Genomic DNA, 115,343 nt, shown 5'->3' with positions numbered 1-115,343 from the left:
ACCGCCCGTGTCGCCCGCGAAATAGAACAGAACATCAGCAAACAGGAGGGCGTGGAAAACACCGTGACCACCGTCGGTCAGGGCGGGATGCGCTTCATTCTGACCTACAACGGCCAGCGTCAGTATTCCAACTACGCGCAGATTATGGTGCGGATGGACGACCAGCGGAAAATCGCCGGGCTGGTTCGCCACACCGAGCAGGATATCCAGAAAAATTACCCCGAGGTGAATGCGCGGCTCAAACGCATCATGTTCGGGCCGTCCGGCGACAGCGCCATTGAAGTCCGCATTAAAGGCTCCGACCCGGATACGCTGCGCAGCATTGCCAGCCGGGTGGATAAAATCATCCTCGATGACGGCGCGGCCGACGGCGTGCGCAACGACTGGCAGGATCGTAGCAAAATGGTCAGGCCGGTATTTTCCCCGTATCTGGGCCGTGAACTGGGCGTGGATAAAGGCGAAGTCGACAGCGCCTTACAGATGAATTTCAGCGGCAGCACGGTCGGGATTTACCGCGATGGCTCCACGCTGATGCCCATCGTTTTGCGCCCGCCGGCGGCGGAAAGGCTGGATGTCGATCACATGGCGAACATCATGGTCTGGAGCCAGACGCGCCAGCAGTTTATTCCGCTGAGCAACGTGGTCAGTGACTTCAAAGTGGAATGGGAAGATCCGCTGATCATGCGTCGCGACCGTATCCGCATGCTCACCGTGCAGACCGACCCCGATGCGGCCACCGGCGAAACGTCCGGCGATATGCTCGCGCGCATCAAACCGCAGGTTGAGGCACTGACCTTGCCCCACGGTTACAGCATTGAATGGGGCGGCGATGCGGAGAATTCCGCCGAGGCGCAGGAAGGCCTGTTCACCACGCTGCCGATTGGATTCCTGATGATGTTTATCATCACGGTGCTGATGTTCAGTTCGGTGAAAAATGCGATTGCCATCTGGCTGACCGTGCCGCTGGCGCTGATTGGCGTGACGTTTGGTTTCCTGCTGACCGGCATTCCGTTCGGGTTTATGGCGCTGATTGGCCTGCTCAGCCTGAGCGGCATGCTGATCCGCAACGGTATCGTGCTGGTCGAAGAAATCGGCCAGCAGAAGAAAGAGAAAAATCAGACAGAAGCGATTATCTACGCAGCAACGTCACGTCTGCGCCCTATCCTGCTGACGGCGTTTACCACCGTGCTCGGGCTCGCGCCGTTGTTACTTGATGTATTTTTCCAGAGCATGGCGGTTGTTATCATGTTCGGTCTGGGGTTTGCGACCGTGCTGACGCTTCTGGTTCTGCCGGTGATTTACAACTGTTTCCATCGTGAAGGACAACGAATTCAACAATGAACACAACGGGACTGAACATTATTAAAACGCTCGGCTGCCTGACGGCCGTGACCTTTTTCACCGTCTATAACACGTACGATAATTACAATTATAACTACGATCAGATCCTGGCCTTTCTGACTTTTATTTCCACCATCGCCACGCCGCTGTTTTTTGTCGTGACCGGTTATATGGACGCCGATTCCCAGCATACGCCGGAATGGCAGATGAAAAAGATACGCGGGATCCTGACAATATTTATCTTCTGGTTCTCGATTTATTACCTGTGGGGACCGTATCAGAAAGGCTATCTGATCCAGCCGTGGTTCATCTTTTCGCTGGTGATCATTTACACCTTTCATCCGGTCGTGGAATGGCTGGCGAAACGCCGGGTGATCCTGGCATCGCTGGTGTTCGCGCTGCTGATTTTCTCTTTCGCCTATGATCTGCTGGCGATCTATTTCACTGAAAGTAAAAGCTTCTCCGCGCCCGCGCAATTCCGCATCTGGACGTGGGTGCTTTATTATCTGACCGGCCAGTTACTTTACGATCCGGTGGTTTCCACACTCTACAGCCGCCCGCGCATCGCGAAATACGCCGCCATCGCGATTCCGTTTGTTTATACCTTTACGTGGTTTTATGAGAAGCACTTTTTCTTCTCGATATTCAACGTTGAGCGCAACAGCTTTATTCTGACCGGCTCGCAGGTGTATATCCTGGTGCTGCTTATTATCATTGCCGCGAACGGCGTAAAACCGGACGCCACGCGGCTGCCGGTCAGTGAAATGGTCAGCTCGCTCGGTAAAACCATGACCGGCGTTTATATCCTGCACTACACCTTCTTCAATCTGCTTATCGAGTGGATCCCGATCAATTCCCTGACCGCCAAACTGCTGGTCATTCTGATGACGTTCCTGCTTTCGGTGGCGTCATCCATGCTGCTGCTTAAAAGCAATCTGACGAAAAAGCTGATTACGTTTTGATTTAGCGTTGCTCCGACACCAGCACAGCCATGGTGTCGGGCTCCAGTGCTCTGAAAATATGCTCAACGTCAGCCGGATATGAAATGTAGTCACCGGCGTTTAGTTCGACCGGTGAATCCACCATCCCGACCAGCGCACGCCCCTGTGTGATGATGATGTGTTCCACCGAACCCTGCGGATGCGGGCTGGAAACGCGGTCGCTGCCCGGCTGTGTGGTCAGCAGATAGACATCGCGACGCGCGCCCGGCGGACAGGTCGCCAGAAGCACCGCTTTGTAATCCGCCAGCTCCGCCACCACCGACGGGCCTTCGCCGCGCCGGATCACCTGCATTTTATTCACTTCAGGCTCCATCAGCCGCGCGAAGGGAATATTCAGCGCCACGCACAGCGCCCACAGCGTTTCCAGACTCGGATTCCCGTTACCGGCTTCGAGTTGTGAAAGCGTCGATTTAGCCACACCGGCGCGGCGGGCGACTTCTGCCAGAGACAAGCCCGCCCGCTGACGTTCGCGCACCAGACCTTTGGAAATAACGCTGATAGGTTGAGACATTGCGGTACCCTGATCCTTATAACGAACGATCGTTCGACTTGAAGAACGATTCGGAAGTGTTCATTATAATGGATACTCGTTCGTTATGGGATTGAATTATGCAAGCACGTTTCTTTTCACCGCTGGGAAAAGATGTGGTGAAAGCCATCTTTCTGGTCTGTCTCGCCGACGGCCTGGTGGGGATTTCTTACGGTTCACTGGCGGTCGCCGGAGGCTTCCCGCTGTGGGTGCCGCTGATGCTCTCAATTCTGGTGCTCGCCGGCGCTTCGGAGTTTTTATTTATCGCGATTGTCGGCGGTGGCGGAAGCCCGTTCGCCGCAGCGGCTGCCGGTTTACTGGTGAATGCCCGCCATTTGCCGTTCGGTATCGCCGTGAAAGATCTGGTGGGCAGTAAATCGCTCAGCTGGCTCGGATGCCACATCATGAACGATGAAAGCGTGGTATTTGGCATCTCCCAGCCCACCCATGAGAAACGCAAAAAAGCCTACTGGCTGTGCGGCGCGGGCATTGCGCTGTTCTGGCCAGTCAGCGTGATTGCCGGGGCGTACATCGGGCAGTTTATCCCTGATATCAAAGCCATCGGGCTGGATGCCGTATTCCCGGCCATTTTGCTGGCGCTGATTTTCCCCGCACTGAGAAAGCGCAGAACGCTGATCCCGGCGGCGTCCGGCGCACTGATTTCCGTCGCCGTCGTGCCTTTTGTGCCCGCCGGAATGCCGGTACTGTTTTCACTGCTGGGATTACTGGCCTGGAGAAACAAAAAATGACGCAACAAACGTTATGGATTGCCGGGATCGTCGTTCTGGCGGCCGGAACTTTCGCGATGCGCATGGCCGGTTACCGGCTGGGCTCGCGCCTGAATTTTTCACCGGCAACACAAACAATGTTGTCGGACTCCGCCACGATTCTGTTACTGGCCGTTGCGGCCACGTCAGCGTTGTTTGAAGGCCATCACTTTGGCGGATTTGCACGGGTAGCAGGCGTCGGCGTAGCGCTGTTTTTAGCGTGGCGAAAGGCACCGCTGATTGTCATTATTATCGCGGCGGCGGTCGTGACTGCGCTGATGCGCTGGGCGGGGATCGCCTGAACACAAACAAAAATGGCTCCCGCAGGAGCCATCAATATTCACCAGTCTTTACGCCACATCTTCGTATTGCGGTACCGGATTGCGGAAGCTTTTGGTCATGCAGGCCAGATAGATGAAGCCGACTGCGCCCCAGATCAGCCCCAGCACCATCGAACCTTCTTCCAGATTTACCCACAACGCACCGACCGTCAGCGCGCCGCACATCGGTAAAAGCAGATACTGGAAGTGATCCAGCAAGGTTTTGTTGCGCTTCTCGCGGATCCAGAACTGCGAAATCACAGACAGGTTCACGAAGGTAAATGCCACCAGCGCACCGAAGTTAATCAGCGCCGTCGCAGTCACCAGATCGAAGTTAATCGCCATCAGGGCAATCGCGCCAACCAGCAACACGTTGAAAGACGGCGTACGCCATTTCGGGTGAATGTAGCCGAAGAAACGTTTTGGGAATACGCCGTCGCGGCCCATGACGTACATCAGGCGCGAAACGCCCGCGTGCGCCGCCATGCCGGAAGCCAGAACCGTGATGCTGGAGAAAATCAGTGCGCCGAACTGGAAAGCGCGTCCGGCAACCTGCAACATGATTTCAGGCTGAGAAGCATCCGGGTTTTTGAAGCTGGAAATATCCGGGAAATACAGTTGCAGGAAATAGGTTGCGCAGATAAAGATGGCACCGCCAATTAACGCCGTCAGGAAAATCGCCCGCGGAATCACGCGTTCGGCGTCTTTCGTTTCTTCTGACAAATTACTGATGCCGTCAAAGCCGGTGAACGAGAAGCACAGAATGGTGGCGCCGGTAATCAGCGGCACAGTATGGGTATTTTCGCCCCAGAACGGTTTCGAACTGGCCAGCGTGCCGTAACCGGTGCCGTGGTTAACGCCGTAAATCACCATGCCGGTAATCACAACAATCAGCACAATCTGCAAGACGACGACCAGCGTATTAATATTGGCGACGGTTTTGATGCTGCGTAAATTCGACAGCGTCATAAAGCCGACCAGCACAATGACAAATATCCACGACGGCACGGAAGGCACCAGCGCTTCGAAATAGATTTTCGCCAGCAGGATATTAATCATCGGCGCGAAAAGGTAATCGAGCAGCGACGACCAGCCCACCATAAAGCCGACAACCGGATGAATCGCTTTTTGCGCGTACGTATAAGCGGAGCCCGCAGAAGGATAGCGGCGCACCAGTTTGCCGTAGCTCAGCGCCGTAAATAAAACAGCGATCAGCGCGAAGGCGTAGGCCGTCGGCACATGGCCGTCGGTCAGGCCGGAGACAATACCGAACGTATCGAACAAGGTCATGGGTTGCATATAGGCCAGGCCTATCATGACAACCGGAATCAGCGTAAGGCTTTTACGCAGTTCCACGCGGGAAGGGGTACCTGTTGCGATGTTATCCGACATGATGTGAATTTCCCATGACGGATGACGTCACATAAAAAGAGTGGTGCACCATTTATGTTTCCTTGCGACAAGACTGTCGATTTCTGAAAGTAAATATCTATCCGGTACTAAGCCCGGCCTCTGGTTTTTGAATGTTTTCTTGTACGAAGAATGATTTCTTTAATGAAGAAAGAGTGAATCAGCCCGTTTTGCGGGCCGCATATTTTGCCTGATTAAGTATCGAATTGACAAGGCTGCTCAGGATAAACAAAGGCAATAAATAAAATAATCCGTCAAAACCGGCACGTATTGTCAAAGCGCTTTCGAAGGGGTGGAATGAAATGTTTTTATAATGTGAAAATAATTAAACACGCCGTTATTGCATCCGGAGATATATCGACAACCCATGTTTAAAAATAACGAGTGCGCCTCTTATTTAACATTTATCGCCCCAAAACGCCGTTGTCCCTACCCGGTTTCACTTATGGGCAAATTCCGAAAATCCGCTCCTCTGACGTCTTTTTCACACCTGATGTTTACAAAATCAGGGTCCGTGGCAAGAATGAAGATTATTTGCTCATAAAATAAGAAATGTCTGATTCCTCACTTTTACAACAACTCCAGAACCTGAAGAAGCACAATGCCCGGCTAAAACGCATCGCGCACGACGCCCGCAACAAGCTGAGTGCCGCGCTGGATGGAACCGGTTTGTGTTTGTGGCAGCTTGACGTGCCCAGCGGAAAACTGGTGATTTACAACCGCCGCTGGGGATCAATGCTGGGTTATCAGCCGAAAGAGCTGAGCGCGCGTTTTGAAGTCTGGCGCGAGCATTTACACCCGGACGACCGGGACGATGTGCTGTCGGCTTTTTACAATCATCTGGAAGGCAAGACGCCGTTTTATGAGGCGCTGCACCGGATGCAGGCGAAAAATGGCACCATTACCTGGGTGCTCGATCGTGGCCGCGTCACCGAACGGGACGATGCCGGACGCCCGCTGAAAGTGACGGGCACCCACATCGATATGACCAAAGAGAAGAATTACGAGCAGCAGCTGGCGACGCTGGCAAATCATGATCCGCTGACCGGGCTGGCAAACCGTCATGCGTTACAGCATCATTTTGCAGCACTGAAAAATGCCGGCCCGTTGTGTGTGGCATTTATCGATCTGGATGATTTTAAGCATGTGAATGATACGCTCGGCCACCGCAGCGGAGATGAAGTTCTGATGCGGCTTAGCCAGCGTTTTCAGGAAGCGTGCCCGCCGGGTGTAATTCCGGGGCGGCTGGGCGGTGATGAATTTGTGCTTCTGATGCCATATTCGCTGAACAATCCGGTGATTAAACGCGTAGCGCAGGCTTGTCTGAATGCGGCGATCATCCCCTTTGAGCTGGATAACGGCAATGCGCAGATTGGCGCGTCAATAGGGATTGATGAAGTGAACGGCAGCGATGATTTCAGCGAAGCGCTGCTGCTCGCCGACCGGGCGATGTATGCGATAAAGCATCACGGAAAGAATGGCGTCATGCTCGGGTCGGAGGTTTTTCCCCTCCGTGCGTGATGAATTTTCCTCGCTTTCAGTGTTAAAATTTTGTGCTATAAATTTTGCATAAGAAAAAGGGTTAGTTTGTTTTTTTTCGCTCAGCAATGATTTATGGGGGTGATGTGTCTCTTTCTATTTCTGAATGGACGATAGCTAACGACATTGAATGCTCGCATCTGACCGCGAGTAATTCGTCATTTCCGCGTCATACTCACGACGAATACGTCATCAGCGCCAATCTCACCGGCACGGAAGAAATCTGGCTGCACGGCAAAACCGCGCTGGTGCGCGGCGGCGATATCACGATTTATAACCCGTCGACGGTGCAGTCCTCGTTATTCGGCGATGAAAAGGTCGAATTCCTCAGCGTGCATATTCCCCAAGCGTTGCTGCGTCAGGTGTCGGTCGATCACAATCTGCGTTCAGACCATCACGCGCCGGTTCTGGCCGAAGGCGTTCTGAGTAATCCCGCGCTGTTTTCCGCACTGTGCCATTACAAACGCACGCTCAATGATGAAGACCAGGAGCAGAATCTGCTGTGGCTGCTGGGGGCGCTGCTGGAAGAACCGGCGAAAGAGCAGGAGCAGTCGCTGCGCCCCATCACACTGGCGCTGGATTTTATGCGCGACCATCTGACGCGGAAAATACATCTCGATACGCTGGCCCAAATCAGCGGGCTGAGTAAATTCCATTTTGTCCGGCTTTTCCGTCAGCATATCGGCATGCCGCCGCTGCAATACCATATGCAGCTGCGGCTGCTCGAAGCCCGCAACCAGCTGCGCAAAAACAATAACGCGCTGGACGTGGCAATCCGCCTGGGCTTTTACGATCAAAGCCACTTCATCAATACGTTCCGCAAAATGATGGGGATCACGCCCCACCTTTATTCGCTGTCGCTCAACGCCTCGCACAGCCACGCGGCTATACGATAAATTCGCGGTAGCCGGTGATCACCACGTACAGCGCGAAGTACGAGAATATTGCCGCTGACGCCACGTAAGAGTATTTCAGCATTTTGGTGCCGAGCATTTTTCCGCCCCAACTGCCGACGCAGCACAGCACGATCGTCCAGAACACACCGGCGATAAAGAATCCGGTCAGGAACCACGACGCTTCCACTGTGCCGCCCTGCCCCATGCGGGAAATCAGTGCCCCGCCGACGGCGGCAAACCACAGGATCGCCGTCGGAGAGGACATCGCCAGCAACACGCCACGACCGAAGTTGCGGACAACCGAATGCGGTTGCGCGTTGTCGCCGGAGCTCAGATCGCTGGCCGGAGCCAGCGCCGCGCGGATCATTTTGTAGGTAAACCACATCAGCATCAGCGAGCCGCCGACCCACAAAACCCAGCGGACGCTCTGGTATTGCAGCAACAGCGTCATCCCTGCCAGCGCCAGCACGGCGTAAATCAGGTCGCCAATGCAGGTGCCAATGCCCAGCCAGAATCCGTGAAAATAGCCGCGTTGCATCGCCAGCGTAATCATGGCGATATTGGCAATCCCGATGTCCAGACACAGCGACAGGCTGAGCAAAAATCCATTTGAAAACGGCATCATAACGGAACTCTCTTAATTAACTGGTTGTATTCAATCATGTCATTGGTGGTGCCCAGACGCGCCATCAGCACATCGACATCCTCCGGATTGGTGTGCGGACAACGTTCCAGCATGAAATTTTTTGCCCGTTCCGCGTCGCCGCCCAGCAACTCTTCGCTCATCAGCCGGGTAAGATCCGCCATCTGGGTAAAGAAAAGATCCGGGTGGAAGTCGACAGAGTTCTCGGTCAGCCCGATGCAGCCATGTTCACGCAGGTAGTTGAACTGGATCCAGGCCGCACCGGCGTCTGGATAGCTCGACGGCCCGCGGCGAAGATAGCGAAGCATTTCGAGGAAGTAGATCCGCGCCAGCACGGTGCGGTCGAGTTGCAGACCGTCGGCCACCTGCGGCGTGAGGCACATCAGCAGGCCAAACTGATCGGCCAGCGCTTCCTGCACCATCATCGAGCCCCAGCGATCAATCTTGCTGAGTTTCGGGAAGACGTTCTCGTTGCGCACCAGCGAATGTCCCAGGTCGTGCCCGCGGAACCACGCAATCAGATAACGCTGGCACACGCGGCTGTCCGGCAACCGGTCTTCCGGCCAGCCCATTTTTGCCGCTTCGGTGCGCGAAAACAGTTCGAATAATTGCAGGTAAGTGTTGGCGAAAACCACGGTGCGCTTGACCGGCGAATACTTCAGCCCTTCATCCTCCGGGAAGAAATAGGCGAAATGTTTCGGATAGGTATTGGCTTCACCGGCAATGCCAAACAGGTTGATAATTTTGTACGCACAGCCCGGCATCGCCAGCAAATCACCGGCAATTTCCTTTTGCAGATACAGCAAACTTTCCGGGAATAAATCGTCCATCACGTCGGAGATTTCCTGCAACATCGGCGCGGGTTCGCCAAACCACGACGAATAAAAACTCTGTTTGGATTTTCCAACCCACGTCGAGGTATTGCCGATGCCCAGCACCAGCTGCTGTTCATTCAGCCCGGCGATTTGCGGCAGCACGGTTTTCCCGCAGCTGTCGTCCGCCAGTACTTCCGCGCGCAAAAACAGCCCGCGGCGGGTATCAGGGTCATCAAACATCGGCGCAAGACGGAAACACTGGATCGACATTTCCTCGCGCAGCGCATCCAGCAAACGGCTTTCGCAGGCGGCTTCCAGCTGATTAATGGCTTCCGTGAGACGCAGGCAGTAGTGAATAGTTTGCAGAGCTTTAGGACTTAAATTTTCCGGGGCATCCAGATCCATCATTGAAACCTGATATGCCGCCGCGGCTGGCCAAAATGAGGTTGTAAACATGATTTCAAACCCTTAAGCGCAATAGAGACAACCTACTAAATCACTCCCGCGAAACCGGGTATTGGAAGAAATTGCGCAGACGCCAGGAAGTGAAAACCGCCACCAATACAAGCCTGCCATCTGCGTCTACCCTTAACGTATCCATCCCTTTTTCGCTAAGCGCCTAACATCATGAGTCTTTCCCTTCGTCACTACCTCCACGCCCGTTCCCGGCTGGTGATTTCTATCATTGCCGGACTGATTTGTTTTTTTGCTCTTCCCGCGCATCTGGGGACGTTGCAGCGCCTGATGATTGGCTGGAATGTGCTGGCATGGCTGTACCTGTTTTTCCTGTGGCTGCGGATGTTGCGCACCGAGCCGAAAGACATTCCGCACATCGCCAAAACGCAGGATGAAAGTGCCAGCATCGTGCTGACGCTGGTGACGCTGACCTGTCTGGTGAGCATTCTGGCGATCCTGATGGAACTGGGGTCACTGAAAGATCTGACCGGCACCGCTCGGGCGCTGCACATTCTGCTGACCGCCACCACGCTGATTGCTTCCTGGGCGCTGCTGCCCACATCGTTCGCCATGCATTACGCGCATCATCACTATCTGCGGCGCAGCAAAGACTGCACGCCAATGATTTTCCCTGAAAAACCCGACGAACCCGGTTACTGGGATTTTCTCTATTTCTCTTTCACCATTGCCGTGGCGTCGCAAACCGCCGACGTGGCAACCGGCTCCACCGATATGCGGCAGATTGCGCTGTTGCAGTCGGTGATTTCCTTCGTCTTCAATCTGGCCATTCTCGGGTTTTCCATTAACGTCGGCGCGGGATTGCTAAGCTAATTACTGACTTAACGATTGAAGTAATACGCTGTATTTCGGGAGATTTTCGGCAGAGTTCACTGTAAGTCAAAAAAGGCGCATTTTGGACTTCTATACGTCTAAAACTTAGTGTAGGTTTTCACAATATTCTCCCAATTTGGTTACGTTTAAGGAAACTTTGCTTATGCGCACTTCGTTCGTTGCCCTGACCCTGCTGGCCACCACGCTGTTTTCTGCCACCACTTTTGCCGGGTCGACGCTGGATCGCGTGACCAAAACCGGCGTTTTGCGCAATGCCATCGTTAATGACTATCCGCCTTTCGGCTTTATTGATGACAATAATCAGCTGGCGGGTTTTGACGTGGATGTCGCCAAAGCCGTGGCACAGCGCATGGGCGTGAAGCTGGAAATTATTGCGCCGGGCTGGGAAACCATTGTCGGCGGTAAATGGCAGGGGCGCTGGGATACCTGTATCTGCTCGATGACGCCAAACACCGAACGCGCCAAAGTGCTGGATTTCCCGACGCCGTACTACAACTCTCCGGCGGTTTTGGTGGTGAATAAGAAAGATGACCGCATTAAATCCGCTGCGGATCTGAGCAATAAGAAAATCGGCGTCGGCATCGGTTCAACCTATGAAACGTACCTGCAAAAAGCGCTGGTGATTCCGGGCGCAAAACCGCTGAACTTCCCGTTCGATAACGTGCAGGTTATCCCGAGTGACGAAGAAGTCGCGTTCCAGAATCTGGCGTTGGGGCCGGGCGTGCGACTCGACGGCGTGGTGTCTGATTTAGCCACCGCCAATGCCCGCATCAAACGCGCACCGGTGTTCAAAATTGTCACCGAGCTGTACGCCGAACCGAACTGGGTGGCGACGGACAAAGGCGACGCAGAGTGGGATAAAAAAGTCGCAGATACCATCAAATCGCTGCGCGACGACGGCACGCTGGCCAAAATTTCCCAGCACTGGCTGGGTGAAGATATTACGCACGAGGTACCGTGATGCCACAAATCCCGGACAGCCAGCCGAAGGTGGAAACGCCGGAACGCTGGCACCACGCGCACGCGTTTAAATTTAAAACCGGGCTGACGTGGCTGATTCTGCTCAGCCTGCTGCTCGGCACCTTCAGTAAAATGGGGCTGGACTGGAGCCTGATCAGCCAGAAATTGCCTTTTCTGCTCGGCCTGCGTCTGTCGCCGGACGGTTTTATTCAGGGCGCGGCGCTGACCATTATGATCACCGCCTGCTCGATGTTTTTCTGCCTGCTGATTGGCCTGATTACTGCTCTCGGGCGGATGTCCAAAAACGCGCTGGCGTTTGGCTGCGCAACGTTTTATGCCTCGTTGTTTCGCGGTACGCCGCTGCTGGTTCAGGTATTAATTATTTATCTGGCGCTGCCGCAGGTCGGGATTGTGCTCGGTGCGCTCAGCTCCGGCATCATCGCGCTGTCGATGAACTATGGCGCGTATCTGGCTGAAACTATCCGCAGCGGCGTGCTTTCCGTGCCGCGCGGCCAGCAGGAAGCCGCGCTGGCGCTGGGCGTTTCGCGCTGGACGGTGGCGGTTCACGTCACCGCACCTCAGGCGCTGCGCATTATTATTCCGCCCGCCGGGTCGATGTTTATTTCCATGCTGAAAGACTCTTCGCTGGTCTCGCTGATGGGGCTATGGGAGCTGAATTTTCTCGCGCAATCCTACGGGCGAAGCACCTATCGTTATATGGAAATGCTGGCGACCGCGGCTGCGATATACTGGATTATGTCGATTGTCTTAGAGCTGCTGCAAAGCCGTCTTGAGCGCCGTTTTGCGCAGGGCCAGCGCCGCTGATGTTTAAATTTTATTAACGGGTACGCCATGTCCTTTCCAGAAGATTTTCGTTTAATCAGCTACCTCTCACGGCTGGAACACGCCGTCCGTTTTCCGCTGTCGTCGTCTTATCCGGAATCGATGAGCATCGATACGCTGTTTGAACTGGCGGGAAAAGAGCACCGCGCGCCTTTCATGCAAACCGTGCTGGATTACCCGCCGCTGCGCGGAACGCCTGAACTTCTTGAAGCCATCGCGTCCACATACCGGCACATTACGCCGCAGCAGGTCATCAGTTTTGCCGGTGCCGACGAAGCAATTTATGCCAGTTTTCAGATGCTGCTCGAACCAGGCGATCACGCGGTCGTGATCACGCCCAATTATCAGTCGCTGGAAAGCGTGCCGTTGTCGCGCTGTTCCGTCACCGGCGTGGCGCTCGATGAAAACAACGACTGGGCGCTGGACGTGGAAAAAGTGCGGGCTGCGCTGCGTGAAAACACCAAAGTGCTGGCGATAAACTTCCCGCATAACCCGACCGGTGCGCTGATTTCGCGTCAGCAACTCACGGATCTGGTGGAAATGTGCCGTGCACGCGGGATCTGGATTTTCTCCGATGAAGTGTACCGCCTGACGGAGTTTGATCCGGCGGATCGTCTGCCGCAGCTGGCCGATATTTACGAACGTGGGATCTCGCTGAATGTGACGTCAAAAGCCTACGGATTGCCCGGCCTGCGTATCGGCTGGGTGGCGTGTCAGGATGACGCGTGGATGCTGAAACTCGAACGCATGAAGCAGTATCTGTCGATCTGCAATTCCATGCCCGGCGAGTTTCTGACGACGATTGCGCTCAACGCCCGCGCGCCGATCCTTGAGCGTGTCATGGCGCGTTCGCGCACCCAGCTCGCCGCGCTGGCAGAGTTCCTGGCGCGCTATCCGCATCTGTTCCGGCTTTCCATGCCGAAGGCCGGTGTGCTGGCGTTTCCGCGTTATCTGGGGACAGAAGGCGCAGAAGCATTCGCCACCACACTGGTGGAAGAAACCGGGGTGATGGTCATTCCGTCGGTGACTTATGCCTCTGAACTGACGCCGGTTTCGGAAGATTTTCTGCGTATTGGCTTTGGCCGCGAAAATCTGGAACAGGCGCTGGCGGAAATGGGCAAATGGCTGGACAAGCGGTAAACCGCTGAAAAAATGCTTATCCCAGTACCTGTTTTTCGGTCAGAAAATCAATGAACACCCGCACCTTGGGCAACATATGGCGGCTGCTCGGCCAGACTACCGAGAACTTGCCGCCCTCTTTCTGAAAGCTGTCCAGCACCGAAATCAGCTCGCCGGAGGCCAGATAATTGCGCACGATAAACTCCGGCACATACGCCATTCCCAGCCCCTGTACCGCCGCCTGAAGTATCGATTCGAGATTATTGCTGCTCAGCGCCAGCGGCAGATCCACCGGCGTTTCGCTCAGTTCCCACTCCTGCCATTGTCCGTTACCCCGAAACCGGTAACGCAGGCAGGCGTGATGACGCAAATCACCCGGCGTCAGCGGAGCCGGGTGTTGCGCGAAATAACCGGGGCTGCCGACGATGGCAAAGCGGAACGGCCCGAGACGGCGCGACATCATCTGCGAACTGTTCAGCTCGCCGCTGCGGATAGCAATATCAAACCCTTCATCGATGACGTCCACCATGCGGTCGCTGAAATCCAGATCCAGCTCGACATCAGGATAACGTACGCGAAACTCCGGCAAATGTGGCAACAACATGCGGTAACCGATGGCCGGCGCGGTGATGCGCAATTTGCCGCGTGGTACAGCGGAAATCCGCACCAGCTCCTGTTCGGCTTCTTCCAATTGCGTGACGATATTCTGGCAGCGTTCGAAAAAAAGCTGCCCTTCATCGGTCAGGCTGATGCGTCGCGTGCTGCGGTTAAACAGCCGCACGTTGAGCTTTTCCTCAAGGCGCGCCACGCTTTTTCCCACCGCTGACGCCGAAATGCCTATGCGTTCTGCCGCCGCCGCAAAACTCTGGCTTTGCGCCGCGCGGACAAACGCCAGCAAACCATTCAGATTTTCCACTTTACCCTTCCCGCCATTCGAGCGTTTTAGTCCTTAATCATCGGACTCACAGCCTGTTTCCGCAAGATTACTGACATTTTATCATCCATGTCACGACTCTTTCCGTTGGGGAAACCAATGAATACCTCTTCCACGCACAACACCGGCAGCCTGCGGCTTCTGTTCACCGTTTGTCTGGCAGCGGTGATCCTGCCGCTCAATTTCGTCAGCGGCGCGGTCGCCACGCCCGCCATCGCCCGTGAACTCGGCGGCAGCGCGCAGGCGCTCAGCTGGATAACCAATTCTTTCATGCTGACGTTTGGCTGTTTTCTGATGGCCGCGGGTGCGCTGGCGGATGAAATCGGCCGCAAAAAAGTGTTTATCAGCGGCGTTTCGCTGTTCGCCCTGCTTTCGTTGTTACAGGCCTTCAGCAGCAGTTTGCTGTGGACTGATTTGCTGCGCGGCGCGCAGGGGATTGCCGCCGCCGGTGCGCTGGCGGGCGGTGCGGCGGCTCTGGCGCAGGAATTCGAAGGCGCAGCGCGAACCCGCGCGTTCAGTCTGATGGGCAGCAGTTTTGGCGTCGGGCTGGCGTTCGGTCCGTTTCTGGCCGGATTGCTTATCGCGCATTTCGGCTGGCGTTCGGTCTTTTTCTCCGCCGCTGCCATCGCGCTGATTTCCCTGCTGAGCGGCACGTCGAAAATGCACGAAACGCGAAATCCGCAGGCTGCCGGTATCGACTGGCCGGGCACAGTGTCGTTTACCGCCATGCTGGCTTTGCTGACCTGGGCGCTGATGGAAATTCCGCAGTCCGGCCTGAACAGCCCGCAGGTGCTGGCGATGCTGGCGGGTGCGGCGGTGTTACTGGGTATTTTCGTGGTGGTTGAGCTGCGCGTGAAAAATCCGATGCTGGATTTATCGCTGTTCCGCTACGTGCGTTTTATCGGCGTGCAGGCACTGCCGCTGGCGACCGGTTTCTGTTTTGTGGTGCTGCTGGTGGTGCTGCCGATGCTGTTTATCGGCGTTACCGGGCTGAGCGAAGAGCACGCCGGGCTGATGATGATGGCGCTGTCGGTGCCGATGCTGATTGTACCGCTGCTGGCGGCGTGGCTGACGCGCTGGATACCGGCGGGCGTGTTGTGTACCGCCGGGCTGGTGATTGCTGCTGCCGGTCTGGGCTGGCTGAGCCGCGCGGTGCTGGCGCAGGATCTGTCCGGCATGATCGCGCCGATGCTGATAATTGGCGTGGGTACGGGTTTACCCTGGGGTTTGATGGACGGGCTTTCTGTCAGCGTTGTACCAAAAGAACGGGCAGGCATGGCGACCGGGATTTTCAGCACCACGCGCGTGGCCGGTGAAGGGATTTCACTGGCGATTGTCGGTGCCATTCTCGCCGCGCTCACTCATAATGCACTGGCGGCACAATTTACCGGCGGAGAAATCAGTCAGGCGGCGCAGCGGCTGGCGACCGGCAATCTGGCGGTCGCGCAGCAGCTCATTCCGCAGGCCAGCACGGCGCAGCTTCAGGCGCTTTATGCCGCCTCGCTGCATCCGCTGTTATTGTGCCTGACGGGTATTACGCTGTTTTCCGCGCTGGTGGTTTTACTGGCACTGCGCGGAAATCATCAGGAAACGGCAGAACCCGCGGCCGTCTGTCAGAAGGATCTGTCGCCGTAACCGGCTTCAAGAACCGGGCGCAGCCGCGCATAAACTTCTTCAATGTCTGCCGGAATATCCACTTCGGCAATAAAGCCCGCACCGCGCGGGCCGTAGCCCCCCGGCGCATTACGCAGACGCGGGATTTCGCCCAGCAGCAGGGAGATAAAGCGCGGCAATGTCCACAAACCGGCCTGTGCGGTTCCGGCAAATCTCACGCTTTCGCCTTCGCGCACCAGCTGCGGCACCAGCACCGGCCAGTTGGTGAAGCGGACATCCGGACGATCGCGCCAGACGTGGCGGAAACTGGCGTCGGTGCGCAACTGCATCAGCGGATCCTGTGTCAGAATAATGTTCGTATTCTGGTCACCGGATCCGTCGAGCACTCGCCGCGCCTGTAGGGCGTTATCGCCGCAGTTGGCCGACGCCGTTTCCAGCAGGATATTTTCCGGGGAAAGCCCGAAATGCTGTAAACCGATGTCGTACAACACTTCGGCCTCACTGCGGCCTTCGGTGGCGATGTTCCGGTAAACCGGATGTTGCTGCACCGCGTCATACAGCAAACGGGTCGAATGCCCGATGCCACCGGCAATCAGCAGGCGTGACACCGCGCCCTGCGCCAGCGCCTGAAACGCCGCTTCTGCGGTCGGTAAAATCGCGTTGCCCAGGAGGATGAGCAGCGGCGAAGTACCTGACGGCCCCTTTCCGGCGGTTTGGTCAAAAGATAAAAAATGCGCCAGACGGTTCATATCAGCAATAACGGGATCAGAAAACATCACAGTCTCCATTCGGGGGGATACAGCATCATAACCCGTTAACAACACACAAAGAATGGTTAATAAACTTCATCTTTTCACTGCCGCTCCGCATCATACAGACCTGTAAAAAACATAATATTGGGATAAAAAACTATCAATTTCACATTTATAGAATTTTTATCCTTATTATCAAAAATGCCGAAAATATCCCCTTAAGGTAAATTTATTAACTTATATTTAACCATAACGGCGTTTTTCATCATGAGGTTAAGGTCAGGGACTCTTTCAGCAGTGACTGAAAAATACAAATCCCGGTCTGCGCGTCGTTTCTTGTCCGGTTTTCTTGCAGTCTTTAGCGTTAAATTACTGACCACCAGAGGATTTCCACATGCAACACCGTTGCATGAATACACACCAGTGTAAGCAGTTATTGGGAGTCATCATGGGCGAAAAAAATTCTTTATTACTGGCTATTCTGGCCGCGGCAACACTGACGTTAGCCGCAGGCGCGCAGGCAGCCGGAACCTTAACAGGGCAAGTGGGCGTTTCACTGACCATCAGCACCGGGTGTACCGTGGGTAACGGCACGTCAACGGGTGGGACCAACCAGTGGGGTACCTTAAACTTTGGTAACTATGCCGATCTGACCAGCGTGATCAACGGCACCGTGTTTGGTGCCAATGGCACCGGCGCGGTCACCATCACCTGTAGCACCGGCCTGACACCAACGCTGTCACTCAATGGCGGCCTTGCGGCGACCGGCGGGTTGCGCACGATGACCTCCAGCGGAACCAGCATTCCTTACCGTCTCTATTCCGATACCGCACGTACCACTGAAATCGCGATCAATACGCCAATCACCCTGACCACCGGGACGACGGCGCAAAATATCCCGATTTATGGCCGCGTGCTGCCTGCTGACCAGACCAGCACCACGCCAGCCGCAGGAACTTATAACGATACCGTTGTTGCCACTCTTTCCTGGTAAAGCTTTATTCCCTCAGGGCCGGTTTAGCCTCTGAAGGATTTTTGATTCAAGGAAGGAAAACCATGGACATCAAGGTACTGCTGCTCTTGCCAGCTATCCTGCTGGTGTCGATGCCGTTCAGCATTCCCTTAAGTCAGGCGGCAACAATCGGCGTCAGCGCCACGTTGTTGCCCGCCTGCGAGGCGGGAACCACGACGTCCGGAAGTACCAGTTTTGGTACGCTGAATTTTGGCAATTATGCTTCGCTGACCAGCGCGATTAATGCCACCAGCGCTCAGCTGGCGGGCTCGATTCGCGTGAAATGCGTGAACGGACTGGCCTACAAAATTGTTATGGATGGCGGCAGCAGCGGCGTGGTGACAGCCCGCAGAATGGTCAACACCACCAACAGCGCGGTATCCCTGCAATATAATCTCTATACCACAGCGGCGCGCACGACAGTCTGGGATAACACCACCGGCGTGAGCAATACCGGCAACGGTGCCGATCAGTGGGCGACGGTCTATGGCCGCGTTCCGGCTCAAAGCACACCGGCCGCCGGTGTTTATCAGGACACGGTGAACGTCACCGTGTCCTGGTAGAGGCTGTTATGCCTGGCCGTCTGCTTGCTCCGCTGATTCTGCTGCCGCTGATGTTTTGCAGCGCAGCGCGGGCCGCAACCGCCACGGCAGCATTTACCGTCACCGCCACCCTCACCAATGGCTGCGCTTTTGGCAGCTCGTTTTCCAGCCCGACCACCAACCTCGGCACCATCAACTTCGGATCCATGTCCTCCATCCCCGCCAACGTCGACACCACCAGCGTTGCCGGTGCCGGATCCGTGGTGGTGACCTGTACGCCGGGAACCTCCGTCAGTATCGCCATGGATTACGGCACTCACGGCGGCAGCGCGACGCGCCGCTTTCTGCAAAACACCACCAGCACAGAGCAACTGGGCTATCAGCTTTTTCAGGATGCCGCCCGCAGTCAGGTCTGGGGCAACGGCGCACTGGTTAAATCCGTGGCCAGTTTTCCTGCGACCACACAAACCTACCCGGTTTATGCACGTTTATACGCTGTGACCACCCTGCCTTCTGCCGGGACTTATACCGATACCGTCACCGTAACGTTAACTTATTGAATCATCAGGATATGGAATATGAATACACTGTTTTTACGCACGAATTTTTCCCGCATTATTTCAACCACTGCGCTGGCCTGCGCCCTGCTGTTACCGCCCGCCGCGCAGGCTGCCAGTTCCGTGCTTGTCTGGCCGGTCTACCAGATTATTGAAGCCGATCAGAACGGATCGGCCCTGTGGCTGGAGAACCGTGGCGCTGAACCGGTGTCTTTACAGGTGCGCGTGCTGGCCTGGAAGCAGGAGAATTTTAACGAGCGATACGCGGATCAAACCAACGTGGTCGCCAGCCCGCCTTTTGCGACGGTGCCTCCGGGTCAGCGCCAGCTGATCAGACTGATCCGCAACACGCCGGTGCCGGTGAATACTGAACAGGCCTACCGCATCATTATTGATGAGATCCCGTCCCCGTTGAATAACGCCGGCCAGGGGAAAGATAAGGCGGTGGTCGGGCTGCAATTGCAGATGCGTTATCTGCTTCCGCTGTTTATGGATGGCGGCAGTCTGTGGACTAACGATCGCCCGGATATGAAACGCGATCCGTCCACGGCGTCGCGCCCGGTACTGTCGTGGCGCACGGTTTCTGACGGCGGTAAAACCTATTTGCAGGTGCGCAATACTGGCATCGTCCATGCGCGTCTGAGCAACGTATTCTGGTCAGCGAACGGCAATCAGAAGCAGGGTGTAAAAACCATGGTCGGCGGCTTTATGGGCTACGTGTTACCGGGGCAACAGATGCGCTGGCCGTTGCCTGCGGGCGTCACGCCCGGCGAGCAGCTTAATGCGCAGATTGCCGATAATACCAAACCGATTGTCATTTCCCGCGGCCAGTAACAGCAGGAGCCGCAACGGATGCCAATCAGACCTCTTCCCCGTTCGGGTTATCAGCCTAAGCTGTATTTCCGGGGAAGCCTGTGCCTGTTATGCCTGACCACGTTTGCCGTGCAGGCGCAGGAATATTCATCGCTGCCGGACGCCCCGCGTGCGGCGCCGGTGGTGACGGATGCCATGTTTTATCTGTCTGTCGTGGTGAACGGCCAGACGGATAATCAGGTGGTGCCTGTTACCTATCGCAATAATGCGTACTTTGTCGAAGCCGGGGTGCTGGCGAAAAATCACGTTCACATTAACGGTCAGACGGGGCTGATTAACGTCGGCGAGTTGCCGGACGTGAAAGCCCGTTATGACTCGGGAACACAGCAGCTGATTTTACAGGTGCCGGATGCGTGGCTGCCAAATCAGAACGTCAGCGGCGATCCGCTGATGAACTACACACCATCGGAAAGCAGCAACGGCCTGCTGTTTAACTACGATGCGTATTACACCGATCCGCCCGGCGGCGCACGGTCAGTCGCCACCTGGATGGAACAGCGTTTTTTCAGCAGTCTGGGGATTGTCACCAACACCGGAACTTACCGCTACAACATTGACAGCGTGTCCCCCAACGGCGGCCAGACCTCGCAGGATGGCTATCTGCGTTACGATACTTTCTGGCGTTTTACCGACGAAAAAAATCTGATCAGCTATCAGGTCGGGGATTTCGTCAGCGATTCCCTGACATGGAGTAATTCGGCGCGCATGGGCGGTATCCGCATCAGCCGTAATTTCGCGGTTCGTCCGGATCTTGTGACGTATCCGCTGCTGCAATACAGCGGAACAGCCGCCGTACCAACCACCGTGGATTTGTTCCTCAATGGCTTCAAAGCCAGCAGTAATAACCTGAACTCCGGGCCGTTTACCCTGACCAACGTGCCGTATATCAACGGCGCCGGTGAAGCCACGATCGTGACGACGGATGCTGTCGGGCGACAGGTTTCGACCAGCGTACCGTTTTATGTTTCCAACACCTTGCTGCGCAAAAACCTCAGCGACTTTGATTTCTCGCTCGGCGCGGTTCGTCAGAATTATGGCCTGTCCAACGGTGATTATTCCGATGCGGCCTTCAGCGGTATCTACCGTTACGGCCTGAGCAATTACCTGACGCTTTCGGGCCATACCGAAATCGCGCAGGGATTAACGCTCGGTGGTTTAGGGGGGGATATCGCGGTCGGCACCTGGGGAACGCTGAGTGTCTCAGGCAGCATGAGTAAAGCCGACCGGCCGCCGGTCGATGGTAGTAATATTCCCGATAACCAGAGTACTTACCCGAACGGCGCGAACCCGGGTATTCCCAATGCCAGCGGAGAAATCAGCAATCCGCTGGGCGTGAGCGCGACCGACAAAAAAGACGGAAGCCAGTACACCCTCGGCTATTCGTATTATTCCAATATTTTCAGTCTGTCCGCCCTGCGCTCAAAACGCACGGTGGGTTATCAGGATATTACGTCTTACACCAGCAACACGAGGTTAAGCCGTCAGGCGGATCAGGTGACGTTCAGCACCTCGCCCTTTGGCTCGTCAAACGGCACCATGGGCATCGGGTATTACGACGTCGAAGCCTATGACAATTCCCATACCCGGCTGGTGAACTTCTCTTACAGCCGCTCGCTGTGGGGCCAGAGCAGCATGTTTTTATCGCTCAACAAAACGCTGGGCGATAACGGCTACAGCGCACAACTTCAGTTCATTATCCCGATCGGCACCAATATCAATATGAATGCAGGCGTGCAGCGTGACAGTTCAGGAAATTATCAGGAGCAAATTGGCGCCAGCAAAGCGACGCCGACCGACGGGGGTCTGGGCTGGAATCTGGCTTACAGTGGCGGCAATAACCCGTATCAGCAGGCCGATGCCACCTGGAAATCCCATTACGCCACGGTTCAGGGCGGCTTTTACGGCAATCAGGGCGATTACACCAACTGGGCGGATCTGAGTGGTTCCGTGGTGTTTATGGCAAACGACTGGTTCCTGTCAGACAAAATTAATGACGCCTTTATCGTGGTGGATACCGGCCATTACGCCGACGTGCCGGTGTTGTTCGAGAACCAGAAAATGGGCAAAACAGACAGCAACGGACATCTCCTGATCCCAACCGTCAGCTCGTATTATCCCGCCAAAGTGGAAATCGATACGCTTCCGCTCCCGGCAGACGTGGTCGCCAATAACGTCAATGACCGGATTGCCGTGAAGCAAGGCAGTGGCGTAATAGTGAAATTTAGCGTGGAAAAAGTCCTTTCCGCCAATATCACCCTCCACGACAAAGCCGGGCAACCGCTGAAACTCGGGACGCTGGTAACGGAACAAAACTCTCAGCAAACCACCGTAACCGGCTATGACGGGCTGGTGTACTTCTCCCATTTGCAGGAACACAACGTGCTGAATATTCAGCAGGAAGATCATTCGGTATGCCGGATCAGTTTCGATCTGGATCCTAAACATCAGAGCATTGAGCAGATTGGCCCGCTGGCATGTCCGGACACGACAGCGGGTACAGGCGCAGGAGATAAATCATGAGAATTTTTTGGCGGCAGATACGCCACGGCGTGTTGCTGGTGATGCTGCTTGCGGCATCGTCGGTGGCCCGGGCCGGTTGTACCACAGCAGCATCCACCATTACATTGGGAACACAAAATTCTTTTGCCGTCAGTTCCACTCCGCTGATCACCTCTGGCGGCAGCGGATTAAGCTGTACCGGCGGCCTGCTCAACGTGGGCGGCACCAATACCATCACGGCGCTGATAGGCACAACAACACACCCGACCGGAACACAGCCACGCCTTTACAGCGCAGCCACCGGCCAGTATCTGCCGTACAGTTTGTGTAAAGATGCCAGCTGCAGTGCCGTTTATAATCAGGGCGATACTATCACCTGGAGCAGCAGCACCGCGCTCGGCCTGTTGGGATTATTTTCCGGCCCCAACAGTACATTGCCGCTCTACGTCCGCCCGGTTGCCATTTCCAATCTGGCAGCCGGAACCTATATCGATACGGTTCCGATTAACTGGACCTGGAATATGTGTTCCATCGCCGTGGGTACATTGCTGTGTCTCGCGGATACAGGGAGTGTTTCTGGCAATGTGAATCTGACCCTGAATGTCACCAGTTTTTGCTATATCGACAGTGCTCCCAACGTCGGTTTCGGCAGCGCCGCCCTGCCTTCCGGCCTGACGACGGTCGTGGCGAACACCATCAGCGTGCGCTGCACCCTGAACGCCGCCTATTCCGTGAACCTGACCAGCAGCGTGGCGGGCACCGGCGCATACCGGCAGATGTCATCTACCGCCAATTCGGTTACCAGCTATCTGCAATACCAGATTTTCAAAGGTGACAGCACGGTCTGGACCGCCGCAACCAACAGCAGCGCGACCGGAACCGGTACTTCGCAGTCATTCCCGTACACGGCGTCCGTGAATTTGACGCAAGCCAACCAGCCCGCAGGTTCTTACAGCGATACCGTGACGGTAACAGTGACGTACTAGTAGGGATAAAACAGAACCGGTGCAGCGAATGCGCACCGGTTTGGAAACGATAAAAACTTACAGCGCTTTCAGCGTTTTGATGGTGGCATCCACGTCAATTTCATCTTCCGTAAACACGTACGTGCTGTTCTGGAAGGTGGTGATCAGCAGCTTTTTCATGGTACGCGTCGCGGCTTTTTTCTCTTCTTCCTGCGGGCGGATACGGTTCATCAGCAGGCCGACAGAAAGCACGGCATTCTCTTTGTCGACTTTGGTTTCTGCCGGGACTTCTTCATTGAAGGCCAGGAAGGATTTGATACTGGTGATTTTGATGCGCTCACCGGCAATAAAGATGTATTTGCTTTCCGGTTCCACTTTGACCGCAAAGGCGGAAAGACCTTTGTTGTTGGTCGTCGGCTCAAAAGTGACCACCGCATCTTTTTTAATCAGCTCAGGGTTTGCGACTTTAATCACGTGGAAATAACGGTTATCGCCGTTTTCATCTTTGATAAAACCGAAACCTTTATCTTCAAACCAGGTTGTGATTACGCCGTTCATCGCTTACCGCCTAAGTAATTATTCGTTCAATATGTCAGATTTTGCAGGGCGGCAGTGTAAAGCAGAATGAGGATAAAGTCCTGTGCTTTACAGCCCGGCCTGCCGTGTTATACCGCTTTACGGAAAGTCAGGTTAAACCGGTACGCACCTGTGAGCGGATGTTCACCGGCTTTCAGCGGCAAAACGCCGTGATAACGCAGCCGCGACGGGCCGCCCCACACCACGATATCGCCGTGCGTCAGCGTAATGCGCTGTGTTTTGTCGCTGCGCTCCAGCCCGCCAAACTGAAACACCGCCGGTAATCCGAGCGAAATCGAGACAATCGGCTGCCCGAAGTCATGCTCGTCTTTATCCTGATGCAGGCTCATTTTGGCGCCCGGCTGATACCGGTTAATCAGGCAGGCATCCGGATTAAAACCGGGAAAACCGGCCTGCTCTGCGGCTTTCACCGCGATATCGCGAAACAGTTCAGGCATCGCGGGCCATTGCTGATGGCTTTCCGGCGATGTGGTCTGATACCGGTAACCGGCTTTATCGGTTACCCAGCCGACATCACCGCAGTTGGTCATCGCCACAGACATCGCATAACCGCCCGGCGTCGCGCGATACTGAAAAGGCACCAGCCCGGCGATCCGGTCGATCTCCGCCAGCAACGCTGTATCGTTTTCCCGCGCTGCGCCACGCAGCACCACCGCGCCGGGGAAAAGATCTTCGCGCCAGTGCGGGTGGAAATCGGGATGATCAAAAAGATCCAAATTCATGTCAGCCTCCGCGTTTGCGTATGCATTAAGTATAACGGATCTCGCCTTTTGAGCATCAGACCATCATTTTCAACGCCACCGTGAAGACAAAAACTCAAGAAATACCGTGGCCGCCTGGCCGATACGCCGGTTAGGCCGCACGCAATAGACGCCGGTTTCCCGCCCTGTCCATTGCGGCAAAACCTGCACCAGACTTCCTGCGGCAATCGCCGCCGCCATCGTGACTGCCGAATGAAAAGCGATGCCGTGCGCGTCGGTACAAAGCCGCCGCGCCGCATCCGCGTTATCCACTTTCACCGATCCTTTCGGTGCCAGCGTGCGTTCTTCTGCACCCGAAAACAGCCGCCACAGCAGGCCGTCCTGACTGGCCGAAGAAACAATACATTCATGCTGATTGAGATCTTCCAACGCCTGCGGCACCCCGCGTTTTTCCAGATAAGCCGGTGCGGCTACCAGGATCCGCCGGTTCTCCAGCATCTTGTGAGCAATCAGCGAGGAATCCTTCATACGACCAATACGAAACGCCAGCATGATGCCGTCGGCAACCAGATCAGCGTAGTCATCGGTCAGACGCAAATCCAGCTGCACGCGCGGGTACGCCGCCAGAAACGCACTCAGATACGGCACGATATGCGTGTGACCAAATGCCACCGGCGCGCTGACCACCAGTTCGCCATACGGCAGCTTCTGTTCATCGCGCACGGTTTCGGCGGCGTTCCGCAGCAGCAGCAGCGCCTGATGACACTCGGAAAAATAGCGTTTCCCGGATTCAGTCAGCGACATCGCCCGCGTGGTCCGGTTCAGCAGCTGGGTGCCCAGCTGCTGTTCCAGCGCTTTGATAAAGCGGCTGACGGACGACGGCGTGATCCCCAGCGCATCAGCGGCGCGGGCAAAGCTATTGTGTTCAACCACAGCAACAAAGGTTTGCACTAAGTGCAGCGACGGCGCGTTCATTATTGCTCTCAGGGAATCAATGAATGTTATTTCCGGCTATTATCAAGAAAATTAAGCATGATTAGAATGTTTCTTTTTCGAGGAACATTCTATGAAAACGCCTGATCTCTCCGCCTTTCACGCCCTGCATTTGCAGGATAAACCGCTGAAATTACCCAACGCCTGGGACGCAGGCAGCGCACGCCAGACAGAGTTTCTTGGCGCGGCGGCCATTGCCACCACCAGTGCGGGCGTCGCCTGGTCTTTGGGGTATCGCGACGGCAATGCGCTGCCGGTGGATGAGTATGTGGCGCGCGCGGCGTCTATCGCCCGGGTAATTTCAGTTCCGCTGTCTGCGGATGTCGAAGGCGGTTACAGCGACTCCCCGGCGCAGGTTGCCATTCATGTTTCGCGGCTTACCGACGTCGGCGTCACCGGCATTAATATTGAGGACGGCGCGGGAAATCCCGATCTCCTTTACGCCAAAGTCGAGGCCATCCGCAACGCGTGTATCCGGCGCGGCGTGGAGCTGTACATTAATGTACGTACCGACGTTTACGCCCGCAATCTGGTGTCCGCTGAACACCGCGCCGCCGAAGTCATGGTGCGGGCACAAGCCTGCCATCGCGCAGGCGCTGACGGGCTTTTTGTGCTCGGATTAACCGACCTGAACGAGATGCGCGACATCGCCGCAAGCACCCCGCTGCTGCTCAATGTTGCGGTCTGGCCGGGACTTGCGCCGGTGGAAGAACTGGCGCAAGCGGGCGTGCGCCGTCTCAGCGCCGGTTCCTGGCTGCCGCAAACCTTGTGGGCACAGAACGCAAGGCTGGTCAGCGGTTTTTTACAGGAGGATGCGATGACGCCGATGATGGAAAATGCGGCATCTTATTCTGAAATCAACGTGTTATTTTAACCAGCTGAACGGGCTGAAAAACAAAGACATCAAACCGGAGGGGCAGACAATGAACACCGAAAATCAGGCAATGCTGCATATCTTGTGCGGAAAAATTGCCTCCGGGAAATCGACCCTGGCGCGCGAACTGGCAACGCAGCCGTTCACGGTTGTCGTCAGTGAAGACCGGTGGTTATCCGCGCTGTTTAAAGAGGAAATGCGCACGATCGAGGATTACGTCCGCTGCTCGGCAAAACTGCGCAGCGCCATCGCCCCGCACGTGGTTTCGCTGCTCAGCGCCGGAGTTTCCGTGGTGCTGGATTTTCCGGCCAATACCGTCGCGAACCGCCAGTGGATGATGAGCATCATTCACGAATCGGGCGCGGATCATCGCCTGCATTTTCTGAATGTCTCCGCCGACGTCTGTAAATCCCGTTTGCACGTCCGGAATCAGTCCGGCACGCATGATTTTGTGGTGACCGATGAGCAGTTTGAGCTTATCTCCCGACATTTTGCTGAACCTCAGGCGGAAGAAGGTTTCACCATTATTCAATACGATAACGGAAACTCAGCGGAAACGGGAACCGCCCATGAAGGAACGCGCTGATTGTAGGGTTGTATCGTTTCAGCTAAGGTTTACCTAAGCCAAACCTACCCTATCAGGAGAGCATCATGAGTCGGGAAATCAACAAAGACACGCAGCTGTGCATGTCTCTTTCCGGTCGTCCGGGAAATTTCGGTACCCGTTTTCATAACTACCTTTATCAGGCGTTAGACCTGAACTTCGTCTACAAGGCGTTCACCACTCAGGATATCGAGGCGGCTGTCAAAGGCGTCCGCGCACTCGGTATCCGCGGCTGCGCGGTTTCCATGCCGTTCAAGGAAGCCTGCATTCCGTTCCTCGATGAACTGGATCCTTCCGCAACCGCCATTCAGTCCGTGAATACCATCGTCAATGACGACGGTTTCCTGCGTGCCTATAACACCGACTATATTGCCGTCGCCAAACTGCTCGACAGCCATAAAGTCCCGCGCGATGCGGTCTTCGCGCTGCGCGGCAGCGGCGGAATGGGCAAAGCTGTGGTCGCCGCCATCCGTGATGCCGGTTTCAAAACCGGTTATATCATTGCCCGCAACGAAGCCAATGGCCGCGCGCTGGCAGAAGAATACGGTTACGAATGGAAAGCCGACGTCGATGATTTAGCCGTCGATATGGTCGTTAACGTCACACCAATCGGTATGGCCGGTGGCCCGGAAGCCGATTCACTGGCCTTTGCGTCCGACGTCATTGACCGCGCGAGCATCGTTTTCGACGTCGTCGCCCTGCCGGTCGAAACGCCGCTTATCCGCTATGGCCGTGAGCACGGCAAAAAAGTCATCACCGGCGCAGAAGTCGCCGCACTTCAGGCCGTCGAACAGTTCGTGCTGTATACCGGCAAACGCCCGTCCGACGAACTGATCGAAGCCGCGGCAACGCACGCGCGAAGCTAAGGGTTGTAATCACCTGACGTAAAAACAAAAAAGCCCTGACGGCAACGTCAGGGCGGTGGGCATGACTGCACCAATTTTTTGAATCAAACGGCTACCGAACCAGACAGGGTTTCTTCGGATCAAACGTCCAGTCCGGCACCAGGAACTGCATGCCCTGCGCATCATCGCGCGCGCCCAGCCCCATCCCCTTGTAGAGTTCGTGAGCTTTCATCACCTGATCCATATCCAGCTCAACGCCCAGCCCCGGTTGTTCCGGCACGCGCACTTTACCGCCTTTGATCTGCAGCGGTTCTTTGGTCAGACGCTGATTGCCTTCCTGCCAGATCCAGTGCGTATCGATGGCGGTGATTTTGCCCGGCGCGGCGGCGGCAACCTGCGTAAACATCGCCAGCGAGATATCAAAGTGGTTATTGGAGTGAGAACCCCACGTCAGGCCCCATTCATGGCACATCTGCGCCACGCGCACCGAGCCCTGCATGGTCCAGAAATGTGGATCCGCCAGCGGAATATCCACGGATTTCAGCTGGATGGTATGGCCCATCTGACGCCAGTCGGTGGCGATCATATTGGTCGCAGTCGGTAAGCCGGTGGCCTGACGGAATTCCGCCATGATTTCGCGCCCCGAGAAACCCTGCTCCGCGCCGCACGGATCTTCCGCATAGGCCAGCACGCCACGCAGTTGTTTGCCGAGCGCGATGGCTTCATTCAGCGACCACGCGCCGTTCGGATCCAGCGTGATGCGCGCCTGCGGGAAGCGTTGCGCCAGCGCGGTCACGGCTTCGGCTTCTTCACTGCCGGCCAGCACGCCGCCTTTCAGTTTGAAATCATTGAAGCCGTATTTTTCATACGCGGCTTCGGCCAGACGAACCACGGCGGCAGGCGTCAGGGCTTCTTCGTGGCGCAGACGATACCAGTCGCAGTTGGCGCCGGGCTGGCTCTGGTAGCCGAGCGACGTTTTGTTGCGGTCGCCGACGTAGAACAGATAACCGAGCATTTCGACTTCGTCGCGCTGCTGACCGTCGCCGAGCAGAGATGCGACGGTGACGCCCAGATGTTTGCCGAGCAGATCCAGCATCGCCGCTTCAATCGCGGTCACAACGTGGATTGTGGTGCGCAAATCGAAAGTTTGCAGCCCGCGGCCGGAAGCATCACGGTCAGCAAATTTTTCGCGCACGGCGGTCATGACGTTTTTGTATTCGCCCAGCGTTTTGCCGATCACCAGCAACGCGGAATCATCCAGCGTCTGGCGGATTTTCTCGCCGCCCGGGACTTCGCCCACGCCGGTATTCCCGCTGCTGTCTTTGAGGATCAGGATGTTACGGGTGAAAAAAGGCGCGTGCGCCCCGCTGAGGTTAAGCAACATGCTGTCATGCCCGGCTACCGGGATCACCTGCATGGAAACAATTTTAGGTGTTGAAGAAGAGGTCATAGCTAACTCCTTAGTGAATTCGGATTCCGTAATCAGCGCCCCATCGCCGGGCGCTTGCGATCGAATTTCCAGCCGGGGATCAGATACTGCATTGCAACGGCATCGTTGCGGGCGCCGGTCGGCAGTTTTCTGTGCAGTTCGTGAGCGCGGTGGATCTGATCCATGTCGATCTCAATCCCTAACCCCGGTTTCTCAGGCACTTTGATTTTTCCGTTGACGATTTGCAGCGGCTCTTTGGTCAGGCGCTGATTGCCTTCCTGCCAGATCCAGTGCGTATCGATCGCCGTCGGTTTACCCGGCACAGCCGCGCCAACGTGGGTAAACATCGCCAGAGAAATATCGAAATGGTTGTTAGAATGGCAGCCCCAGGTCAGCCCCCACTCATCGCACAGCTGCGCCACGCGTACCGCGCCGTGCATGGTCCAGAAATGCGGATCCGCCAGCGGAATATCGACGGACTGCAACATCACGGCGTGCTGCATCTCGCGCCAGTTGGTGGCAATCATATTGGTGGCGACCGGCAAACCGGTGGCGCGGCGGAACTCGGCCATCACTTCGCGGCCTGAAAAACCCTGCTCTGCGCCGCACGGATCTTCCGCATAGCTGAGGATCCCGTGCAGGTTTTTACATAAATCAATCGCTTCATCGAGCAGCCACGCGCCGTTCGGATCGACGGTAATCCGCGCATCCGGGAAACGTTTTGCCAGCGCTTTTACCGCGTCGATTTCCTGCTCACCGGGCAGTACACCGCCTTTGAGTTTGAAATCTTTAAAACCGTAGCGATCCTGCGCGGCTTCCGCCAGCTGCACCACGGCGTCGCTGTTCATCGCTTTCTGGTGACGCAGGTGATACCAGTCGTGAACACCACGCGCCCCTTCCTGATACGGCAAATCTGTTTTCTGACGGTCGCCGATATAGAAGAGATAACCGAGCACCGTCACTTCGTCGCGCTGTTTGCCCGGCCCGAGCAGCTCGCACACCGGCACGCCGAGGAATTTGCCCATCAGATCCAGCAGCGCGGCTTCAAGCGCCGCAACCGCGTTCACGCGCAGTTCAAACGTCCACGCGCCTTTACCAAACGAATCGAAATCCGACGACTGATTACCCACGTGAATCTGATGCACCAGCCGGTTCATCCGCGCTACTTCCTGGCCTTTGACCTGCGCGATGGCTTCCACCAGCGTGTTGTAAATCACTTCGCCGCCCGGCGCTTCGCCCACGCCGGTGTTCCCGGCGCTGTCCGTCAGAATCACGATGTTACGGGTGAAGTAAGCGCCATGTGCGCCGCCGATGTTCATCAGCATGCTGTCATGCCCGGCCACAGGAATAACCTGCATATCAGTAATGACCGGAGAAGATTGCGTACTCATCGTGATGCTCCTTTTTTTACGCTGGCAGAGACGAGAGGTTTCAGCTGGATACGTTCAATTTTGCCGACAATAAAGACATAGCTGATGACGGCGAGCAGTGCGTGGATCCCGACGAAAATCAGTGCGCCGTTAAACGAACCGGTGGTACCAATAATGTAGCCGACCGCAATCGGGGTGATGATGCCGGAAACGTTACCGAACATGTTGAACAGCCCGCCGCTCAGCCCGCTGATTTCTTTCGGTGCGGTATCGGCCATTACCGCCCAGCCCAGCGCGCCCAGCCCTTTGCCGAAGAAGGCGAACGCCATAATCCCGACAACCATCCATTCGGTGTCAACATAGTTACAGACAATCATCGACATCGACAGCAGCATGCCAATGACGATCGGCGCTTTACGTGAAAGCGTCAGGTTGTTGGTTCTGCGCATCAGCCAGTCGGATATAATCCCGCCCAACACGCCGCCGAGGAAGCCGCAAATGGCCGGAACCGACGCCACCATACCCGCTTTAAGAATGGACATTCCGCGTGCCTGAACCAGATAAACAGGGAACCAGGTGATGAAGAAGTAAGTCAGCGCATTGATGCAATACTGGCCGATATAGATGCCGATCATCATGCGCGATTTCATTAACTGTTTGAGCTGTGAGGCTTTCTCGCCTTTGACTTTCGCCTTTTTAGTGACTTTCTGATCCATATTGATCAGCGCACCACCGGCTTCCATGTAGTCCAGTTCGGCCTGATTGACGCCCGGATGATCTTTCGGATCGTGGATCACTTTCAGCCAGATGAAGCTCAGGATGATCCCCAGCCCGCCCATGAAGAAGAAAACATGTGACCAGCCTACGGCCTGTGTCAGCCAGCCCATAATCGGGGCAAAAATCACGGTAGCGAAATACTGTGCGGAGTTAAAAATCGAAACCGCTGTTCCACGTTCCTGCGCCGGGAACCATGCCGCAACAATCCGGCTGTTGCCCGGGAAAGAAGGCGCTTCAGCCAGCCCGACCAGGAAACGTAATACGAAGAGGGAAACTACGATGCCGAAGCCGCTGAATATATCTACAAACCCTTGCAGCAACGTGAATAATGACCAGATGAAAATACTGTAGAAGTAAACTTTTTTGGAGCCGAATTTATCCAGTAACCAGCCACCGGGTATTTGTCCGATAACATAGGCCCAGGAAAATGCCGAAAATATATAACCCATCCCGACAGAATCGAGACCGATATCTTTCGCCATTGCCGACCCGGCAATAGATAACGTTGCGCGGTCGCCGTAATTAAATGATGTGACGATAAATAACATCACCACGATCCAGTAGCGCGCATTAGTTCTTTTTTTCACGGCACTGGCTGATGAAACGATTGTTTCCATGATGTTCTCCGGAATTGAGAGTGATGCAAATACCCCAAGGTATAAGTCATTCCAGCCAGCCACAGAACTGTAGGGTTCAGAGAGGAAGGAAGAATGCCAGTATAAGAACAACCGGAAACCAACTCATTAGGCAAAGTGACAAGCATGGAAAGCGCTTTGCATTTATCTTGAGGCGAATGCCCAGTACCATGCGAGTCAGTTCACGAAAAGAGAATGGCTTGTGATTGACGTCACGTTTAATTAAATACGGCAATTTCGTCCTGAAAATATCCGGTAAAGAAATACTTTCAGGACGTACAGATTAATTAAACCTGATCGTTATCTAATTGAAGTGCCACATACAACAACAGACGATCGTCAAAATTCCCCAGATCCAAACCGGTTAATTCCGAAATACGGTTCAATCGATATTCCAGCGTATTACGGTGAATATAAAGTGCCTTAGACGTTGCCGTGGGTTGCACATTATTATGGAACCACGACGCCAGTGTACGGCGCAGTAATCCGTTGCCGTCGGTGGCCTTCAGACGCGCCAGCGGCCGCACCAGTTCATCGGCCTGCCAGCCGCCGCGTAGGCTGTCGAGCAGCACCGGCAAAATCAGATCCTGATAAAAGTAGCAACGCTGTTCGGGCATACGCTGTTTGCCGACGGTCATGGTGGTTCGCGCGGTGCGATACGATCGGGCAATACTGCCGGGACCGCTGAAGAAGTTGCCGAGGGAAATACGGACGCGCAGACGACCTGTTTCGGTCATGCGCGACAACAGATGATCGATTCGCTGCCGGTGACCGTCCGGATCCCAGCGATCGTAGCTGTTCAGCGCTGGTTTCAGCACCACCATTTCGGTGAGCGAAACAATCGCGATCAGGTTATCGCGCTCCGGCGTGGTCAGTAAGGTTTGCAGCTGTTGCAGCTCCGCCATCGCGGAATCCACGCCGAGCTGACCGCTGTCGACTTCAACCACCGCCGCCACGCGCGGGCGGTTCAGGTCAATGCCCAGACGCTGCGCCCATTCCATTAATGCCGGAGAAAGTTCATCCACGCGGATCAGGTTCAGCACCAGTTCTTCGCGCAAACGGCTGTCCTGCGCGAGCATATGTAACAAACGCGCCTGCTCAAGCATCATTTCGGCGGTCATACAAACCAGCTCGCCGTACTGACGCAGCTGTGACGGATTGCCGGTCAGCCCAATCACGCCGACAATCTGGCCATCTATGCGCAGCGGCAGATTGATACCCGGACGCACTCCGTGCAAATGCCGTGCAACACCTTCATCGATATCGACAATACGCTCCTGCGAAATGGACAACAGCGCACCTTCGTGCAATTCGCCAAGACGCTGATCGTCGCCGCTACCGATTATTCTTCCCCGTCCATCCATGACATTCACATTACTATCAATGATTTGCATTGTTCGGGCAACAATCTGTTGCGCCAGCTTTGCATCGAGATGATACGCTGACATGATCCCCTGCCTTGCCTGTTTTATCGTTGTCAGACCAGCATACCCAGCGGCTTACTCCGACACATTATGCAAATGCCCAAAGAGCGAAAGCACCTATTGAAGTTGCGGGTAAGGTCACATTTTTAAGCAAATGCCCAAGAAAATTCAGGCGCGGATCGGGAGAAAAAAGCATAAAAAAAGGCACGCCGTAGCGTGCCTTGTGAGGTCTGCCTGCGGATTATTGCGCCAGCAGGTAGATTGAAGAGTCACCACGCTGAATATCCAGCGCCAGTACAGACGGCTTGGTATCCAGAATTTTACGCAGCTCGCCTAAGTTAGCGACTTTCTGCTGGTTCACGCCCAGGATCACGTCGCCTTTTTTCAGGCCAATGTTCGCGGCTTTTGAACCCGGTTTCACTTCGTCAACTTTCACGCCTTTCTGGTCGCCCGCGGTGCCATTGCTCAGCTCAGCACCTTCAATGCCGGTGAAAATGTTGCCGGATTCAACTTTAGGCGTTTGCGTGCTTTGCTCAATCGTCACGTCAACGTTCATCGGTTTGCCTTCGCGCAGCAGACCCAGCGTCACTTTGGTGCCGATTGGCATGGTGCCGATATCCGCACGGAACGACGCGAAGCTGCTGATTGGCTTGCCGTTCATGCTCAGGATAACGTCGCCCGCTTTGATGCCCGCTTTTTCTGCGGCAGATTTCGGCATGACCTGACTGATGAACGCGCCACGCTGTGCGTCCACTTTCATCGCTTTCGCCAGCTCGGAGTTCAGCTCGGTGCCCATGATGCCCAGTTCGCCACGTTTCACCTGGCCGAATTCGATCATCTGTTTGGACAGGTTTTTCACCATGTTACTTGGGATCGCAAAACCGATACCGATATTGCCGCCGTCCGGTGCCAGGATCGCCGTGTTCAGACCAATCAGTTCACCGTTCAGGTTCACCAGCGCGCCGCCGGAGTTACCGCGGTTGATCGCCGCATCCGTCTGGATGAAGTTTTCATAGTTTTCGATGTTCAGGCCAGAACGTCCGAGCGCAGACACGATACCGGATGTCACGGTTTCGCCCAGACCATACGGGTTACCGATCGCCACGGTGTAGTCACCCACGCGCAGCTGCTCGGAATCGGCGATTTTAATCGCGGTCAGGTTTTTGGCGTTTTGCAGCTGAATAACCGCGATGTCAGAACGTGGATCTTTACCGATCACTTTCGCATCGAACTTACGGCCATCGTTCAGCTGTACGCTGATTTTTGTCGCGTTATCAACAACGTGGTTGTTGGTCACAACATAACCTTTATCCGCATCAATAATCACACCGGAACCCAGCGCACGGAAATCTTCTTTCTGTTCAGGAGCGGGTTGTCCGTCCTGACCGCCGCCCTGGCAAACCGGGGAGCCCTGGAACGGCGAACCGTCCTGGCACAGCGGAGAGTTCTGACCAAAGAATTGCTGGAACTGCTGGCCCATGCGTGGTGTTTTCACCGGCGCGCTGCCTTCAACGTTCACACTCACTACGGACGGCATGACTTTTTCAAGCATCGGTGCCAGGCTTGGCAGCTGTGTGGTGCTCGAAGATGCGGTTTCGGCAGCCAGAGCAGACGAAACCGGGGCCATTGCCATACCAACACTTAACGCTAAAGCGCTGAGGAATAAAGTCGATTTTTTCATTTTTCAGGATCTCTTAAAATTATTGTGGCAACCAAAATAGTCGCGTTGCTTGGTAGTCGTGATACTGAGATGGTATTAATAGCGTGAAGTTCATCAGGGTCATACTGACAATGGTAAAAAAGTATTGTCATTATTTACAAATGGCGCTTTTTCGGACAGTTTCGTAAAGAAAATAAAAGACGTTAAAATCTGTCTTTTTAAAACAAATTACTCCGCCGCCATCAGACGTCGATATTCGTCGTAGGCATAAAGGTCTGTCATGCCGCTGATATAATCCTGAATCATTCTCGCCCGGTAATAGAACTCCTGCGCGGAAAATTCCGAAACGCCTGCGCCTTCGAGCGCCACGACGGCATTGTTATACGCCAGACGGTGTTTGGCAGAAATCTTATGCAACAGACGGGTTTCTATAGGATATTTCCTGTGCGTATCCTCCTCAACCAGCTGGCTAAAATCAGACAATGGCATATCCAGCAACGGGCTGTAAATATCCAGTAATCCGCTGATCACCCGATAGCCTTGTAATTCCAGCTCCTCGACTTCAGGATGGTTGAATACCTGTTTGAATGCGACGGATTTATAAATTTCTAACAAACGGTTCGCCTGGCTGTCGTCTTCGAGCAGCGCGTGATTAAAGGTTCCCTGATAAACATCTTCTATATTATCAATGAATCTGCGCGCTGCATGAGGCACCAGCTGTTTAACCGTCTGAACGCGAAGTTCCATAAAGAAATAATCCACCGGATTACGGAATGTTTTCGCTTTATCCATTTTTTCATAGGCGGTGCGAACCACTTTATCAAAGATGTCATTCTTCTCAATGTCGCCCCATTCACGCATCAGATATTTATAGAGTTCTTCGACGCTGAAAATATTTTTCTCAACCGCATCTTCCAGATCGGCGATGCAGTAAGAAATATCGTCCGCCGCTTCCATAATGTAGGTCAGCGGGAAACGGTTGAACTCCCCCAATCCAAGCTCGCTACGCAGCTCTTTGATGAACGTTTCTTCGGCCAGATAAAAACCGGGCTTTTTCATCAGATAATCGTGCGAAGGCAGGCGGTTCATTGAGTACGCCGGACGGGTATATTTCAGGATGCAGGCGGTCTGGCTGTAGGTCAGATTGAGTTTGAGCAACGTAAATACCAGGCGAATGGCCTGCGCGTTGCCTTCAAAATTACTGAGGTCATAACGAATTTTACTGCGCAACTGATTCAGCTCTGCCTCGTCCGGCGTCAGCCGCAAACAGGCCACCAGACAGGAATCGGTTTCCGGCGGCGTTTCGCCACAGCTTTCGATATCCATGCGCTTTTTGAACCAGTTATTAATTGCCGACTCGCCGAAATGCCCGAAAGGCGGATTGCCGATGTCGTGCATCAGGCAGGCCATTTCAACTACGCTTTCGAACGGATCGGTCACGTCGTCCAGCCCGTAAACCTCGAGCTTGCCCTGACGGCGCAGGCGGTGCAGGATTTCTTTCGCAATGTGGCGGCCCACCTGCTGAACTTCGAGGGAATGCGTCAGGCGGCTGCGGACGGCGGCATTTTTCTCCAGCGGGAAGACTTGTGTTTTTTGTTGCAGACGGCGGATGGCGGCAGAATTGATAATACGTCCCCGGTCGCTCTCAAACTGCCGGACGACATCATATGCATCCCGCGCCTCAATCGGGGCGCTAAACGGGCGCTGAAAATTGAATTTCGCTTTAAAATCGATCCCGGACATGATTTCCCACCTTTTCAGCCACTCACGCGCCCGGCCAGCCCGCGTTTTGCGTAACAAAACCCACGGCCCAAACGCATTATCTCTTCCCTTTAGCCATGATAGACTATCGCACATTGTTTTCGTTATTAAACCGTCAATTCCGCACCTGCTGCGGTTCATTTCACCCCAATCTGCGAGTATTTATATGAAAGTAGGCATTATTGGCGCAATGGAGCAGGAAGTGACCCTGCTGCGCGACAAAATCATCAACCGTCAGACTATCGAGCGTGCTGGCTGCGAAATCTACACCGGTCAGCTGAACGGTGTGGACGTCGCGCTGCTGAAATCAGGCATCGGTAAAGTGTCTGCGGCGATGGGTACGACGCTGCTGCTGGAACATTGCCGCCCGGATGTGGTGATCAATACCGGTTCTGCCGGTGGTCTGGCGAAAACGCTGAAAGTCGGCGATATCGTGGTTTCCGATGAAGTTCGCTACCACGACGCGGATGTGACCGCATTTGGTTATGAGCCGGGTCAGATGGCGGGTTGCCCGGCAGCTTTCGTGGCAGCCCCTTTCCTGATCGAACTGGCTGAAACCTGTATCCGCGAGCTGGACCTGAACGCCGTGCGCGGTCTGGTGTGCAGCGGTGACGCATTCATCAACGGTGCCGCGCCTCTGGCCCGCATTCGTGCCACCTTCCCGAACGTCGCTGCCGTGGAAATGGAAGCTGCCGCAGTTGGCCATGTTTGCCATCTTTTCGACACGCCTTTCGTGGTTGTGCGTGCCATTTCTGACGTCGCAGACACCGAATCTCACCTGAGCTTTGAAGAGTTCCTGGTGGTTGCTGCACAGCAATCCACGCTGATGGTTGATGCCATGCTGAAAGCACTGGCTGCTTCCGAAGAGTGATGATGCGCCGGTTCTGTCTTTTGCTGATTTGCCTGTCGCTGCCCCTGATGGCGACAGCGGCACCGGCGCAGCGGGTGATCAGCCTCGCGCCTAATCTGACAGAACTGGCGTTTGCTGCGGGCATGGGCGATCAGTTGGTCGGAGTTAGTGCTTACTCCGACTTCCCGCCGCAGGCCAGCAAGCTTGAGCAGGTTGCGAACTGGCAGGGAATCAATGTCGAGCGCATTGTGACGCTAAAACCGGATCTGGTGCTCGCCTGGCGCGGCGGTAATCCGCAGCGTCCGCTTGATCAGCTCACGTCTCTGGGCATCAGGGTCATTTATCTCGATCCGCAGAATGCGCAAGATGTGGCAAAGGCGCTGGAACAGCTGGCAGCCTACAGCCCGGAGCCTGCAAAAGCTCAGCAGGCAGCCCGTGATTTTCGTCAGCAATGGCAGGCGCTGAAGCAAAAATATCACCGCGAAAAGCCGGTGCCGGCATTTATCCAGTTCGGCACTCAGCCGCTGTTTACCGCCTCATCCGCAACAATGCAAAGTGAAGTGCTGGAAGTGTGTGGCGCAAAAAACGTTTTCGCCGACAGCCGTGTTCCGTGGCCTCAGGTCAGCCGGGAGCAGGTTTTAAGCCGTCAGCCGCAGGTTATTGTTATATCGGGAGGAAAATCGCAAAAAGCCATCATTGAAGGCTACTGGCATTCCCTGCTCAATGCGCAGGTTATCGCACTCGAACCGGACTGGTTCAGCCGCGCGGGGCCACGTATTTTGCTGGCCGCTCAACAGCTCTGCCCTCAGCTTGCTGCTTTGCCTTAAAGGTGAATACTTACTAACAAAACGTCTTTCTGCCAAAATCTGTGCGTTGTCGCACTTTTCCGAATTGTTCTTTTATTAACCAAAATCAAGAATACAGCCCTGTCATCTGGTAACATGCCTGTCGTAGAATTATCCGGTTCGTGCACTTTCCCCGCTTGAACATTATCTCTTTGTTGTACAAACGAAATAATAAAAGTCACGCCAGAACGTTAAAATAACGTCACTAAAAGGCATGACTGGCATCCAAACCATAAGAATTTTGGATTAAAGGCCACGAAAACATTACCGATAACCTTCTCAGCCCCGGCTGATTTTATTGTGATTACACCAGCAGGAAAAAATATTAATGAAAGTACTCCTACTCAGCTTGCTGCTGGCTTTGAGCCCGCTGGTCGCGGTCGCGGGCATGACAAGTGGCGAGATCCACATCAGCCTGACCATTTTACCGACCTGCAAAGTGGATGTGGCGCACTCCGGCACGTCAGTTACCTGCGCCAGCCGCACCATGATGCAGCCTCACATCAGTGAAATGATGCTCGCTTCCGTTCCGGGCATCAGCACAGATTCCAAACTGGTCACGGTGGAATGGTAAGTGGCATGTGAATGCTTACTTACCTCAGCGTCCGCTATCAGCCATTAAAAAAGCCCGTCTGCATCAGCAAACGGGCTTTTTCTTTTAGGACGAAGGGGAATATCAGATGCTGAAGGAGGAACCGCAACCACATGTCGTCTTCGCGTTCGGGTTCGTCACCACGAAACGTGAGCCTTCCAGACCTTCGGTATAATCCACGGAGCCACCCACCAGATATTGCAGGCTCATCGGATCGACCACCAGCGCTACGCCTGATTTCTCAATGGTCATGTCGCCGTCGTTGATTTTGTCATCAAAGGTAAAACCGTACTGGAAACCGCTGCAACCACCACCGGTGATATAAACACGCAGTTTCAGGTTCGGGTTTTCTTCATCAGAAATCAGGTTCTTCACCTTCTTCGCTGCGTTTTCAGTAAACTGTAACGGCAACGCAGCAGTTTCATTCAACAATGCTTCGCTCATAATCTCTCGCTCCCAATCCGCATTTGTTCAGGCCGCCGGATTGACTGTCTGAATAATGTACTCATTATCTTATACCTGAGTTAATGCTTCAAGTATGGGGTGTTTTGGTCGCGCTGTCCTGACTAATGGTGCCTTTAGTCTCAGATTCTGCTTCCGCTTTTTCGGTATTTTCACTTTCCTGCCGTTGCAAGGTGCGGGTCAGAATGGCCGAATACAAGGGTTTACCCCCCAAAAACTGTGCCATCAGCGTTGCGCCGAGACAGGTAATAATCATCGGCAAAATGAGCTGATAGTTATCGGTCATTTCCAGCACCAGCACAATTCCGGTGAGCGGCGCACGTACACTGCCTGCAAATAACGCGCCCATTCCGGCAATTGCAAAGGTCGCGGGCTCAATGCCGTATTGCGGGAAAAAGTACATCGCCGCGGTGCCGAATGCGGTGCCCAGCAAAGTGCCGAGCGCTAACATCGGCGCGAAAATCCCGCCCGGCGCACCGGAGGCGAAGCACAGTAACGTGGTCGCAACGCGGACAACAAAGATAAACAGAAGCATCAGCAGGCTGTATTTGCCGGCCGCCGCCAGCGGGATCAGCGCAAAGCCGCCGCCTGCCGCTTCCGGCTGAACCAGCCCGAGCAACCCGCAAAAGCCGCCCAGAATACCGCCAATAATCAGGATTTTTTTCAGATTGCCGCCGTGAATGCGCGCAAACATATCCTGCGTACGGAAAATCAGCGCGTTAAAGCTGACGCCCACCACGCCAAAAACCATGCCTAACACCAGATACAGCCACAGCGTGTTGAGCGGTGCGTTCGCCAGTTTCCCGACTTCAATTACCGCGCCATCGCCGTTGAAAACACGAAAGACGATGCTCGACATAATCACGCCGATAAACACCGCTTTGATGGAAATCAGGCTGTACCGGAATTGCAGACGCATCTCTTCGAGAATGAACAGGATCCCCGCCAGCGGTGCGTTAAAAGCGGCCGAAAGCCCGGCCGCCGCGCCGGTTGCCAGCAAAGAATGGCGCGCTTCAGCGCTGCGCAGCCGGAAAATATCCACCATCATTTTCCCGACGTTTGCGCCCATCTGCACGGTCGGCCCTTCCCTGCCCAATACCATGCCTGCGCCGAGTGTGCCCATCCCGCCAAAAAACTTCACCGGGATAACGCGCCACCAGCGAACCGGCCGTAATTCTTCCAGCGCGCCTTCAATTTCAGGAATGCCGGAGCCGCCCGCTTCGGGCGCGAATTTGCGCACCAGGTAATAACCAAACATCGCCAGCACGGCGGAAACCACAAAGGTCAGCGGCCACAGCAGGATCCAGTAATCGCTGAAAAATCCCAAGCCGGTGAGGCGCAGGTGCATCACCCAGTTAACCGCTTTTTCGAACGCCACGCCGAGCAGTCCGGCGACGGTACCGGCCACCGCGGCGACCATCAAAATCGTGACCGGCGTTTTATCGCGGCGCAGAAAAAGGCGCAGCACTTCACTGCGCTTACGCGGACCGCGCAGGCGCGGATTATCTAAATGTTCAGAGCCTGATTCATTCATTTGGTGAAAGGTTATTTGGAAAGAGTTGTGAAAGATTGATGGATTTAATCATACAAAATGCCGGCCTGACAGGATCTGCAACAATATGCCGCACGGTTTACGGTTTGATAACGCCGCTCACTTCACTAGAATGGGCGCATCAACATTCTTATTACATACAGAACCCAGCAATTCAGGAGCCGAATAATGAGTAAGTCAGAAAGTCTGTTCACGCAGGCGCAAGCGCTAATCCCGGGCGGTGTTAACTCGCCGGTACGTGCCTTCTCCGGCGTCGGCGGCGTCCCCTTATTCATTGCGCGCGCAGACGGCGCGTTCCTGTTTGATGCCGATGGCAAAGCCTATATCGACTATGTTGGCTCGTGGGGCCCGATGGTGCTCGGCCACAACAACGCGGAAATCCGCAACGCGGTTATTGAAGCAGCGCAACGCGGCCTGAGTTTTGGCGCACCGACCGAAATGGAAGTCAAAATGGCCGAGCTGGTCACCGGACTGGTGCCAAGCATGGACATGGTTCGCATGGTGAACTCCGGAACGGAAGCGACCATGAGCGCCATCCGTCTGGCGCGCGGCTTCACGCATCGCGATAAAATCGTCAAATTCGAAGGCTGCTATCACGGCCACGCCGACTGCCTGCTGGTGAAAGCCGGTTCCGGCGCGCTGACTCTCGGCCAGCCAAACTCTCCGGGTGTTCCGGCTGATTTCGCCAAACACACGCTGACCTGTACGTATAACGATCTGGATTCAGTGCGCGCCGCGTTCGAACAATATCCTGACGACATCGCCTGTATCATCGTTGAGCCGGTCGCGGGCAACATGAACTGCGTGCCGCCACTGCCGGAATTCCTTCCGGGCCTGCGTGCAATTTGTGATGAGTTCGGCGCACTGCTGATTATCGATGAAGTGATGACGGGTTTCCGCGTCGCGCTGGGCGGTGCTCAGGAGTATTACGATGTGATGCCTGATCTGACGTGTCTGGGTAAAATCATCGGCGGCGGTATGCCGGTAGGCGCGTTTGGTGGTCGTCGCGATGTGATGGAAGCGCTGGCGCCAACCGGGCCGGTGTACCAGGCGGGTACGCTTTCCGGTAACCCGATTGCGATGGCAGCCGGTATCGCCTGCCTGACGCAGGTGGCACAACCGGGCGTGCATCAGACCCTGACCGAACGCACCACGCAGCTGGCTGAAGGTTTACGTGAAGCCGCAGCAGAAGAGAACATTCCGTTCGTGGTGAACCACGTCGGCGGCATGTTTGGCCTGTTCTTTACCGATGCCAAAACCGTCACCAGCTATCAGGACGTGATGAAATGCGACGTTGAGCGTTTCAAAAAATTCTTCCACATGATGCTGGAAGAAGGCATTTATCTGGCACCTTCCGCGTTCGAAGCGGGCTTCATGTCTCTGGCCCACACGCAGGAAGACATTCAGCGCACCATCGACGCCGCGCGCCGCTGTTTCGCTAAGCTTTAAGCCGCTCTATCCTGCAGAAAGCAAAAAGGGGCCATCTGGCCCCTTTTCTATTGGCAAACACGTTAACTCGCCTGCTTTCTCAGCAGATAGATAAAGTACGGCGCGCCGATGAAGGTCGCGAGCAAACCGGCGGGGATCTGGTTTGGGAAGATCACCATACGGCCACACCAGTCCGCGAAGACCATCAGCAAACCGCCGAGAATACTCGCCACCATCCACTGCGGAACGGCGCGGCGGAATCCCATCATGCGCGCCATATGCGGTGCCATCAGCCCGACAAAACTCAGCGGCCCGACGGTCAGCGTTGCGGCCGCCGTCATCACGGCGGCCAGCAGCAGGATCGCCACACGCGTTGGCGTCAGCGCCAGCCCGACGGATTTCGCGGTCACGCTGCCGAGCGGCAAGATGTTTATCCAGCGGCGGCAGAACGGCACGATGGCCATCAGCACGGCGGCCAGCACCAGCGTTCGCCACGCCATCGGCGCAGTCACTGAATAGGTCGAACCGGAAAGCCAGGTCAGCAAACCGCCCATACGCGGATCGCCGCTGGCCAGCAGCAGTGTCATCAGCGTGGTGAAAGCGGTACTCAACGCAATGCCGGTCAGCAACATCCGTTCCGCCGAGAAACTGCGCAGGCCGGAGGCGACCATAATCACCAGCAACGTTAACGCCGCACCGGCACTGCCCGCAGGCAGCAGCCACACAAACGCATCGCCGGGAACGATAAACATCATTACCACGACGCCGGTCGCCGCACCGGAGCTGATCCCCAGCACTTCCGGGCTCGCCATCGCGTTACCGGTCAGTTTCTGAATCAGCACGCCGGAAGATGCCAGCATAATCCCTGCCGCCAGCGCCGCCAGTACGCGCGGTAAACGCCACGGCAGCAACGCCTGCAAATCTGCGCCCGTCGCCCAGCTCCAGCCTGTCGCATTACGCCCGACCATAAGCGCTATCACCAGCCCGGCGAGAAGCACCAGTAAAGCCAGCGCAACCCAACGCACCAGATGGTGACGTTCATTGGGCACATTGTCGCCCTGATTCATCGGCGGCGGCGTCATGCTGTTTCGCAGACGCGGCAGCAGCCACAGCAGCAACGGCGCACCGACTAACGCGGTCGCGGCACCGGTCGGGATTTCCATCCAGATCTGCGTCACGTACTGCATCACCTGATCGGTGAACCACAGCAGCAATGCGCCAATCAGCGGAGCCATCACCAGACGCGCAGTCAGGCGACGTGCGCCGAGCATTTTTGCCAGAAGCGGCGCAAAGAGGCCGATAAAACCGATTATCCCGACGGCGTTGACCAGCTGCGCACTCATCAGGATCGCCAGCGCCAGCACTGCCAGACGCGCCGCCGACAAGCCTAAACCCAGGTTTTTCGCGACGCCGTCATCCAGCCCGAGCAGCGTCATCGGGCGCTGCAACAGGAAGGCCAGCAGCCAGACGATAATCACGCGCGGCAGTAAAAACGTCGCGACATCCCAGTCCTGCTGCGTCAGCGAACCGCTGCTCCACATATACAGGCTTTGCAGGCTCTGATAGTTGAAGATTCCGAGCAGGCCATTCACCGCCCCGCAATACAAACCGAGCACCAGCCCCGCGAGGATCAGCGTCACCGGCGACATGCGTTTGCCCCAGGCGATCCCGAACACCAGTCCGCCGATCACCACCGCTCCAGTCATCGCGGCAAACTGCTGCGTAATCATGCCGCCCGGCAACGCCCAGAGAGTGGCGATCGTCAGGCCGAGCTGCGCGCCCGCTGAAACGCCCAGCGTCGCGGGTTCGGCCAGCGGATTACGTAATACCTGCTGGAACAGTAAACCGACCAGCCCCAGACCGGCACCGGCCAGCAGCGCGACGGCGATGCGCGGCAGTGAGCTGTAATGGAAAAGCATCTGCTGAACATCGTCGATGTCCGGCTGCCAGAGCGCGCCGCGCCATAAGTGATAAGGCAATTGCTGGTGCAGGTTGTAGATGCTGAGCGCACCGGCCGCCAGCGCCAGAACTAAAAGTAGGATCAGCGAAACGCTGAGTGAACGGCGGTTCATACCGGTTTCCCCAGTGTGCTGTTCAGGATTTTACAAAAATGCATGGCGCTGAACGTCGCGCCGTAGAACCAGACGGCGGGGACAACGCTGAACTGATTAGCACGCACGAATGGCATTGATTTCCACAGCGGCGTTTTGGCAACCGCGTCCATGATGTCAGCGCTGCCGTGATCAAAACACAGCACGCGGGCATTTTTAATGCGGGTCAGGCGCTCAACGCCCACTGACACACTGCCCCAGAAGCTGCCTTCTCCGCTCCACGCGTTGGTCAGCCCGACATCGCCCATGATTTCATGGAACATGCTGCCCTGACCAAACACCAGAACGTGGCGCGGGTCGATAAAGGTCATCAGCAGAACCGGTTGCTGCGCGACCGGTTTCATCAGCTCACGCGTTTTCGCAATGGCGTCGTTATACACCCGCAAATGTTCTTCGGCGCGCTCCTGCAAACCGAGCGTATCCGCCAGTTTATGCAGCGATTTGATCGCCAGTTGCATCGGCTTCGCGCTGCCGTCATTGGCTTTCACACCCAGCACCGGCGCGATGGTTTCCAGCTGTTGGGTATCCGGACCATAACCTTGCGTTATCAGCAACAAAGAAGGTTTCAGTTGCTGGATAAGTTCCATGTTGGGTTCGGTGCGCTGGCCGACATCGATAACGCCGGGCGCCAGCGGCGGTTCTGCCACCCACAGGTTGTAATTGGGAATATCAGCAATCGCCAGCGGCATCACGCCAAGCGCAATCAGCAGCTCGGTAGGTAACCATTCGAGGGTAACAATGCGGCTCAGATCAGGGCGCGAGGCAGACAGCGCCGGCAGGGAAGTCAGTAACGGGGACAGCGCCATCATCTGTAAAAGACGACGGCGCGTCAGCCCTGAATAACGTTGAATATCAGACATATCAGTAAACGAAGCTTACCGGCGCACCGCCCGCAGGATGCGGAAGAATGCCCATCGGAATACCATAAATTTGTTCGAGAACGTCACCGCGCATCATGTCTTCCGGCGCGCCCTGCGCGATCATCTCACCGCCGCGCAATGCCATCAGTTCATCGCAATAACGCGCCGCCATATTCAGATCATGCAATACCGCGATCACGGTTAAGCCTTTCTCACGGCTCAGGCGCTGGATCAACGCCAGCACATCTTTCTGATGCGCGATATCCAGCGCGGAAGTCGGTTCGTCGAGCAACAGGCAACGGCTGTCCTGTGCGACCATCATTGCCAGCCACGCACGCTGACGCTCGCCGCCGGAGAGGCTATCGACCAGGCGCTGGGCGAACGGTTTCAGGCCCACCAGCGAAATGGCTTCTTCGACTTTTTCTTTGTCCTGATGTTTAAAACGCCCCAGCGCGCCGTGCCACGGATAGCGGCCAATCGCCACCAGTTCCTGCACCGTCATGCCTTCTGCGGCCGGAAGTTGCTGCGGCAGATACGCCACCTGACGCGCAAACGCTTTGCTGTCCCACTGGGCCAGCGGCGTTTCATTGAGGTAAATCGTTCCGGATGTCGCTGGTTGATGTCGTCCCAGCATTTTTAACAACGTCGACTTCCCCGAGCCATTGTGACCAATCAGCCCGCACACTTTTCCCTGCGGGAAAGTCAGCGACAGTGGCGCCAGCAGCGTTCGCCCCGGCACGGTAAAACTGACGTCTTGCAGGCGGAATACGCTGTCAGGAAACGGGGATGTGGGATGTACGTTGTTATCAGGCATAAGATTTTCTACGTCGACATCTGGTTGAAAACAGGAAACGGGCACGACCAGCGTGCCCGGAATTAACTTATTAAAGCCTTTAGAAACGGAAGGTGGCTGTTGCGACAACCTGACGCTCTGCGCCATAGAAGCAACCGTACGTCGCGAAGCAGCTTGCGACGTATTCACGATCCAGCAGGTTGTTGACGTTCACTGCCACGCTGGAACCGTTAAGACCGAAACGACCCAGATCGTATTTCACAACCGCATCCATCACAGTTGCGCTACCCACTTTGAAGGTGTTCGCCGGATCACCATAGCTGGAACCGAGGAAACGTCCACCGGTGCCTACGGTCAGGCCACTGAGGATACCGTCGTAGAAGGTGTAATCGCCCCAAAGTGAAGCCATGTGTTTCGGCACCTGCTCCGGGGTATTGCCCTTCAGCGTGGTGTCTTTCGTGTATTCCGCCTGGGTGTAGGTGTAAGACGCCGTCATGTTGATGTTGGCGTTCACTGCCGCTTTCGCTTCCAGTTCTACACCGCGGGAACGAATTTCACCGCCCTGGATAGAGGAGAATACGTGAGCAGGATCGGACATCAGGTTATTGGTTTTCGTCAACTGATAAACGGAACCGGTAACCACAACAGGCATATCTTTCGGCACATATTTCACACCGGCTTCGTACTGACGGCCTTTGGAAGGTGTGAACGTATTGCCCGAGAAATCTGCACCGGAGTTTGGCTCAAAGGATTCGCTGTAACTGAGGTACGGCGTAACCCCGTTATCAAACAGGTAGTTCAGACCGGCACGCCCGGTGAACTGGCTGTCATTACGCTCAGTGTAGTTATTAGCCTGATAAGCGCGGGTAGACTGCGTTAGCCAGTCATAACGACCGCCAACAGTCAGAACAAACTTGTTCCACTCGGCCTGATCCTGAGCATAGAGACCCGTTTGTTTCTGCTTGTTCTGCTGGTAAGGCGCGGCACCACCGAAATCGAAATCTTCGTAAACCGGGTTGTACAGATCCAGCTGCGTCGCAGTACCAAACGTGGCGTTCACGTCGTTGCGCATCTGCTGGAAATCGACACCGGTCAGCAGGGTATGATCCACGGCACCGGTCGCAAATTTGCTTTGTAACTGGGTATCAACCGCGAAGTTGTTCAGCTTCTCGTTATCCACCACGGTGCTGCGGTTCAACATATGATTGTTGATTGCTGTCGGACTGGTATCCAGTCCAACACCATAAACACTTTTCTGCGACGTTTTCGATTCAACATAACGCAGGTTCTGACGCACGGTGAAAGTATCGTTGAACTCATGGTCGAACGTGTAGCCAACCATTTTGTGAGACAGCGAATAAGTGTTATTTGGCGCACCTTCGTTGAAGCCGCTTCCCAGATGAGAGCCGTTTGGCAGTGGCTGAACGGTACCCTCTTTCGGTAACCAGCCGTAGTAACCCGTTTCAGGCGTGTCTTGCAGGTTAGCTAAGAAGGTGAAATTGGTTTTATCGTCAGGACGCCATGAGAAAGACGGCGCAATAGCGTAACGTTTTTCTTTCGACATATCCTGCTGAAGGTCGTTGGAGCGCGCCACACCGGTCAGACGGTAAGAGTACACGCCAGCATCGTCGATGGCATCACTGAAATCAAAACCGGTCTGCCAGAGATTATCTGTCCCCATTTTGAACTGCACTTCTTTCAGCGGTTCAGTGGTCGGACGCTTACTGACCATAGAAATGATACCGCCTGGGCTGCTTTTTCCGTACAGAACGGAAGTCGGACCGCGCATCAGTTCAACGCGTTCAAGCATGTAAGGGTCGATAAGGACTTCGTTGTAGAAATCACCTTGCAGCTTCAGACCATCCAAATAGTTATTCTGGTTAACTGAGCCGAAGCCACGGATTTTCACCGCATCATAGGTATTTGAAGATCCACGGGTTGAAACGGTGATACCCGGCGTGTAACCCAGCGCTTCCTTGACGGACTGTGGCTGGTGAGTATCCATTTCTTCACGGGTGACCACAGAAACAGACTGGGGAACTTTTTCGATAGGTGTATCGGTTTTGGTCGCCGTCGCGCTGCGTTTTGCAGCGATCGTCGGAGCCGGGCCCCACGCAGATTCAGTGGATGTCTGAGTCGCGCCGGTGACATTAATCGTATCTTCTTTTGCGGTTGCTGTGGTTGCTGCACCTGCGTAAAACGCGGTGGAGCCCAGAACGGCGGTAATGGTTAACGCGAGCGTCCGACGCTTAAATGCGCCTTTTTGGACTGAGTTTGAAAGCGAGCATTGAGAAGCCATTGCATTATCTCTGGAGTGGTAATGGGAATGTAAACGATAATTATTATTATGACCGTCGCATAATATGCGCATTGCGCGGGGCTCTGCAAGCCTATTTGACTCATAGATTGGCTGAATGAATAAAAAGTATCCCCATGTTAAGCATGGGTAAAAACGCCTATGAATTATACGGAATGAGTTGTGAAAGACCTGACGGGAATGTAAAACACGACGGGGAAATTTGAGTTAAGAATAACAATTAAAAAGGGCGCGATTTTCATCGCGCCCTTTAATGTTTCTGAAATCAACAATTTGTTACTGGCCGGAACCGAACATGTCCTTGATCCAACCGGCAACACCGTTGCTGTCTTTCTTCTCGTCCTGCGCCTGAGGTTGCTGGCCCTGAGGCTGTTGTTGCTGCTGTTGCTGCTGAATCTGCTGCTGTTGTTGCTGCTGTTGCTGCTGAACGGCAGAAACAGAAGCCTGGCACATAGCATCCGGTGAATCCGTCCACACCGGAATGGAACGCACGGTGCCACCGCCCAACATACCGCCGCCGCCACACACAAAGTTACCCGCGCCGTCGATATTCATCGGGCTGATACCTTCCGGCATTTGCAGATCAAGCGGCTGAGGCGTGCCGTTTTCCAGATAGCGGCCATACAGCACCAGTGCACCGGTCGAACCCCACAGCTTAGACGGGCCGTTGTTATCGCGGCCAACCCAGGTGATTGCGACCTGATTGCCGTCGATACCGGCAAACCAGCTGTCACGCAGTTCGTTCGATGTCCCGGTTTTCGCGGCCAGATGCAGTTTCGGGAATTTGTTCGCCAGCGCGCGCGATGTCCCTTCCTGAACCACCTGCTGCATTGCGTACAATGTCAGATAAGCGGCCTGAGCAGGGATCACACGTACTGCCTGCGGGAAGCTCTGGTACAAGACCGTGCCGTCTTCCGCAATCACCGAACGCACCGCCGACAGTGGCGCTTTGTTACCGCCGCTGGCAATGGTCTGGTATTCCTGCGCCACTTCCATCGGCGTCAGCGCGATTGCACCGAGCAACATCGACGGCGTCTGGTTCAGGGATTCTTTCGGGATCCCCAAATCAATCAGCGTCTTTGTGATGTTGTCGAGACCCACCGCCATACCGAGATTAACCGTCGGGACGTTCATGGAACGCGCCAGCGCATCGACCAGCAGAACCTGACCGCGGAACTGATGATCATCGTTTTTCGGCGACCAGATCTGACCGTTCGCCAGTTTCAGGTTCAGCGGCTGGTCAGCAAGAATGGTATTCAGACGGTATTTATCCGGCTGCGACAGCGCAGTCAGATAGGTCGCTGGTTTAGCCAGAGAACCGACCTGACGGCGCGCCTGCATGGCGCGGTTGAAACCGGCAAACTGCGTTTCCGCCCCGCCGACCATCGCACGCACTTCGCCGGTATAACGGTCAACAATCACCATCGCGGTTTCGATGTCGTTCAGGCCGCTTTTCTTGCGAAGTAACGGAATGCCTTCCTCAACTGCTTTTTCCGCCGCATCCTGAGAAATCGGATCCAGCGTGGTGAAAATTTTCACCCCGGACATGTCCTGAACTTTATCGCCCAGTTTGGCCTGCAATTCCTGACGCACCATCTGCATGAACGCAGGCTGCGGTGAAATCACCCCGCCTTTGGGCTGTACGCCCAGCGGACGCGCGCTCAGCATGTCATACAATTCCTGATCGATAACTTTCTGATCGACCAGCAAACGCAGCACCAGATTACGACGTTGCAACGCCATCGCCGGGTTACGCCACGGGTTATACAGCGATGCGCCTTTCACCATACCGACCAGCAATGCCTGCTGATCGAGGCTCAGTTCGTTCACCGGACGGCCAAAGTAGTACAGGCTCGCCAGCGGGAAACCGCGGATCTGATCCGAACCGCTCTGGCCGAGATATACCTCGTTCAGATACAGCTCAAGGATGCGATCTTTGCTGTAATCGGCGTCGAGCAAGACCGCCATCACCGCTTCACGCGCCTTACGGCTCAGCGAGCGTTCGTTGGTCAGGAACAGGTTTTTGACCAACTGCTGGGTCAGCGTAGAACCGCCCTGCACCGCATGACCGGCTGTCAGGTTCGCCACCACCGCACGGCCGATGGAATAGAAGTTAATCCCGTCGTGCTCGTAGAAATGGCGGTCTTCCGTTGCCAGCAAGGTATCAACCAGCAAGTCCGGGAAGCCGGAACGCGGCACGAACAGGCGTTGTTCGCCGTTAGCATTGGACGCCTGCAACATGGTGATCAAACGCGGATCCAGGCGGAACAGCCCGAAATCACGCTGATTATCCAGGTTTTTAATTTCTGACAGACTGTTGCCGTCAAACATAAGACGCGCGTTAACCTGCCCTTCTTTGCCTTCCGGGAAATCAAACGGACGGCGCAGTAAATCAATATAATTTGCGTGAACGGTAAATTCGCCCGGACGGGTGATGCGCGTCACTTCGCGATATTGCGTGCCTTCCAGCAACCCGACCATTTCAGCTTTGCTGATGGACATATCCGGCTCAAGGTTCACCTGACGACCATAAACGGCCGCCGGTAATTGCCAGACTTTACCGCCGTCGATGCGGCTGTGGATTTCACGGTTCAGATAGACCGCGTAAATGCCCAGCAGAATGGCAAAGACGATGAACAGCTTGACCAGCAGCCAGAAAATACGGCGTTTCAGGCTCTTCTTGCCGCCTTTTTTCGCTTTACGCGGCGGTGCTTTGCGGCTCATGCGAGATCCCCGTTCTTCTTCATAATCATCTTCATCCTCATACTCGTCATCGAGTTCCTCTTCTTCGTATTCGTCGTAGTCGTCATCCCGACGGCTGCGGCGAACCGGACGAGTCCGCACAGGCTTGCGCCCGGCGGGTTTACCTTTACGGCCAATTGGCTCGCGATCATCGCCAGACATCAGTCATTCTCCCCACGTACTGCTGTGTTCGTCATAAAGTTATTCTGCATAATGATTCTGTTTAGCTGAGTCATTTTCATATTCGATTCAAACGGATACTTTTTTATCCCGCAACGCGGGCAGCAAGGCGCTTACTCTGTGCCCGGCTTTGGTTAACTTCCAGAAGAAAGGTCTGAAAAAAAGCGACCTTTCCTGAACAATTTCGTCGCCACGCTTATTGCGCGGAATACTTCTTCGTTCGCCGCGTCGGAGCTGCTTCTGCCGGGTTGTCAGGCCACGGATGTTTCGGGTAGCGCCCTTTCATTTCTTTCTGCACTTCGCGGTACGAGCCCTGCCAGAACGCCGCGAGATCGGCGGTAATTTGCAAAGGCCGCTGCGCCGGAGACAGCAATTCCAGCACCACGGTCACGCGCCCTTCGGCAAGTTCAGGGCTGCGTTCTTCGCCAAACATTTCCTGCATCCGCACCGAAAGCGCCGGTGGCTGGTCTGCATGATAGCGGATCGGCAGGCGACTGCCAGTCGGGACGGTGTAATGCGTCGGTAAAGCGGCGTCAAGACGCTGACGCTGTTTCCAGTCACAAAGCCTTAATAAGGCATCATACAAATCAACCTGTTGCAGCGATTTTAACGAACGCACGCCCTGTAAAGAAGGCTGTAACCAGCTTTCCAGCCCGCCGAGCAGGGCCTCGTCGTCCATCGCTGGCCAGTCATCTTCCGGCAACCATTTGGCCGCACAGGTCAGGCGCAGGCGCAATTGTTCGGCGGCCACCGACCAGGTCAGCGCCTGCAAACCCTGCGTGCGGATCCAGTCGATCAGCGCCTGTTGCAGCTCGCCATCTTCCGGCTTCGCCAGCGGATTCGCTTTCAGCACCAGACGCCCGATTTGCCAGCGCCGCCACGCGCGCAGCGTACCTTTTTCTTCATCCCATTCGACCGCCGTCTGCTCTTTCACGACGTCCGGCAACCGCGCAGGCAGTTGTGTGATATCGAGCGAAATCGCCAGCAAAATTCGGGCGTCCGGGCTGTTGTTGCCCTGTAATAATTGCGGCGCAACCAGCCACGGCGCGCGGGTTAATCCGTCGTCCTGTGGCAAAGACGCGCCCAGCCCGTTCGCCAGCAGATAACGGCCATCTTCGCCGCGCCGCTGGGCGATACGGTCGCTGAAGGCCCGCGCCAGCAGCCACGGCGCGAGCGAGGCATCCGCGTCACCGCTTTTCGCACCGGTACGCTGCACCAGCTGTTTTGCCCGCCGCTGCCAGTTGCCCTGCGGACGGCTGAACCAGTAATCAATATCCGGCAATCCGCCGCGTGGTGGTTCTTCGAGCATGGCCGCCAGCAGAGCCGCCGTCGCCAGCGCGTCCGGGCTTTGCTGCGCCGAAGAAATCAACATCGCTGCCAGCCGTGGCTCGCAGCCGAGTTGCGCCATGCGCTGTCCGGCAGCGGTAAGTTTGCCCTGCGCGTCGGTCGCGCCAAGCTGATGTAAAAGGTGTTTTGCCGCCGACAACGCCGCCGCGGGCGGTGCATCAAGCCACTGAAGCTGGGCCGGATCCTGACACCCCCACTGCAACAGCTCCAGCCAGAAACTGCTCAGATCGCTTTGCAGGATTTCCGCTTCGGCCTGCGCACTGGCGCGTTCCCCCTGCTCTTTGCTGAACAGATGCCAGCACAATCCCGGCTCCAGACGCCCTGCGCGGCCTGCGCGCTGGGTCATCGACGCCTGACTGATACGCTGCGTAACGAGACGCGTCAGGCCGCTGCGCGGGTCAAACTGCGCGCTGCGCTCCAGACCGCTGTCGACCACCAGCCGGATACCTTCAATGGTCAGGCTGGTTTCCGCAATATTGGTCGCCAGCACGATTTTGCGACGTCCGGCGGGTGAAGGCTGAATGGCTTTTTGCTGCTGTTCTAAAGAGAGCGCGCCGTACAGCGGGCAGAGATCGACATCGTCTGCCACCTTGCCCGAAAGCAGATTTTGCACGCGGGTAATTTCGGAAACGCCGGGCAAAAACAGCAGCATCGAGCCGTGATTTTCACTCATCAGGCGGCTGACCACGCGGGAAACGCCTTCGTCCAGCCTTTCGTGAGTGGCGAGGGAAAGATACTGACGGTCAACCGGAAAACTGCGGCCTTCGGAGACGATCACCGGCGCATCAGGCAGCAGCGGCGATAAACGCAGATTGTCGAGCGTCGCGGACATGATCAGCAGTTTCAGATCATCGCGCAGCGCATTTTGTACATCGAGCAGCAGCGCCAGCGCCAGATCGGCCTGCAAACTGCGCTCATGGAATTCATCGAGGATCACCAGCGAAACACCGGTCAGTTCAGGATCTGCCTGCACCATGCGGGTGAGAATGCCTTCGGTCACGACTTCAAGCCGCGTCGCCGCGCTGGTTTTGCTTTCGGCGCGCATACGGTAACCGACAGTCTGCCCCGGCGTTTCGCCCAACTGCTGCGCCAGACGGAAAGCGACATTTTTCGCCGCCAGACGACGCGGCTCCAGCAACAGGATTTTCCCCGGCAGATTGCTCTGTTTGAGCAATTGCAACGGCAGCCAGGTCGATTTACCGGCACCGGTCGGCGCGAGCAGTAACACTTGTGGTGCCTGCTTAAGGGCGATTAAAAGCGGTTCAAGTACGGCGCTGACCGGCAAAGAAGACAATGAATTCTCCATGAGAGTTAACTTTAAACGGCGGGCATTGTAGCATTTAGCGCCAGATCCGGTATGTCGTGATTTTTTTAAACCAGGAATGAATATGTCTGCCGAGCGCCGCTTGTTTTTCGCCTTAGCGTTACCTGCAAAGTTACAAAAGCAGGTCATCAAATGGCGTGCCGATAACTTTCCGCAGGACACCGGCCGCCCCGTCGCGGCGGCGAACCTGCACATTACGCTGGCGTTTCTGGGCGAAATCAGTGAACTCAAAGCGGATGCGCTGACCCGCATCGCCGGGCGCATTCAGGCGCATAAATTCAGCCTGTGTCTGGACGATATCGGCCACTGGCCGGGTTCCGGCGTGGTCTGGATAGGCACGAAGCGCGCGCCCAATGCGCTGCTGCAACTGGCTTCGGTGCTGCGCTCTCACGCCGCGCGTAACGGCTGTCATCAGAGTACGCTGCCGTTTCATCCGCACGTGTCGTTGTACCGCAGCGCCACGCGGCCGGTGGCGATCCCACCCGCCACGCCCAACTGGCAACTGGACGCCGAAGGATTCAGTCTTTACGAATCGACTTACGAACGCGGGCGTACCCGTTACCGCTGCCTGCAAAGCTGGCCTCTGGCTGACATTCCGGCCATCTGAACCTCTTTCATACGGAAACTCTCATGCATTTCGAGCCAGCGCTTCAACCCGCTACCCTGATCAAACGTTACAAACGTTTTCTCGCTGACGTCATCACCCCAGATGGCCGTGAACTTACGCTGCACTGCGCCAACACCGGCGCAATGACCGGTTGCGCCACGCCGGGCGATACCGTCTGGTATTCCACCTCTGATAACGCCAAACGTAAATATGCCCACAGCTGGGAGCTGACCGAAACGCAGCAACATCACTGGATTTGCGTGAATACGCTGCGGGCAAACCAGCTGGTGCGCGAGGCAATAGAAGCCGGTCGCATACCGGAATTATCCGGTTACAGTAATTTATCGGCGGAAGTAAAATACGGCACCGAAAATAGCCGTATAGACTTGATGTTACAGGCAGAAAATCAACCTGACTGCTATATTGAAGTGAAATCTGTCACGCTGCTGCACGAAGGTCAGGGATTCTTCCCGGATGCAGTCACGCTGCGCGGCCAGAAGCATTTGCGCGAGTTACAGTCGATGGCAGAACAGGGGCAGCGAGCAGTACTTTTCTTCGCTGTTTTACATTCAGGCATTGAAAGCGTGTCTGCTGCACACCATATTGATCCCCGTTACACAGAATTGCTGACGCAGGTTCAGAAAAATGGTGTAGAAGTGATGTGCTACGGTGCCGCACTTTCTGCTGAGGGTATCCGCCTCACAGAACGTTTACCGCTGGTCACGAAATCGCTAAACGGATAAACCCAGTTCGGATAACCCTGTTATTAGCCGTCGGCGGCATAAAAAACAGGTCGCGAATACGCTTTTCCTCACAGGCTTGTCAAGCACCTGTCAGGAATAATTGCCAACCTCGTTGCCTTCTGTTATTTATAGCGGCCTGATTTTTTCCCCCGTTGGGGATCGAAATGTTCGAAGCCTCTCATTTGCAGACAATCTGTAAACGTTAAGGTGGATGAACATAGTGCGTGTTATGTAGGAGAAGCATCATGCAAGAAGGCCAAACCCGTAAGACGTCGTCCTTGAGCATTCTCGCTATCGCTGGGGTGCAGCCGTATCAAGAGAAGCCGGGCGAAGAGTACATGAACGACGCTCAGCTGGCTCACTTCAAAAAGATTCTTGAAGCATGGCGCAATCAGCTCAGGGATGAAGTAGATCGTACCGTTACACACATGCAGGATGAAGCTGCAAACTTCCCTGATCCGGTCGACCGTGCCGCTCAGGAAGAAGAATTCAGCCTCGAACTGCGTAACCGTGACCGTGAACGTAAGCTGATCAAAAAGATTGAAAAAACACTGAAAAAAGTGGAAGACGAGGATTTCGGTTATTGCGATTCCTGTGGCGTTGAGATTGGCATCCGCCGTCTTGAAGCACGTCCGACCGCTGACTTGTGTATCGACTGTAAGACTCTGGCAGAAATCCGCGAAAAGCAGATGGCTGGCTAAGTCCCGGGTTCCACGCGGTGCGTCATGCACCGCGTTCCCTTTAAAAGCACGACCCCATTCTTATGCCACAAAATCAATATACGGGCCGTTTCGCGCCTTCACCTTCCGGTGACCTCCATTTCGGTTCGCTGATTGCCGCACTCGGCAGTTATCTGCATGCCCGCGCCCAAAACGGCCAGTGGCTGGTTCGCATTGACGATATCGATCCGCCGCGTGAAATTCCCGGTTCTGCTGACCGCATTCTGGCCACGCTTGAACGCTATGGTCTGGAATGGGACGGTGACGTCGTCTGGCAATCCAAACGTCATGACGCCTACCGCGAAGTGCTGGACTGGCTGTATCAGCAACAAAAAAGCTATTACTGCACCTGTACCCGCCAGCGCATTACGCAAAGCGGCGGCTTTTACGACGGTCACTGCCGTGGCCTGAATTTAGGTGCAGAAAACGCCGCAATTCGCCTGCATCAGACCTTGCCGGTTTATAGTTTTGATGATGATTTTCAGGGGCATTTACAGGCCGAAAGCCAGCTGGCCGAAGAAGATTTTATTATCCGCCGCCGCGACGGGCTGTTTGCCTACAATCTGGCGGTGGTCGTTGATGACCATTTTCAGGGCGTGAATCATATTGTGCGCGGAGCCGATCTCATCGAGCCGACCGTGCGCCAGATTTCGCTTTACCGGCATCTGGGCTATCCGCAACCGGGATATCTGCATTTGCCGCTGGCACTGAATGAAAATGGCGACAAGCTTTCCAAACAAAATCATGCACCGGCGCTGCCTGAAGGCGATCCGCGGCCGGTAATCATTAACGCACTGAAATTTTTAGGCCAAACGCTGCCGGAAAACTGGCAGGATTACACTTTGCCTTTATTATTACGCTGGGCGACAACGCACTGGACGCCCTCTGAGATACCGCGTCAGGGCGCTTAATCACCGCTGAACTGACATCGGCATTCTCAAAGAGGCTATCGTGAGCTATGATTAGCCGCTGTTTTTGCGTCACGCCAATTTTTTCAGTCACTATCGAGGTGTACCATTTTTACCCGAGTAGCCAATTTTTGCCGTAAGGTGCTGGTCCGTGAAGATAAAGTCGTTCGTGAAGAAAAGGCTGTTCATGACGAAGCCGCACTTCATGGAGAAGTTAATCGTGAGGATAATTCCCGTCGCGATCCGTCTCCTGTGGCTGAAAACACTGTGAAGGCAAACCATCCTGAACGTCGTGACAACGAGCAACGCCGCGAAAATCGTGGCCGTCGGGATGACAACGCAAACCGGGGCGACCGTCGTAATAACAACAACCGTCGCTCAGCGCCTTATCAGCCGCGTGGCGAACGTAATGACAATCGCGGTGAACGTACCGACAACCGTGGCGAACGCAGCGAACAGCGCGCTCCGCGTACCGAGCACGTCCAGAAACCACGCCCGTCATTTGATTACGCGGGCGAAACCCGTGCGATGACCATCATTCCCCGCGATGAGCATAATATTTCCCGCCGTGACATCAGCGAAAACGCCCTGAAAGTTCTGTACCGACTGAACAAGTCTGGCTATGAAGCCTTCCTGGTGGGCGGTGGCGTGCGCGATTTGCTGCTGGATAAAAAGCCAAAAGATTTCGATATCACGACCAATGCAACGCCTGACCAGGTGCGCAAACTTTTCCGTAACTGCCGTCTGGTTGGCCGCCGTTTCCGTCTGGCCCATGTGATGTTCGGCCCGGAAATCATCGAGGTCGCCACGTTCCGTGGTCACCACGAACAGTACGAAGAAACCGACGATAAAAACGTTTCCCAGCAGGCCCAGAACGGCATGCTGCTGCGCGATAACATCTTCGGCACGATTGAAGACGATGCTCAGCGCCGCGACTTCACCATCAACAGCCTGTATTACGGCGTGGCTGATTTCACCGTCCGCGATTACACCGGCGGCCTGCGTGATCTGGAAAACGGCATCATCCGCCTGATTGGTGATCCGGAAACCCGCTACCGCGAAGACCCGGTGCGTATGCTGCGTGCGGTGCGTTTCGCTGCAAAACTCGACATGAAGATCAGCCCGGAAACCGCTGAGCCGATCCCACGTCTGGCGACCCTGTTACAGGAAATTCCGCCTGCGCGTCTGTTTGAAGAATCGCTGAAGTTGCTGCAAGCCGGCTACGGTTATGCCACGTACAAAAAACTGTGTGAATACCAGCTGTTCCAGCCACTGTTCCCGCTGATTGCCCGCCAGTTTACTGAGCATGGCGACAGCCCGATGGAACATATTCTGTTGCAGGTTCTGAAAAATACCGACTACCGTTTGCAAAACGATCAGCGCGTTAATCCGGCGTTCCTGTTCGCGGCAATGTTGTGGTATCCGGTGATTGAACATGCACAGAAACTGGCGCAGGAAGGCGGTCTGACGTATTACGACGCCTTCGCGCTGGCCATGAACGATGTGCTCGACGAACAATGTCGCACGCTGGCAATTCCAAAACGTATTACCACGCTGGTGCGTGACATCTGGGCATTGCAGCTGCGTCTGTCCCGCCGTCAGGGCAAACGCGCGCACAAGCTGATGGAACATCCTAAGTTCCGCGCCGCTTACGATTTACTGGTTCTGCGCGCTGAAGTTGAACAGCATCGCGAACTGCAAAGTCTGGCGCAGTGGTGGGGTGAATTCCAGGAAGCCACACCGGCCTCGCAGAAAGCCATGCTCGGAACGCTCGGTGACGACGCAACGCCTGCGCGCCGCGCACGGACACGTCGTCCGCGTAAACGCGCTCCCCGCAAGGACGGCGGTCAATGATCCGCGTTTACCTGGCTCTGGGAAGCAATCTCTCACGACCTCTCGACCAGGTAAATTGCGCGCTGGAGGCGCTGGCACATTTGCCGCGCACCCGTTTTGTCGCTGTCTCTCCGTTTTACCGCAGCAAACCGCTGGGGCCGCAGGATCAGCCTGATTATCTGAACGCCGTGGTGTCGCTCGATACGTTGTTACCACCGGAAGAGCTGCTCGATTGCACGCAAGCCATCGAGCAAAATCAGGGACGTGTCCGCAAAGCCGAACGCTGGGGCCCGCGGACATTAGATCTGGATATGCTGTGTTATGGCGATCGGGTGATCGAGACTGAACGTCTGACCGTGCCGCATTATCATATGAAAAACCGCGAGTTTATGCTTTACCCGCTGGCGGATCTGGCACCGGATCTGGTGTTCCCGGATGGCGAAACGTTGCAAAGCGTATTGGATCGCGTTCCGCTGAATGGCCTGAAAAAATGGTAAGCCGCTCAGCGACTTACCCGCACCTGTAATCCCCCTTCTGCTTTGTTCTGGTACTCCACCCGCAAGTGATGTAACTGTGCGATCCTCTGTACGATCGAAATGCCCAGACCGCTGCCGGTTTGCTCCTGACCGGGTGGCCGGTAAAAGCGTTCGCCCAGCCGCGCCAGATGTTCTTCCGAGATCCCCGGCCCCTGATCTTCTACCGTTAATCCCTGCGCATTCAGCGTGACCGACACAGTGGTTCCCGCCGGAGAATAACGAATCGCGTTATCCAGCAGGTTACGCACCATCAGCGAAAGGAGAAGAGATTGCCCGCGCATTTGCGGCGGCGTTCCCTGCTCTTCAAAACGTAATTCGATGCCTTTGCTGTGCGCGCGATAATCCTGCTCAGCCAGATTTTGTGCAAGCAGCGAAGGCCAGTCGATGATCTCCAGTTCTTCAGGTTCTGAAAAACTTTCCAGCCGCGAAAGCGTCAGCAGCTGATCCACCAGCCGCGTGGCGCGATCGATACTGGTAGTCAGGTTTTCCAGCGCATGTTCACGCATTTCAGTGTCGTCACCGGACAGCTGTACCACTTCGGTTTGCACGCGCAATGCCGCCAGCGGGCTGCGTAATTCATGCGCGGCATCGGAAGTAAACCGGCGTTCGCGTACCAGCATTTCACTGGTACGGTCGAACAGAGAATTCAGCGCGTTTGCCAGCGGAAGGACTTCACCGGGCAGACGGTCTGTGACAATCGGCGTGGCATCTTCCGGCGATCGCTGACGCAGCCCCTCTGCCACCCGGCGTAGCGGGCGGAGTTCCAGCGTCACCATCACAATCAGCGCCAGCAGCAATACCGGCAATGAAGCCAGCCACGGCGTCAGTTGCCCGCTGACTAAACTCCAGGCCATATCATTGCGGTAGTCGTATTCCTGCCCGACGGCCACGCGATATTGCCCGTCCGGCGACGTCAGCCAGACCATACGCCAGTCGTCGTGGTCGCCTTTAATCTCGTCATCTTTAAAGCCCTGCGTGTTGCTGTCGAAGCGGATACGTTTGCCGTTTTCGCCGTCGTTGAGCAGCATGTCGCCCTGCTGATTGAAAATCGCAAACGTCAGCGCATCGTCATCGGTGTGGCCGCGCGAGCCTTTTCGTACCATCTTTTTGGTGTCCGGCAGCTCGGCGTCTTTTTGCATATTCAACCGGTCGCCCAGCCCGGTAGCGGCCAGACGTTTGGCAAACAACATCTGTTGGGTATCAAACACTTCGTTGATGTGTTTGCGGGTCTGGTGCCACGCCACGCCGCTGGCAATCAGCCACGTCAGTAGTGCCAGCACGGTAAACAGCAGGATCAGCCGGAGGCGCAAACTCAGGTTTTTCAGCTCCTTCACGCGTTCTCCCCGGATGAAACATCGCCCAGCGTATATCCCACGCCGTGAACGGTGCGGATGAAGCTTTTGCCGAGTTTGCTGCGAAGATGGTGGATATGCACTTCAACCGCGTTGCTGCTGACCTCGTCGTCCCAGTTATACAGTTTTTCCTGAATCAGGGTGCGCGCCAGTACGCGGCCTTTGTTATTGAGGAACAGTTCCAGCACCGCGACTTCACGCGGCGTGAGCGTGACGGTTTCGCCGTTGAGCGTTACACTTCGGGCGGCCGGATCGAATTCCACTGCGCCGTGCGTCACTTTCGGCGTAACCACGCCATGACGGCGGCGGATCAGCGCCTGTAAACGCGCGGCCACTTCCACCAGCGCAAACGGCTTACACAGATAATCATCCGCACCGGCCTGCAATCCGCCGACGCGCTGTTCAAGCGCATCGCGCGCCGTGAGGATGAGTACCGGCGTGTCGAGACCGGCCTTGCGCCATTCACGCAGCAGCTCCATGCCGTCCATTCCCGGCAGGCTTAAATCGAGGATCACCGCATCGTAAGGCGCGCTGTCGAGCGCGGCCTTACCGGTCAGCCCGTCAGTAAACCAGTCGAGCGTAAACCCCAGTTTTGTCAGCCCGGCTTTGATGCCGTCGCCAATCATTTTGTCGTCTTCAACCAATAGAATTCGCATGGTTCCCTCCGTTTTTTTCATTATAGGCGAAGCTTCTTAATCACTTCTTAAGACCTGAATCATAGAGTCCGTTGCTGATCTTGCTGTCTGCATTTCGGCTCATACAGTAGAATACTGGCATCATATTCATCCGATGAATTATTCAAAGGAAAGTGTTCATGAAACCAACAACGCTGAGCCAGCTTCGCCAATGGAAGCAGGAAAAACACAAATTTGCGACCATTACCGCGTATGACGCCAGTTTCGCGCAATTGTTTGCCGAACAGGGTATCAGCGTGATGCTGATCGGTGACTCCCTCGGCATGGTCGTTCAGGGCCAGGATTCCACCCTGCCGGTGACGGTTGAGGAAATTGCTTACCACACGCGCTGCGTGCGCCGTGGCGCGCCTCAGGCTTTATTGCTGGCAGACCTGCCGTTCATGAGTTACGCCACGCCGGAACAGGCGTTTGAAAGCGCGGCAATCCTGATGCGTGCCGGCGGCAATATGGTGAAACTCGAAGGCGGCAGCTGGCTGTGCGATACAGTTAAAATGCTGACCGAGCGCGCCGTGCCGGTGTGCGGCCATCTCGGGCTGACGCCGCAATCCGTGAACATTTTTGGTGGTTACAAAGTGCAGGGGCGCGACGAAGTGGCCGCAAACCAGCTCATCAAAGATGCGATGATGCTCGAAGAAGCCGGGGCGCAGCTGCTGGTGCTGGAATGTTTACCCGTTGAACTGGCGCGCCGCGTGACCGAAGAACTGAGCATCCCGGTGATCGGCATTGGTGCCGGTAACGTGACCGACGGACAGATTCTGGTGATGCATGACGCGTTCGGCATTACCGGCGGCCATACGCCAAAATTTGCCAAAGACTTCCTCACAGAAGCGGGCGATATCCGCAGCGCGGTGCGTTTGTATGTCGATCAGGTTGCGCAGGGCGTGTATCCGGGCGAAGAGCATTCCTTTAAATAATCGGGAGAAGAAGTGTGCTGATAATTGACAGCGTGGCGCTGCTGCGTCGCGAGATCCGTGATTTTCGTAAAAATAACAAACGCATCGCGCTGGTGCCGACAATGGGCAACCTGCACGAAGGCCATATGACGCTGGTGGAAGAAGCCAAAGCGCGTGGCGACGTGGTGGTGGTGAGTATTTTCGTCAACCCGATGCAGTTTGAGCGAGCGGATGATCTTGAACGTTATCCGCGCACGTTGCAGGAAGACTGCGAAAAGCTGAACAAGCGCGGCGTGGATCTGGTATTTGCTCCGTCTCCGGCGGAGGTTTATCCGAAAGGCCTGACAACGCAGACGCAGGTCGATGTACCGGTGATTTCCACCATTCTGGAAGGCGCGAGCCGTCCGGGGCATTTTCGTGGCGTCTCTACCATCGTCAGCAAATTGTTCAATCTGGTGCAGCCGCAGGTAGCCTGTTTCGGCCAGAAAGACTTCCAGCAACTGGCGCTGCTGCGCACGATGGTTGAAGACATGGGCTACGACATTGAAATTATTGGCGTACCGATTGTCCGCGCCAAAGACGGTCTGGCACTGAGTTCGCGCAATGGTTATCTGACCCCGGAAGAGCGTAAAATAGCGCCACAGCTGAACAAGATCATGACCGCGCTGGCGGAGCGTCTAAGCCAGGGCGAGCGTCACGTTGAAGAGATGTTGCAGGAAACCGCGCAACAGCTGCGTGAAGCCGGATTTACGCCTGATGAGTTGTTTATTCGTGATGCCAAAACCTTGCAGGAATTGTCCGTCGACAGCACATCTGCGGTGATCCTGATGGCGGCATGGTTAGGGAAAGCCCGGCTGATTGATAATCAAGAGGTTGATCTGACGCAGTAGACAGCGCAGCTCAAATCGGCAACTATGTTGGCCGCCGGAAATATCGGAATTTTATTATCTCCGCCCGGTGGGTTCCCTGATTTTTTACGCAAGTAAGGTATATGTGATGATCCGCACTATGCTGCAAGGCAAACTGCACCGGGTTCACGTGACTCAGGCAGATTTGCACTACGAAGGTTCCTGCGCCATCGACCAGGACTTTCTCGATGCTTCAGGCATTTTAGAATACGAAGCGATTGATATTTATAACGTTGATAACGGTCAGCGTTTCTCAACTTACGCCATCGCGGCAGAACGCGGTTCGCGTATTATTTCGGTTAACGGCGCTGCGGCGCGCTGCGCCTGTGTCGGCGATCTGCTGATCATCTGCTCTTACGTGCAGATGTCTGACGCTGATGCCCGCCAGCACAAACCGAAAGTGGCTTATTTTGAAGGTGAGAACCAGCTAAAACGCACCGCGAAAGCCGTGCCGGTTCAGGTGGCTTGATTCTCTGAGCAACACATAAAGAATTATAAAAAATCTGAATCCCCCCAATCATTCGAGTTGCATCACAAAAGGCTTTAGCCTTTTGAACAGCGCTTGCGCTGGCCCCTATGGGGCGAGGCTCTGCCGAGTAACGCGGCAATTGAGTGAATCCCCGGGAGCATACATAAGTATGTGACCGGGGTTCACGAGGGCAGCCAACGCAGAGGCGGCCCGAAAGATGAAGGGGATTAACTTCTCAGACCGCGTCCGCGTTCAATCAGATACCACGCCAGCAGATAAAATACCGCGATAAACGCCACCAGCACGCTCATCGTGAAGATCAGCGGAACGTCACTGACGCCAAGGAATCCGTAGCGGAAACCGCTGATCATGTAGACGATCGGGTTCAGCTTGGAAATCGCCTGCCAGATTGGTGGCAGCAACGACAGCGAGTAAAACACGCCGCCCAGATACGTCAGCGGAGTCAGCACGAACGTCGGGATCAGGCTGATATCATCAAACGTGGTGGCAAACACCGCATTCAGCAAACCGCCCAGCGAGAACAGGATCGCGGTCAGCAGCAGTGTCAGCGCAATCACCCACCAGGAATGGATCACCAGCGGCACGAAGAACAACGAAATCGCCGTGACCAGAATCCCCACGCAAATCCCACGCGCCACGCCACCGCCGACATAACCGGCGATCACCACGTGCGTTGGCACCGGTGCAACCAGCAGCTCTTCAATATTGCGCTGGAATTTCGCGCTGAAGAAAGACGAAGCCACGTTAGCGTAAGAGTTGGTGATTACCGCCATCATGATCAGGCCCGGCACGATGAACTGCATGTAAGTAAAACCATGCATGCTACCGATTTGCGAACCGATCAGATTGCCGAAAATGATGAAATAAAGTGTCATGGTGATCACCGGTGGAACCAGCGTTTGGATCCAGATCCGGCCAAACCGGTTGATCTCTTTCATCCAGATACTTTTGAGTGCTACCCAATACAGTTGCGACATTATTTCTTTTCCCCGCTGCCGTTCACCAGCGTGACAAACAGCTCTTCCAGACGGTTAGCTTTGTTACGCATACTTAATACCTGTACGCCCTGCTTGCTCAGCTGGCTGAACAGGGAATTCAGGCCTTGTTCACGCATGACTTCAACTTCCAGCGTCGACGTATCTGTCAGCTGGCTGCGGTAGCCTTCAAGTACCGGCAGCGGGCTTTTCGCCCCTAAATCCAGAATGAAGGTTTCGGATTTGAGCTTGGACAACAGCGCTTTCATGCTGGTGTTTTCCACCAGTTCACCGCCCTGAATGATGCCGATATTGCGGCACAGCATTTCGGCTTCTTCCAGATAATGCGTGGTCAGAATAATGGTCGTGCCCTGTGCATTCAGCTCTTTCAGGAAACCCCACATCGAGCGACGTAGTTCGATATCTACCCCGGCGGTCGGTTCGTCGAGGATCAGCAGTTTCGGTTCATGCATCAGCGCGCGGGCAATCATCAGACGACGCTTCATGCCACCTGAAAGCATGCGGGAACGCTCATTACGCTTGCCCCAAAGATCCAGTTGGGTCAGATATTTTTCGGCACGTTGAAGCGCCAGCGGACGCGGCACGCCGTAGTAACCGGCCTGGTTGACGACAACCTGCATCACAGTTTCAAACGGATTGAAGTTGAATTCCTGCGGCACCAGCCCGAGCTGACGCTTGGCGTTGACGATATCTTTGTCGATGTCGTAACCGAACACCTGAACTTTACCGGCAGTTTTGTTCACCAGTGAGCTGATGATGCCGATGGTCGTCGATTTACCCGCACCGTTCGGCCCCAGCAGGGCATAAAAATCGCCGGCTTCGACGCGCAGATCGATACCGCGCAAAGCCTGTACACCACCGGCGTAAGTTTTGGTTAACTTTTCCAGTTCCAATGCATAATTCATAAAGGAAGCGTACCTTGTTGTGAAAACCCTGTTGTAGGAATGCGTAAAAGGAGATGTTGAATCGGTTTTAAAAGACGGAGCATTGCCCTATATTACTCCATCGCTGTTGGCTCGTTACAGGCTATTAACCTCAATGAATGATATAGAAAAGCTCATCAGTAATAATGCCAACTGGTCCAAGACCATGATCGACGAAGATCCTGGCTTCTTTGAACGACTTTCCCAATCTCAAAAACCCCGTTTTCTGTGGATCGGTTGCTCCGACAGTCGCGTTCCCGCTGAGCAATTGACCGGGCTTGAACCGGGCGAACTGTTTGTTCACCGTAACGTCGCCAATCTGGTTATCCATACTGATCTCAACTGCCTGTCCGTTGTGCAATATGCTATCGACGTACTGGAAGTGGAACACGTCATCATTTGCGGTCACTACGGTTGCGGTGGCGTACAGGCAGCGGTTGAAAACCCTGAACTGGGTTTGATTAATAACTGGTTATTGCATATCCGGGACATCTGGTACAAACACAGTTCCCTGCTGGGCGAACTGTCACCAAATCAGCGTCTCGATAAATTGTGTGAGCTGAACGTCGTGGAACAGGTTTACAACCTCGGCCACTCCACCGTAATGCAATCAGCCTGGAAACGCGGCCAGAAAGTCACCCTGCACGGCTGGGTTTACGGCATTCAGGACGGACGACTGCGCAATCTCGAAGTCGACGCCACCAGCCGCGAAACGCTGGAACAGCGCTACCGTCAGGGCGTCTCCGCCTTACTGAACGGCAACCCGCAATAACAAGCCGCCCCACTCTACAGAAAATTAAAAAACAAAAGGCACAAAAATGTGCCTTTTTTAGTGAGATTTTTCGGGAAAGACTGTCAAGGGCGTAGCCGATGACGTCAGTTCTGACGGGGGAAGCGCGGGGCAACTGCAATGGACATAAAGTCCATGAGGAATGCGAGCACTTCCCGCGCCGGAAATGGCTAAACCGGGTAGCCAGGCACTATTCGTCCAGCATAACCACTTTGCCGACATACGGCAGATGGCGATAGCGCTGGGCGTAGTCGATGCCGAAACCGACAACGAATTCGTCCGGGATCGCAAAACCGACGTATTCCACTTTGACTTCAACTTCACGGCGTTCGGGTTTGTCGAGCAGGGTACAAATTGCCAGTGATTTCGGGCCGCGCAGTTGCAGGATTTCGCGCACTTTGCTCAGCGTGTTGCCGGAGTCAATGATGTCTTCGACGATCAGCACATCTTTGCCCCGAATGTCTTCGTCGAGATCTTTCAGGATTTTGACATCGCGAGTCGTAGACATGCCGTTGCCGTAGCTTGATGCGGTCATGAAATCGACTTCATGCGGCACATCAATGGCGCGGCACAAATCGGCCATGAACATAAAGGAACCGCGCAGCAGCCCGACCAGTACCATTTCGCTGCCGCTGTCACGGTAGTGGTCGGTAATTTTACGGCCCAGCTCTTCAATTCGGGTTTTGATTTCCTGTTCGGAAATCATGACATCAACGCGATGTTTCATATAAAGACTAACCACCTGATTTAAGAATATTTATCGCCGTTATTGGAAGAAACGGCGACCATATAGTGGATGGGATTATATCAAAGAACCCGCCGATGAGTAACGCCGGTGTCAGCCAATACCGGCCTGGTGCAGGTCATGCAGGTTGATGGCTCCCACCAAAATACCCTCGCTGTCGACCACCGGTGCGGCACTGATGTGCTGTTCGTGCAGGGCTTCCAACGCTTCACCCGCCCGCCATTGGGCAGGAAGCTGGTATCCCGGACGGCTCATCGCGCTCACCAGCGGATCATCCAGGCTATGTCCTTTCACCAGCCAGCGGCGCAAATCGCCGTCGGTAAAAACGCCCACGACATGCAGGCTGGCGTCACACACCGCAACCAGCCCCAGGCCGGTGCGACTCAGCTCCAGCATGGCATCCATGACATTTTTCTGGCTGTCGACAACAGGCAGACGATCGCCGGTGCGCATCAGATGATGGACGCGGTTGAGCAATCTGGCGCCCAGACTCCCCCCCGGATGTGACCGCGCGAAATCCTCGGCGCCGAAACCACGGTGGCGCATCAGTGCCATCGCCAGCGCGTCGCCCATCATCAACGTATTTACTGCGCTGGACGTCGGCGCGAGCCCCATCGGGCAGGCCTCGCGCTCAACGCTGATGTCGAGCACGCAATCGGCCGCCTGCGCCAGCGAGGAATTTTTGCCGCCGGTGATGGCGATCAGGCGCGTCTGGTTTTCTTTCAGTAACGGCAAAATCGTATCCAGCTCTTTTGCTCGGCCGGAATAAGAAATGAAAATCAGCACGTCATTGCTGCCAATCATCCCCAGATCGCCGTGCAGGGCTTCGGCGGGATGAACAAAGAACGCAGGCGTCCCGGTGCTGGCCAGCGATGCCGCGATTTTCTTGCCGATATGGCCGGATTTCCCCATACCGGAAACCACTGCTTTACCGGTGCAATTTAGTAATAAGCTGCACGCACAAAGGAAATTATCATCAAGCCGCGTCAGTAAACGTTTCGCTTCTTCAATCTCAATTTCCAGCGTTTCGCGTGCGTAGTTCAGTAATGAATCATTCATCGTCTTCCCCGACTAAAATAATGCGGATCCCCAGTTTTTCGATGGCCTCACGATAAGGAGCAGTTAACCCGCTGTCAGTGATCAACGTATCGACTTTGCCCAAATTACAGACCACGTTCGGGCTTTTGCGCCCGAATTTTGAGGAATCTACCAGCAGGAAAATACGTTCGGCGGCATTGCACATCGCCTGGCTGACGCCGTGAACTTCGTTAAACGTGGTGACCCCCCCGTTCAGATCAACACCATCGGCACCGATAAACAGTTTGTCGAAGTTGAATTGATCAAAAGCGCTTTCCGCCAGGCTGCCATGGAAAGAAGAGGATTTTTTACGGTAGGTGCCGCCCGGCATCAGAATGGTTTGATCATTATCAAGCTCGACCAGTGCATTGACGATATGCAGGCTGTTGGTCATAACCGTGATGTTATTGAACTGACTGAGGAAAGGCACCATCTGCATGACCGTACTGCCTGCGTCGAAAATGAGGGAATCGCCGTCCTGAATTTCGCTAATCGCGGCGCGGGCAATGCGCAGCTTTTTACCGGTATTAATGTGTGTTTTACGGTCGATGGGCTGGTCGCCTTCTTCGCGGCTCAGAACCACGCCGCCGTAGGTACGAATCACAGCACCTTCTTCTTCCAGCAGAGTGAGATCTTTCCGGATGGTGGTGCCTGTAGTGGCGAAATGCGCTGCCAGATCTTCCACCGCCGTCTTACCAAATTGCTGCAAATGCTCCAGTATCGCCGCCTGCCGTTGCTTAGGTTTCATCACGATTTCCGCTCAAATTTTCAGATAAATTCACTCGCCATCATTCTTTTTGAAAGATAATAGCTTTTAAAGTGAAAATATCATGATTTCGGTTCAATCGCTAATGATAGTGCGGTTTGAATATTCGGATCTTTCGGGAAGATCACACCTGTCATCAATTGTTCGCGTTTCATTCCATTAAGAGCAGTAAAGGGCTGAGGACGGGCAAAGATGGTCAGTCCGCGCAGCAGAAAACCCGCGCAGACCTTTTCTTCTTTATCGAAAGCCAGCGCCAGCACAACGCGCGGTTTGAAGCGACCGCCCGAACGCCCGACGCCCACTGAACCGCATAAACACAGCTGGTCAAAAGCATGATTGAAACGCTGCAACTGCCACCAGCCCAACACAATCTGCGCTACCCATGCCAGCATCGCGCACGCAATCAGTGCTGAAGTCGAGGTCATCGTTTTCTCCTTAAAAAACCCGCCCCGGTCTCAGACAAGGGCGGATGGCATCAGAACATCACCTGGCCGCCGGTAATATTGATTGACTGGCCGGTACAGTAAGATGCTTTATCACTGGCGTAAAACAACAACATATCCAGCACATCCTGATAGTCACAACCGCGTTTGAGCGGCACTTTATCAATGTAATACTGTTCTACTTCGTCGGCCTGAATGCCGAGTTTCTTAGCGTATTGCGGTAATAATGACTGGAACATCGGCGATTTCAGCAGGTTCCCTAACATCAGCGAATGGACAGTAATACCGTATTCCGCCAGATCCAGCGCCAGAGATTGCGTCAGCCCCACGCCGCCGAATTTCGCCGCACTGTAACCCGCGTTGTGTTTGCTGCCCACTTTGCCGGATTTGGAGTTGATCTGGATGATGCGACCCGGAATTCGGTCGCGGATCATCAGACGGGAAAACTCCCGGGCGCAAAGGAAATACCCGACCAGGTTCACCTGAAGTGAGAGATCAAAATCATTGAGAGCAAAGTCGGTAATCGGCGAGGCCTTCGCCATTCCCGCGCTGTAGACCAGCAAACTGACGCCGCCAAAGGTCTGATCCACCGCCTTCGCCAGCTTTTCAACGCTACTTTCATTCGTGGCATCGACCACAAATCCAAATGCCCTTTCGTCTCCAAACTGCTGATTAATCTGTGCCGCAACTTCTGCGGCATTCTTTTCATTCAGATCTGCCACCGCAACCCGATATCCGGATTCAGCCAGCCCCTGACAGAGAAATGCGCCCAGCGTCTGCCCACCGCCGATCACGACTGCAACCTGTTCCATAACTGACTCCTGACTTTAGTGTTAATCGATAAATTTCAATATGCTGCCCAGCGGAATGTCTTCGGGCGTTACGCCTTTTACATGTACGCAGCCGGGATATTCCGCCTCCGCGCTGCCGTCAAAACGCAGCGTGATATGTCCGAGTTCGCGCAGGTTTTGCATCGCCACCTCGCCCACGGCGGTCACCGGATAAAGCACATCAGCCAGTTCCATGCAGGCTCCGCGATGCAGTTCGCCTTCGGTCTGGCCGTGCTGATGAATAAAGCAATAATCCTGAATATCAGCCGGTGCGCCTTCGCGGAATGTAATCAGCATCTGATCAAATAACGCCTCGCGGGCAAAGTCTCCGATATGCGTAATCCTGGTTTGATAAATAGTTTGCATGGTGACTCCTTACTGATAGATGAAGGCGGACGCGGCCCAGGCGATAAGCACCGTCGGGGCACCGGTGAGGAAACGGCTGACCAGCACGGACGGCACACCGACGCGAACGGTGTCCTGCTTGGCTTCTGCCAGTGAAAGCCCGACCGGAATGAAGTCGCAAGCCGCCTGCGCGTTAATCGCAAAGAGAGCCGGTAAAGCCAGATGCGGCGGAATATTGCCCAGCCCGATCTGAACGCCGACCAGCACGCCGATGACCTGCGCGATCACCGCACCGGGGCCGAGGAAAGGAGACAGCAGCGGGAAGGAGCAAATCAGCGCCAGCAACACCAGTCCGACAGGACTTTTGGCCAGAGGCGTCAGGCCGTGCGCCACCAGGTCGCCAAGACCAGACGCCATAATGATGCCAATCAGTGCCGCCACAAACGCCATAAACGGCAGGATAGTTTTGAGCACCGTATCAATGGTATCGCGCCCGGCCTGGAACAACACCGCGACGCCCGACCCCATGCCCATTCCGACTTTTGCCAGCAGTCCGTCACTCTGCTCGGTGATTTTTTTGGTGGTGTCGTAGTCTCTCACAGCCGCTGTAGGTGCGGGTTTACTGTCCACAGGTGCCGGTTTTTCGCGTTCACTGGTATCGAAAACGATGTCGTGTTCACGCACACCGGAGACATAAATGTCTTCTGTAATAAACTGTGCCAGCGGGCCGGATTTGCCGGTCGAATGGATGTTCACGGTCGGGATCCGACGTTTTGGATAAATACCGCAGCGCAGCGTTCCGCCGCAGTCGATCACCGCCACACCGATTTCTTCTGCCGGGGGCTCACCTTCTTTAAAACCATCAACGGTTTCCCAACCCGTCAGTTCCGCCAGTTTGTCGACGATCGCCGGACGCGTGCCCGCCGTGATATACACAATTTTTTTGCCTGGTACGGCCTCAATCAGTAACGGACCGCCCCAGCCACCTTCACCCCGGTTAATTCGAATGGTAACGCTCATTTTCTGCTCCGCGTTTAAAGTTGAACCTGACGATCAAGCTGAATGCCCATCTTCCTTTCGAAGATGCGCGTCGTGAGATCGGTCACCCAACCCCGGAAGAAGTTGGTCACCATGCCGACGAGGAAATAGCTGACCGCCAGTGGCCCGAGCGGTAATCCCAACGTGGTCAGCCCGCTGGCCACACCGAGATAAACGAACAGTTCGCCAGGATTAATGTGCGGGAATAATCCGTTCATGGAATGGCAGCTGTAGGAACCCGCCGCATAGTAACTCGGCTTGTAAATCTCAGGCATGAAGCGCCCGAGACTCAGCGTCATCGGGTTACAAAAAACAAATGTGCCGATGACCGGCAACAACAGATAACGTGAAACCGGATTTCCGGCACAGCGCTGCGCCAGACGTTCGATCCTGCGCTGACCCACAAAAACGATCAGCGCATTCATGACCACCAGCAAACTGATTAAGAGCGGTAAAATGCCGGTTACCATACCGACAAAAACCTCTCCCCCTTTTTGAAACAGGCCGATAAACCATTCGGCACTGTGTGTAATCACTTCAATCATCTTGTTCTCCTGTAGGGATACGTGAGCTTTAAGCTTTCATGTTTCGTCACTCCACGCTGAAAATATAATCATATTGAACTTATAATAATTCCATATTGATCACATTTCGAAAGATTTACCTTTCGAAATGAAATTTTTATAATCAGGTACTGGCAGAGAATTAAAACGGGCGGGAATGGCGGGTAAAAAAATGGCCCGGAGAATAGTCTCGGGCCATTTTTTCAGGGAATTACAGAAAGGAAATTAGAAAGAAGCTTATGCCGACACCGTAAACGCGAGCATCATGCCGGTATCTTCGTGTTCCAGCAGATGGCAATGCGCCATATAGGCATGCTGTTTATCCGCCAGGTGACTGAAGCGCACCAGCACTTCGCTGCGGGCGCCTTCGACGCGGACGATATCTTTCCAGCCCTGACGGTGCGGCGCGACCGGCTGGCCGTTTTCAGAAAGAATACGAAACTGTGTGCCGTGGATATGGAACGGATGCAGCATCATGTCGCCTTCGCCGGAAATCGTCCATTTCTCGTATTGCCCTTGTTTCACATCGAACGCAGGCACGTTCATGTCGTAGGCTTTGCCGTTGATTTTATTGCCCTGCATGAAATCGTAACTTCCGGCCACTTTGCCCATGTCCATTCCGGCCATACCGCCGTGGCCGTCATGGCCCGAACCGGACATCCCCGGCATCGCCGCCATATCCATATCACCGCCGCCGTGATCCATGCTCATGCCGGCCATCGCGCTGTGACCGTAACGTTTCATCAGCGCCGCCATGCCCTGCTGATCCAGTTGCGGATCCATCATCAGTTGCAACCAGCGGGTCGGCAGATTATCAGTAGAAACCAGCGCCGGAAGCGGCACCAGCGTGTCCGGCAGTGAACCGCCGCTTTGGGTCAATGTCGGCTGAATGCGTAGTACCGGCAACGGCTTGTCGAACGGTGCCAGCGTCATACCCATTTGTTTCACCGGCAATGTGACCAGATCAAACGCTTTACCGTCGCTGCAATCAATCAGCACTTCAAAACGTTCCCCCATCAGCAACGGCAAATCACTGACTTTTACCGGCTCGGAAAGAAAACCGCCGTCGCTGGCAATAACGTACATCGGCCGCTGGTCGCTGGTGGCGATGTGCAGCGAGCGCGCATTGCAGCCGTTAAGCAGACGAAAACGCACCCAGCCGCGCGAAATGCCGTGCTGCGGATAAATCGCGCCGTTAGTCAGCATGTGCTCGCCGAACCAGCCGATCGCGGCAGTCATCACGTCCATCTGGTAATCAATCTGTCCGGCGTCGCTGAGGCGTTTGTCCTGCAAAATGACCGGAATATCATCCACGCCCCAGCGTTTCGGGATCTGTAATGCGTCGCTGCCTTCATCTTCAATCAGGACTAATCCGGCCAGCCCCATTGCCACCTGATAGCCGCTGGTCTGATGCGGATGCGGGTGAAACCAGCAGGTCGCGGCGGGTTGATCGAGCTGCAAACTCACGCTGCGGCTCTGGCCCGGCGCGATCAGCCCCTGAGGACCGCCGTCAATGTCACCAGGAATTTCCAGCCCGTGCCAGTGAACGGTGCTCGCGACGTCCAGATTGTTTTTGACCGTGACATTGAGCGGTTTGCCCCGCCGCACGCGCAGCGCAGGCCCCAGCAGATTGCCGTTCACGCCCCAGGTTTGTGTATTCACCCCGGGCAGAAACTGGCTCTGACCACGTTGCAGGGAAAGCGAAATCGCGCTGCGGGCATCCGGTTCAAGCAGTGTGGGAATGGGCAACGCCGGGCGGTCAGCGGCCAGCGCAAACCGGCTCCAGCCGGGTAACGTACTGGCGGCGCCCAGGAGCGTTGTCCACTTCACAAAATCGCGACGGTTCATGTTCAGTCCTTATGATGGAAAATTGCCAGACGAACGGCATAAAACTGCCATAATAGTACGACAGCCTAAACCCTCCACTAAGGGGAAGGTCAAGTGGCGGGCACGCAGAAAAGAAATTTGGTGCCACTCATCGCAAATATGGTAACGTCATTTCGATTCGCTTTGAGCCAGGTTTTTCTAATCTTTCAATCTAAAAGAACAAGAACACTTCCATGAAAAGAACAACATTGTGTTTGCTGTTACTGTCGCTGCTCGGCTTCTCCTCCGCCAGTCAGGCGTTGAGTGAGTCAGAAGCAGAAGATCTGGCGGATCTGACCGCAGTCTTCGTTTATTTGAAAAATAACTGCGGCTACGAACAGTTGCCTAATACCCAAATCAAACGGGCGATCGTCTTTTTCGCACAGCAGAATCGCTGGGATCTGAGCAACTACAACAGCTTCAATATGCAGGCAATGGGTGAAGACAGCTATCGCGACCTGAGCGGCATCGCAGTTCCGAAACCGGCCAAATGCAAATCTCTGGCGCGCGATTCACTGAGTCTGCTGGCTTATACCAACTAAATTTCCCCCGCAGTGCTCCGTCAGTCTGATGCCGGAGCGTTTCATTTCCCCTCTCCGGATCCGCGTCACACCTCACTCAGCTACAATTAAGCTAAATTTATCTGTTTGAAATTCAACCGTGCATGCGCAGGCAGAGTTAGCTATCATGTGCGCCCATTTTTATGGCTGCGAATGCTCAGGAGAAACAAAGACATGTCCCGGAACTCGTCACCCAAAGAAATATGGTATGAGACGCTGCACGCCCATTTTGGCCAGTACTTCAGCGTCGAAAAAGAGTTGTACCGTGAGAAAACTGAACACCAGGATCTGGTGATTTTTGAGAATGCGGCGCTGGGCCGCGTGATGGCGCTCGACGGCGTGGTGCAAACCACCGAACGTGATGAATTTATCTATCACGAGATGCTGACACACGTTCCGTTACTGGCGCACGGCGATGCCAAAAAAGTGCTGATCATCGGCGGTGGCGACGGCGGAATGCTGCGTGAAGTCTGCCGTCATAAAGGCGTGGAATCGGTCACGATGGTGGAAATTGATGCCGGCGTGGTGGAGTTTTGCCGCCAGTATCTGCCCAATCATAATGCCGGTGCTTACGATGATGCCCGTTTCAATCTGGTGATTGAAGATGGCGTGAATTTCGTGAATCAGACCGCTGAAACGTTTGATGTGATTATCTCCGACTGCACCGATCCGATCGGTCCGGGAGAAAGCCTGTTCACCTCGGCCTTCTACGAAGGTTGCGCGCGTTGCCTGAAACCGGGCGGCATTTTCGTGGCGCAAAACGGTGTCTGCTTCCTTCAGCAGGATGAAGCGGTCAACAGCCACACCAAACTGAGCCACTATTTCAGTGATGTCAGTTTCTATCAGGCCGCGATCCCGACCTATTACGGCGGCATCATGACCTTCGCCTGGGCGACCAATAACCCGGCTTACCGCCAGATCGACAGCCAGACATTGCAGGCGCGCTTCGACGCCGCAGGCATTACCTGTCGCTATTACAATCCGGCGATTCATCACGGCAGCTTTGCGTTGCCGCAGTATTTACTGAATGCCCTGTCAGCTGCGCGCTGATACCGCATCCGTAAGGGGGTGAACTAAATTGCAAAAACTAAAACTGCATGGCTTCAATAACCTGACCAAAAGCCTGAGTTTTTGTATCTACGATATCTGCTACGCCAAAAGCGCAGCCGATCGTGACGGCTATATTGCCTACATTGACAAAGAATATAACGCCAACCGCTTAACCGAGATCCTCACCGAAACCTGTTCGATTATCGGTGCTAACATTCTTAACGTTGCGCGGCAGGATTACGAACCACAGGGCGCCAGCGTCACGATTCTGGTGAGCGAAGAGCCGATTGACCCCAGTGATGTCGATACCACCGAGCATCCTGGCCCGCTGCCGAATTCCGTGGTTGCGCATCTCGATAAAAGCCACATCTGCGTGCATACCTATCCGGAAAGCCATCCTGAAGGCGGACTGTGTACGTTCCGCGCCGACATAGAAGTGTCCACCTGTGGCGTGATTTCACCGCTGAAAGCGCTGAACTATTTAATCCACCAGCTGGAATCTGACATCGTCACCATTGATTACCGCGTCCGCGGTTTTACCCGTGACGTGAACGGCGTGAAGCACTACATCGACCATTCCATCAATTCGATTCAGAACTTTATGTCGCAGGACATGAAAGGGTTGTACAAGATGATGGACGTCAACGTGTATCAGGAAAATATCTTCCATACCAAGATGTTACTGAAAGAATTCGATCTCAAGCATTATCTGTTTAATGCAAATCCGGAAGAACTGACTGGGCAGGAACGCAAGGAAATCACCGATTTGCTGTACAAAGAAATGCAGGAAATCTACTACGGCCGGAATCTCCCTGCCGTCTGATCGGCACATAAAAGAAAAGGCCGGGCATCGCGGGATGTCCGGCCTTTTTTTATCGTGAATTTTCAGCTAGCTTTAGGCCAGAGTCAGCGTAAATGGCTGTTCTAAAAGCAATTGTCTGATTTCTGAGTTCAGACCTTTATCGGTGATAATGTCAGTCATCCCGGCCAGCGGCGTGACACAAAAAAGCGAGTACGCACCATATTTACTGCTGTCAGCCAGCAACACCCTGCGGCGCGCATTAACGGCAAGATCCTGCTTGAGCCCGGCTTTTTCTTCTGTCGGCGTGGTGATCCCTTTGTCCAAACTCCACGAGTTACAACTGATAAACGCGATATCCGGATAGACGCTGCGCAGCAACCGGCGGCCATGCTCGCCGACGCATGACTGACTGCTGTCGTCGATACGTCCGCCAATAATGGTCACTTCGATTTGTTTAAATTCCGATAAAAACAGCGCGATACGCAAATCGGCTGTAATGACCCGCAGAGGCAAATGGGTCAGATTGCGCGCCAGTTCAAGCATCGTGGTGCCTGCATCGAGAACGACGGCATCGCCCGGTTTTACCATAGCAGCAGCGACTTCGGCGATGGCCTGTTTTTCCTGCAGGCTGCGCTGAAGCTTTTCATTGGTCGTCGGCTGGCTGGGAATGAAGCGGTTGAGCGTCACACCGCCGTGGCTGCGGCTGATGACACCCTGCTCGTCCAGTTTGATCAGATCCCGGCGAATGGTCGCCGGGGAGGCCGCAATAGCGGCAACCAGTTGTTCAACGGTGACCAGATTATGGCTTTTCAGATAATCCATAATCTGATCGAGGCGGCTTTGTCCGGTCAACGTGATTCCTTTTTTCCCTGCGCCGCTGGCGCAGAATTACGCCAGTTGTACGGCTAACTGAATGGAGATCGCCATGCTCTCAGACTTGGCTTTTCCTGTCCACGCAATATCAAATGCGGTGCCGTGGTCTGCCGACGTACGAATGAAAGGCAGGCCCGCCGTAATGTTCACGCCGTCATAGAATCCCATCAGTTTCAGCGGAATATGTCCCTGATCGTGATACATCGCCACCACCATGTCATACATCCCTTCGTAGGTTTGCAGGAACACGGTATCCGGCGGACAAGGCCCGGCAACATTAATGCCTTTAGCTTTCATTTTTTCCACAGACGGCCCGACAATCCTGATTTCTTCATCGCCGAACAATCCGTTCTCACCGGCATGCGGATTCACACCCGCCACCGCGATACGCGGGTTTTCGTAACCGACGCGACGCAGGAAGGTATCTGCCATCTGAATAACAGTTTCCACGCGCCCGGCGTTAAGCGTATCGAGGAACTTGCGCAGGGCAATGTGCGTGGTGACATGAATGACTTTCAGCTTGTCGGTGTAAAGCACCATCGCGTAATCGCGGCTGCCCGTTAGTTTCGCCAGCAATTCCGTATGACCCGGATAAATATGCCCGGCAGAATGCATCGCTTCTTTATTAAGAGGAGCGGTAGCGATGGCCTGAACGTGTCCGGCCATCGCCAGTTCGGTGGCGCGTTTCACACAGCGATAGGCCAGATCACCCGCTTCTTTCTGCACTTTTCCCGGCACCAGCGTCTGCGGATCCGCCAGTGGTTCGTCAATCACGTTGATGACGCCCGGCGCGAAATGTGCCTGCGAAACGTCATCGATAATGCGTAATTCAGCGGCTGGCGTGATCCCGAGAGCGAGGATCCGGCGGAAAGTCGCCGCGCATCCGACAACCACCGCAGGCGTACCGGACAACTCACCTTCAGCTAACGCTTTAATGATAATTTCAGGGCCAATACCGGCAGGATCACCCATGGTTACTGCAATAATTTTAGTCACTCAATTTCTCCTCAATAAAGCGTAAAACTTCAAATAGCGTATTTTCAGTGCCGAACCCACCCGCTTTGGTCATAACCGGCAAACGGTTAAGCGGGCTGTCGAGTAAAAATCCCCACGGAACACAGCCTGCAATCTGTCCTTTGATTTCAAATCCTTTCGCACCCAGCGCCCGGGCAACGGCCAGCGCAATATCTCCGCCGGACAGATATAGTCCGCCCGGTTTCGTCTCCGGTTGCTGTAAAACGTTCTGAATCAGTTGCCCGAGAAAGACGGCAATGCGCCCGCCCATTTGCGGGCGGCTGATGTGATTTTGCTGGCAAAACTGGGCAACGGAATGCCGCTGCTCTTCACTCTGACGGGTACGGATAAAACAATGTTTGCCCTCTGCGATGGCGTGGCGAATTTCAGCAGAAAGCGTCGTCAGCAGCCGGTCTGAATCCGCAGAGAAGAGCCGGAGAACATCAATATCAATCAGTGAAACGGGGCGGTGTTGTTGTACAAAAGTAATCTGCTGCGCCGCGATTTCACTCATTGAGCCGACAACCGCCAGCAGCGGTGCGGCTGTGCGTTCAGTGATATTCTCAGGCGAGGTTTGCGGCGTCAGGCAATGTTGCGCCAGCGCATGGCTCAGGCCGGAAGCACCGACCAGCAGCGGTCTGAATGGCAAACTTTCTGCGGCATGAATAATCAGTTTCAGATCTTCTGCGGACTGGCTGTCGGCCACGACAATGCGAACACCCGAGGCCGTCAGCGCGAAAAGCTGTGCCTGAAAATCCCCCGAACGCAGCACCTCAAGGCTGATGTGATGCTGGCGCAGCGACGTCTGTTCAGCCAGACGTGCGCCGACGCTGGCCGTGCTGACCGGCGTTTTCGGGTCTGTGGCGAATTCAGTTTCCGTCAGTAAGCGGCCATTCACGTAGCAAAGCCCGTCTTTTATCACTCGCCCGAGTTCGGGTACGGCGGGCGCGATAATCGCCAGCGGGCAATCGAGTGCCATCAGCACAGCTTCGGTTTCTGCCCCCAGATTCCCGCGCAGCGTAGAGTCGATTTTCTTGAAGACCCATCCTTTCTCAGTGGAAAGCGGTGACCCGGCCAGCACAGCCTGCGTGACTTTTTCCGCGGCATCCTCTGCACTCATAGCCCGGCTGTCGGTGCTGTAAATCAGTGCATGACCGGTGCCCACTTTTACCACGCTGCCAGTGACATCAAACTGCACACATACCGACATTCCCTGCGCCACCAGCGCCACGCCAGTATCATTCGCGCCGGTAAAGTCGTCGGCAATCACCAGCAGCCCGGCGGATTTCTGAAGTGCTGTATGAGTTACGGTTTTGGCCATCGTGGCTCCGTGATGAATGAGGTCGGGTTAATCTTGCTGGTTATGATTATATTCAATCATGATTGATTATATGTGAGCAAGTTCAAATTATTCAACTTCAATTTCGCCTATAAATTGCCCTGACGATGTGAGGAGTATCGACCTTTGATGATTAAACTCACTCTTACTAAAGACTCAGACGGCAGGAAAAAGGCATGAATATAGACAGCACGATCATCAGCGGTTATCAGTCATTACAGGACATCGGCTACTTGCTGGCCGGAAAACGTCAGGTTTTACTGGTCAGCGACAAAAACATTATTGGCCTGCCGCCGGTGCAATCGCTGATAGGCCAGCTGGATAACGCAGGCTGCGAGGTGAGCATTATTGATAGTGTGCCGCCCGAACCGAACCAGCATGACGTCGCCGCTATCCTGAAAACACTGCATCAGCCGCAGGTCGATCTGGTGATTGGCGTCGGCGGCGGAAGCGTACTGGACGTCGCAAAGCTGCTTTCGATTCTGTGCGCCGGAGATGAAACCGTCACGCTCGACAGTCTGCTGGCGGGCGAAAAACCGCAACACCGTACGACGTCGTTACTGATCCCAACCACTGCAGGCACCGGCTCAGAATCCACACCAAACGCGATTCTGGCGATCCCCGAAAAGGAAACCAAAATAGGCATTATCACGCCGGTCATGCTGCCCGATTATGTTGCGCTGGTGCCTGAACTGGCCACCAGCATGCCCGCGCGCATCGCGGCGTCTACCGGCATCGATGCGCTGTGCCATCTGTTCGAATGCTTCACGTCGGTCATTGCTAACCCGGTCAGTGATAACTTCGCGCTGGTCGGCATGAAGAAGCTGTTTGCCAGCCTCGAAACGGCCGTTGCCGAACCGGAAAATCTGCAGGCGCGGCTGAATATGCTGTGGGCGTCATATTACGGCGGCGCATCGATTGCCCATGCGGGCACCCATCTGGTTCACGCTATGTCCTATCCGCTCGGCGGCAAATATCACATTCCTCACGGGGTAGCGAATGCCATTCTGCTCGCACCTTGTATGGCTTTTGTCAGGCCTTCAGCCGTGAATAAATTTGCGCAGGCCTATGACTTAATTCCAGATGCCGACCGGACATTACGTGAAGAAGAAAAATCCCATGCGCTGGTGGAATATTTTGACGCGCTGGTTCATCGCCTGGATTTGCCGGTCAAATTAAGCCAGCTGAATATCACACCTGACGACATTCCTTATTTGTCGCAGGGGGCAATAGAGGTACAACGTTTAATTAAAAATGTACCGATGCCGGTCAGCAAAAATCAAATAGCGGAAATTTACCGCAGCATTCGTTAACCCCTTATTTCATATCCGATTACAACGACGTAAAGAGAATAAAATGAATAATATTACCGGAGTCTATACCGCCATTGTGACGCCGTTCTCCGCCAGGGGAGAACTCGACGGTGACGCATTGCGCCAGCAGGTAAAACGCCAAAAACAGGCAGGAAATAATATTTTCTGTAACGGCACTAACGGCGAATTCTTTATGCTCAGCGAGCAGGAAAAAATTCAAGTCACAGAGATTTGTCTCGAAGCCGCGGGCGATGACACGGGCGTGATGTCGCATGTCGGCGAGATTTCTACCCGCGACACCATTCGTCTGGGAAAACAGATTGAGAAACTCGGCGTGCGTGCCGTGTCGGTGATTACGCCGTGGTTTGCGGCGTTACGCCCACAGGAGTTGATTGCGCATTTCCGCGCCGTCGCCGATGCGCTGACGGTGCCGGTGTATCTCTACAACATTCCGGCAAGAACCGGTAATACGCTGACGCCAGATGTAGTCCGCGTACTAGCCGATCATCCTAATATCAAAGGGATTAAAGACAGTGCCGGTTCGTACGAGAGCCTGCACGGTTTCCACGAAGTCAGCCAGCAGTTTGCTGATTTTGACGTGCTGACCGGGCCGGATTCACTGATTTATCGCGGTTTCACCGAAGGCAGCGCCGGCTGCATTTCCGGTATCGCCAATATCATCCCCGCACAGGTAAACGCTGTTTACCACCATCTGCAGGAAAACCAGCCTGCCGCCGCCGAAGCGGTTCAGGCAGACATCAATAAGATCCGCACCGATTTATACAGCATTGCGTTTTCACCGGCCGTGGTTAAAAAAGCCGTGAATATGCTCGGGTTTAACGTGGGTGAAAGCCGGTATCCGGTGGAATTCACGCAGGACGATACACAGAAGATCCTGACCGTCATAAAAGAATTTAATTTGCGCGGCTAAACGCGCCTTACCTAACGAATCTACCGATCTCCTGCGCATGAAAGTGCGCAGGCAGGGTCCCCTACGCGCTGTGTGAGGAAAAAATGAAAGAATTTAGCTCATCAGATACGTTAATTATTATTGGCATTGTGCTCGCCTACATCCTGTTCACCACCTGGCTGACCTACCGGTTGCGCAGTAAAACCAGCGGCGATTTCATGGAAGGTTCGCGCGCAATGCCTGCGTTTATTGTCGGCGTGCTGCTGATGTCGGAATACATCGGTGCCAAATCCACCATCGGGACGGCGCAGGCGGCTTTCGAAGGCGGTTTTGCGGCGTCCTGGTCGATTTTGGGTGCCGCCATCGGCTTCCCGATTTTTGGTCTGTTGCTGGTCAAACGCATTTATAACACCGGAAAAATCACGATTTCGGGCGCAATTGCTGAGAAGTACGGCAACACGACCAAGAACATCATTTCAATCATCATGATTTACGCCCTGCTGCTGGTTAACGTCGGGAACTACGTGAGCGGTGCAGCGGCCATTTCTACCGTACTGAAAGTGAATCTGCCGGTGGCAGCCTTTATCACCGCCGTCGTCAGTACGTTCTACTTTGCGTTCGGCGGCATGAAAGGTATGGCGTGGGTGACGATGCTGCACAGCGCTATCAAGTACATCGGCGTGCTGGTGATTTCAGGCATCGCCTTGCACATGACCGGTGGCGTGATGCCGATGGTCAAAGAGATGCCAGATTTCTACTGGACGTGGGACGGCAGCATTGGCGCCAGCACCATCTTCGCCTGGCTGATTGGCACCATCGGTTCTATTTTCTGCACACAGTTCGTCATTCAGGCCATCTCTTCCACCAAAAGCGCGGAGTCAGCCAAGCGTGCTACCTGGGTCGCGTTCTTCTTCTGCGTACCGATTGCGCTGGCGATTGGCATGATAGGCGTGGCGGCTAAATTCCTGCACCCCGACATGAACAGCCTGTATGCACTGCCGGTCTTTATTCAGGACATGAATCCGTGGCTGGCAGGTCTGGTGACCACGTCGCTGGTGGCTTCGATATTCGTCAGCGTCAGTACCGTTGCGCTGGCCATCGCCTCGCTGATTGTGAAGGATTTCTACGTGCCTTACCGTAATCCAACGCCTGAGCGTGAATTCAAAATGACGCGCTGGTTGTCGCTGCTGATTGGTTTCCTGCCACTGATTTTCGTACTGCAGGTACCGGAAGTGCTGAAACTTTCCTTCTTCACCCGCGCAATCCGCCTCTCGATTTCGGTGGTTGCGGTCATGGCTTTCTACCTGCCGTTCTTCAAAAGCGCGCGCGGTGCGAATGCCGGCCTGATCGGTGCCTGCGTCGTGACGTCCGTATGGTATGTACTCGGCGATCCGTTTGGTATCAACAATATGTACATTGCGCTGGTCACGCCGGCCATCATTATGGTGATTGACCGTTTGATCCCGCAGCGAGCCGTTAAAAGTAAAAATGCACAAATTATTCAAAAGTCTGGAGCTTAAAGATGACCACTGAAACGTTAACCGTCGAACGCAGCGGAAAAGTCCACATCCCGGAAAACGACGCCGCACGTCGGGACGCCATGTTGCCGTCTGATTGCCCGCAAAATCATGCCGCCAATCTGCTGCCTTTGCCCGACGGCAGCCTGCTGTGTACGTGGTTTGCCGGAACTCAGGAAGGGATCGCGGACATCTCGATTTATCTTTCACGCCTGGAAAAAGGTGCGCAAGTCTGGAGCCAGCCAGTAAAACTCTCTGAAGATGCCAGCCGTTCCGAACAGAATCCGGTGCTGTTTCTCGCTCCTGATAATGTGCTTTGGCTGATGTACACCGCGCAGAAATCGGGGAATCAGGACACCGCCATTGTGCGTTTTCGTCAGTCGCAGGATCTGGGCAAAAGCTGGGGCGAAATTGGCACGCTGCTCGGTCAGCCCGGCACGTTTATTCGCCAGCCGGTAACGGTACTCGCGAACGGCGACTGGCTGCTGCCGGTGTTTTATTGCCGGACGCAACCTGGTGAAAAATGGGTCGGCAACAATGATGACAGCGCGGTCAAAATTTCCAGCGATAAAGGCAAAACCTGGCGCGATGTCGCTGTGCCGGAAAGCACCGGCTGCGTACACATGAATATTACGCCGCTGCACGACGGCAGCCTGCTGGCGTTGTACCGCAGCCGCTGGGCAGACTTCATCTATCAGAGCCGGTCTGTCGATGGCGGCAATACGTGGACTGCGCCGCAGCCGACGGGGCTGCCTAACAATAATTCGTCCATTCAGGTCACCACGCTCACCAACGGCCATCTGGCACTGGTGTTTAACAAGATGAGTGCGGCAGATGCCAGTGAACGTCGCGCGTCTTTGTATGATGAAATTGAAGATGAAGAAGACGATGCCCGCTCTGAAGCGCCGGTGGAAACCGGCGGTCGCAGCGCGTTCTGGGGCGCGCCGCGTGCGCCGATGACGCTGGCGATTTCTGAAGACGACGGCCGCACATGGCCTTACCAGCGCAATCTGGAAACCGGCGACGGCTACTGCATGACCAACAATTCGCAGCAAAAACTGAACCGTGAGTTCTCTTATCCGAGCATCAAACAGGGGCTGAACGGTGAACTTCACATCGCGTTTACCTGCTACCGTCAGGCGATCAAATACGTCTGCGTCGATGAATCCTGGGTAAAAGGCTGATCCCTCAGGCCCGCTGTCGCGGGCTTTTTTTATCAGGAGCTAAACATGATTACAGGTCATTTACAGGCGCTGGAACTGGCCACATTACCCGATGCACTTCGCCAGATCCTGACACTACCGGCGTGTTCACTGGACGCACTGCGCGCGCGGGAAGACGGGCGTTTTCAGCCGGAAGGCGCTGAGTGGTTTTGCACGATTGGCAACGCGAATACGTCACCGGCGGCGGAACGGCATACGGAATTTCATCGTGACTGGCTGGATATTCAGGTCGTGCTGGAAGGCGAGGAAATCATTGGTTTTGATACGCGAAACGTCACCGGGCAGCCCGCCACCGAACGGAAACCCGATCTGTTTATTCTTGAAAACCCTCAATTGCCGAAAGAGATTTTACTGCGCAGCGGGGATTTTGTGACGTTCGCCCCGGGCGAACCGCATCGCGCATTGTGTTGTACAGACCGCCCGGCCGTTGTGCGCAAAGCCGTTTTCAAAGTCCCGGCTTCGGCATTCAGGAGATAAGTCATGACCTCTGTTCCTGTCAGACATGCACTGGTGACCGGTTGCAGTTCAGGCATTGGCGAAACGGTGTGCCAGACACTGCTGGCACAGGGCTGGAAGGTGACCGGGCTGGCGCGCCGCGAGGTGAGTTTCCCGCACGCTAATTTCACCGGAATTGCACTCGATATCACCGATACGGCAAAACTGACCGCCCTGCTGGAAACGCTTTCCGGCGTTGACGCGCTGATCCACGCGGCGGGCATGATGAAAGCGGCGCCGCTGGGGCAACTGGATACGCAGGCCAGCACAGCACTGTGGCAGCTGCATGTTGGTGTTGCAGAAGTTCTGGCCAACCGGCTGGTGGACAAAATGCCGGACGGTGGCCGCATCGTATTGCTGGGCAGCCGCACTTCTTCCGGCGTTGCCGGTCGCAGTCAGTATGTCGCGACTAAATCGGCCATGTTCGGAATGGTGAGAAGCTGGGCGGCGGAGCTGGCACCGCGCGGGATTACCGTCAATATTGTTGCGCCCGGCGCGACGCAGACGCCTATGCTGGAAAATCCGCAACGCCAAAGTTCACCGCCGAAGCTGCCGCCAATTGGACGTTTTATCCAGCCGCAAGAAGTCGCCGACCTGGTTTGCTATTTACTCTCCCCTTCAGCATCGGCAATCACCGGCCAGCAATTAATTATTTGTGGCGGCGCATCGCTGTAACTCAATAAGCATTACTTAAGTAAAATAATGTAGCCGTCTTAAATACCGGCTACACTTCTTAAGGCAAATTAATATTTAAAACCCAATAAAATCCTTACTTAAACCAAATTATTCGATCAACGATCTGCGAATTAAGCTAAATTATAAAACTAATATACAGACTATAAATCAAATCAAACTTATATATCGCCATTAATTTAACTTACCGCAGATCAAAAGATCACTATTTTCTTAAAATTCGATAAATTCCTTTATCTATACCCCTCCGTTTATTAGCATCCCCCTATTGCTTACTAAGCAACCAGCTCCATCCACCAGAAAGCAGAAATAAAAAATGACAATGAGTAAATTAAAGACCGTATCCAGCCTGCTGGTCACGAGTTCTTTATTGGTTTCCGGGGTTTCCCGGGCCGGGGAAAGTTTGTTAAGCAATAATACTGAAGGGATGCGGCACTACGTCAGTTATGGTGCTGAATATTATAAGTGGGACGAATCCGTCGATAATATGGACGGTAAATATGTTGCTGAACACGGCCCGCGCCTGCGTGTTAATTTCGGATCCAATAATTATCTCGATACCCAAAGCGGCTTATTAAAAGCCTGGGATATGAGCGTGATGTTCGGGATCGTCCGCTATAAAGGCAGCACGCTGGACGATCAGGCCAATGTGCCGAACGGATCGCTGAAAGGCAAAACCTATTACACCGGCTACAGTGCGGATATGACGCGCGGTTATCGTTACCGGGCATCAGAGAGTGTGTCTTTTGATGTGAAAGGCGCACTCGGCGGCCAGGCATGGTTGCGAAATATCCGCTCTGACGATGTCTATATCGCCAGCGAAGATCGAACGCGACGCTATACCGCGGTTGAAGTGTCTTTGCAGCCTTATGCCAAAGCATCACTGGGCGCGAACTGGCAGATGACCGCCGATTCCCGTCTGAGTCTGGAAGGCGGGGCATTGTATCCGATTAAAACCTGGACACACAGTAATCAGGGTTCAGTCTGGCTGGAACCGAAATCTAAGCTCTCGCCATTCACCAGTCTGACCTGGAATATCAACGACGACGTCTTTGTGAAAGCCAGCTACGTGCATCAGAAATACGGTAAATCGGACGAAAAACAGGGTGACCTGAACGGAAGTACCGTGGGTTATTACCAGCCTGCGACCACCACGTCCACACTCGGCCTCGAAGTCGGTTTCTACTTTTAATGCATTCTCCTAAAGAGCCTGTTAAGTCGATTGTTGCGGTTTCCACCAACGCAACAATCGCTTATCTTTAAAGCCTTCTTCTTCTGAGGCTTACCTTTCCGATGGATCGTTTCGCAACGCTGTTTGGCGTTCTTGCCATTTTGCTGTGGAGCATGAGCGTGGCGCTCACCCGCAGTCTGTCTGAATCGCTGGGGCCTTTTGGCGCCGCCGCATCAATTTATACCGTCAGCGGGATTATGGTCTGGATGGCGGGCGGAAGACCGTCGCTGCGCGGAGAATCTGCGTCATATCTGATTGTCTGCGGCCTGCTGTTTATCTTTTATATGGTGGCGTTTTCACTGGCGATTGGTCTGGCACATACCCGCCAGCAGACGCTTGAACTCGGGCTGATTAATTATCTCTGGCCGAGCCTGACGCTGCTTTTTGCCGTTCCGTTATTAAAACTGCGGGTGCGCTGGTGGATCTGGCCGGGTGTCGTACTGGCTTTTACCGGCGTGCTGTGGGCGATCAGCGGCGGCCACGGGCTGGATATTCATCAGCTGATGCGTAACGTGCGCGGTAATCCGGTGGCCTACAGTCTGGCGCTGGGTGCCGCCGTTTCCTGGGCGCTGTATTCCAATCTGGTCCGCGTATTATGCAAGGGCAAAGGCGTGCTACCGCTGTTTCTGCTGGCGACCGGTGCGGTGCTGTGGGCGCTGTACTTCACGTATTCTTCGAATCGCATTAGCCTGACGCTACCGGCCATTCTGGAGTTGCTGGCGATGGGCGCGGTGACGGCAATATCTTATCAGTGCTGGGATCTGGCGATGAAAAAAGGCAATGCGACACTGGTCGCGGCGCTGTCGTACTTCACACCGCTCTCTTCGATTCTGATTGCCGGATTGTGGCTGCACACGTTGCCGGGCGCGAGTTTCTGGCCGGGCGTGCTGATGGTGGTCGGAGGTTCGCTGCTTTGCTGGACCGCCTCACGGGGAAAGTAAGTTTTACCGATAAGTCGTGACGAAAGCACGGTATTTGGCGAGGACTTGCAGAAAGTCCTCGACGCCGCAAAACGCCAGACTCTCTTCGTCGTAGTAGCTCATGCCCTCTTCAATCTCATCGCCGTCGAAATCCAGCTGGTTGGCGCGGATCATCACTTCGTCATCGGCCAGCAGCAACGTATATTCGTGGCCGACGCGCTGGGTCTGCCGTTCGCTGCCTTTGAGCGCGGCCAGCTCAGCTTCGACAGCATCCAGCACCGTCAGATCGCCCTTCACTTCTTCATTCAGCCAGTGACCAAGCACTTCGTGGCCCATAGAAAAGCGCACTTTGACCTCACCGGTAATATCGCGCAGAAAATCGTAATCCATCATGCCGTCCTTAAATATCATCAAAAGCCACTCATACCTGCTGCATGATACCAATAAAAAAGGCGGAATTTCTTCCGCCTTTCCAGTTTCTGAACCCCGGAGAAGATTAATCCACGGTCAGGCTGACGCTGACTTCATAGGAGAAGGATGGCTTCGTGCTTAACCAGTTTACCCCCGCAAAGCGGATGACACCCCGATAAACACCGGCAGGCAGGCCCGGATTGTCCGCTGATGAATAGTTCAATATAGCGTGAGTACCCGGCCCAGCGTCACAAGAGACAGCTGAGTTGAACGTACGAGTCGTACAATAAGACTGCCGCATGCCACCAAAGGTGACGACCACCTCGTTTCCGTGTTGGTCAGTCAGCGGCGTTGTCAGCGGCGAATTTGTATTTGCCGCGCCAGACCACACCAGAGACGATGGGCCGGTAGTCGGCGACACCGCGATAAAACCTAACTCATTGTAAGCCGTAAATAACGGGGTCGTATATTTACCGGAAGCGCCGCTGACTGCCCAGTCCACATTAAATGAACCGATGAATGTCGTTAACGCCGATTTAGAACTTGTGCCGTACGTGGCTGTTACCGTCGCATCCCCTTCTTCGGTACCCGAAATCGTCATAGTGGCTACGCCGGACGCGTTGGCCACGCTGGTGCTTTGTCCCAGTGTATTGCGCGTAGTTGCCCAGTTAACTGTCACATTGGGGATCGGATTACCCGTTGCATCCTTCACCGTGGCAGTAAATGTCGTCACGTCGTTGCCGTTATTGGAAACAACCGGCCGGTCCAGCGTCAGTGTGGCAATTTCCGCCGTCCTGAGGTCGGCAATATAGCTCACCTCACCTGCACTTGCGGTTTGCTGCTGCTGGCTGAGCGTTGCTGTCATAATCGCCGTACCGGCTTTGAGCGAAGTGCCTGTCACTGTCGTCGTGCCCGCCTGCGTAGTTTGCGTATTACTGCCCGCCAGAATCACGTTCGGATTATTGCCACTCCAGTCTACGCTGACTGCATTCACCGGGTTGTTGTTGGCATCTTTAACCGTTGCCGTCCAGGAGATAACATCCGTGCCATTCGCCAGCGCCTGAGTTTTATCAGAGGCAAGGGTCAGCTGCGCGGTATTGGCATCAGCCACTATATCTACCGGCAATGTTTTCTGACTGCTGCCGGTGCTGGCGGTCACAACGGTATTTTGCGCCAGTGTTGAGATCAGCGTAGCCGTCGCTACGCCGTTGACATCCGTCACTCCGGATACCGGCGTTAAAACACCTGCCGCATTGTCACTGCTCCAGGTGACCTGCGCCCCCTGAACCGGATGATTATTAGCATCCAGCACCGTTGCGGTCAGGCCGACCGTGTCTTTACCCGCCACTACGGACGCAGTTTTGTCCGCGACCAGCGAATTTATCGTCGCGCTGGCTACGTCTGCCGTAAATGACAAGGTTGAGGACGTTATACTGGCGGCGTTAAACGACGCTTTCACGGTGTAATCCGTGACCTCTGAAGAGGTTAACCGGATAGTGCTTATACCTTGCGCATTGGTTTTAGTACTGCTGGCTGACGCCGTACCGCCGGTCGGGCTCGCCAGCCAATCGATATCAGCATCCGCCAGCGGATTACCGTTAGCGTCCGTTAACGTTGAACTCAGGGTGATAACATCGGTGCCATTTGCCACTGCCTGAGTTTTATCAGCAGACATCGCGCTAAACTGCGCCGTACTCACATCCGCATTAAATGACGCTGCGGGCGCGATGCTGGCGGTGCCGCCCGGCAGTTGCGCCGAAATAACCACGTCGCCGGCATGAACAGTCGAGACACTCACCTGCGCCTGCCCCTGTGCATCGGTGTTGACGGTGCTGGCGGAAAGCTGCGCAGTGGGCTGATCGCTGCTCCAGCTGACCGGTGCATTCTGTACTTTGTTGCCGTTAGCATCAGTCACCGTCAGGGTGTAGGTGACGGCGTCGGTGCCGTTAGCCAGCGCCTGCGTTTTGTCCTGCTCAAGCCCGGTAATATTCATGCTGGCACTGTCGGCAGTAAATGAGATGAGGTCGGTCATTTTGGCTTCTGTTGTTCCGGCGCGGGCAGAGACTTTCACGTCACCCGCCACCTGTGAAGCCAGCGTGATTTGCGCGTTCCCCAGTTCGTCCGTCGAACCTTGCAGCGCACTCAGCGTTGCACTCCCCTGCTCCACTTTCCAGTCAACGGTTGCGCCTTGCAGCGGCTGATTTTGGGCATTCACCACACTCGCGATCAGCGTGACTTTATCGGCATTATTTGCCGTTGCCTGCATTTTGTCCGCGTTCAGGCTCATCACCTGCGCAGTGGAAGCATCGGCGCCAAAGCTCAGCGGTTCACTTTGCAGTACACTCCCTCCCTCGATCGTCGCGCTGACCCGTGTATCCACAACGTTCAGACTGCTGACCGTCACTGTGGCTATACCCTTTTCATCGGTCGTACTTTGTGGCGCTGACAGCCCGATGGCGGCATTATCCGCCTTCCAGGAGACAGTGACGCCCTGATCTGGCAAGCCTTCTGCCGTCAGCACCTCAGCCGTCAGGGTGACCGTGTCGGTGCCATTTGCCAGCGCCAGGGTTTTCGATGCGCTCAGCGAACTTAACGAAGGCCAGACCTGCGCATTTTGCAGCACTATTTGCGCGGTTTGCAGGGCATTTTTACCGCTGACCATCGGGGTTATATCAGCAGTCCCCGCGACATTGCCGCTGGTAAAGGTCGCGAGATAAACGCCGGGCGCTGATTCGCTGAAGTTAGAAATAAGGGGGTTTTTCACTGCAGTTTGGGACGCTGTGCCGGCACTGGTGGCCGGTGTTAACTTCACAGTAGCCGCCAGTTGCGGAGCAATGGCGGTCACCGGTAACTGATCGGCGCCGGTAATACGCAGTGTCACTGTGGAGGTGCTGATGCCATCGGCCAGTAACGTATCGGGGCTGACCGTGGTGGAAGACAGCCATGTCGCCGCGTCATAGCCTGTCACGTAGACTTCCATTTCGCTATTGTTCGAGCCGTTGCCTTTGGCGTCAAAGGCTTTACCTCTGACGATGTAATGATTGTTCACCCCGCCGTACTGATAATTTGGCAACGTGATGCTGTACTGGCCAGAATGTTTATCTTCGGTAATTTTACCGCCGTGTTGCAGGAGTTCATCCGCCTGCCAGTCAATACGATCCAGTCCGTACTTGCTGTTAACCACAACAGAAATCGGGAAGCTGGCGCTTTCTGCGCCTTCGATTCTGGCGGGTAAACCCAGCGAAATCAGATCCTGTTTGCGATAATCCAGCACAATCGTGTTGTTACGGTTGACCAGATCCATACGACTACCGAGCAGCGAGCGCTTCACCGCCACCTGTGACGCATCCAGCTGCTTGTCGAGACTGACGCCCGGTGCATAACTGAAACTCAGGTTAAACTGAGTATCCTGCGTATCGCCTTTGCCCATTTTCTGGCTAACGCCTGCCGTCATGAGCGTAAACGGCGTGTAGTTCAGACCGACAGTGACCGCATAAGGGTCTTTCTGACGGTTATCTTCATCGTTAAACAGATCAACGTTATCGCCGTAGTACTTCTCAAATATCACGCTTGCGCCAAGCTGTGGCCACGCAGGTAAATAACCTTCAGTGCGGATATCAAAGCCATTGGCCGCGCGCTCGTCATAATCCTGAAAGCGCTCAGATGCCATCCATTCAGTGAGACGCAGGTAACCATTGGCGGATATTTTTAAATAATCCCAACCTAATTCGCCGCCAACGCCCATACGCTGATGATGATTTTGCGATAACTGACGGTCATAGAATGTATTTGCGCCCCACATCCAGCGCTCATTGAAATGACGATACCCCACACCCGCATTGATAATATCTCGATCGTCCGCGCGGCGGCCGCCCAGCTGAGTAAATAACAGGTTAGTTTTGTCGTCGTATATCGGTAACAGAATGTCTAATTCCACCTCTTCCAGAGAGAAATTATTATCTGCTGAAACTTTTACGCGTGCTGTGCCAAATTGATTCAGCCAGGACTCAACGCTTTGCGCCGCTTTGCCAGCAGCCCCCGAAGCCACCATACCTTTCAAGGCATCGCCTGACGACTCACCGGAAAGCAACGCACCAGACTGAGCGGCAAGCCCTGCCAGCGAAGCATCCTGTTCGCTGTCGGGAGTCACACCGGAGGCAGAAGGCGTGCCGGTATTATTGCCAGAGGGTAATTTTTCACCCGGCATTTGCCCGGCGACGGCAGGGGGATTGGTTTCAGCAACGGCTTCAAAAGAAAAGGCATACACGCATAGAGAAGAATAAAAAAACTGAACACCAATTTGTAAAAAGCAAATTATTTTTGAGGCGCGCATTGTTTATTTCACTTTATAGTTTTCGATGAAAGCGAAATAAATTGCAGACTGCAGCTATAGTTCGCGGGGAACTAAATTTAAATGATAAAATATTTTGTTACTACTTAATGAATACTTTAGTAAAACAAAAACATTATTAAAATCAATGTGCAATTGAAATTATTAATATAATACCCCATTTAATATAACAAAATGGATTCATAAAAAAAGGGAGACCTAAGCCTCCCTTAAATTAGCGCAGTGAATGTTTACTAGTCAGACTGCGGTCTGGAAAATCACACCGTCAGCTTTATCGGTATATTCACTCAGTTTGTCGAAGTTCAGATAACGGTAAGTATCCACCGCTGTCTTATCGACTTCAGCCATATAGCCGAGATATTCTTCCGGCGTTGGCAGGCGCCCCAGCAAAGACGCGATAGCCGCCAGTTCAGCGGAGGCGAGATAAACATTGGCGCCGTTGCCCAGACGGTTCGGGAAGTTACGCGTTGAAGTGGAAACCACGGTCGAACCGTCGGCTACTCGCGCCTGGTTACCCATACACAGTGAACAGCCCGGAATTTCAACACGCGCACCGCTCTTACCAAAGACGCTGTAATAGCCTTCTTCTGTCAGCTGCGCGGCGTCCATTTTGGTCGGTGGTGCAACCCACAGACGGGTTGGCAACGCGCCTTTATGGCTGTCGAGCAGTTTACCGGCGGCACGGAAGTGACCGATGTTGGTCATGCACGAACCGATGAATACTTCATCGATTTTGCTGTTCTGTACGGAAGACAGCAGACGTGCGTCATCCGGATCGTTCGGCGCACAAAGAATTGGCTCTTTGATGTCCGCCAGATCGATTTCGATGATCGCTGCGTATTCCGCATCCGCATCGGCTTCGAGCAGGCTTGGATTCGCCAGCCACTCTTCCATGCCTTTAATGCGGCGCTCAATGGTACGACGATCGCCGTAACCTTCAGAGATCATCCACTTCAGCAGCACGATGTTAGAGCTCAGGTATTCTTTGATTGGCGCCTGATCCAGTTTGATCGTACAACCGGCCGCTGAACGTTCTGCGGACGCATCCGCCAGTTCAAATGCCTGTTCAACTTTCAGTTCCGGCAAGCCTTCGATTTCCAGAATACGGCCAGAGAAGAGGTTTTTCTTACCCTTCTTCTCAACGGTCAGATGACCTTCTTTGATGGCGTAGTAAGGGATGGCATGGACCAGATCACGCAGGGTGATACCCGGCTGCATTTCACCTTTGAAACGCACCAGAACGGATTCTGGCATATCCAGCGGCATTACGCCGGTCGCTGCGGCAAACGCCACCAGACCGGAGCCCGCAGGGAACGAAATCCCAATCGGGAAGCGGGTATGGGAGTCACCGCCGGTACCGACAGTGTCCGGCAGCAGCATTCGGTTCAGCCACGAGTGGATGATACCGTCACCTGGACGCAGGGAAACACCGCCGCGGTTCATAATGAAGTCCGGCAGCGTGTGGTGCGTGGTCACGTCAACCGGCTTAGGATACGCGGCGGTATGACAGAATGACTGCATCACTAAATCAGCCGAGAAACCCAGGCACGCCAGGTCTTTCAGCTCGTCACGGGTCATCGGGCCGGTGGTATCCTGAGAACCCACAGACGTCATTTTTGGTTCGCAATATTCGTTTGGACGAATACCGGCAACGCCACAGGCGCGCCCCACCATTTTCTGCGCCAGCGAGAAGCCTCTGTTGCTCTTAGCAACCGGCTTCGCGATGCGGAATACTTCGCTCTGAGGCAGTTTCAGCGATTCACGGGCTTTGGTGGTTAAACCACGTCCGATGATCAGCGGAATACGGCCCCCGGCGCGAACTTCGTCCAGCAGAACGTCAGTTTTCAGTTCGAAAGTGGCAATCACCTGACCGGTTTCGTGGTTACGGACTTCACCTTTGTACGGATAGATGTCGATCACATCGCCCATATTGAGGTTAGAAACATCCACTTCAATCGGCAACGCACCGGCATCTTCCATGGTGTTAAAGAAGATTGGCGCAATTTTGCCGCCCAGCACTACGCCGCCGCCGCGCTTGTTCGGCACATGAGGGATATCGTCGCCCATGAACCACAGCACAGAGTTTGTCGCAGATTTACGGGAAGAGCCGGTACCGACCACGTCACCGACATAGGCCAGCGGGAAGCCTTTTTTGTTCAGTTCTTCGATCTGTTTGATCGGGCCGACGCTGCCAGGTTGATCCGGGTGAATACCTTCGCGTTCGTTTTTCAGCATTGCCAGCGCGTGCAATGGAATATCTGGACGGGACCAGGCATCCGGAGCCGGTGACAAATCATCGGTGTTGGTTTCGCCGGTCACCTTGAAGACGGTGACGGTGATTTTTTCAGCCAGCTGCGGGCGTGAAAGATACCATTCGGCATCAGCCCATGACTGCAAAATCTTCTTAGCGTGTTCGTTGCCTGCATGCGCTTTTTCTTCCACATCGTAGAAGTTATCGAACATCAGCAGCGTATGGGACAACGCTTTGGCGGCAATTGGCGCCAGCGTTTCGTTTTCAAGTGCGTCGATCAGCGGATGAATGTTGTAGCCACCTTGCATGGTGCCTAACAGTTCAATGGCTTTTTCAGGAGTGACCAACGGGGAGGTAGTTTCGCCTTTGGCGACGGCAGCCAGGAATCCGGCTTTTACATAGGCGGCTTCGTCAACGCCCGGCGGAACACGATTAATCAGCAGGTCTAACAGAGTTTCTTCTTCGCCTTTTGGCGGATTTTTCAGGGACTCAACCAACGCTGCCATCTGTGAAGCATCAAGTGGCTTAGGGACGATGCCCTCTGCAGCACGCTCGGCTACGTGCTTACGGTATTCTTCTAGCACGACTTTCTCCTCGCTCTCATTGTCATTTATTATGCCTGGCTTCCATCATCAGCATCACGTCATGCCTGTAGGGACAGGGAAATTCAAGCTGTCTGATGAATCGGGGACACTGCGGGTAAGAGGGTTTCTTGATCGGAAACTTTACGTCCTGAACCTGAGCACAGTGCCCTTTAGCGCCGAAGCAGCATAGCAGGATTTTGCCCGCTTGTTAATTCGTTCACATAAAAGCAACATTAAATCTTTGCTGAATCGTTGAGCACAGACGGATCGGCTGTTCATCCCAATTCGCCTTCTAGATCATCACAACAACCTTATTGGCACAAGGGAATAAATGGTCGAAAAGGGAGAAAAAAGGCACAAAAAAACCGTCTCAAAAAACGGTCGATTTGTATTCCCAAAGTGTTAGCAGGCACCGGGGGAATCTGGACAATTAAGCGCTACAGAGCGATTGCATAGTGACCCAAAAAACGCGCAAAAAACACCCCCGAAAATAGTCTTTGCGAGATGCTTTCCAAAATATCGGGCGCCGTTTTTCAGACATAAAAAAACGGCACCTTTCGGTGCCGTTCTCAAACCGTTAAAGCTGAATTATTTCTTTTTCGCTTTAGGGTTTGGCAGGTCGGTAATGCTGCCTTCGTAGATTTCTGCTGCCAGACCCACGGACTCATGCAGAGTCGGGTGAGCATGGATGGTCAGCGCGATATCTTCTGCATCACAACCCATTTCGATTGCCAGACCAATTTCGCCCAGCAGCTCGCCGCCGTTAGTCCCGACAATCGCACCACCGATAACACGGTGAGATTCTTTGTCGAAGATCAGTTTGGTCATACCGTCTGCACAATCGGAAGCGATAGCACGGCCAGAAGCTGCCCACGGGAAGGTGGCGGTTTCGTAGCTGATGCCTTTTTCTTTCGCTTCTTTCTCAGTCAGGCCAACCCAGGCAACTTCTGGCTCAGTGTAGGCAATTGACGGAATGACTTTCGGATCGAAGTAGTGTTTTTTACCGGAGATAACTTCGGCTGCCACGTGACCTTCGTGAACACCTTTGTGTGCCAGCATTGGCTGACCGACGATGTCGCCGATAGCAAAGATGTGTGGCACGTTGGTACGCATTTGTTTGTCGACGTGGATGAAGCCACGGTCGTCAACTTCGATACCCGCAGCGCCGGCTTCCAGCAGCTTACCGTTAGGTACGCGACCGATTGCCACCAGCACAGCGTCATAACGCTGTGGTTCGGCTGGCGCTTTTTTGCCTTCCATGGTGACGTAAATGCCATCTTCTTTGGCTTCTACGGCAGTCACTTTGGTTTCCAGCATCAGATTGAATTGCTTGCTGATTTTCTTGGTGAAGACTTTCACCACATCTTTATCAGCCGCAGGGATAACCTGATCGAACATTTCTACCACGTCAATCTGAGAACCCAGCGCGTGGTAAACGGTGCCCATTTCCAGACCGATGATGCCGCCACCCATAACGAGCAGACGCTCAGGGACGGTTTTCAGTTCCAGTGCGTCGGTGGAATCCCATACGCGCGGGTCATCATGAGGAATGAATGGCAGTTTGATTGGACGGGAACCCGCCGCAATGATGGCATTGTCGAAAGTGATAGTCGTTGGACCATTTTCGCCTTCAACAACCAGAGTATTTGCACCGGTAAATTTGCCCAAGCCGTTAACGACTTTGACTTTACGGCCTTTCGCCATACCTGCCAGACCACCGGTCAGCTGGTTGATGACTTTCTCTTTCCAGAGACGCACTTTATCGATATCGGTTTTCGGCTCACCGAAAACAATACCGTGTTCTGCCAGAGCTTTTGCTTCAGAAATAACTTTAGCAACGTGCAGCAGAGCTTTAGAAGGGATACAGCCAACGTTCAGGCACACGCCACCCAGGGTGGAATAACGTTCAACCAGAACGGTCTCAAGACCTAAATCAGCGCAACGGAAAGCAGCAGAATAGCCTGCAGGGCCCGCCCCAAGTACCACGACCTGAGTTTTAATTTCAGTACTCATCATGACCTCTTAATTTATTTCCGGCGGGTCAGACGTCATTTTTATGCTGCAACGCCCATCATCCACCGGGTCGTTCTATCCGCCCGCAGTTTACAAAATTGTTAACAAATTTGAAACAACAAACGGCATACGATTTGTGCTTAGCCCCGGAAAATCTCAAACAGCATGAAGAGATTATCAGAAAAAAGCCGGCCGTTTGGCCGGCTTTTCGCTTACATCACCAGGCGGCGAATGTCAGACAACACGTTATTGATGATGGTGATGAAACGCGCACCATCGGCACCGTCAATCACACGGTGGTCGAAGGAGAGCGACATTGGCATCATCAGACGCGGTACGAACTCTTTACCGTTCCAGACCGGTTCCATCGCAGACTTGGAGACACCGAGGATGGCCACTTCAGGCGCGTTGACGATTGGCGCGAAGTGGGTCGTCCCGATACCACCGAGGCTGGAGATAGTGAAGCAACCGCCCTGCATTTCGCCAGCAGTCAGCTTACCGTCACGGGCTTTCTTGGAGATAGCCATCAGCTCACGGGACAGCTCAGCGATACCTTTCTTGTTCACGTCTTTGAAGACAGGAACAACCAGGCCGTTAGGCGTATCTACCGCCACACCGATGTTGATGTATTTTTTCAGCGTCAGTTTCTGACCATCTTCAGACAGTGAACTGTTGAAACGTGGCATCTGCTCAAGTGCTGCGGCAACGGCTTTCATGATGAAGACCACTGGCGTGAATTTCACGTCCAGTTTGCGTTTCGCGGCTTCGTCATTTTGCTGTTTACGGAACGCTTCCAGCTCAGTGATATCGGTTTTGTCGAAGTGCGTAACGTGCGGGATCATCACCCAGTTACGGCTCAGGTTTGCACCGGAGATTTTCTGGATACGGCCCAGTTCCACTTCTTCGATTTCGCCGAACTTGCTGAAGTCCACTTTCGGCCAAGGCAGCATGCCCGGAATACCGCCGCCAGTGGCAGCAGCCGGAGCGGCTTCAGCGCGTTTGACCGCGTCTTTCACGTAAGTCTGAACGTCTTCGCGCAGGATGCGACCTTTACGGCCTGTCCCTTTCACTTTCGCCAGATTAACGCCGAATTCACGGGCCAGGCGGCGGATAACCGGCGTGGCGTGAACGTAAGCGTCGTTCTCAGCAAATTCGCCTTTGCTTTCAGCTTTAGCTGTTGCCGGAGCCGCCGCTTTCTGTTCCTGTTTTGCAGGAGCAGCCGCTTCTTCTTTCTTAGCCGCCGGAGCAGCAGGCGCAGCGCCTTCAACTTCGAAGACCATGATCAGAGAGCCGGTGCTGACTTTGTCGCCCGCAGCGATTTTGATTTCTTTCACGGTACCCGCGAACGGAGCCGGGACTTCCATTGAAGCTTTGTCGCCTTCAACGGTGATCAGTGATTGTTCTGCACTGATTTTGTCGCCGACTTTTACCATGATTTCAGTGACTTCAACTTCGTCACCACCGATATCAGGCACGTTCACTTCTTTGCTGCCGGACTGAGCCGGTGCAGCAGGTGCCGCGTCTGATTTGGCTTCTGCCGCTGCCGGTGCTGCTGCACCGGAGCCTGCAACTTCGAAGACCATGATCAGAGAACCGGTGCTGACTTTGTCGCCCGCAGCGATTTTGATTTCTTTGACTTTGCCCGCGAACGGAGCAGGGACTTCCATAGAAGCTTTGTCGCCTTCTACGGTGATCAGCGATTGTTCAGCTGACACGGTGTCGCCCACTTTGACCATGATCTCGGTGACTTCAACTTCGTCGCCACCGATATCTGGCACGTTCACTTCTTTGCTTTCGCTGGAAGCAGGTGCGGCAGCAGCAGGTTTGTCTTCTGCTTTCGCTTCCTGTTTCGCAGGTGCTGCATCAGCAGCACCGTCAGCGGCTTCGAAGATCATGATCAGTTTGCCGGTTTCGACGGTATCGCCGACCGCAACTTTAATTTCTTTGACCACGCCTGCTTGTGGAGAAGGCACTTCCATAGAAGCTTTATCGCCTTCAACGGTGATCAGCGATTGTTCAACTTCGACTTTATCGCCCACCTTCACCATGATTTCGGTGACTTCCACTGCATCTGCACCGATGTCCGGTACGTTAATTTCAATAGCCATCTGTCTTTACCTCTTATGCCAGACGCGGGTTAACTTTTTCTGGATTGATATCGAATTTCTTAATGGCTTCAGCCACTACAGAAGTTTCGATTTCGCCGCGTTTAGCCAATTCACCCAGCGCAGCAACCACAACGTAGGAAGCATCCACTTCGAAGTGGTGACGCAGGTTTTCGCGGCTGTCTGAACGACCGAAGCCATCCGTACCCAGAACGCGATAATCGCTGGCCGGAACGTAAGTACGAACCTGTTCAGCAAACAGTTTCATGTAGTCGGTAGACGCAACCGCTGGCGCGTCGCTCATCACCTGGGCGATGTACGGAACGCGTGGCGTTTCGGTCGGGTGCAGCATGTTCCAGCGCTCACAGTCCTGACCGTCACGGGCCAGTTCGGTGAAGGAAGTCACGCTGTAAACGTCAGAGCCTACGCCGTAGTCTTTGGACAGGATTTCAGCCGCTTCACGAACGTGACGCAGGATAGAACCGGAGCCCAGAAGCTGTACTTTACCTTTGCTGCCTTCCAGAGTGTCTAACTTGTAGATACCCTTACGGATGCCTTCTTCCGCGCCTTCCGGCATAGCTGGCATGTGGTAGTTTTCGTTCAGCGTGGTGATGTAGTAGTAGACGTTTTCCTGCACGTCGCCGTACATACGAACCAGACCGTCATGCATGATGACAGCGACTTCGTAAGCGTAAGACGGGTCGTAAGAAATACAGTTAGGGATAGTCAGAGACTGAATGTGGCTGTGACCATCTTCGTGCTGCAGACCTTCGCCGTTCAGTGTAGTACGACCTGAAGTACCGCCGATCAGGAAGCCACGCGCCTGCTGGTCACCCGCTGCCCAGCACAGGTCGCCGATACGCTGGAAACCGAACATGGAGTAGTAGATGTAGAACGGGATCATTGGCAGATCGTTGGTGCTGTAAGAAGTCGCTGCGGCAAGCCATGAAGAAGCGGCGCCCAGTTCGTTGATACCTTCCTGCAGGATCTGACCTTTCTCGTCTTCTTTATAGTATGCAACCTGCTCACGGTCCTGCGGGGTGTATTGCTGGCCGTTCGGGCTGTAAATACCAATCTGACGGAACAGACCTTCCATACCGAATGTACGCGCTTCGTCGGCGATGATCGGAACCAGACGGTCTTTAATGGAGTCGTTTTTCAGCATCACGTTCAGGGCACGGACGAAAGCGATAGTGGTAGAGATTTCTTTCTTCTGCTCTTCCAGCAGCTGTGAGAAGTCTTCCAGTTTCGGCATTTCCAGCTTCTGAGTGAATTTTGGCAGACGAGTCGGCAGGTAGCCTTTCAGCGCAGCACGACGCTCATGCAGATATTTGTATTCTGCAGAGTCTTTTTCCAGAGTGATGTACGGCAGTTTTTCCAGATTTTCATCTGTTACTGGCACGCTGAAACGATCACGGATATAGCGAACGCCATCCATGTTCATTTTCTTCACCTGGTGAGCAATGTTTTTACCTTCGGCCGCATCACCCATGCCATAACCTTTGATGGTATGCGCAAGGATTACGGTAGGCTGGCCTTTGGTGTTCTGTGCTTTATTCAGTGCAGCGAAGACTTTCTTCGGATCATGACCACCACGGTTCAGCGCCCAGATTTCGTCGTCGGTCATGTCTTTGACCAGCGCAGCGGTTTCAGGGTATTTGCCGAAGAAGTGCTCGCGAACGTATTTGCCGTCACGGGACTTGAAGGTCTGGTAGTCGCCATCCACGGTTTCGTTCATCAGCTGGATCAGTTTGCCGCTGGTGTCTTTACGCAGCAGTTCATCCCAGCGGTTGCCCCAGATGACTTTGATCACGTTCCAGCCAGCGCCTGTAAAGATGCCGTCCAGTTCGTTGATGATTTTGCCGTTACCGGTGACAGGGCCGTCAAGGCGCTGCAGGTTACAGTTGATGATGAAGCACAGATTGTCCAGTTTCTCACGGGTCGCGATGGTGATCGCACCTTTGGATTCTGGCTCGTCCATTTCACCGTCGCCCAGGAACGCGTAAACGCGCTGTGCGGAGGTGTCTTTCAGACCGCGGTGTTCCAGGTACTTCAGGAATTTAGCCTGATAGATTGCACCGATCGGACCCAGACCCATGGATACGGTCGGGAACTGCCAGAATTCAGGCATCAGTTTAGGGTGCGGATAAGAAGACAGACCTTTTCCGTGAACTTCCTGACGGAAATTATTCATCTGGTCTTCGGTCAGGCGGCCTTCAAGGAAAGCACGCGCGTACACACCAGGAGAGATGTGGCCCTGGAAGTACACCAGATCGCCGCCGTCGTTCTCGTTGCGTGCGCGGAAGAAGTGGTTGAAACACACTTCGTACACGGTCGCAGAAGACTGGAAGGAAGCCATGTGGCCGCCCAGTTCCAGGTCTTTCTTGGAAGCGCGCAGAACGGTCATGATGGCGTTCCAGCGGATTGCGGTACGAATATTACGTTCCAGCTCCAGGTTACCCGGGTATTGCGGTTCGTCTTCAACAGCGATGGTATTGACGTAGTTACGGCTGGCTGCACCAGCAGCGACGCTAACGCCGCCCTTGCGCGCTTCACTCAGAACCTGATCGATCAGGAACTGCGCACGTTCAACACCTTCTTCACGGATGACCGATTCGATCGCTTGTAGCCAGTCGCGAGTTTCGATCGGATCCACGTCATTATTTACACGTTCTGACATGGTGCTTTTCCTTATCTGTATCTTATACGTTGGTTTATCTGGAGCCTGTCTTCCTGCGCTCTTGCTTAAAAAGCTCTTCATACGGAACAAAACGCACGAAGACAGGCCCGTCATGTAGTTGCCGTGAGCCCTCAAATGAAGGCTCTCAAAATTAACCCCGAAGGTTAACTTTCATCTTTTCGTTGCTGGAGCCGTCGTAAAGACCGATCCCGCCGGGTGTGTTCCCTGCTGAGATCCAGCAAAACTTCTTCAATGAACGCCAGGTGACGGTGAGATGCGGCACGTGCTATTTCTGGTTCCCGTGCAACAATCGCCTCGAAAATACTGGCGCGGTGGTTGCTTACCGTCGCCAGCATTTCCCGGCGTGAGTAAAGCAATTCAAAGTTCTGTCGAACGTTCTTCTCAAGCATCGGCCCCATACAACGAACCAGATGCAACAGCACAACATTATGCGCTGCTTCTGTTACAGCAACCTGATACTGCATCACCGCGTCGGCTTCTGCGTCCAGGTCTCCGCTGTCTTGTGCGGTCTGAATGACCACATGACAATCGCGAATGCGCTGCAAATCTTCTTCTGTGCCACGAAGCGCTGCGTAATACGCAGCAATCCCTTCAAGGGCATGGCGTGTTTCAAGGAGATCGAATTGTGATTCAGGATGGTCGGCCAGTAACTCAGCCAGCGGGTCACTCACGCTTTGCCACAGATTACTTTGGACGAAAGTACCACCACCCTGGCGGCGCAGGAGCAGTCCCTTCCCTTCCAGGCTTTGGATAGCCTCTCGCAGAGAAGGTCGCGAAACATCAAACTGTTTGGCCAGTTCGCGCTCTGGCGGAAGCTTTTCCCCGGGTCTCAAGGTGCCTTCGAGGATCAGGAACTCAAGTTGCTGCTCGATCACATCGGATAACTTAGGCTGTCTGATTTTGCTGTAAGCCATAATATGTGTTGTTCTCTGCGAGTAGCGACTCTGTAAGTTGCCGGAGTCAATTGGTAATACCAATTTAAAAAACGTGGCCGTAAAGTAACAAAGTATTCACCTTGTGTCCATATGGTGACCCAGTAAATGCGTCGCCCTCGCACAATTTAACAAATTCTTATCATTTCTCGATTTTTCTCTGCGTCAGATCACATTTTTTAGATCCTGAACAAATTTCCAGTCAATTTGGCTATTTGTTATGCAGACGGAGCATAAACCCCGTGCAAACTTTTGCGCATACCACTATTCTTGCCCGAACGGTAGATGATGCTGCTTTTTAGGCACAATCCAGCCGTAAATAATTAAATACAAAAAGTGTAATTATCGCCTTACATTCTTTCTAACACGCAGAATGTTATGGGTTTTGCCCCAATGACAGAGGACAGGTAAATGGTTGATCAACAACAAGGCGATGAGCTGAAGCGCGGCCTGAAAAACCGGCATATTCAGTTGATCGCGCTGGGTGGGGCTGTCGGGACAGGTCTGTTTCTGGGCAGCGCCTCCGTCATCCAGTCTGCGGGCCCTGGGATTATTCTCGGCTACGCAATCGCTGGTTTTATTGCGTTTTTAATTATGCGCCAGTTAGGCGAGATGGTCGTTGAAGAGCCGGTTGCCGGGTCATTCAGCCATTTTGCCTATAAATACTGGGGCGGATTTGCCGGGTTTGCATCCGGCTGGAACTACTGGGTGCTGTACGTGCTGGTGGCGATGGCAGAGCTGACAGCGGTCGGTAAATACATCCAATTCTGGTGGCCGGAAATCCCTACCTGGGTTTCTGCTGCGGCCTTCTTCGTACTGATCAACGCCATCAACCTCACCAATGTTAAAGTCTTCGGTGAGATGGAATTCTGGTTTGCAATCATCAAAGTGGTTGCGGTTGTGGCGATGATCCTGTTCGGCGGCTGGTTGCTGTTCAGCGACACTGCCGGTCCGCAGGCGACCGTACGTAACCTGTGGGAACAAGGCGGATTCCTGCCGCATGGTATGACCGGGCTGGTAATGATGATGGCGATCATCATGTTCTCCTTCGGCGGCCTTGAGCTGGTGGGGATTACTGCGGCAGAAGCCGATAATCCTGAAGTCAGCATTCCTAAAGCGACCAATCAGGTTATCTACCGCATCCTGATTTTCTATGTGGGCTCACTGGCAGTACTGCTTTCCCTGATGCCGTGGACCCGCGTCGGGCCGGACACCAGCCCGTTTGTCCTTATTTTCCATGAACTGGGTGATGCGCTGGTTGCGAATGCCCTGAACGTGGTGATCCTGACAGCCGCACTTTCGGTCTACAACAGCTGCGTTTACTGTAACAGCCGCATGTTGTTTGGTCTGGCACAGCAAGGCAATGCCCCTAAAGCCCTGATGAAAGTCGACAAACGTGGTGTACCTGTGGCTTCTATCCTCGTTTCTGCGGTCACTACTGCACTGTGCGTTCTGATCAACTATCTGATGCCAGCCGAAGCCTTTGGTTTGCTGATGGCGCTGGTGGTTTCTGCACTCGTCATCAACTGGGCGATGATCAGCCTGGCGCACATCAAATTCCGTCAGGCGAAGCGTCGTGAAGGCGTGGAACCTAAGTTCAAAGCGCTGCTGTACCCGGCCGGTAACTACATCTGTCTGCTGTTCATGGCAGCGATTCTGGTCATTATGGCGATCACCCCTGGCATGGCTATCTCCGTATGGCTGATCCCTGTCTGGCTGGTGGTTCTGGGCGTGGGTTACTGGATCAAGAATCAGCAAAGCGGGAAATCCGTAAACGCTTAAGCAATCGTAATAATTTAAAATCCTCAGACGCCCCGGCTAAGTCACTTACCGGGGCGTCTTGTTATACAGGTCACACTTTTTCCCAGATGACCAAATCGTCCATCTTCACGACTCTTACCTCCTGACTCCTCTTCGCTTCTCCAGCCAATACTCAACGCTATCAAACAGTTTTTTAACAACTGACCTTTTTAACCAATAGCCGGAGAACATCCATGAAGGAAGGCGCGCTGTCGTTCAAAGAAAAAGTAGCGTACGGAATGGGAGATGCGGGCTGCAATATGATTGGCGGCGCCATCATGTTGTTTCTCAATTATTTTTATACCGATGTTTTCGGCCTTGCCCCGGCGCTGGTCGGCGTATTGCTGTTGTCGGTGCGTATTATCGACGCCGTCACTGACCCGATAATGGGAGCGATTGCTGACCGCACCACCACCCGCTGGGGCCGGTTCCGTCCGTATTTATTATGGATATCGGTGCCCTACGTTCTGTTCAGTGTGCTGATGTTTACCACACCGGAATGGAGCTACAACAGCAAAGTTATCTATGCTTTCATCACCTATTTCCTGATGTCGCTGACTTATACCGCCATCAATATTCCGTACTGTTCATTGGGCGGCGTGATTACCGCCGACCCGCACGAACGCGTCGCCTGCCAGTCTTACCGCTTCTTTATGGTCGGTATCGCGACGCTAATTTTGTCTTCAACCCTTTTGCCCATGGCCGATTTCTTCGGGGGCGCGGACAAAGCTAAGGGCTACCAGATGTCGATGGGCGTGATGGCGATCATCGCGCTGTTTATGTTCCTGTTCTGCTTCAGTTCTGTGAAAGAACGCATCCAGCCTGCCGTACCGTCCAAACACGCCTTAAAATCTGACCTGAAAGACGTGTGGAAAAACGACCAGTGGGTTCGCATTCTGCTGCTGACTTTCTGTAACGTGTGTCCGGGCTTTATCCGCATGGCGGCCACCATGTATTACGTCACCTGGGTGATGGAGAAATCGACTTCATTCGCCAGTATGTTTATCAGTCTCGGCGTAGTCGGCATGATGATTGGCAGCGCGCTGGCGAAACCGCTGACGGACAAATACTGCAAACTGAAAGTCTTCTTCTGGGCCAACATCATCCTGACCATTTTCTCCTGCGGCTTCTATTTCCTTGATCCCCATGCAACAACACTGATTCTGGTGGCGTACTTCATCCTGAACATCATGCATCAGCTCCCTTCCCCGCTGCACTGGTCACTGATGGCCGATGTGGATGATTACGGCGAATGGAAAACCGGTAAACGCGTCACCGGCATAAGCTTCTCCGGTAATCTGTTCTTCCTCAAATGCGGACTGGCAGTCGCCGGTGCGATGGTCGGCTTCCTCCTCTCCGCTTATGGCTACAATGCCGGAGCCACGCAGCAAAGTGATCACGCAATCAACGGGATTGTTCTGCTGTTTACCGTCATTCCCGGCGTCGGTTATCTCATTACGGCAGGGGTTGTACGCCTGCTGAAAGTGGATCGCGAAACCATGCGGACAATTCAGGCTGACCTGGAAATTCGCCGTCGCAACTATCGCGAACTCAATGAATATCATGATGAAAAGCAGGCGCAAGAACTTGCCTCTGTCCCCCTTCACAGCAAGGAGCTGAAACATGAGTAATTACCCGAATCCGCTGATTGAACAACGCGCGGATCCTCATATCTGGCAGCACCGCGATGGCCAGTATTACTTTATTGCCTCGGTTCCGGAATATGACCGGCTGGAGATCCGCCGCTCGTCAACACTGACCGGACTTGCCGATGCGCCAGCCACGGTTGTCTGGCATAAGCCTGAAACCGGCCCGATGAGCGCGCTTATATGGGCGCCGGAACTGCATTTCATCGACGGTAAATGGGTTATTTATTTCGCCGCTGCGCCATCACAGGAGATTGTGGACGGATTGTTCCAGCACAGGATGTATGCGCTGGTGTGTGAGGAGGCAGATCCTCTCACAGGCAAATGGCAGGAGAAAGGCCGCATTCAGACCCCGATCGACAGCTTCTCGCTTGATGCCACGCACGTTGAGCATCTGGGAAAAAGCTATTATCTGTGGGCACAGAAAGACCCGGAAATTCGCGGAAATTCCAACTTATATCTGGCTGAAATGGAAAATCCGTGGACACTGAAATCACCTCCCGTCATGCTCAGCAAACCGGAGCTGGACTGGGAAATTATCGGTTTCTGGGTCAACGAAGGTCCCGCCGTAGTTACGCATGGCGATAAAATTTTCATTACTTATTCCGCCAGCGCCACAGATGAAAATTACTGCATTGGCCTGCTTTGGGCAGATCTCAACAGCAATCTGATGGACACGGCTAACTGGCATAAATCTCAGCATCCGGTATTCAGCACTCAGGCGCAGAACAAACAGTTCGGTCCCGGCCACAACAGCTTTACCCGCAACGAACAGGGCGAAGATGTGCTGGTGTATCACGCACGAAACTACACGGAAATTGAAGGCGATCCGCTGTATGACCCGAACCGGCATACGCGCATCAAAACCTTCCGTTGGGATGAAAACGGGATGCCAGATTTCGGCGAACCCGCCGCCGATAACCGCCCGCTGACCTTACAAAAGCAGCGCGGATAAAAAGCCAAAAGCCCGGACATGAAAATGTACCGGGCTTTTTATTCGACCTGGAGAATAGAATTTTCGTTAAATCAGCGTGCCGTAAATCGTCAGCAGTGCAACGACCACCAGAATAATCATCGTCACTTTACGTGCCAGACTTACCGCAGCACGGGGAGTTTGTACAGGATCGGTATGCGGATCACGCGCCAGTGAGAACTGCGCCAGCCGTGTCAGCACCTGATACTGCGAGGAATGAATATCGCCGAGCGAGGCAAACCATGCCGGTAACGCTTTCTCACCATGCCCGAGCAGCGCATACGCCGCACCGGCAAGACGAACAGGGATCCAGTCAAGAACATGCAACAGGCTGTCGACGCCCGACTGCGAACGTTTAAGCGGCGTCATGTGCCGCGCCAGCCATGTCTGATAACCCCGGAGAACGGCATATCCGCCTAATGCAACAGGCCCGAAAGGCCCGCAGACCACAAACCAGAACAACGGTCCGAGATAATAACGGTAGTTTATCCACAAGAGTGCGTTTTGCAGTTCTCGCAAACGGGCTTCTTCCGTGCAATCACTCGGCAAACCGTGGATCAGCGCCAGCTCCTCCGCCATCTCTTTACAGGCGTCCGCATCTCCCTGACGGGCAGATTTCAAATAGGCGCGGTAATGTTTGCGTTTGATGCCTGCACCGATACACAGCAGACATAAAATCACCCAGATAACGAGGGAAGGCACGCCAAAGAATAACCCGTGCAGGGCACGCAAAATGGCCCAGATAATCGCCATCCAGACAATCGTAATCGCCAGCGTTTTGACTAAGGAAGTCTGCCGCCCGCGACGGAAAATGAACTCAAACCGATGATCCAGCTGCCAGTGTTCACCCAGTTTGAACAACCGCTCCCAAGCCAGCACCAGCAGCAAAGTAAATAACGTCATCGACTATCACTCTCTCTACATATTCTTAAAACAAAAAAACCGGCGGCCTTTTCACTCACTGGTCAGAAGACTCATTTTGCCCTACCGGCGATGCCAACAGCTTGCGATATAATGCCCAGTCGAACTCAGGGCCGGGATCTGTTTTACGCCCCGGCGCAATATCGCTGTGCCCGGTAATGGCGTCCAGACTAATCGGATAGTGCTTAATTAACAAGCCGGTAACGTCCGCAAGGCTGCGATACTGCGCCTGCGTAAAGGGCACAAAATCGGTGCCTTCCAGCTCAATACCAATCGAAAAATCATTGCAGCGCTCACGCCCGCGCCAGCTGGAAACACCGGCATGCCACGCACGTTTATCAAACGGAACATACTGAACAATCTCGCCATTTCGTCGGATCAGACAATGTGCCGCTACGCGCAGCTGGTGGATCCCTTCAAAGTAAGGATCATCCTGCGGATCCAGCGTACCGGTAAATAATTGATCAATGTAAGGGCCACCAAACTTTCCGGGTGGCAGGCTGATGTTATGGACGACCAGCAAAGAAGGGATCTCGTCGTCAGGACGGAGATCAAAATGAGGGGAAACGACCTGCCGGGCTCCGGCAATCCAGCCATGTTCTAAGTGCATCAAAGGCCTCAATGATGTGCTTGTGTGGTACTTATCACAGCAACAGGGTAGCATGTTTTTTTGTCCTTCTTATCCGCCATTTCGGAGTATTTGTATGTCTACACGCAGCTACAGCCCTGAAAGTCGCCGCGCACAGTTACTCGAACGTATTCAGCATGATATCCCCGCCATTGTGACTCAGGCGCTTGGCGAAGACCTCGGGGGCGAGGCCAACGCTGACAACGACTTAACCGCACAGCTTCTGCCGCAGGATAAAGATGCGAGCGCGACGATCATCACCCGCGAAGCCGGTATTTTTTGCGGACAACGCTGGCTGGATGAAGTCTTCCACCAACTGGCCGGTGATAAAGTTTCTGTAAAATGGCACGTCAAAGACGGCGATGTTGTTTCTGAAAATCAGAGATTATGTGAGCTGACCGGCTCTGCGCGCATGCTGCTAACCGGCGAACGCACCGCACTGAATTTCGTCCAGACACTCTCGGGCGTGGCTACCGAAGTAAATCACTACGTGAAAATCCTCGAAGGCACCAAAACCCGGTTGCTGGACACGCGCAAAACCTTGCCGGGGCTGCGTACAGCGCTGAAATATGCCGTCCTGTGCGGTGGCGGAAGCAACCATCGTCTCGGCCTGGCCGATGCATTTCTTATTAAAGAAAACCACATTATTGCCTGTGGCTCGATTAAAGCTGCCGTTGAACGCGCATTGTGGATCCACGCGGATGTTCCTGTCGAAGTGGAAGTGGAATCACTCGACGAACTTCAGCAGGCGCTGGATGCCGGCGCTGACATTATCATGCTCGATAACTTCACCGTTCCGATGATGCGTGAAGGTGTTGCCCTGACCGCTGGCCGTGCGCTGCTAGAAGTCTCCGGCAACGTCACAGAGAAAACGCTGCGTGAATTTGCCGAAACGGGTGTGGATTACATCTCCGTGGGTGCCCTGACCAAGCATGTCCGCGCAATGGATCTCTCAATGCGTTTTAGCTGAGCATTCTGCGCTGTTGCCCCTGAATTCCATTTCAGGGGCAACACGACTTCCCTTCGGTCTATTTCATCTTGCCGCACTACCCTCCCACTCAACACTTCTGACCGCCAGCCTCTTTTTCATTTGTCTTTCATTGCTGCGAGACGTGCCGCAAAAGTTTTGACGCGTTTGTCGTCTCCGGTAAAGACCGTGGAAGGCATCCTGGAAAACTCACCAAAGGCACTGGCAGAAATTTTCTTCCCCATTTAGTTTGCTGCCGAGCAACAACCCAGCAGCCTCACAAATGGAGAACGCCATGCAACGGCAACAAGGATTTACCCTCATTGAACTGATGGTCGTGATCGCAATAATTGCGATTCTGAGCGCCATTGGTATTCCCGCTTACCAAAGTTACATCCAGAAAGCCGCAATGACCGACATGCTGCAAACCATGGTGCCGTATAAAACCGGTGTCGAGCTGTGCGTCATTGATACCGGCTCATTAAGCAGCTGCAATGCAGGCAACGAAGGTATTCCGGCAGTCGCCACCAGCCGTTATGTCAGTAAAACGCAGGTCACTGCAGGCGTGATTTCACTGACTGGCCAGCAGGCACTCAACGGGCTAAGCGTTGTCATGACCCCCTCTGTAGATGCTCAGGCCGGCGGCATTATCTGGAACCGCACCTGCACCAGCGCCGGCAATGCCGCAATGGTAGAAGCCTGCGAAAGCGTTTTCCGTTTTGATACCACGGGAGCCGTAAAATGACCGATATTCCGCTCAATCCTGTTTCACCAACAGATAGCCAAAGGCAGCACAGCGATGCCTCGCTGGACTCCCTTTGTCAGCGTTACAAAGCCATCATTGTGCATCGCGATAAACAGACGATCCGCGTTGCCTGTCATGAAGCGGAAGCTGAGACAGAAACGCTGAGTAACGTGCTGCGCTTTGCCAGCGGATTGAAAGTTCAGGTGGAACGCTGGCCGCAGGCCAGAATGGAACAACATAAGGAAAAGAGCCCGTCGAATGTGAAGCAGGAATCCGCCACCGGGGAGCAATCCCCGTCATCAGGAAGCCCTGAAGATAATGCGTTGAATGACCAAAGCGATGCACCGGTGGTGAACGTCCTCAACCAGATTCTGCGGCAGGCAATTAGCCGCAGAGCGTCGGATATCCATTTTGAACCCTACGAAAACAGTTTCCGCGTACGGGTGAGAATTGACGGCGTGTTGCAGGAAATCCCCGGTCCTGAATTTTCGATGGCAGCGGGTGTTTGCGCGCGGCTGAAAATCATGGGGCAACTTAACGTCGCCGAGCGTCGCTTGCCGCAGGACGGCCAGCTTTCCGTCATGCTGCAAAATCAGCGTTATTCCATGCGCGTCTCTTCCCTGCCCACCCTGCATGGTGAAAAAATCGTTCTGAGGATCCTGCACATGACCCAGCAGGATCTGGCGATGTCTCAGTTAGGCTTCACGCTGCGCGATTTGGAATACTTTAAAGCCGCGCTCAAGCATCCGCAGGGGCTGATCCTCGTGACAGGGCCGACAGGCAGCGGCAAAACGGTGACACTTTACAGCGGATTACGCCATCTCAACGCCATCTCACGCAATATCAGCAGCGTTGAAGATCCGGTTGAAATCCCGGTCAGTGGCATCAATCAAACGCAGATCAACAGCAAGACGGATCTGAGTTTTGCCAGCGTTCTGCGTGCATTGTTGCGACAGGATCCGGATGTGATCATGGTCGGCGAAATTCGTGATAGAGAAACGGCTGAGATCGCCGTTAAAGCCGCACAGACTGGCCATCTGGTGCTTTCCACGCTGCATACCAACTCAACGTGCGAAACGCTGACCCGTCTGCGGCAGATGGGCATTGAAGGTTTCCATATCGCAGCCAGTTTGCGTCTGGTCATTGCCCAAAGGTTGGTGCGAAAACTGTGCCCGCACTGCCGGAAGCCACATCTGTCCCTGGTCGTAAACGGGCCGGACGGCAACAGCGGGCCCGCGCCAATGTGGCGGGCAGCGGGCTGCAATCAATGCTTTTCCGGCTATTACGGCAGGATGGGGATTTACGAAATACTGAACATCACTCCCCGGCTCCAGCAGGCACTGGTAGCCGATGCCAGTGTCAGCGAGCTGAGTAAAATCGCCCGTGAACAGGGGCAAAAGACATTACAGGAAGCGGGAATGTTGCTGGTTGAACAAGGTATCACCTCACTTGAAGAGCTTTATCGGGTGACCGGAGAAGGTCATTGCGCATGAGTGAAACGCCAGTGATCGCTCCAAAATGGCGGCTTTTTCACTGGCAGGCTATTGATACTCAGGGAAACATCCAGCAAGGCGATGCCATTGAGATAACCAAAGACAGCATTTATCAGCAACTTTTTGTTGCGGGTTTACAACCACTGAAGATCACAATGATCCGGCGCCTGACATCCGGTTATTGGAAAAATCAGGAGCGTATTTCCGTTGTCAGGCAACTCGCTACACTGCTACAGGCCGGATTGCCGCTGGTCAGCAGCCTGACGCTGCTGGCAAACGAACATCCGAAACCCGCCTGGCACTGCGTTTTGCATAACGTGGCGAAAGGCGTCAGGGAAGGCAAACCGTTATCGGCTATGCTGAGTGCTTACCCTGACGTTTTCCCGCCGATTTACCGGCAACTCGTTTCTATCGGCGAGCTGACCGGTCAGTTAGACCAATGCTGTTTGCAACTGGCGGCGCAACAGGAACAACAGGCGGAACTGAAAGCGAAAGTGAAAAAGGCGCTGCGCTATCCGCTGATTGTCAGCGTCATCGCTACCTTCGTCACACTGTTAATGCTGACGCTGGTTCTGCCGGAGTTTGCGAAAATCTATGCCACCTTTGATGCGCAGTTGCCCTGGTTTACCCGTATGCTGATCGGTGTTTCCGACGTGCTGGTCAGCTCAGGGCCATGGCTGACCGGTATTGTCTCGTGTTGTTGTTTTGGCTATCAGCAAAAGTTGCATCCGCACATTCGCTGGAAGTTGCGCGAACAAAAGCTGCTTTTGCGATTGCCACTGACTTCACGGCTGGTCACTGATAGTTGCCTCAGTCAGGTTTTTCAAACGCTGGCGATGACACAACGCGCCGGAATGACACTGATTTCCGGGCTGACTGCCGCGTCGGCATCTGTGTCAAACTTACATTTCCAGACAGCTCTCGACGTGATTCGCGAAAAAATTATGCAGGGGACGCCATTACATAAAGCGTTTCAGGGGTCACCGCTGTTTCCTGCGTTATGTCAGCAGTTGATAAAAATCGGTGAGGAATCAGGAACGCTCGATGAGCTGTTACTTAAGCTGGCGCTGTTGCATAATAACAAGGCAAATTCGCTGGCGGATACGTTATCTCAAACGATTGAGCCAGTACTGATGGCAGTGATGGGCGTGATTGTTGGAGGATTAGTGATTGCGATGTACTTGCCCATTTTTCAGCTGGGTTCGGTGATGGGATGACGATGGCACGGGGAAAATAATTGCGGCGAAAACGTATTTCGCCGCGGATAATTTTACCGATTTATTTGCTGCCGAACAGGCGGTTTTCCTGCTCTGCGACACGAATAAAGGTAGTACGTTTGGTCAGTTCTTTGAGACGTTCAGCGCCGACATAGGTACAGGCAGAACGCAGGCCGCCAAGAACGTCACGAACGGTATTTTCGACCGGTCCGCGCAAAGGCAGTTTTACAGTTTTGCCTTCCGCAGCGCGATATTCGGCGACACCGCCAACGTGGCGTTTCATTGCCGATTCTGAGCTCATACCGTAGAAGAGCATGAATTTTTCACCATTTTCTTCAACGACAGTGCCTTCACATTCTTCGTGTGCTGCCAGCATACCGCCAAGCATCACGAAGTCTGCGCCGCCGCCGAAAGCTTTCGCCACATCCCCAGGAACGGCACAACCGCCATCACTGACGATTTGTCCGCCCAGCCCGTGAGCAGCATCCGCGCATTCGATAACGGCAGAAAGTTGCGGATAGCCAACACCGGTTTTCACACGCGTGGTACACACAGAACCCGGGCCGATACCAACTTTAACGATATCTGCGCCAGAAAGAATTAACTCTTCAACCATTTCGCCTGTGACCACGTTACCGGCGCAAATGACTTTGTCCGGGCAGGCCTGACGAACGCGTTGCAGAAAACCGACGAAGTGTTCGGAATAGCCGTTAGCCACGTCAAGGCAGACAAATTTCAGCAGCGGAGAAAGCGCGAGGATTTGCAGTGTTTTAACAAAATCAGCTTCCGACGTGCCAGTCGACACCATCACATTTTTTAATACTGACTCTTCAGCGGAGGTGATGAAAGCCTGCCATTGCTCAACGCTGTAATGCTTATGCACCGCCGTCAGCAAACCAAAAGACGCCAGTACCGTCGCCATGCGGAAAGTACCCACAGTGTCCATATTGGCAGCAATAATCGGCGTGCCTGACCAACTGATACCGGAGTGTTTGAATGTGAACGTGCGCTCAAGTTCAACTTCGGAGCGGCTTTTGAGGGTAGAACGTTTAGGGCGGATGAGTACGTCTTTAAAACCTAACTTCAAATCTTCTTCAATACGCATGACGGCTTTGTCCTGGTTTGGCGACGGATCGCTAGGGCGTACAACAAATTTTAGACACCCTTTCCAGTGGTTTTATCATACACAGGAAAATGACAACGGCAAGGATGCTTTTACAACAGACATCACAGACTTTTGATTGCATTGGCGAATAATTTTTCGCATCAAAAACCAAGACGACCTTGG

Annotated in this window: 101 protein-coding genes (1 of these 101 cut by a window edge); 52 read left to right on the top strand and 49 right to left on the bottom strand. The window is 54.3% G+C overall.

Going from position 1 to position 115,343, the window contains the following annotated elements; genetic code table 11:
• Nucleotides 1–1,341, top strand: the 3' end of a protein-coding gene (locus GW579_RS11240) for an efflux RND transporter permease subunit (RefSeq protein ID WP_165059103.1). Its footprint begins 1,725 nt before the window's first position; only the last 1,341 of its 3,066 coding nucleotides appear in the window; the start codon falls outside the window, past its left edge; its stop codon occupies nt 1,339–1,341.
• On the top strand, nt 1,338–2,303 hold the full coding sequence (locus tag GW579_RS11235) for an acyltransferase (RefSeq protein WP_165059101.1): 966 nt from the start codon (nt 1,338–1,340) through the stop codon (nt 2,301–2,303). Before GW579_RS11240 ends, GW579_RS11235 begins: the two co-directional genes overlap by 4 nt.
• A 1-nt stretch (nt 2,304) precedes the next feature.
• Here GW579_RS11235 and GW579_RS11230 read toward each other — a convergent pair whose 3' ends face one another.
• A complete protein-coding gene (locus GW579_RS11230; protein WP_152327702.1) occupies nt 2,305–2,853 on the bottom strand; it encodes a helix-turn-helix domain-containing protein in 549 nt (182 codons plus the stop codon).
• A gap of 98 nt (nt 2,854–2,951) precedes the next feature.
• On the opposite strand from GW579_RS11230, the gene GW579_RS11225 reads away from it, so the two are divergent.
• Together GW579_RS11225 and GW579_RS11220 are read left to right on the top strand one after the other, a co-directional pair.
• Nucleotides 2,952–3,620 (top strand): AzlC family ABC transporter permease, encoded by a 669-nt coding sequence (locus GW579_RS11225; RefSeq protein ID WP_165059099.1) that lies wholly within the window; start codon nt 2,952–2,954, stop codon nt 3,618–3,620.
• Nucleotides 3,617–3,940 (top strand): AzlD domain-containing protein, encoded by a 324-nt coding sequence (locus tag GW579_RS11220; protein ID WP_152327700.1) that lies wholly within the window; start codon nt 3,617–3,619, stop codon nt 3,938–3,940. Before GW579_RS11225 ends, GW579_RS11220 begins: the two co-directional genes overlap by 4 nt.
• A gap of 48 nt (nt 3,941–3,988) precedes the next feature.
• Here GW579_RS11220 and GW579_RS11215 read toward each other — a convergent pair whose 3' ends face one another.
• On the bottom strand, nt 3,989–5,350 hold the full coding sequence (locus GW579_RS11215) for an APC family permease (protein WP_152327699.1): 1,362 nt from the start codon (nt 5,348–5,350) through the stop codon (nt 3,989–3,991).
• Between the two features lie 570 nt (nt 5,351–5,920).
• Between GW579_RS11215 and GW579_RS11210 the strand changes: the two genes are divergently transcribed.
• Together GW579_RS11210 and GW579_RS11205 are read left to right on the top strand one after the other, a co-directional pair.
• Entirely contained in the window at nt 5,921–6,889 is a 969-nt protein-coding gene (locus GW579_RS11210) for a GGDEF domain-containing protein (protein WP_165059097.1), read from the top strand.
• Nucleotides 6,890–6,993: 104 nt separating this feature from the next.
• Nucleotides 6,994–7,803: a helix-turn-helix transcriptional regulator gene (locus GW579_RS11205; RefSeq protein WP_152327697.1), complete on the top strand. Its 810-nt coding sequence runs from the start codon at nt 6,994–6,996 to the stop codon at nt 7,801–7,803.
• Here GW579_RS11205 and GW579_RS11200 read toward each other — a convergent pair.
• A complete protein-coding gene (locus GW579_RS11200) occupies nt 7,793–8,428 on the bottom strand; it encodes a LysE family transporter (RefSeq protein ID WP_152327696.1) in 636 nt (211 codons plus the stop codon). The two genes, GW579_RS11205 and GW579_RS11200, sit on opposite strands and share 11 nt — an antisense overlap.
• Complete coding sequence (locus tag GW579_RS11195; protein WP_152327695.1) at nt 8,425–9,717, bottom strand: hypothetical protein; 1,293 nt, start codon at nt 9,715–9,717, stop codon at nt 8,425–8,427. Before GW579_RS11195 ends, GW579_RS11200 begins: the two co-directional genes overlap by 4 nt.
• Before the next feature lie 171 nt (nt 9,718–9,888).
• Between GW579_RS11195 and GW579_RS11190 the strand changes: the two genes are divergently transcribed.
• The 4 genes from GW579_RS11190 to GW579_RS11175 all read left to right on the top strand — a co-directional run bounded on the left by GW579_RS11190 (nt 9,889) and on the right by GW579_RS11175 (nt 13,512).
• The gene (locus GW579_RS11190) at nt 9,889–10,548 is read left to right on the top strand and encodes a DUF1345 domain-containing protein (protein WP_165059095.1); all 660 of its coding nucleotides are present in this window, start codon (nt 9,889–9,891) and stop codon (nt 10,546–10,548) included.
• 163 nt (nt 10,549–10,711) lie between these two features.
• Nucleotides 10,712–11,530, top strand: a complete 819-nt coding sequence (locus GW579_RS11185) for a transporter substrate-binding domain-containing protein (protein ID WP_152327693.1) — start codon at nt 10,712–10,714, stop codon at nt 11,528–11,530.
• Complete coding sequence (locus GW579_RS11180) at nt 11,530–12,354, top strand: amino acid ABC transporter permease (protein WP_152327692.1); 825 nt, start codon at nt 11,530–11,532, stop codon at nt 12,352–12,354. The genes GW579_RS11185 and GW579_RS11180 overlap by 1 nt, the downstream gene beginning before the upstream one ends.
• A gap of 27 nt (nt 12,355–12,381) precedes the next feature.
• Entirely contained in the window at nt 12,382–13,512 is a 1,131-nt protein-coding gene (locus tag GW579_RS11175; protein WP_165059093.1) for an aminotransferase class I/II-fold pyridoxal phosphate-dependent enzyme, read from the top strand.
• Nucleotides 13,513–13,528: 16 nt separating this feature from the next.
• On the opposite strand, the gene GW579_RS11170 is transcribed toward GW579_RS11175, so the two are convergent.
• Nucleotides 13,529–14,407, bottom strand: a complete 879-nt coding sequence (locus GW579_RS11170) for a LysR substrate-binding domain-containing protein (RefSeq protein ID WP_165059091.1) — start codon at nt 14,405–14,407, stop codon at nt 13,529–13,531.
• Nucleotides 14,408–14,524: 117 nt separating this feature from the next.
• Here GW579_RS11170 and GW579_RS11165 point away from each other — a divergent pair, with 117 nt between their 5' ends.
• Nucleotides 14,525–16,060, top strand: coding sequence for an MFS transporter (locus GW579_RS11165; protein ID WP_165059089.1), 1,536 nt, complete (start codon nt 14,525–14,527; stop codon nt 16,058–16,060).
• On the opposite strand, the gene GW579_RS11160 is transcribed toward GW579_RS11165, so the two are convergent.
• Nucleotides 16,039–16,815 carry a YdcF family protein gene (locus GW579_RS11160; RefSeq protein WP_165059087.1) on the bottom strand — a complete coding sequence of 259 codons (777 nt, stop codon included), beginning with the start codon at nt 16,813–16,815 and terminating at the stop codon, nt 16,039–16,041. The two genes, GW579_RS11165 and GW579_RS11160, sit on opposite strands and share 22 nt — an antisense overlap.
• Before the next feature lie 424 nt (nt 16,816–17,239).
• Here GW579_RS11160 and GW579_RS11155 point away from each other — a divergent pair, with 424 nt between their 5' ends.
• The 6 genes from GW579_RS11155 (at nt 17,240) to GW579_RS11130 (ending at nt 23,260) form a co-directional block, all read left to right on the top strand.
• On the top strand, nt 17,240–17,785 hold the full coding sequence (locus tag GW579_RS11155; protein WP_152327687.1) for a Csu type fimbrial protein: 546 nt from the start codon (nt 17,240–17,242) through the stop codon (nt 17,783–17,785).
• 62 nt (nt 17,786–17,847) lie between these two features.
• Nucleotides 17,848–18,366, top strand: a complete 519-nt coding sequence (locus GW579_RS11150) for a Csu type fimbrial protein (protein ID WP_152327686.1) — start codon at nt 17,848–17,850, stop codon at nt 18,364–18,366.
• A gap of 8 nt (nt 18,367–18,374) precedes the next feature.
• Complete coding sequence (locus GW579_RS11145) at nt 18,375–18,905, top strand: Csu type fimbrial protein (RefSeq protein WP_152327685.1); 531 nt, start codon at nt 18,375–18,377, stop codon at nt 18,903–18,905.
• A gap of 18 nt (nt 18,906–18,923) precedes the next feature.
• A complete protein-coding gene (locus GW579_RS11140; RefSeq protein ID WP_165059085.1) occupies nt 18,924–19,736 on the top strand; it encodes a fimbrial biogenesis chaperone in 813 nt (270 codons plus the stop codon).
• A gap of 18 nt (nt 19,737–19,754) precedes the next feature.
• The gene (locus tag GW579_RS11135; RefSeq protein WP_165059083.1) at nt 19,755–22,295 is read left to right on the top strand and encodes a fimbria/pilus outer membrane usher protein; all 2,541 of its coding nucleotides are present in this window, start codon (nt 19,755–19,757) and stop codon (nt 22,293–22,295) included.
• On the top strand, nt 22,292–23,260 hold the full coding sequence (locus tag GW579_RS11130) for a Csu type fimbrial protein (RefSeq protein WP_165059081.1): 969 nt from the start codon (nt 22,292–22,294) through the stop codon (nt 23,258–23,260). Before GW579_RS11135 ends, GW579_RS11130 begins: the two co-directional genes overlap by 4 nt.
• A gap of 57 nt (nt 23,261–23,317) precedes the next feature.
• On the opposite strand, the gene GW579_RS11125 is transcribed toward GW579_RS11130, so the two are convergent.
• From GW579_RS11125 to GW579_RS11115, 3 genes are all read right to left on the bottom strand, one after another.
• Nucleotides 23,318–23,797 carry a cold shock domain-containing protein gene (locus GW579_RS11125; protein WP_152327681.1) on the bottom strand — a complete coding sequence of 160 codons (480 nt, stop codon included), beginning with the start codon at nt 23,795–23,797 and terminating at the stop codon, nt 23,318–23,320.
• A 107-nt stretch (nt 23,798–23,904) separates the two neighbouring features.
• Nucleotides 23,905–24,558, bottom strand: a complete 654-nt coding sequence (alkB, locus tag GW579_RS11120; protein ID WP_165059080.1) for a DNA oxidative demethylase AlkB — start codon at nt 24,556–24,558, stop codon at nt 23,905–23,907.
• Nucleotides 24,559–24,627: 69 nt separating this feature from the next.
• Nucleotides 24,628–25,512 carry a LysR family transcriptional regulator gene (locus tag GW579_RS11115; protein ID WP_165059078.1) on the bottom strand — a complete coding sequence of 295 codons (885 nt, stop codon included), beginning with the start codon at nt 25,510–25,512 and terminating at the stop codon, nt 24,628–24,630.
• Nucleotides 25,513–25,603: 91 nt separating this feature from the next.
• On the opposite strand from GW579_RS11115, the gene GW579_RS11110 reads away from it, so the two are divergent.
• The 3 genes from GW579_RS11110 (at nt 25,604) to GW579_RS11100 (ending at nt 27,874) form a co-directional block, all read left to right on the top strand.
• Complete coding sequence (locus GW579_RS11110; protein WP_165059075.1) at nt 25,604–26,404, top strand: isocitrate lyase/PEP mutase family protein; 801 nt, start codon at nt 25,604–25,606, stop codon at nt 26,402–26,404.
• A 49-nt stretch (nt 26,405–26,453) separates the two neighbouring features.
• Entirely contained in the window at nt 26,454–26,990 is a 537-nt protein-coding gene (locus tag GW579_RS11105) for a P-loop nucleotide/nucleoside kinase family protein (protein WP_165059073.1), read from the top strand.
• 65 nt (nt 26,991–27,055) lie between these two features.
• Nucleotides 27,056–27,874 carry a shikimate 5-dehydrogenase gene (locus tag GW579_RS11100; RefSeq protein WP_165059071.1) on the top strand — a complete coding sequence of 273 codons (819 nt, stop codon included), beginning with the start codon at nt 27,056–27,058 and terminating at the stop codon, nt 27,872–27,874.
• A 91-nt stretch (nt 27,875–27,965) separates the two neighbouring features.
• On the opposite strand, the gene gudD is transcribed toward GW579_RS11100, so the two are convergent.
• The 6 genes from gudD to dgt all read right to left on the bottom strand — a co-directional run bounded on the left by gudD (nt 27,966) and on the right by dgt (nt 36,891).
• Entirely contained in the window at nt 27,966–29,303 is a 1,338-nt protein-coding gene (gene gudD, locus GW579_RS11095; protein ID WP_165059069.1) for a glucarate dehydratase, read from the bottom strand.
• Between the two features lie 32 nt (nt 29,304–29,335).
• Nucleotides 29,336–30,673, bottom strand: a complete 1,338-nt coding sequence (locus GW579_RS11090) for an enolase C-terminal domain-like protein (RefSeq protein ID WP_165059067.1) — start codon at nt 30,671–30,673, stop codon at nt 29,336–29,338.
• Entirely contained in the window at nt 30,670–32,046 is a 1,377-nt protein-coding gene (locus GW579_RS11085) for an MFS transporter (protein WP_152327673.1), read from the bottom strand. The genes GW579_RS11090 and GW579_RS11085 overlap by 4 nt, the downstream gene beginning before the upstream one ends.
• A gap of 305 nt (nt 32,047–32,351) precedes the next feature.
• Nucleotides 32,352–33,512 carry a CdaR family transcriptional regulator gene (locus tag GW579_RS11080; RefSeq protein ID WP_152327672.1) on the bottom strand — a complete coding sequence of 387 codons (1,161 nt, stop codon included), beginning with the start codon at nt 33,510–33,512 and terminating at the stop codon, nt 32,352–32,354.
• A 217-nt stretch (nt 33,513–33,729) separates the two neighbouring features.
• Entirely contained in the window at nt 33,730–35,169 is a 1,440-nt protein-coding gene (degP, locus tag GW579_RS11075; protein ID WP_152327671.1) for a serine endoprotease DegP, read from the bottom strand.
• Between the two features lie 207 nt (nt 35,170–35,376).
• On the bottom strand, nt 35,377–36,891 hold the full coding sequence (dgt, locus tag GW579_RS11070) for a dGTPase (protein WP_165059065.1): 1,515 nt from the start codon (nt 36,889–36,891) through the stop codon (nt 35,377–35,379).
• A 184-nt stretch (nt 36,892–37,075) separates the two neighbouring features.
• Here dgt and mtnN point away from each other — a divergent pair, with 184 nt between their 5' ends.
• The 3 genes from mtnN to GW579_RS11055 all read left to right on the top strand — a co-directional run bounded on the left by mtnN (nt 37,076) and on the right by GW579_RS11055 (nt 39,178).
• Complete coding sequence (mtnN, locus tag GW579_RS11065) at nt 37,076–37,780, top strand: 5'-methylthioadenosine/S-adenosylhomocysteine nucleosidase (protein WP_152327669.1); 705 nt, start codon at nt 37,076–37,078, stop codon at nt 37,778–37,780.
• Nucleotides 37,780–38,586, top strand: a complete 807-nt coding sequence (gene btuF / locus GW579_RS11060) for a vitamin B12 ABC transporter substrate-binding protein BtuF (protein ID WP_165059063.1) — start codon at nt 37,780–37,782, stop codon at nt 38,584–38,586. Before mtnN ends, btuF begins: the two co-directional genes overlap by 1 nt.
• 346 nt (nt 38,587–38,932) lie before the next feature.
• Nucleotides 38,933–39,178, top strand: a complete 246-nt coding sequence (locus GW579_RS11055; protein ID WP_165059061.1) for a hypothetical protein — start codon at nt 38,933–38,935, stop codon at nt 39,176–39,178.
• A gap of 102 nt (nt 39,179–39,280) precedes the next feature.
• Here GW579_RS11055 and erpA read toward each other — a convergent pair whose 3' ends face one another.
• Nucleotides 39,281–39,640: an iron-sulfur cluster insertion protein ErpA gene (erpA, locus tag GW579_RS11050; protein WP_369825840.1), complete on the bottom strand. Its 360-nt coding sequence runs from the start codon at nt 39,638–39,640 to the stop codon at nt 39,281–39,283.
• A gap of 88 nt (nt 39,641–39,728) precedes the next feature.
• Nucleotides 39,729–41,192: a H(+)/Cl(-) exchange transporter ClcA gene (gene clcA, locus GW579_RS11045; protein WP_165059059.1), complete on the bottom strand. Its 1,464-nt coding sequence runs from the start codon at nt 41,190–41,192 to the stop codon at nt 39,729–39,731.
• Between the two features lie 186 nt (nt 41,193–41,378).
• On the opposite strand from clcA, the gene hemL reads away from it, so the two are divergent.
• A complete protein-coding gene (hemL, locus tag GW579_RS11040) occupies nt 41,379–42,659 on the top strand; it encodes a glutamate-1-semialdehyde 2,1-aminomutase (RefSeq protein WP_152327665.1) in 1,281 nt (426 codons plus the stop codon).
• Nucleotides 42,660–42,721: 62 nt separating this feature from the next.
• Here hemL and fhuB read toward each other — a convergent pair whose 3' ends face one another.
• From fhuB to hrpB, 6 genes are all read right to left on the bottom strand, one after another.
• Nucleotides 42,722–44,710, bottom strand: a complete 1,989-nt coding sequence (gene fhuB / locus GW579_RS11035) for a Fe(3+)-hydroxamate ABC transporter permease FhuB (protein ID WP_165059057.1) — start codon at nt 44,708–44,710, stop codon at nt 42,722–42,724.
• Nucleotides 44,707–45,609, bottom strand: coding sequence for a Fe(3+)-hydroxamate ABC transporter substrate-binding protein FhuD (gene fhuD / locus GW579_RS11030; protein ID WP_152327663.1), 903 nt, complete (start codon nt 45,607–45,609; stop codon nt 44,707–44,709). The genes fhuB and fhuD overlap by 4 nt, the downstream gene beginning before the upstream one ends.
• 1 nt (nt 45,610) lies before the next feature.
• Nucleotides 45,611–46,423, bottom strand: a complete 813-nt coding sequence (gene fhuC / locus GW579_RS11025) for a Fe3+-hydroxamate ABC transporter ATP-binding protein FhuC (RefSeq protein WP_165059707.1) — start codon at nt 46,421–46,423, stop codon at nt 45,611–45,613.
• Between the two features lie 79 nt (nt 46,424–46,502).
• On the bottom strand, nt 46,503–48,701 hold the full coding sequence (gene fhuA / locus GW579_RS11020) for a ferrichrome porin FhuA (RefSeq protein ID WP_152327662.1): 2,199 nt from the start codon (nt 48,699–48,701) through the stop codon (nt 46,503–46,505).
• Between the two features lie 294 nt (nt 48,702–48,995).
• Complete coding sequence (gene mrcB, locus GW579_RS11015) at nt 48,996–51,623, bottom strand: bifunctional glycosyl transferase/transpeptidase (protein ID WP_165059055.1); 2,628 nt, start codon at nt 51,621–51,623, stop codon at nt 48,996–48,998.
• Nucleotides 51,624–51,837: 214 nt separating this feature from the next.
• On the bottom strand, nt 51,838–54,282 hold the full coding sequence (gene hrpB, locus GW579_RS11010; protein WP_165059705.1) for an ATP-dependent helicase HrpB: 2,445 nt from the start codon (nt 54,280–54,282) through the stop codon (nt 51,838–51,840).
• Nucleotides 54,283–54,376: 94 nt separating this feature from the next.
• Between hrpB and thpR the strand changes: the two genes are divergently transcribed.
• The 6 genes from thpR (at nt 54,377) to folK (ending at nt 59,619) form a co-directional block, all read left to right on the top strand.
• Nucleotides 54,377–54,919 (top strand): RNA 2',3'-cyclic phosphodiesterase, encoded by a 543-nt coding sequence (gene thpR / locus GW579_RS11005; RefSeq protein ID WP_165059053.1) that lies wholly within the window; start codon nt 54,377–54,379, stop codon nt 54,917–54,919.
• 23 nt (nt 54,920–54,942) lie between these two features.
• Nucleotides 54,943–55,662 carry a DNA/RNA nuclease SfsA gene (sfsA, locus tag GW579_RS11000; protein WP_165059051.1) on the top strand — a complete coding sequence of 240 codons (720 nt, stop codon included), beginning with the start codon at nt 54,943–54,945 and terminating at the stop codon, nt 55,660–55,662.
• Nucleotides 55,663–55,907: 245 nt separating this feature from the next.
• Entirely contained in the window at nt 55,908–56,363 is a 456-nt protein-coding gene (dksA, locus tag GW579_RS10995) for an RNA polymerase-binding protein DksA (protein ID WP_095924702.1), read from the top strand.
• 62 nt (nt 56,364–56,425) lie between these two features.
• A complete protein-coding gene (gene gluQRS, locus GW579_RS10990) occupies nt 56,426–57,292 on the top strand; it encodes a tRNA glutamyl-Q(34) synthetase GluQRS (RefSeq protein ID WP_165059049.1) in 867 nt (288 codons plus the stop codon).
• Between the two features lie 525 nt (nt 57,293–57,817).
• On the top strand, nt 57,818–59,143 hold the full coding sequence (gene pcnB, locus GW579_RS10985) for a polynucleotide adenylyltransferase PcnB (RefSeq protein ID WP_204902605.1): 1,326 nt from the start codon (nt 57,818–57,820) through the stop codon (nt 59,141–59,143).
• Complete coding sequence (gene folK, locus GW579_RS10980; protein WP_152327656.1) at nt 59,140–59,619, top strand: 2-amino-4-hydroxy-6-hydroxymethyldihydropteridine diphosphokinase; 480 nt, start codon at nt 59,140–59,142, stop codon at nt 59,617–59,619. Before pcnB ends, folK begins: the two co-directional genes overlap by 4 nt.
• Before the next feature lie 5 nt (nt 59,620–59,624).
• Here folK and qseC read toward each other — a convergent pair whose 3' ends face one another.
• Both qseC and qseB read right to left on the bottom strand, forming a co-directional pair.
• The gene (qseC, locus tag GW579_RS10975; RefSeq protein ID WP_165059703.1) at nt 59,625–60,983 is read right to left on the bottom strand and encodes a quorum sensing histidine kinase QseC; all 1,359 of its coding nucleotides are present in this window, start codon (nt 60,981–60,983) and stop codon (nt 59,625–59,627) included.
• Between the two features lie 5 nt (nt 60,984–60,988).
• A complete protein-coding gene (qseB, locus tag GW579_RS10970; RefSeq protein ID WP_165059045.1) occupies nt 60,989–61,666 on the bottom strand; it encodes a quorum sensing response regulator transcription factor QseB in 678 nt (225 codons plus the stop codon).
• A gap of 158 nt (nt 61,667–61,824) precedes the next feature.
• Here qseB and panB point away from each other — a divergent pair, with 158 nt between their 5' ends.
• The 3 genes from panB to panD all read left to right on the top strand — a co-directional run bounded on the left by panB (nt 61,825) and on the right by panD (nt 63,975).
• Entirely contained in the window at nt 61,825–62,619 is a 795-nt protein-coding gene (panB, locus tag GW579_RS10965; protein WP_165059044.1) for a 3-methyl-2-oxobutanoate hydroxymethyltransferase, read from the top strand.
• Between the two features lie 14 nt (nt 62,620–62,633).
• Nucleotides 62,634–63,488, top strand: coding sequence for a pantoate--beta-alanine ligase (panC, locus tag GW579_RS10960; protein WP_152327653.1), 855 nt, complete (start codon nt 62,634–62,636; stop codon nt 63,486–63,488).
• A 106-nt stretch (nt 63,489–63,594) separates the two neighbouring features.
• Nucleotides 63,595–63,975: an aspartate 1-decarboxylase gene (gene panD, locus GW579_RS10955; protein WP_101075221.1), complete on the top strand. Its 381-nt coding sequence runs from the start codon at nt 63,595–63,597 to the stop codon at nt 63,973–63,975.
• A gap of 227 nt (nt 63,976–64,202) precedes the next feature.
• Here panD and GW579_RS10950 read toward each other — a convergent pair whose 3' ends face one another.
• The gene (locus GW579_RS10950) at nt 64,203–64,973 is read right to left on the bottom strand and encodes an ABC transporter permease (protein WP_152327652.1); all 771 of its coding nucleotides are present in this window, start codon (nt 64,971–64,973) and stop codon (nt 64,203–64,205) included.
• On the bottom strand, nt 64,973–65,896 hold the full coding sequence (locus GW579_RS10945) for an ABC transporter ATP-binding protein (protein WP_152327651.1): 924 nt from the start codon (nt 65,894–65,896) through the stop codon (nt 64,973–64,975). The genes GW579_RS10950 and GW579_RS10945 overlap by 1 nt, the downstream gene beginning before the upstream one ends.
• Before the next feature lie 133 nt (nt 65,897–66,029).
• On the opposite strand from GW579_RS10945, the gene can reads away from it, so the two are divergent.
• Complete coding sequence (gene can, locus GW579_RS10940; protein ID WP_152327650.1) at nt 66,030–66,686, top strand: carbonate dehydratase; 657 nt, start codon at nt 66,030–66,032, stop codon at nt 66,684–66,686.
• Nucleotides 66,687–66,894: 208 nt separating this feature from the next.
• On the opposite strand, the gene hpt is transcribed toward can, so the two are convergent.
• From hpt to cueO, 9 genes are all read right to left on the bottom strand, one after another.
• Complete coding sequence (gene hpt / locus GW579_RS10935; RefSeq protein ID WP_152325080.1) at nt 66,895–67,431, bottom strand: hypoxanthine phosphoribosyltransferase; 537 nt, start codon at nt 67,429–67,431, stop codon at nt 66,895–66,897.
• A 111-nt stretch (nt 67,432–67,542) separates the two neighbouring features.
• Complete coding sequence (gutQ, locus tag GW579_RS10930) at nt 67,543–68,508, bottom strand: arabinose-5-phosphate isomerase GutQ (RefSeq protein ID WP_152325081.1); 966 nt, start codon at nt 68,506–68,508, stop codon at nt 67,543–67,545.
• A complete protein-coding gene (gene srlR, locus GW579_RS10925; protein WP_152325082.1) occupies nt 68,501–69,274 on the bottom strand; it encodes a glucitol operon DNA-binding transcriptional repressor SrlR in 774 nt (257 codons plus the stop codon). Before srlR ends, gutQ begins: the two co-directional genes overlap by 8 nt.
• 80 nt (nt 69,275–69,354) lie before the next feature.
• Nucleotides 69,355–69,717, bottom strand: coding sequence for a transcriptional regulator GutM (gene gutM, locus GW579_RS10920; protein ID WP_165059042.1), 363 nt, complete (start codon nt 69,715–69,717; stop codon nt 69,355–69,357).
• A 50-nt stretch (nt 69,718–69,767) separates the two neighbouring features.
• Nucleotides 69,768–70,547, bottom strand: a complete 780-nt coding sequence (srlD, locus tag GW579_RS10915; RefSeq protein WP_152325084.1) for a sorbitol-6-phosphate dehydrogenase — start codon at nt 70,545–70,547, stop codon at nt 69,768–69,770.
• 21 nt (nt 70,548–70,568) lie between these two features.
• Nucleotides 70,569–70,931, bottom strand: coding sequence for a PTS glucitol/sorbitol transporter subunit IIA (gene srlB / locus GW579_RS10910; protein ID WP_165059041.1), 363 nt, complete (start codon nt 70,929–70,931; stop codon nt 70,569–70,571).
• Between the two features lie 9 nt (nt 70,932–70,940).
• Nucleotides 70,941–71,930, bottom strand: coding sequence for a PTS glucitol/sorbitol transporter subunit IIB (gene srlE, locus GW579_RS10905; RefSeq protein WP_165059039.1), 990 nt, complete (start codon nt 71,928–71,930; stop codon nt 70,941–70,943).
• A 14-nt stretch (nt 71,931–71,944) separates the two neighbouring features.
• Nucleotides 71,945–72,493: a PTS glucitol/sorbitol transporter subunit IIC gene (gene srlA / locus GW579_RS10900; protein WP_165059037.1), complete on the bottom strand. Its 549-nt coding sequence runs from the start codon at nt 72,491–72,493 to the stop codon at nt 71,945–71,947.
• 255 nt (nt 72,494–72,748) lie between these two features.
• Nucleotides 72,749–74,359, bottom strand: coding sequence for a multicopper oxidase CueO (gene cueO, locus GW579_RS10895; protein ID WP_165059035.1), 1,611 nt, complete (start codon nt 74,357–74,359; stop codon nt 72,749–72,751).
• Between the two features lie 212 nt (nt 74,360–74,571).
• On the opposite strand from cueO, the gene GW579_RS10890 reads away from it, so the two are divergent.
• The 3 genes from GW579_RS10890 to speD all read left to right on the top strand — a co-directional run bounded on the left by GW579_RS10890 (nt 74,572) and on the right by speD (nt 76,810).
• The gene (locus tag GW579_RS10890) at nt 74,572–74,919 is read left to right on the top strand and encodes a YacC family pilotin-like protein (protein WP_152325089.1); all 348 of its coding nucleotides are present in this window, start codon (nt 74,572–74,574) and stop codon (nt 74,917–74,919) included.
• Nucleotides 74,920–75,111: 192 nt separating this feature from the next.
• Nucleotides 75,112–75,987, top strand: a complete 876-nt coding sequence (gene speE / locus GW579_RS10885; protein ID WP_152325090.1) for a polyamine aminopropyltransferase — start codon at nt 75,112–75,114, stop codon at nt 75,985–75,987.
• 28 nt (nt 75,988–76,015) lie between these two features.
• Complete coding sequence (gene speD / locus GW579_RS10880) at nt 76,016–76,810, top strand: adenosylmethionine decarboxylase (RefSeq protein ID WP_152325091.1); 795 nt, start codon at nt 76,016–76,018, stop codon at nt 76,808–76,810.
• Between the two features lie 72 nt (nt 76,811–76,882).
• Here speD and GW579_RS10875 read toward each other — a convergent pair whose 3' ends face one another.
• The 3 genes from GW579_RS10875 to dtnK are packed head-to-tail and all read right to left on the bottom strand — an operon-like array spanning nt 76,883 to nt 79,997.
• Nucleotides 76,883–77,641, bottom strand: coding sequence for a DeoR/GlpR family DNA-binding transcription regulator (locus GW579_RS10875; RefSeq protein ID WP_152325092.1), 759 nt, complete (start codon nt 77,639–77,641; stop codon nt 76,883–76,885).
• Nucleotides 77,642–77,677: 36 nt separating this feature from the next.
• Nucleotides 77,678–78,658, bottom strand: coding sequence for a D-threonate 4-phosphate dehydrogenase (locus GW579_RS10870; protein WP_152325093.1), 981 nt, complete (start codon nt 78,656–78,658; stop codon nt 77,678–77,680).
• Nucleotides 78,651–79,997 (bottom strand): D-threonate kinase, encoded by a 1,347-nt coding sequence (gene dtnK / locus GW579_RS10865; RefSeq protein ID WP_152325094.1) that lies wholly within the window; start codon nt 79,995–79,997, stop codon nt 78,651–78,653. Before dtnK ends, GW579_RS10870 begins: the two co-directional genes overlap by 8 nt.
• A 194-nt stretch (nt 79,998–80,191) precedes the next feature.
• Here dtnK and GW579_RS10860 point away from each other — a divergent pair, with 194 nt between their 5' ends.
• The 8 genes from GW579_RS10860 (at nt 80,192) to yddG (ending at nt 88,338) form a co-directional block, all read left to right on the top strand.
• Nucleotides 80,192–81,328, top strand: a complete 1,137-nt coding sequence (locus GW579_RS10860; RefSeq protein WP_165059034.1) for an iron-containing alcohol dehydrogenase — start codon at nt 80,192–80,194, stop codon at nt 81,326–81,328.
• A 43-nt stretch (nt 81,329–81,371) separates the two neighbouring features.
• The gene (locus GW579_RS10855; protein WP_152325096.1) at nt 81,372–82,259 is read left to right on the top strand and encodes a dihydrodipicolinate synthase family protein; all 888 of its coding nucleotides are present in this window, start codon (nt 81,372–81,374) and stop codon (nt 82,257–82,259) included.
• Between the two features lie 83 nt (nt 82,260–82,342).
• Complete coding sequence (locus GW579_RS10850) at nt 82,343–83,758, top strand: sodium:solute symporter family protein (protein WP_165059032.1); 1,416 nt, start codon at nt 82,343–82,345, stop codon at nt 83,756–83,758.
• Nucleotides 83,759–83,760: 2 nt separating this feature from the next.
• Entirely contained in the window at nt 83,761–84,939 is a 1,179-nt protein-coding gene (locus GW579_RS10845; RefSeq protein WP_152325098.1) for a sialidase family protein, read from the top strand.
• 45 nt (nt 84,940–84,984) lie between these two features.
• Nucleotides 84,985–85,455, top strand: coding sequence for a NanQ anomerase/TabA/YiaL family protein (locus tag GW579_RS10840; RefSeq protein ID WP_165059030.1), 471 nt, complete (start codon nt 84,985–84,987; stop codon nt 85,453–85,455).
• A 3-nt stretch (nt 85,456–85,458) separates the two neighbouring features.
• Nucleotides 85,459–86,148 (top strand): SDR family NAD(P)-dependent oxidoreductase, encoded by a 690-nt coding sequence (locus GW579_RS10835; protein ID WP_152325100.1) that lies wholly within the window; start codon nt 85,459–85,461, stop codon nt 86,146–86,148.
• A gap of 340 nt (nt 86,149–86,488) precedes the next feature.
• Nucleotides 86,489–87,358, top strand: coding sequence for a hypothetical protein (locus GW579_RS10830; protein WP_235937363.1), 870 nt, complete (start codon nt 86,489–86,491; stop codon nt 87,356–87,358).
• Between the two features lie 101 nt (nt 87,359–87,459).
• The gene (gene yddG, locus GW579_RS10825) at nt 87,460–88,338 is read left to right on the top strand and encodes an aromatic amino acid DMT transporter YddG (RefSeq protein WP_152325102.1); all 879 of its coding nucleotides are present in this window, start codon (nt 87,460–87,462) and stop codon (nt 88,336–88,338) included.
• A 3-nt stretch (nt 88,339–88,341) separates the two neighbouring features.
• On the opposite strand, the gene yacL is transcribed toward yddG, so the two are convergent.
• The 7 genes from yacL to pdhR form a co-directional block, all read right to left on the bottom strand.
• The gene (yacL, locus tag GW579_RS10820; protein WP_152325361.1) at nt 88,342–88,707 is read right to left on the bottom strand and encodes a protein YacL; all 366 of its coding nucleotides are present in this window, start codon (nt 88,705–88,707) and stop codon (nt 88,342–88,344) included.
• A gap of 106 nt (nt 88,708–88,813) precedes the next feature.
• On the bottom strand, nt 88,814–92,995 hold the full coding sequence (locus tag GW579_RS10815; RefSeq protein WP_165059028.1) for an Ig-like domain-containing protein: 4,182 nt from the start codon (nt 92,993–92,995) through the stop codon (nt 88,814–88,816).
• Nucleotides 92,996–93,316: 321 nt separating this feature from the next.
• The gene (acnB, locus tag GW579_RS10810) at nt 93,317–95,914 is read right to left on the bottom strand and encodes a bifunctional aconitate hydratase 2/2-methylisocitrate dehydratase (RefSeq protein WP_152325104.1); all 2,598 of its coding nucleotides are present in this window, start codon (nt 95,912–95,914) and stop codon (nt 93,317–93,319) included.
• 588 nt (nt 95,915–96,502) lie between these two features.
• Complete coding sequence (gene lpdA, locus GW579_RS10805) at nt 96,503–97,927, bottom strand: dihydrolipoyl dehydrogenase (RefSeq protein ID WP_165059027.1); 1,425 nt, start codon at nt 97,925–97,927, stop codon at nt 96,503–96,505.
• A 212-nt stretch (nt 97,928–98,139) separates the two neighbouring features.
• Nucleotides 98,140–100,035: a pyruvate dehydrogenase complex dihydrolipoyllysine-residue acetyltransferase gene (gene aceF, locus GW579_RS10800; protein WP_165059025.1), complete on the bottom strand. Its 1,896-nt coding sequence runs from the start codon at nt 100,033–100,035 to the stop codon at nt 98,140–98,142.
• Nucleotides 100,036–100,048: 13 nt separating this feature from the next.
• Nucleotides 100,049–102,712 carry a pyruvate dehydrogenase (acetyl-transferring), homodimeric type gene (aceE, locus tag GW579_RS10795; RefSeq protein WP_165059023.1) on the bottom strand — a complete coding sequence of 888 codons (2,664 nt, stop codon included), beginning with the start codon at nt 102,710–102,712 and terminating at the stop codon, nt 100,049–100,051.
• A 164-nt stretch (nt 102,713–102,876) separates the two neighbouring features.
• Nucleotides 102,877–103,647 (bottom strand): pyruvate dehydrogenase complex transcriptional repressor PdhR, encoded by a 771-nt coding sequence (gene pdhR, locus GW579_RS10790; RefSeq protein WP_013576986.1) that lies wholly within the window; start codon nt 103,645–103,647, stop codon nt 102,877–102,879.
• A gap of 429 nt (nt 103,648–104,076) precedes the next feature.
• On the opposite strand from pdhR, the gene aroP reads away from it, so the two are divergent.
• From aroP to GW579_RS10775, 3 genes are all read left to right on the top strand, one after another.
• Entirely contained in the window at nt 104,077–105,447 is a 1,371-nt protein-coding gene (aroP, locus tag GW579_RS10785) for an aromatic amino acid transporter AroP (RefSeq protein ID WP_165059021.1), read from the top strand.
• Nucleotides 105,448–105,659: 212 nt separating this feature from the next.
• Nucleotides 105,660–107,096: an MFS transporter gene (locus tag GW579_RS10780; RefSeq protein ID WP_152325109.1), complete on the top strand. Its 1,437-nt coding sequence runs from the start codon at nt 105,660–105,662 to the stop codon at nt 107,094–107,096.
• Nucleotides 107,089–108,066, top strand: a complete 978-nt coding sequence (locus tag GW579_RS10775; RefSeq protein ID WP_152325110.1) for a glycoside hydrolase family 43 protein — start codon at nt 107,089–107,091, stop codon at nt 108,064–108,066. The genes GW579_RS10780 and GW579_RS10775 overlap by 8 nt, the downstream gene beginning before the upstream one ends.
• A 66-nt stretch (nt 108,067–108,132) precedes the next feature.
• Here GW579_RS10775 and ampE read toward each other — a convergent pair whose 3' ends face one another.
• Nucleotides 108,133–108,987, bottom strand: coding sequence for a beta-lactamase regulator AmpE (gene ampE, locus GW579_RS10770; RefSeq protein ID WP_152325111.1), 855 nt, complete (start codon nt 108,985–108,987; stop codon nt 108,133–108,135).
• A 55-nt stretch (nt 108,988–109,042) separates the two neighbouring features.
• Complete coding sequence (ampD, locus tag GW579_RS10765) at nt 109,043–109,615, bottom strand: 1,6-anhydro-N-acetylmuramyl-L-alanine amidase AmpD (RefSeq protein WP_152325112.1); 573 nt, start codon at nt 109,613–109,615, stop codon at nt 109,043–109,045.
• A 94-nt stretch (nt 109,616–109,709) separates the two neighbouring features.
• Between ampD and nadC the strand changes: the two genes are divergently transcribed.
• The 4 genes from nadC to hofC all read left to right on the top strand — a co-directional run bounded on the left by nadC (nt 109,710) and on the right by hofC (nt 114,055).
• Nucleotides 109,710–110,603: a carboxylating nicotinate-nucleotide diphosphorylase gene (gene nadC, locus GW579_RS10760; protein WP_152325113.1), complete on the top strand. Its 894-nt coding sequence runs from the start codon at nt 109,710–109,712 to the stop codon at nt 110,601–110,603.
• A gap of 292 nt (nt 110,604–110,895) precedes the next feature.
• Entirely contained in the window at nt 110,896–111,345 is a 450-nt protein-coding gene (ppdD, locus tag GW579_RS10755) for a prepilin peptidase-dependent pilin (protein WP_152325114.1), read from the top strand.
• A complete protein-coding gene (gspE, locus tag GW579_RS10750) occupies nt 111,342–112,838 on the top strand; it encodes a type II secretion system protein GspE (protein ID WP_165059019.1) in 1,497 nt (498 codons plus the stop codon). Before ppdD ends, gspE begins: the two co-directional genes overlap by 4 nt.
• A complete protein-coding gene (gene hofC, locus GW579_RS10745) occupies nt 112,835–114,055 on the top strand; it encodes a protein transport protein HofC (RefSeq protein ID WP_165059018.1) in 1,221 nt (406 codons plus the stop codon). Before gspE ends, hofC begins: the two co-directional genes overlap by 4 nt.
• Nucleotides 114,056–114,116: 61 nt before the next feature.
• Here hofC and GW579_RS10740 read toward each other — a convergent pair whose 3' ends face one another.
• Nucleotides 114,117–115,160, bottom strand: a complete 1,044-nt coding sequence (locus GW579_RS10740) for a GMP reductase (protein WP_165059016.1) — start codon at nt 115,158–115,160, stop codon at nt 114,117–114,119.
• Between the last annotated feature and the right edge of the window lie 183 nt (nt 115,161–115,343).

It is taken from the genome of Rahnella contaminans (assembly GCF_011065485.1).
GTDB classification, from domain to species: Bacteria; Pseudomonadota; Gammaproteobacteria; order Enterobacterales; family Enterobacteriaceae; genus Rahnella; species Rahnella contaminans.
The sequence above is the reverse complement of the archived record's forward strand: the minus strand, read 5'-3'. Positions and strand labels throughout refer to the sequence as shown.

Bases quoted from the DNA above. Each gene is read 5' to 3' on its own strand.
- GW579_RS11235 (WP_165059101.1), top strand. From the start codon at position 1,338: ATGAACACAACGGGACTGAACATTATTAAAACGCTCGGCTGCCTGACG.
- GW579_RS11230 (WP_152327702.1), bottom strand. From the start codon at position 2,853: ATGTCTCAACCTATCAGCGTTATTTCCAAAGGTCTGGTGCGCGAACGT.
- GW579_RS11225 (WP_165059099.1), top strand. From the start codon at position 2,952: ATGCAAGCACGTTTCTTTTCACCGCTGGGAAAAGATGTGGTGAAAGCC.
- GW579_RS11220 (WP_152327700.1), top strand. From the start codon at position 3,617: ATGACGCAACAAACGTTATGGATTGCCGGGATCGTCGTTCTGGCGGCC.
- GW579_RS11215 (WP_152327699.1), bottom strand. From the start codon at position 5,350: ATGTCGGATAACATCGCAACAGGTACCCCTTCCCGCGTGGAACTGCGT.
- GW579_RS11210 (WP_165059097.1), top strand. From the start codon at position 5,921: ATGTCTGATTCCTCACTTTTACAACAACTCCAGAACCTGAAGAAGCAC.
- GW579_RS11200 (WP_152327696.1), bottom strand. From the start codon at position 8,428: ATGATGCCGTTTTCAAATGGATTTTTGCTCAGCCTGTCGCTGTGTCTG.
- GW579_RS11195 (WP_152327695.1), bottom strand. From the start codon at position 9,717: ATGTTTACAACCTCATTTTGGCCAGCCGCGGCGGCATATCAGGTTTCA.
- GW579_RS11190 (WP_165059095.1), top strand. From the start codon at position 9,889: ATGAGTCTTTCCCTTCGTCACTACCTCCACGCCCGTTCCCGGCTGGTG.
- GW579_RS11185 (WP_152327693.1), top strand. From the start codon at position 10,712: ATGCGCACTTCGTTCGTTGCCCTGACCCTGCTGGCCACCACGCTGTTT.
- GW579_RS11180 (WP_152327692.1), top strand. From the start codon at position 11,530: ATGCCACAAATCCCGGACAGCCAGCCGAAGGTGGAAACGCCGGAACGC.
- GW579_RS11175 (WP_165059093.1), top strand. From the start codon at position 12,382: ATGTCCTTTCCAGAAGATTTTCGTTTAATCAGCTACCTCTCACGGCTG.
- GW579_RS11165 (WP_165059089.1), top strand. From the start codon at position 14,525: ATGAATACCTCTTCCACGCACAACACCGGCAGCCTGCGGCTTCTGTTC.
- GW579_RS11160 (WP_165059087.1), bottom strand. From the start codon at position 16,815: ATGTTTTCTGATCCCGTTATTGCTGATATGAACCGTCTGGCGCATTTT.
- GW579_RS11155 (WP_152327687.1), top strand. From the start codon at position 17,240: ATGGGCGAAAAAAATTCTTTATTACTGGCTATTCTGGCCGCGGCAACA.
- GW579_RS11150 (WP_152327686.1), top strand. From the start codon at position 17,848: ATGGACATCAAGGTACTGCTGCTCTTGCCAGCTATCCTGCTGGTGTCG.
- GW579_RS11145 (WP_152327685.1), top strand. From the start codon at position 18,375: ATGCCTGGCCGTCTGCTTGCTCCGCTGATTCTGCTGCCGCTGATGTTT.
- GW579_RS11140 (WP_165059085.1), top strand. From the start codon at position 18,924: ATGAATACACTGTTTTTACGCACGAATTTTTCCCGCATTATTTCAACC.
- GW579_RS11135 (WP_165059083.1), top strand. From the start codon at position 19,755: ATGCCAATCAGACCTCTTCCCCGTTCGGGTTATCAGCCTAAGCTGTAT.
- GW579_RS11130 (WP_165059081.1), top strand. From the start codon at position 22,292: ATGAGAATTTTTTGGCGGCAGATACGCCACGGCGTGTTGCTGGTGATG.
- GW579_RS11125 (WP_152327681.1), bottom strand. From the start codon at position 23,797: ATGAACGGCGTAATCACAACCTGGTTTGAAGATAAAGGTTTCGGTTTT.
- alkB (WP_165059080.1), bottom strand. From the start codon at position 24,558: ATGAATTTGGATCTTTTTGATCATCCCGATTTCCACCCGCACTGGCGC.
- GW579_RS11115 (WP_165059078.1), bottom strand. From the start codon at position 25,512: ATGAACGCGCCGTCGCTGCACTTAGTGCAAACCTTTGTTGCTGTGGTT.
- GW579_RS11110 (WP_165059075.1), top strand. From the start codon at position 25,604: ATGAAAACGCCTGATCTCTCCGCCTTTCACGCCCTGCATTTGCAGGAT.
- GW579_RS11105 (WP_165059073.1), top strand. From the start codon at position 26,454: ATGAACACCGAAAATCAGGCAATGCTGCATATCTTGTGCGGAAAAATT.
- GW579_RS11100 (WP_165059071.1), top strand. From the start codon at position 27,056: ATGAGTCGGGAAATCAACAAAGACACGCAGCTGTGCATGTCTCTTTCC.
- gudD (WP_165059069.1), bottom strand. From the start codon at position 29,303: ATGACCTCTTCTTCAACACCTAAAATTGTTTCCATGCAGGTGATCCCG.
- GW579_RS11090 (WP_165059067.1), bottom strand. From the start codon at position 30,673: ATGAGTACGCAATCTTCTCCGGTCATTACTGATATGCAGGTTATTCCT.
- GW579_RS11085 (WP_152327673.1), bottom strand. From the start codon at position 32,046: ATGGAAACAATCGTTTCATCAGCCAGTGCCGTGAAAAAAAGAACTAAT.
- GW579_RS11080 (WP_152327672.1), bottom strand. From the start codon at position 33,512: ATGTCAGCGTATCATCTCGATGCAAAGCTGGCGCAACAGATTGTTGCC.
- degP (WP_152327671.1), bottom strand. From the start codon at position 35,169: ATGAAAAAATCGACTTTATTCCTCAGCGCTTTAGCGTTAAGTGTTGGT.
- dgt (WP_165059065.1), bottom strand. From the start codon at position 36,891: ATGTCCGGGATCGATTTTAAAGCGAAATTCAATTTTCAGCGCCCGTTT.
- mtnN (WP_152327669.1), top strand. From the start codon at position 37,076: ATGAAAGTAGGCATTATTGGCGCAATGGAGCAGGAAGTGACCCTGCTG.
- btuF (WP_165059063.1), top strand. From the start codon at position 37,780: ATGATGCGCCGGTTCTGTCTTTTGCTGATTTGCCTGTCGCTGCCCCTG.
- GW579_RS11055 (WP_165059061.1), top strand. From the start codon at position 38,933: ATGAAAGTACTCCTACTCAGCTTGCTGCTGGCTTTGAGCCCGCTGGTC.
- erpA (WP_369825840.1), bottom strand. From the start codon at position 39,640: ATGAGCGAAGCATTGTTGAATGAAACTGCTGCGTTGCCGTTACAGTTT.
- clcA (WP_165059059.1), bottom strand. From the start codon at position 41,192: ATGAATGAATCAGGCTCTGAACATTTAGATAATCCGCGCCTGCGCGGT.
- hemL (WP_152327665.1), top strand. From the start codon at position 41,379: ATGAGTAAGTCAGAAAGTCTGTTCACGCAGGCGCAAGCGCTAATCCCG.
- fhuB (WP_165059057.1), bottom strand. From the start codon at position 44,710: ATGAACCGCCGTTCACTCAGCGTTTCGCTGATCCTACTTTTAGTTCTG.
- fhuD (WP_152327663.1), bottom strand. From the start codon at position 45,609: ATGTCTGATATTCAACGTTATTCAGGGCTGACGCGCCGTCGTCTTTTA.
- fhuC (WP_165059707.1), bottom strand. From the start codon at position 46,423: ATGCCTGATAACAACGTACATCCCACATCCCCGTTTCCTGACAGCGTA.
- fhuA (WP_152327662.1), bottom strand. From the start codon at position 48,701: ATGGCTTCTCAATGCTCGCTTTCAAACTCAGTCCAAAAAGGCGCATTT.
- mrcB (WP_165059055.1), bottom strand. From the start codon at position 51,623: ATGTCTGGCGATGATCGCGAGCCAATTGGCCGTAAAGGTAAACCCGCC.
- thpR (WP_165059053.1), top strand. From the start codon at position 54,377: ATGTCTGCCGAGCGCCGCTTGTTTTTCGCCTTAGCGTTACCTGCAAAG.
- sfsA (WP_165059051.1), top strand. From the start codon at position 54,943: ATGCATTTCGAGCCAGCGCTTCAACCCGCTACCCTGATCAAACGTTAC.
- dksA (WP_095924702.1), top strand. From the start codon at position 55,908: ATGCAAGAAGGCCAAACCCGTAAGACGTCGTCCTTGAGCATTCTCGCT.
- gluQRS (WP_165059049.1), top strand. From the start codon at position 56,426: ATGCCACAAAATCAATATACGGGCCGTTTCGCGCCTTCACCTTCCGGT.
- pcnB (WP_204902605.1), top strand. From the start codon at position 57,818: ATGACCATCATTCCCCGCGATGAGCATAATATTTCCCGCCGTGACATC.
- folK (WP_152327656.1), top strand. From the start codon at position 59,140: ATGATCCGCGTTTACCTGGCTCTGGGAAGCAATCTCTCACGACCTCTC.
- qseB (WP_165059045.1), bottom strand. From the start codon at position 61,666: ATGCGAATTCTATTGGTTGAAGACGACAAAATGATTGGCGACGGCATC.
- panB (WP_165059044.1), top strand. From the start codon at position 61,825: ATGAAACCAACAACGCTGAGCCAGCTTCGCCAATGGAAGCAGGAAAAA.
- panD (WP_101075221.1), top strand. From the start codon at position 63,595: ATGATCCGCACTATGCTGCAAGGCAAACTGCACCGGGTTCACGTGACT.
- GW579_RS10950 (WP_152327652.1), bottom strand. From the start codon at position 64,973: ATGTCGCAACTGTATTGGGTAGCACTCAAAAGTATCTGGATGAAAGAG.
- GW579_RS10945 (WP_152327651.1), bottom strand. From the start codon at position 65,896: ATGAATTATGCATTGGAACTGGAAAAGTTAACCAAAACTTACGCCGGT.
- can (WP_152327650.1), top strand. From the start codon at position 66,030: ATGAATGATATAGAAAAGCTCATCAGTAATAATGCCAACTGGTCCAAG.
- hpt (WP_152325080.1), bottom strand. From the start codon at position 67,431: ATGAAACATCGCGTTGATGTCATGATTTCCGAACAGGAAATCAAAACC.
- gutQ (WP_152325081.1), bottom strand. From the start codon at position 68,508: ATGAATGATTCATTACTGAACTACGCACGCGAAACGCTGGAAATTGAG.
- srlR (WP_152325082.1), bottom strand. From the start codon at position 69,274: ATGAAACCTAAGCAACGGCAGGCGGCGATACTGGAGCATTTGCAGCAA.
- gutM (WP_165059042.1), bottom strand. From the start codon at position 69,717: ATGACCTCGACTTCAGCACTGATTGCGTGCGCGATGCTGGCATGGGTA.
- srlD (WP_152325084.1), bottom strand. From the start codon at position 70,547: ATGGAACAGGTTGCAGTCGTGATCGGCGGTGGGCAGACGCTGGGCGCA.
- srlB (WP_165059041.1), bottom strand. From the start codon at position 70,931: ATGCAAACTATTTATCAAACCAGGATTACGCATATCGGAGACTTTGCC.
- srlE (WP_165059039.1), bottom strand. From the start codon at position 71,930: ATGAGCGTTACCATTCGAATTAACCGGGGTGAAGGTGGCTGGGGCGGT.
- srlA (WP_165059037.1), bottom strand. From the start codon at position 72,493: ATGATTGAAGTGATTACACACAGTGCCGAATGGTTTATCGGCCTGTTT.
- cueO (WP_165059035.1), bottom strand. From the start codon at position 74,359: ATGAACCGTCGCGATTTTGTGAAGTGGACAACGCTCCTGGGCGCCGCC.
- GW579_RS10890 (WP_152325089.1), top strand. From the start codon at position 74,572: ATGAAAAGAACAACATTGTGTTTGCTGTTACTGTCGCTGCTCGGCTTC.
- speE (WP_152325090.1), top strand. From the start codon at position 75,112: ATGTCCCGGAACTCGTCACCCAAAGAAATATGGTATGAGACGCTGCAC.
- dtnK (WP_152325094.1), bottom strand. From the start codon at position 79,997: ATGGCCAAAACCGTAACTCATACAGCACTTCAGAAATCCGCCGGGCTG.
- GW579_RS10860 (WP_165059034.1), top strand. From the start codon at position 80,192: ATGAATATAGACAGCACGATCATCAGCGGTTATCAGTCATTACAGGAC.
- GW579_RS10855 (WP_152325096.1), top strand. From the start codon at position 81,372: ATGAATAATATTACCGGAGTCTATACCGCCATTGTGACGCCGTTCTCC.
- GW579_RS10850 (WP_165059032.1), top strand. From the start codon at position 82,343: ATGAAAGAATTTAGCTCATCAGATACGTTAATTATTATTGGCATTGTG.
- GW579_RS10845 (WP_152325098.1), top strand. From the start codon at position 83,761: ATGACCACTGAAACGTTAACCGTCGAACGCAGCGGAAAAGTCCACATC.
- GW579_RS10840 (WP_165059030.1), top strand. From the start codon at position 84,985: ATGATTACAGGTCATTTACAGGCGCTGGAACTGGCCACATTACCCGAT.
- GW579_RS10835 (WP_152325100.1), top strand. From the start codon at position 85,459: ATGACCTCTGTTCCTGTCAGACATGCACTGGTGACCGGTTGCAGTTCA.
- GW579_RS10830 (WP_235937363.1), top strand. From the start codon at position 86,489: ATGAGTAAATTAAAGACCGTATCCAGCCTGCTGGTCACGAGTTCTTTA.
- yddG (WP_152325102.1), top strand. From the start codon at position 87,460: ATGGATCGTTTCGCAACGCTGTTTGGCGTTCTTGCCATTTTGCTGTGG.
- yacL (WP_152325361.1), bottom strand. From the start codon at position 88,707: ATGGATTACGATTTTCTGCGCGATATTACCGGTGAGGTCAAAGTGCGC.
- lpdA (WP_165059027.1), bottom strand. From the start codon at position 97,927: ATGAGTACTGAAATTAAAACTCAGGTCGTGGTACTTGGGGCGGGCCCT.
- aceF (WP_165059025.1), bottom strand. From the start codon at position 100,035: ATGGCTATTGAAATTAACGTACCGGACATCGGTGCAGATGCAGTGGAA.
- aceE (WP_165059023.1), bottom strand. From the start codon at position 102,712: ATGTCAGAACGTGTAAATAATGACGTGGATCCGATCGAAACTCGCGAC.
- pdhR (WP_013576986.1), bottom strand. From the start codon at position 103,647: ATGGCTTACAGCAAAATCAGACAGCCTAAGTTATCCGATGTGATCGAG.
- aroP (WP_165059021.1), top strand. From the start codon at position 104,077: ATGGTTGATCAACAACAAGGCGATGAGCTGAAGCGCGGCCTGAAAAAC.
- GW579_RS10780 (WP_152325109.1), top strand. From the start codon at position 105,660: ATGAAGGAAGGCGCGCTGTCGTTCAAAGAAAAAGTAGCGTACGGAATG.
- GW579_RS10775 (WP_152325110.1), top strand. From the start codon at position 107,089: ATGAGTAATTACCCGAATCCGCTGATTGAACAACGCGCGGATCCTCAT.
- ampE (WP_152325111.1), bottom strand. From the start codon at position 108,987: ATGACGTTATTTACTTTGCTGCTGGTGCTGGCTTGGGAGCGGTTGTTC.
- ampD (WP_152325112.1), bottom strand. From the start codon at position 109,615: ATGCACTTAGAACATGGCTGGATTGCCGGAGCCCGGCAGGTCGTTTCC.
- nadC (WP_152325113.1), top strand. From the start codon at position 109,710: ATGTCTACACGCAGCTACAGCCCTGAAAGTCGCCGCGCACAGTTACTC.
- ppdD (WP_152325114.1), top strand. From the start codon at position 110,896: ATGCAACGGCAACAAGGATTTACCCTCATTGAACTGATGGTCGTGATC.
- gspE (WP_165059019.1), top strand. From the start codon at position 111,342: ATGACCGATATTCCGCTCAATCCTGTTTCACCAACAGATAGCCAAAGG.
- hofC (WP_165059018.1), top strand. From the start codon at position 112,835: ATGAGTGAAACGCCAGTGATCGCTCCAAAATGGCGGCTTTTTCACTGG.
- GW579_RS10740 (WP_165059016.1), bottom strand. From the start codon at position 115,160: ATGCGTATTGAAGAAGATTTGAAGTTAGGTTTTAAAGACGTACTCATC.